This is a genomic window from Brevibacillus sp. JB24b, from assembly GCF_051713385.1.
Lineage (GTDB): Bacteria > Bacillota > Bacilli > Brevibacillales > Brevibacillaceae > Brevibacillus_B > Brevibacillus_B laterosporus.
This window is the reverse complement of sequence record NZ_JBNVQV010000001.1, coordinates 1,915,858-2,031,200: the sequence shown is the minus strand read 5'-3', so window position 1 is coordinate 2,031,200 and position 115,343 is coordinate 1,915,858. Positions and strand designations below refer to the sequence as shown.

102 protein-coding genes and 3 other annotated features (2 of these 105 only partly in view) are annotated in these 115,343 nt (G+C 39.9%); of the genes, 14 read left to right on the top strand and 88 right to left on the bottom strand.

All coding sequences use genetic code 11. From position 1 onward, the window contains the following. The 3 genes from ypeB to prsW form a co-directional block, all read right to left on the bottom strand. Positions 1-727, bottom strand: partial view of a germination protein YpeB gene (gene ypeB / locus ACQV1I_RS09875; RefSeq protein WP_094698918.1) — the 5' portion only. 650 nt of this gene lie to the left of the window's left edge; 727 of the gene's 1,377 nt are visible here — the first part of the coding sequence; it begins with the start codon at positions 725-727; its stop codon lies off the left edge, out of view. Positions 728-757: 30 nt separating this feature from the next. Next, positions 758-1,306, bottom strand: a complete 549-nt coding sequence (locus ACQV1I_RS09870; RefSeq protein WP_094698919.1) for a cell wall hydrolase — start codon at positions 1,304-1,306, stop codon at positions 758-760. Positions 1,307-1,600: 294 nt separating this feature from the next. Further along, positions 1,601-2,275: a glutamic-type intramembrane protease PrsW gene (gene prsW, locus ACQV1I_RS09865; RefSeq protein WP_018670158.1), complete on the bottom strand. Its 675-nt coding sequence runs from the start codon at positions 2,273-2,275 to the stop codon at positions 1,601-1,603. An 88-nt stretch (positions 2,276-2,363) separates the two neighbouring features. Between prsW and ACQV1I_RS09860 the strand changes: the two genes are divergently transcribed. Next, complete coding sequence (locus tag ACQV1I_RS09860; protein WP_116333781.1) at positions 2,364-3,335, top strand: asparaginase; 972 nt, start codon at positions 2,364-2,366, stop codon at positions 3,333-3,335. Positions 3,336-3,487: 152 nt separating this feature from the next. On the opposite strand, the gene ACQV1I_RS09855 is transcribed toward ACQV1I_RS09860, so the two are convergent. Beyond that, positions 3,488-4,762 (bottom strand): Glu/Leu/Phe/Val family dehydrogenase, encoded by a 1,275-nt coding sequence (locus ACQV1I_RS09855; protein ID WP_176452331.1) that lies wholly within the window; start codon positions 4,760-4,762, stop codon positions 3,488-3,490. Positions 4,763-5,055: 293 nt separating this feature from the next. Between ACQV1I_RS09855 and ACQV1I_RS09850 the strand changes: the two genes are divergently transcribed. After that, entirely contained in the window at positions 5,056-5,811 is a 756-nt protein-coding gene (locus ACQV1I_RS09850) for a PIG-L deacetylase family protein (protein ID WP_094698921.1), read from the top strand. Between the two features lie 60 nt (positions 5,812-5,871). Here the strand turns inward: ACQV1I_RS09850 and ACQV1I_RS09845 are convergent, their stop codons facing one another. From ACQV1I_RS09845 to ACQV1I_RS09820, 6 genes are all read right to left on the bottom strand, one after another. Next, complete coding sequence (locus tag ACQV1I_RS09845; protein WP_018670162.1) at positions 5,872-6,462, bottom strand: genetic competence negative regulator; 591 nt, start codon at positions 6,460-6,462, stop codon at positions 5,872-5,874. 569 nt (positions 6,463-7,031) lie between these two features. Continuing rightward, positions 7,032-7,943, bottom strand: a complete 912-nt coding sequence (locus tag ACQV1I_RS09840; protein ID WP_094698923.1) for an NAD(P)/FAD-dependent oxidoreductase — start codon at positions 7,941-7,943, stop codon at positions 7,032-7,034. Between the two features lie 63 nt (positions 7,944-8,006). After that, positions 8,007-8,816: a LysM peptidoglycan-binding domain-containing protein gene (locus ACQV1I_RS09835; protein WP_116333780.1), complete on the bottom strand. Its 810-nt coding sequence runs from the start codon at positions 8,814-8,816 to the stop codon at positions 8,007-8,009. Positions 8,817-8,836: 20 nt separating this feature from the next. Next, positions 8,837-9,427 carry a CPBP family intramembrane glutamic endopeptidase gene (locus ACQV1I_RS09830; RefSeq protein ID WP_116333779.1) on the bottom strand — a complete coding sequence of 197 codons (591 nt, stop codon included), beginning with the start codon at positions 9,425-9,427 and terminating at the stop codon, positions 8,837-8,839. Beyond that, entirely contained in the window at positions 9,424-11,046 is a 1,623-nt protein-coding gene (locus ACQV1I_RS09825) for a RecQ family ATP-dependent DNA helicase (protein ID WP_116333778.1), read from the bottom strand. Before ACQV1I_RS09825 ends, ACQV1I_RS09830 begins: the two co-directional genes overlap by 4 nt. After that, a complete protein-coding gene (locus tag ACQV1I_RS09820) occupies positions 11,031-12,143 on the bottom strand; it encodes a helix-turn-helix domain-containing protein (protein ID WP_116333777.1) in 1,113 nt (370 codons plus the stop codon). Before ACQV1I_RS09820 ends, ACQV1I_RS09825 begins: the two co-directional genes overlap by 16 nt. Positions 12,144-12,247: 104 nt before the next feature. Here ACQV1I_RS09820 and ACQV1I_RS09815 point away from each other — a divergent pair, with 104 nt between their 5' ends. Both ACQV1I_RS09815 and ACQV1I_RS09810 read left to right on the top strand, forming a co-directional pair. Then, positions 12,248-13,174, top strand: a complete 927-nt coding sequence (locus ACQV1I_RS09815) for a hypothetical protein (protein ID WP_116333776.1) — start codon at positions 12,248-12,250, stop codon at positions 13,172-13,174. 116 nt (positions 13,175-13,290) lie between these two features. Continuing rightward, positions 13,291-13,500, top strand: coding sequence for a ferredoxin (locus tag ACQV1I_RS09810; protein ID WP_018670169.1), 210 nt, complete (start codon positions 13,291-13,293; stop codon positions 13,498-13,500). On the opposite strand, the gene ACQV1I_RS09805 is transcribed toward ACQV1I_RS09810, so the two are convergent. Further along, positions 13,497-13,655 carry a hypothetical protein gene (locus ACQV1I_RS09805; RefSeq protein WP_161555069.1) on the bottom strand — a complete coding sequence of 53 codons (159 nt, stop codon included), beginning with the start codon at positions 13,653-13,655 and terminating at the stop codon, positions 13,497-13,499. The two genes, ACQV1I_RS09810 and ACQV1I_RS09805, sit on opposite strands and share 4 nt — an antisense overlap. A 275-nt stretch (positions 13,656-13,930) precedes the next feature. After that, positions 13,931-14,170 (top strand) — a binding site (T-box leader). A gap of 109 nt (positions 14,171-14,279) precedes the next feature. Here ACQV1I_RS09805 and ACQV1I_RS09800 point away from each other — a divergent pair. From ACQV1I_RS09800 to ACQV1I_RS09785, 4 genes are all read left to right on the top strand, one after another. After that, on the top strand, positions 14,280-15,434 hold the full coding sequence (locus tag ACQV1I_RS09800; RefSeq protein ID WP_094698932.1) for a pyridoxal-phosphate-dependent aminotransferase family protein: 1,155 nt from the start codon (positions 14,280-14,282) through the stop codon (positions 15,432-15,434). Next, positions 15,427-17,016, top strand: a complete 1,590-nt coding sequence (gene serA, locus ACQV1I_RS09795) for a phosphoglycerate dehydrogenase (RefSeq protein ID WP_094698934.1) — start codon at positions 15,427-15,429, stop codon at positions 17,014-17,016. Before ACQV1I_RS09800 ends, serA begins: the two co-directional genes overlap by 8 nt. A 131-nt stretch (positions 17,017-17,147) precedes the next feature. After that, on the top strand, positions 17,148-18,428 hold the full coding sequence (locus tag ACQV1I_RS09790; protein ID WP_116333775.1) for an ArsB/NhaD family transporter: 1,281 nt from the start codon (positions 17,148-17,150) through the stop codon (positions 18,426-18,428). 14 nt (positions 18,429-18,442) lie between these two features. Beyond that, positions 18,443-18,721: a hypothetical protein gene (locus ACQV1I_RS09785; RefSeq protein ID WP_094698937.1), complete on the top strand. Its 279-nt coding sequence runs from the start codon at positions 18,443-18,445 to the stop codon at positions 18,719-18,721. A gap of 151 nt (positions 18,722-18,872) precedes the next feature. On the opposite strand, the gene ACQV1I_RS09780 is transcribed toward ACQV1I_RS09785, so the two are convergent. From ACQV1I_RS09780 to ACQV1I_RS09705, 16 genes are all read right to left on the bottom strand, one after another. Continuing rightward, the gene (locus ACQV1I_RS09780; RefSeq protein ID WP_094698938.1) at positions 18,873-20,138 is read right to left on the bottom strand and encodes an MFS transporter; all 1,266 of its coding nucleotides are present in this window, start codon (positions 20,136-20,138) and stop codon (positions 18,873-18,875) included. Positions 20,139-20,346: 208 nt separating this feature from the next. Further along, positions 20,347-21,483 (bottom strand): HAD family hydrolase, encoded by a 1,137-nt coding sequence (locus ACQV1I_RS09775; protein ID WP_116333774.1) that lies wholly within the window; start codon positions 21,481-21,483, stop codon positions 20,347-20,349. A 42-nt stretch (positions 21,484-21,525) separates the two neighbouring features. Next, the gene (locus ACQV1I_RS09770) at positions 21,526-23,304 is read right to left on the bottom strand and encodes an ATP-binding protein (RefSeq protein WP_116333773.1); all 1,779 of its coding nucleotides are present in this window, start codon (positions 23,302-23,304) and stop codon (positions 21,526-21,528) included. Then, on the bottom strand, positions 23,305-24,018 hold the full coding sequence (locus ACQV1I_RS09765; RefSeq protein WP_094698943.1) for a response regulator transcription factor: 714 nt from the start codon (positions 24,016-24,018) through the stop codon (positions 23,305-23,307). Positions 24,019-24,162: 144 nt separating this feature from the next. Beyond that, on the bottom strand, positions 24,163-25,389 hold the full coding sequence (gene ccsB / locus ACQV1I_RS09760; protein WP_094698945.1) for a c-type cytochrome biogenesis protein CcsB: 1,227 nt from the start codon (positions 25,387-25,389) through the stop codon (positions 24,163-24,165). 18 nt (positions 25,390-25,407) lie between these two features. Next, positions 25,408-27,069 carry a cytochrome c biogenesis protein ResB gene (gene resB, locus ACQV1I_RS09755; RefSeq protein ID WP_116333772.1) on the bottom strand — a complete coding sequence of 554 codons (1,662 nt, stop codon included), beginning with the start codon at positions 27,067-27,069 and terminating at the stop codon, positions 25,408-25,410. Positions 27,070-27,090: 21 nt separating this feature from the next. Further along, complete coding sequence (gene resA, locus ACQV1I_RS09750; RefSeq protein ID WP_116333771.1) at positions 27,091-27,624, bottom strand: thiol-disulfide oxidoreductase ResA; 534 nt, start codon at positions 27,622-27,624, stop codon at positions 27,091-27,093. 118 nt (positions 27,625-27,742) lie between these two features. Beyond that, on the bottom strand, positions 27,743-28,498 hold the full coding sequence (locus tag ACQV1I_RS09745; RefSeq protein ID WP_094698950.1) for a pseudouridine synthase: 756 nt from the start codon (positions 28,496-28,498) through the stop codon (positions 27,743-27,745). A gap of 318 nt (positions 28,499-28,816) precedes the next feature. Then, positions 28,817-29,350 carry a spore maturation protein gene (locus ACQV1I_RS09740; protein WP_018670183.1) on the bottom strand — a complete coding sequence of 178 codons (534 nt, stop codon included), beginning with the start codon at positions 29,348-29,350 and terminating at the stop codon, positions 28,817-28,819. Between the two features lie 14 nt (positions 29,351-29,364). Next, positions 29,365-29,955: a nucleoside recognition domain-containing protein gene (locus ACQV1I_RS09735; RefSeq protein WP_018670184.1), complete on the bottom strand. Its 591-nt coding sequence runs from the start codon at positions 29,953-29,955 to the stop codon at positions 29,365-29,367. Beyond that, positions 29,948-31,120, bottom strand: a complete 1,173-nt coding sequence (locus tag ACQV1I_RS09730; protein WP_116333770.1) for a D-alanyl-D-alanine carboxypeptidase family protein — start codon at positions 31,118-31,120, stop codon at positions 29,948-29,950. Before ACQV1I_RS09730 ends, ACQV1I_RS09735 begins: the two co-directional genes overlap by 8 nt. Positions 31,121-31,206: 86 nt before the next feature. Continuing rightward, entirely contained in the window at positions 31,207-31,791 is a 585-nt protein-coding gene (gene scpB / locus ACQV1I_RS09725; RefSeq protein ID WP_104032614.1) for an SMC-Scp complex subunit ScpB, read from the bottom strand. Further along, complete coding sequence (locus ACQV1I_RS09720) at positions 31,781-32,542, bottom strand: segregation/condensation protein A (protein WP_094698954.1); 762 nt, start codon at positions 32,540-32,542, stop codon at positions 31,781-31,783. Before ACQV1I_RS09720 ends, scpB begins: the two co-directional genes overlap by 11 nt. Positions 32,543-32,574: 32 nt before the next feature. Continuing rightward, the gene (locus ACQV1I_RS09715; RefSeq protein ID WP_104032613.1) at positions 32,575-33,252 is read right to left on the bottom strand and encodes a site-2 protease family protein; all 678 of its coding nucleotides are present in this window, start codon (positions 33,250-33,252) and stop codon (positions 32,575-32,577) included. A 149-nt stretch (positions 33,253-33,401) separates the two neighbouring features. Beyond that, the gene (locus ACQV1I_RS09710) at positions 33,402-33,983 is read right to left on the bottom strand and encodes an HD domain-containing protein (protein WP_116333769.1); all 582 of its coding nucleotides are present in this window, start codon (positions 33,981-33,983) and stop codon (positions 33,402-33,404) included. A gap of 380 nt (positions 33,984-34,363) precedes the next feature. After that, positions 34,364-34,510, bottom strand: coding sequence for a hypothetical protein (locus ACQV1I_RS09705; protein ID WP_161555068.1), 147 nt, complete (start codon positions 34,508-34,510; stop codon positions 34,364-34,366). 117 nt (positions 34,511-34,627) lie between these two features. Here ACQV1I_RS09705 and ACQV1I_RS09700 point away from each other — a divergent pair, with 117 nt between their 5' ends. After that, positions 34,628-35,278 (top strand): YHYH domain-containing protein, encoded by a 651-nt coding sequence (locus ACQV1I_RS09700; protein WP_116333768.1) that lies wholly within the window; start codon positions 34,628-34,630, stop codon positions 35,276-35,278. A gap of 188 nt (positions 35,279-35,466) precedes the next feature. Here ACQV1I_RS09700 and ACQV1I_RS09695 read toward each other — a convergent pair whose 3' ends face one another. The 5 genes from ACQV1I_RS09695 to brnQ all read right to left on the bottom strand — a co-directional run bounded on the left by ACQV1I_RS09695 (position 35,467) and on the right by brnQ (position 51,909). Then, entirely contained in the window at positions 35,467-38,559 is a 3,093-nt protein-coding gene (locus tag ACQV1I_RS09695; protein ID WP_116333767.1) for a cyclic peptide export ABC transporter, read from the bottom strand. A gap of 17 nt (positions 38,560-38,576) precedes the next feature. Further along, the gene (locus ACQV1I_RS09690; RefSeq protein ID WP_236645760.1) at positions 38,577-43,073 is read right to left on the bottom strand and encodes an amino acid adenylation domain-containing protein; all 4,497 of its coding nucleotides are present in this window, start codon (positions 43,071-43,073) and stop codon (positions 38,577-38,579) included. A gap of 99 nt (positions 43,074-43,172) precedes the next feature. After that, entirely contained in the window at positions 43,173-49,646 is a 6,474-nt protein-coding gene (locus ACQV1I_RS09685; protein ID WP_116333765.1) for an amino acid adenylation domain-containing protein, read from the bottom strand. A 33-nt stretch (positions 49,647-49,679) separates the two neighbouring features. Beyond that, positions 49,680-50,183, bottom strand: a complete 504-nt coding sequence (locus ACQV1I_RS09680) for a GNAT family N-acetyltransferase (RefSeq protein WP_236645742.1) — start codon at positions 50,181-50,183, stop codon at positions 49,680-49,682. Positions 50,184-50,568: 385 nt separating this feature from the next. Beyond that, positions 50,569-51,909, bottom strand: coding sequence for a branched-chain amino acid transport system II carrier protein (brnQ, locus tag ACQV1I_RS09675; RefSeq protein WP_116333763.1), 1,341 nt, complete (start codon positions 51,907-51,909; stop codon positions 50,569-50,571). A 319-nt stretch (positions 51,910-52,228) separates the two neighbouring features. Continuing rightward, positions 52,229-52,484, bottom strand: a binding site (T-box leader). Positions 52,485-52,540: 56 nt separating this feature from the next. Beyond that, positions 52,541-52,798: a binding site (T-box leader), on the bottom strand. An 871-nt stretch (positions 52,799-53,669) separates the two neighbouring features. Between brnQ and ACQV1I_RS09670 the strand changes: the two genes are divergently transcribed. Beyond that, positions 53,670-55,124 carry an alkaline phosphatase family protein gene (locus ACQV1I_RS09670; RefSeq protein WP_116333762.1) on the top strand — a complete coding sequence of 485 codons (1,455 nt, stop codon included), beginning with the start codon at positions 53,670-53,672 and terminating at the stop codon, positions 55,122-55,124. Positions 55,125-55,584: 460 nt separating this feature from the next. Beyond that, a complete protein-coding gene (locus tag ACQV1I_RS09665; protein WP_018670198.1) occupies positions 55,585-55,977 on the top strand; it encodes a RidA family protein in 393 nt (130 codons plus the stop codon). 397 nt (positions 55,978-56,374) lie between these two features. Here the strand turns inward: ACQV1I_RS09665 and ACQV1I_RS09660 are convergent, their stop codons facing one another. The 31 genes from ACQV1I_RS09660 to ACQV1I_RS09510 all read right to left on the bottom strand — a co-directional run bounded on the left by ACQV1I_RS09660 (position 56,375) and on the right by ACQV1I_RS09510 (position 85,817). Beyond that, a complete protein-coding gene (locus tag ACQV1I_RS09660) occupies positions 56,375-56,719 on the bottom strand; it encodes a hypothetical protein (protein WP_236645759.1) in 345 nt (114 codons plus the stop codon). A 1,116-nt stretch (positions 56,720-57,835) separates the two neighbouring features. Beyond that, on the bottom strand, positions 57,836-58,273 hold the full coding sequence (locus ACQV1I_RS09655; protein ID WP_116333760.1) for a hypothetical protein: 438 nt from the start codon (positions 58,271-58,273) through the stop codon (positions 57,836-57,838). Positions 58,274-59,392: 1,119 nt separating this feature from the next. Then, on the bottom strand, positions 59,393-60,154 hold the full coding sequence (locus tag ACQV1I_RS09650) for a hypothetical protein (protein WP_147304251.1): 762 nt from the start codon (positions 60,152-60,154) through the stop codon (positions 59,393-59,395). Continuing rightward, positions 60,109-60,276 carry a hypothetical protein gene (locus tag ACQV1I_RS09645; protein WP_161555067.1) on the bottom strand — a complete coding sequence of 56 codons (168 nt, stop codon included), beginning with the start codon at positions 60,274-60,276 and terminating at the stop codon, positions 60,109-60,111. Before ACQV1I_RS09645 ends, ACQV1I_RS09650 begins: the two co-directional genes overlap by 46 nt. A 58-nt stretch (positions 60,277-60,334) precedes the next feature. Continuing rightward, positions 60,335-60,559 carry an aspartyl-phosphate phosphatase Spo0E family protein gene (locus ACQV1I_RS09640; RefSeq protein ID WP_116333758.1) on the bottom strand — a complete coding sequence of 75 codons (225 nt, stop codon included), beginning with the start codon at positions 60,557-60,559 and terminating at the stop codon, positions 60,335-60,337. A gap of 285 nt (positions 60,560-60,844) precedes the next feature. Beyond that, on the bottom strand, positions 60,845-60,982 hold the full coding sequence (locus ACQV1I_RS09635) for a hypothetical protein (RefSeq protein WP_161555066.1): 138 nt from the start codon (positions 60,980-60,982) through the stop codon (positions 60,845-60,847). A 13-nt stretch (positions 60,983-60,995) separates the two neighbouring features. Next, the gene (locus ACQV1I_RS09630) at positions 60,996-62,279 is read right to left on the bottom strand and encodes a helix-turn-helix domain-containing protein (RefSeq protein ID WP_116333757.1); all 1,284 of its coding nucleotides are present in this window, start codon (positions 62,277-62,279) and stop codon (positions 60,996-60,998) included. Positions 62,280-62,669: 390 nt separating this feature from the next. Then, a complete protein-coding gene (locus ACQV1I_RS09625; protein ID WP_116333756.1) occupies positions 62,670-63,104 on the bottom strand; it encodes a peptidylprolyl isomerase in 435 nt (144 codons plus the stop codon). A gap of 192 nt (positions 63,105-63,296) precedes the next feature. Continuing rightward, complete coding sequence (gene lysA / locus ACQV1I_RS09620; protein WP_116333755.1) at positions 63,297-64,613, bottom strand: diaminopimelate decarboxylase; 1,317 nt, start codon at positions 64,611-64,613, stop codon at positions 63,297-63,299. Positions 64,614-64,834: 221 nt separating this feature from the next. Continuing rightward, the gene (locus tag ACQV1I_RS09615) at positions 64,835-66,304 is read right to left on the bottom strand and encodes a spore germination protein (protein ID WP_094698999.1); all 1,470 of its coding nucleotides are present in this window, start codon (positions 66,302-66,304) and stop codon (positions 64,835-64,837) included. After that, positions 66,291-66,872, bottom strand: a complete 582-nt coding sequence (locus ACQV1I_RS09610; protein WP_018672547.1) for a stage V sporulation protein AE — start codon at positions 66,870-66,872, stop codon at positions 66,291-66,293. Before ACQV1I_RS09610 ends, ACQV1I_RS09615 begins: the two co-directional genes overlap by 14 nt. A 26-nt stretch (positions 66,873-66,898) precedes the next feature. Further along, positions 66,899-67,249 (bottom strand): stage V sporulation protein AE, encoded by a 351-nt coding sequence (gene spoVAE / locus ACQV1I_RS09605; protein WP_094699001.1) that lies wholly within the window; start codon positions 67,247-67,249, stop codon positions 66,899-66,901. Positions 67,250-67,251: 2 nt separating this feature from the next. Beyond that, complete coding sequence (spoVAD, locus tag ACQV1I_RS09600) at positions 67,252-68,280, bottom strand: stage V sporulation protein AD (protein WP_018672545.1); 1,029 nt, start codon at positions 68,278-68,280, stop codon at positions 67,252-67,254. Positions 68,281-68,295: 15 nt separating this feature from the next. Then, positions 68,296-68,784, bottom strand: coding sequence for a stage V sporulation protein AC (gene spoVAC / locus ACQV1I_RS09595; RefSeq protein ID WP_018672544.1), 489 nt, complete (start codon positions 68,782-68,784; stop codon positions 68,296-68,298). Between the two features lie 139 nt (positions 68,785-68,923). Further along, on the bottom strand, positions 68,924-69,340 hold the full coding sequence (locus ACQV1I_RS09590) for a stage V sporulation protein AB (RefSeq protein WP_018672543.1): 417 nt from the start codon (positions 69,338-69,340) through the stop codon (positions 68,924-68,926). Next, positions 69,337-69,951: a stage V sporulation protein AA gene (locus tag ACQV1I_RS09585; protein WP_116333753.1), complete on the bottom strand. Its 615-nt coding sequence runs from the start codon at positions 69,949-69,951 to the stop codon at positions 69,337-69,339. The genes ACQV1I_RS09590 and ACQV1I_RS09585 overlap by 4 nt, the downstream gene beginning before the upstream one ends. 79 nt (positions 69,952-70,030) lie before the next feature. Then, positions 70,031-70,786: an RNA polymerase sporulation sigma factor SigF gene (gene sigF / locus ACQV1I_RS09580; protein WP_003337799.1), complete on the bottom strand. Its 756-nt coding sequence runs from the start codon at positions 70,784-70,786 to the stop codon at positions 70,031-70,033. A 10-nt stretch (positions 70,787-70,796) separates the two neighbouring features. Beyond that, a complete protein-coding gene (spoIIAB, locus tag ACQV1I_RS09575; RefSeq protein ID WP_116333752.1) occupies positions 70,797-71,237 on the bottom strand; it encodes an anti-sigma F factor in 441 nt (146 codons plus the stop codon). 2 nt (positions 71,238-71,239) lie between these two features. Then, positions 71,240-71,590 (bottom strand): anti-sigma F factor antagonist, encoded by a 351-nt coding sequence (spoIIAA, locus tag ACQV1I_RS09570; protein ID WP_026315241.1) that lies wholly within the window; start codon positions 71,588-71,590, stop codon positions 71,240-71,242. A 136-nt stretch (positions 71,591-71,726) separates the two neighbouring features. Continuing rightward, positions 71,727-72,896: a D-alanyl-D-alanine carboxypeptidase family protein gene (locus ACQV1I_RS09565; protein ID WP_094699006.1), complete on the bottom strand. Its 1,170-nt coding sequence runs from the start codon at positions 72,894-72,896 to the stop codon at positions 71,727-71,729. Positions 72,897-73,039: 143 nt separating this feature from the next. Beyond that, a complete protein-coding gene (locus ACQV1I_RS09560; protein WP_116333751.1) occupies positions 73,040-75,091 on the bottom strand; it encodes a methyl-accepting chemotaxis protein in 2,052 nt (683 codons plus the stop codon). A 333-nt stretch (positions 75,092-75,424) separates the two neighbouring features. Continuing rightward, positions 75,425-76,384, bottom strand: a complete 960-nt coding sequence (locus ACQV1I_RS09555) for an ABC transporter ATP-binding protein (RefSeq protein ID WP_094699301.1) — start codon at positions 76,382-76,384, stop codon at positions 75,425-75,427. Between the two features lie 31 nt (positions 76,385-76,415). After that, entirely contained in the window at positions 76,416-77,411 is a 996-nt protein-coding gene (locus ACQV1I_RS09550) for an ABC transporter ATP-binding protein (protein WP_018672536.1), read from the bottom strand. An 11-nt stretch (positions 77,412-77,422) separates the two neighbouring features. Next, entirely contained in the window at positions 77,423-78,337 is a 915-nt protein-coding gene (locus ACQV1I_RS09545; protein WP_116333750.1) for an ABC transporter permease, read from the bottom strand. A gap of 7 nt (positions 78,338-78,344) precedes the next feature. Beyond that, entirely contained in the window at positions 78,345-79,277 is a 933-nt protein-coding gene (locus ACQV1I_RS09540) for an ABC transporter permease (protein WP_116333749.1), read from the bottom strand. Between the two features lie 499 nt (positions 79,278-79,776). Beyond that, the gene (locus tag ACQV1I_RS09535; protein WP_026315239.1) at positions 79,777-80,256 is read right to left on the bottom strand and encodes an Lrp/AsnC family transcriptional regulator; all 480 of its coding nucleotides are present in this window, start codon (positions 80,254-80,256) and stop codon (positions 79,777-79,779) included. Positions 80,257-80,805: 549 nt separating this feature from the next. After that, positions 80,806-81,942: a M20 family metallopeptidase gene (locus ACQV1I_RS09530; protein ID WP_116333748.1), complete on the bottom strand. Its 1,137-nt coding sequence runs from the start codon at positions 81,940-81,942 to the stop codon at positions 80,806-80,808. Between the two features lie 18 nt (positions 81,943-81,960). Further along, a complete protein-coding gene (locus tag ACQV1I_RS09525; protein ID WP_018672531.1) occupies positions 81,961-82,767 on the bottom strand; it encodes an ABC transporter permease in 807 nt (268 codons plus the stop codon). Beyond that, on the bottom strand, positions 82,764-83,606 hold the full coding sequence (locus ACQV1I_RS09520; protein ID WP_116333747.1) for an ABC transporter permease: 843 nt from the start codon (positions 83,604-83,606) through the stop codon (positions 82,764-82,766). The genes ACQV1I_RS09525 and ACQV1I_RS09520 overlap by 4 nt, the downstream gene beginning before the upstream one ends. 3 nt (positions 83,607-83,609) lie before the next feature. Continuing rightward, positions 83,610-84,719 (bottom strand): ABC transporter ATP-binding protein, encoded by a 1,110-nt coding sequence (locus ACQV1I_RS09515; RefSeq protein WP_116333899.1) that lies wholly within the window; start codon positions 84,717-84,719, stop codon positions 83,610-83,612. Between the two features lie 9 nt (positions 84,720-84,728). Further along, a complete protein-coding gene (locus tag ACQV1I_RS09510) occupies positions 84,729-85,817 on the bottom strand; it encodes an ABC transporter substrate-binding protein (RefSeq protein WP_116333746.1) in 1,089 nt (362 codons plus the stop codon). A gap of 214 nt (positions 85,818-86,031) precedes the next feature. Here ACQV1I_RS09510 and ACQV1I_RS09505 point away from each other — a divergent pair, with 214 nt between their 5' ends. Next, positions 86,032-86,787: an IclR family transcriptional regulator gene (locus tag ACQV1I_RS09505; protein ID WP_018672527.1), complete on the top strand. Its 756-nt coding sequence runs from the start codon at positions 86,032-86,034 to the stop codon at positions 86,785-86,787. 98 nt (positions 86,788-86,885) lie between these two features. Here the strand turns inward: ACQV1I_RS09505 and ACQV1I_RS09500 are convergent, their stop codons facing one another. From ACQV1I_RS09500 to ACQV1I_RS09465, 8 genes are all read right to left on the bottom strand, one after another. After that, the gene (locus ACQV1I_RS09500; protein WP_094699015.1) at positions 86,886-87,695 is read right to left on the bottom strand and encodes a purine-nucleoside phosphorylase; all 810 of its coding nucleotides are present in this window, start codon (positions 87,693-87,695) and stop codon (positions 86,886-86,888) included. A 13-nt stretch (positions 87,696-87,708) separates the two neighbouring features. Continuing rightward, positions 87,709-88,884, bottom strand: a complete 1,176-nt coding sequence (deoB, locus tag ACQV1I_RS09495; RefSeq protein ID WP_094699016.1) for a phosphopentomutase — start codon at positions 88,882-88,884, stop codon at positions 87,709-87,711. Between the two features lie 57 nt (positions 88,885-88,941). Then, the gene (xerD, locus tag ACQV1I_RS09490) at positions 88,942-89,829 is read right to left on the bottom strand and encodes a site-specific tyrosine recombinase XerD (RefSeq protein WP_094699017.1); all 888 of its coding nucleotides are present in this window, start codon (positions 89,827-89,829) and stop codon (positions 88,942-88,944) included. A gap of 82 nt (positions 89,830-89,911) precedes the next feature. Beyond that, the gene (locus tag ACQV1I_RS09485; RefSeq protein WP_018672523.1) at positions 89,912-90,151 is read right to left on the bottom strand and encodes a DUF4227 family protein; all 240 of its coding nucleotides are present in this window, start codon (positions 90,149-90,151) and stop codon (positions 89,912-89,914) included. 105 nt (positions 90,152-90,256) lie between these two features. After that, positions 90,257-90,718, bottom strand: coding sequence for a ferric iron uptake transcriptional regulator (gene fur / locus ACQV1I_RS09480; protein ID WP_018672522.1), 462 nt, complete (start codon positions 90,716-90,718; stop codon positions 90,257-90,259). A 94-nt stretch (positions 90,719-90,812) separates the two neighbouring features. Beyond that, the gene (spoIIM, locus tag ACQV1I_RS09475; RefSeq protein WP_116333745.1) at positions 90,813-91,439 is read right to left on the bottom strand and encodes a stage II sporulation protein M; all 627 of its coding nucleotides are present in this window, start codon (positions 91,437-91,439) and stop codon (positions 90,813-90,815) included. Positions 91,440-91,518: 79 nt separating this feature from the next. After that, entirely contained in the window at positions 91,519-92,700 is a 1,182-nt protein-coding gene (locus ACQV1I_RS09470) for an endonuclease Q family protein (RefSeq protein WP_116333744.1), read from the bottom strand. Positions 92,701-92,702: 2 nt separating this feature from the next. Next, complete coding sequence (locus ACQV1I_RS09465) at positions 92,703-93,266, bottom strand: NUDIX domain-containing protein (protein ID WP_018672519.1); 564 nt, start codon at positions 93,264-93,266, stop codon at positions 92,703-92,705. A gap of 276 nt (positions 93,267-93,542) precedes the next feature. Between ACQV1I_RS09465 and ACQV1I_RS09460 the strand changes: the two genes are divergently transcribed. Beyond that, entirely contained in the window at positions 93,543-93,683 is a 141-nt protein-coding gene (locus ACQV1I_RS09460; protein WP_438769160.1) for a Z-ring formation inhibitor MciZ, read from the top strand. 7 nt (positions 93,684-93,690) lie between these two features. Here ACQV1I_RS09460 and ACQV1I_RS09455 read toward each other — a convergent pair whose 3' ends face one another. From ACQV1I_RS09455 to ACQV1I_RS09400, 12 genes are all read right to left on the bottom strand, one after another. Further along, entirely contained in the window at positions 93,691-94,800 is a 1,110-nt protein-coding gene (locus ACQV1I_RS09455; protein WP_116333742.1) for a DUF3866 family protein, read from the bottom strand. A 137-nt stretch (positions 94,801-94,937) separates the two neighbouring features. Continuing rightward, positions 94,938-96,053 carry a M20/M25/M40 family metallo-hydrolase gene (locus ACQV1I_RS09450; RefSeq protein WP_116333741.1) on the bottom strand — a complete coding sequence of 372 codons (1,116 nt, stop codon included), beginning with the start codon at positions 96,051-96,053 and terminating at the stop codon, positions 94,938-94,940. A 108-nt stretch (positions 96,054-96,161) separates the two neighbouring features. Beyond that, the gene (locus ACQV1I_RS09445; RefSeq protein WP_116333740.1) at positions 96,162-97,718 is read right to left on the bottom strand and encodes an acyl-CoA carboxylase subunit beta; all 1,557 of its coding nucleotides are present in this window, start codon (positions 97,716-97,718) and stop codon (positions 96,162-96,164) included. Beyond that, entirely contained in the window at positions 97,711-98,553 is an 843-nt protein-coding gene (mce, locus tag ACQV1I_RS09440; protein WP_116333739.1) for a methylmalonyl-CoA epimerase, read from the bottom strand. The genes ACQV1I_RS09445 and mce overlap by 8 nt, the downstream gene beginning before the upstream one ends. A 25-nt stretch (positions 98,554-98,578) precedes the next feature. Next, the gene (locus tag ACQV1I_RS09435) at positions 98,579-100,231 is read right to left on the bottom strand and encodes an acyl-CoA mutase large subunit family protein (protein WP_116333738.1); all 1,653 of its coding nucleotides are present in this window, start codon (positions 100,229-100,231) and stop codon (positions 98,579-98,581) included. A gap of 399 nt (positions 100,232-100,630) precedes the next feature. Next, positions 100,631-102,715 (bottom strand): stalk domain-containing protein, encoded by a 2,085-nt coding sequence (locus ACQV1I_RS09430; RefSeq protein WP_116333737.1) that lies wholly within the window; start codon positions 102,713-102,715, stop codon positions 100,631-100,633. A 229-nt stretch (positions 102,716-102,944) separates the two neighbouring features. Then, on the bottom strand, positions 102,945-104,294 hold the full coding sequence (locus ACQV1I_RS09425) for a dihydrolipoamide acetyltransferase family protein (RefSeq protein WP_116333736.1): 1,350 nt from the start codon (positions 104,292-104,294) through the stop codon (positions 102,945-102,947). A gap of 18 nt (positions 104,295-104,312) precedes the next feature. Continuing rightward, positions 104,313-105,296, bottom strand: a complete 984-nt coding sequence (locus tag ACQV1I_RS09420) for an alpha-ketoacid dehydrogenase subunit beta (protein ID WP_116333735.1) — start codon at positions 105,294-105,296, stop codon at positions 104,313-104,315. A 12-nt stretch (positions 105,297-105,308) separates the two neighbouring features. Continuing rightward, on the bottom strand, positions 105,309-106,301 hold the full coding sequence (locus tag ACQV1I_RS09415) for a thiamine pyrophosphate-dependent dehydrogenase E1 component subunit alpha (RefSeq protein ID WP_018672509.1): 993 nt from the start codon (positions 106,299-106,301) through the stop codon (positions 105,309-105,311). Between the two features lie 18 nt (positions 106,302-106,319). Continuing rightward, positions 106,320-107,741, bottom strand: coding sequence for a dihydrolipoyl dehydrogenase (gene lpdA, locus ACQV1I_RS09410; protein WP_116333734.1), 1,422 nt, complete (start codon positions 107,739-107,741; stop codon positions 106,320-106,322). 253 nt (positions 107,742-107,994) lie between these two features. Next, positions 107,995-109,086, bottom strand: coding sequence for a Glu/Leu/Phe/Val family dehydrogenase (locus ACQV1I_RS09405; protein WP_104032579.1), 1,092 nt, complete (start codon positions 109,084-109,086; stop codon positions 107,995-107,997). A 228-nt stretch (positions 109,087-109,314) separates the two neighbouring features. Next, positions 109,315-111,396 (bottom strand): sigma 54-interacting transcriptional regulator, encoded by a 2,082-nt coding sequence (locus tag ACQV1I_RS09400; protein ID WP_094699034.1) that lies wholly within the window; start codon positions 111,394-111,396, stop codon positions 109,315-109,317. Positions 111,397-111,539: 143 nt separating this feature from the next. Here ACQV1I_RS09400 and ACQV1I_RS09395 point away from each other — a divergent pair, with 143 nt between their 5' ends. Continuing rightward, the gene (locus ACQV1I_RS09395) at positions 111,540-111,806 is read left to right on the top strand and encodes a DUF2627 domain-containing protein (RefSeq protein WP_094699036.1); all 267 of its coding nucleotides are present in this window, start codon (positions 111,540-111,542) and stop codon (positions 111,804-111,806) included. Here the strand turns inward: ACQV1I_RS09395 and ACQV1I_RS09390 are convergent. The 5 genes from ACQV1I_RS09390 to ACQV1I_RS09370 form a co-directional block, all read right to left on the bottom strand. Then, on the bottom strand, positions 111,761-112,696 hold the full coding sequence (locus ACQV1I_RS09390; protein ID WP_094699037.1) for a hypothetical protein: 936 nt from the start codon (positions 112,694-112,696) through the stop codon (positions 111,761-111,763). The two genes, ACQV1I_RS09395 and ACQV1I_RS09390, sit on opposite strands and share 46 nt — an antisense overlap. Next, positions 112,689-113,369, bottom strand: coding sequence for a glycosyltransferase family 2 protein (locus ACQV1I_RS09385; protein WP_104067137.1), 681 nt, complete (start codon positions 113,367-113,369; stop codon positions 112,689-112,691). Before ACQV1I_RS09385 ends, ACQV1I_RS09390 begins: the two co-directional genes overlap by 8 nt. Further along, on the bottom strand, positions 113,366-114,538 hold the full coding sequence (gene steA, locus ACQV1I_RS09380; protein WP_094699041.1) for a putative cytokinetic ring protein SteA: 1,173 nt from the start codon (positions 114,536-114,538) through the stop codon (positions 113,366-113,368). The genes ACQV1I_RS09385 and steA overlap by 4 nt, the downstream gene beginning before the upstream one ends. A 171-nt stretch (positions 114,539-114,709) precedes the next feature. Further along, positions 114,710-114,880 carry a DUF2759 family protein gene (locus tag ACQV1I_RS09375; RefSeq protein WP_018672501.1) on the bottom strand — a complete coding sequence of 57 codons (171 nt, stop codon included), beginning with the start codon at positions 114,878-114,880 and terminating at the stop codon, positions 114,710-114,712. Between the two features lie 179 nt (positions 114,881-115,059). Next, positions 115,060-115,343: the 3' portion of a class I SAM-dependent methyltransferase gene (locus ACQV1I_RS09370; RefSeq protein ID WP_116333733.1), read on the bottom strand. The gene runs 490 nt beyond the window's last position; 284 of the gene's 774 nt are visible here — the last part of the coding sequence; its start codon lies off the right edge, out of view — the gene reads right to left on this strand; its stop codon occupies positions 115,060-115,062.

Genomic DNA, 115,343 nt, shown 5'->3' with positions numbered 1-115,343 from the left:
TTGGCGAAATGTTACCAACGAATTTTTTAGCAATCTCTATCGCTTTTTGTTCACTAACTGGTTTTCCTGATATGCCCTTTATACGTTGCTGACGTTTCGTTTCCATATTGTGAACAGTCATTCCCCATTCCATTTCAGGAAACTCCTGTACTTTTTTATCAATCGTTTTAAAGCCGTCAACGATGGTGTTATCACCAGGCTGTTGCTGTTTAGCAAGTGCTGTTTCTACATCCATCCAGCGCAATTTGGTATCAATAACCTTTGTTTGAACACCAGTCAATTCTTTTTGGATTTTTTTAGAGTTCTGGTACAGCGTGTTGAGTGTTTTATACTCCTTCTCACTCAAAGGCACCTGATTCAAATCTCTCACAGCTACTTCATAAGAAAAATCAGCTACCTTGGCCAAAAATTCTTCTGTGTGATTGAATGGCATTAGAGTCAATGGAAGTTGACCAACGTCATTCTGTGAGGTATATGCAAGACGCCACACATTAGTAAGGCATGGAGCTAACTGCTTGCGTGTATTTAATACAACAGATTTTCCTAACTCATCATGCAGTTTGTTCATATGAAAGTTTAAATCGTGGAAAGCCCTTTGGTATTGATTCTCTGCTTTGATTAGTATACTGTTCTTCTCGTTATGTTCCTGATAGCCCCAAACACCAACACCGACCAATCCAACTAAACATACCGGAAACAGCACTCGCGAAATTGCACCATAAACCATATCTAGATCCTCCTTCTTCCGTTGTATTGATTAGCGGCAGAATATATGTTTACCGATTTTTTTTACCTGAGGGCGCCCCCATATCCATTTGGATGTAGCTGTTTCAGGATTAAAATAATAGGTACATCCTTCTGTCGGGTCCCACCCTTTCAAAGCATCCTTAACTGCCTTTTTAGCATTTTCATTCGGGGTTAAGTAAATCTGACCGTCTGCTACCGCAGTAAAGGCACGAGGTTCAAAAATAACAGCGGAAGGCGTATTTGGAAACGATGAACTCTTTGTCCGATTTATGATAACAGCCGCAATCGCTACTTGCCCGATATAGGGTTCTCCACGTGCTTCTCCATATACAGCATTTGCCATCAGCTTAAGGTCATTGTCTGATAACTGTGAGGCTGAAAATGTTTTTTGTGCCGTGGTAGTAGCAGCTGGCGTCACATTAGATTCGGTAGGCTGTTCCGTCTGTTTCTGCACCGCTTCTTGTGGATTAGTAGCGAGTAATAAATAGAATGCCGTACAAATAACTACAACTGTACTTGCAACCATAAGCCTCCATGTTTTGACCTCTTTACTCCTCATTTAACTTCCTCCTTCAAACCGGTAAATTTCCTTTCCTTGTATGTATTGTTCGTGAGGGAAATCATGTTTATACAAAAAGAAAGAAGAGACCAGTAAATACCAGTCTCTTCATTCTTCCAGATGGGTGATATCAAATTGTTCCTGATTGTCGCAGATACATTGCTTAAATCCTGTGTCAACTTTTCCTTCCATGCCTGGGCGACCACGCAAGATAAATTTTTCGCCGCATTGGTTGCACCGTATCATAATTTTAGATCGCTGAGTTTTGAACAAATACAGTCGCCTCCTCATACTCTAGTGTGGACGATTGTGTATTTTTTTAGAACTGATATCGTGAGCAAGTTCTACTTTTTTCATTCCAAACCACCAAAGTACTGCCATATATGGCACGACCATAAACAACCAATAATTAACAGACAGAAAAATAAAATTGTAAATTGCGTGAAAACACATTGGCAGCATTAAAGAGACAAATAATAACCATAGTGGATTCTCATTTGCATTCGCAAATTTAGCTCTACCCATGTAATAGCCCATATAAATACCAAACAAAGCATGGCTAGAAACTGGTAATAATGCTCGCCACATGGCAACTTGCTTTCCATTAATCACGAGATACAAAAAGTTTTCAAGCGTCGCAAAACCAAGGGAAACCGCTACAGCATAAACAATACCATCATACGGTTCATTAAACTCTACATGTTTATATGCGGTGTGAAACACGACTAACCATTTAAAAAATTCTTCCACAACTGCAGGTGAAATTACCGTGTTAAACCAGACGGAATCGATGCCCCATTCATTTTGAAAAATATATTGCAACACCATTACGGGAAAGGCAAGCAAGATACCAAAAATAAAAGAGCGTATCACCATTGAAATTGGCTCCGGCTCTAAGTTATCGCGCAAATAAAAATAACACAGCAAAGCAAGTCCTGGCGCCAAAGCTGCACCAATTAACGGAATCATATTTCTTGTTTGCTCCTTTACATAGGTTCCCTATTCATCGTACCATGAAAGATAATATATGAAAACCCGCAACAGGAGAGAGATCCCTATGAAAAAAGTGCTAGTGATAAATACAGGCGGTACCATTGCAATGTCAGTCGAAGAGGGCACAGAAAGCGTTAAACCACTAGATGAGCATGTCCTAAACCATAATCTTCCCTATTTAAGTAAGTATGCTGATGTGGTAATGAAAGATTTCGTTAACCTACCCAGTCCACACATGACGCCTGCTATTATGAATCAACTGCGGGAAATTATTGAACAAGAGCTGTTACAAGATACTTACGTTGGTATCGTGATTACTCATGGTACCGATACCCTCGAAGAAACAGCATATTTTCTTGACCTTACCCTGCCAATTACCGTGCCGATTGTCGTAACAGGTGCTATGCGCTCTAGTAATGAACTAGGAGCAGACGGTCCTGTCAACCTGATTTCTTCCGTGCGCACGGCCATCGATCCAAGCAGTCGAAACAAAGGTGTACTGGTTGTTTTTAATGATGAAATTCATGCAGCCCGGCATGTAACCAAGACCCATACATCTAATGTAGCTACCTTCCAATCCCCTTCTTACGGGCCGATTGGTACCATCTCAAAAAAATCCATCCAGTACCACCATGCGCCTCTTTCACGCGAATTTTATGAAATATCGCATGCAGATGGCAATGTACCGCTCATTAAAGCGGTAACAGGTATGGACCCTGCCTGGCTCCGCTTTTTGTTAGACCAAAAAATTGATGGTATGGTAATTGAAGCGTTTGGTTTAGGAAACCTACCTCCAATGATCCTTCCCGTACTAAAGGAGCTACTACAGCAAAATGTCCCTATTGTCGTCGTTTCACGTTGCTATAACGGACAGGTACAAGATTTATACGGATATGAAGGCGGTGGACGTCAATTAAAAGATATGGGTATGATTTTTTCAAATGGATTAAACGGACAGAAGGCGCGTTTGAAGCTGTTGGTAGCTTTACAACAAACCATTGACTCAACAAAATTGCAAGATTGCTTTGATCACTAATAGCAGACTGTGAATTCGTAACAATCACGTAGAAAGAAGGATGTTTCTACGTGATTGTTTTTTTACTATTTCTTCTCATCTCTACCACACAAATGATTAGCACAAATAAAAAAGCCTTCTTGGCATCCATCCAAGAAGGCTCTTCCTTCATCTTAAACCCATCCACGGAAACGAGATGCTTCCGCCATCTTACGAGCGCCCACCATGTAAGCAGCTAAACGCATATTTACACGACGTGTTTGAGAAGTTTGATAGACGTTCTCAAACGAACGAACCATCACACGTTCTAATTTCTCTTCAACTTCTTCTTCTGTCCAATAGTAACCTTGGTTGTTTTGTACCCACTCAAAGTACGATACTGTTACACCGCCAGAGCTAGCTAGCACGTCAGGCACTAACAAAATGCCACGCTCTGTTAAAATTTTAGTAGCTTCTAATGTGGTTGGTCCATTGGCTGCTTCTACGACAATAGAAGCTTTAATGTTATGTGCATTCTCAGCTGTGATTTGGTTTTCAATAGCAGCCGGAACAAGAATATCGCAATCCAATTCCAATAATTCTTTATTAGAAATGGTGTTGGTAAATAGTTTGGTAACGGTACCAAAAGAATCGCGACGATCTAAAAGGTAATCAATATCTAAACCATTTGGATCGTAAAGAGCACCGTAAGCATCAGAGATACCTACCACTTTAGCACCAGCGTCATGCATGAATTTAGATAAATAACTTCCCGCATTACCAAAGCCTTGGACAACCACGCGAGCACCTTCAAGATTGATACCTAGCTTCTTAGCAGCTTCACGAATGCAGATGGTTACACCTTTTGCTGTAGCTGTTTCACGACCATGAGAGCCACCTAATGCAATAGGTTTACCCGTAATGAATCCTGGAGAGTCAAATTCACGAATGCAACTATACTCGTCCATCATCCATGCCATGATTTGTGAATTGGTAAATACATCTGGCGCAGGGATGTCTTTAGTTGGTCCAACTAATTGACTGATAGCGCGTACATAACCACGGCTAAGACGCTCTAATTCAGGGAAGGACATTTCGCGTGGATCACAAATAATTCCACCTTTACCCCCGCCATACGGCAAATCAACAATTCCCGCTTTCAAGCTCATCCATATAGAAAGCGCTTTCACTTCATCCTCTGTAACTTCTGGATGGAAACGTATTCCGCCCTTTGTTGGACCAACAGCATCATTGTGTTGTGCACGATAGCCTGTGAACACTTTTGTATCGCCATTGTCCATTCGAACTGGGATGCGAACAGTCAGGACTCGCAAAGGCTCCTTTAACAGTTCGTACATCGACTCTTGGTAACCTAGTTTTTCTAGTGCTTCCTTAATCACCGTCTGCGTCGAAGCTAAAAGATTCAGACTTTCTTTTTGTTGCGCAGTCTCAGTGTTGTTGGTTACCATTTCGTGATTCCCCATTGTATAATCACCTCAAAAAGTTATGTTCAGTAAATCCATCGTTCAGTATACACGCTCACTACCTGAAAGAGAAGTAAAAATTCTGCTTTTTCCTTATTTATAAGAACTTTCTAGAAAAAACGGAAATTCTCTCTTGTCACTAAACTTTCCTACAGCCAAAGCATACTCCTCTTTTACTAAAATGAAAAGGGTTACGCGCTTATCAATGTGCTTCTTTTGTATTCGAATGGAGGAACCTATGCCATAATAACAATAAAAAAGGCTATAGGAGTGTGAATTTGTTGACAACACAAAAAGGAATTCTATTAATTTATGCGCATCCAGACGATGAGACATTTGCCTCCGGGGCCACGATTGCATTTTATAATGACCAAGGTACTGTTCGTCAAACTCTCCTGTGTGCTACGCGAGGTCAGGCAGGTAAAGCAGGGACACCACCTCTATGTACACCAGAGGAGTTACCCGCTTATAGAGAGGCTGAATTACGCCATGCCTGTGAAATCTTAGGTGTGGATCGAGTTGCCGTATTAGATTATGAGGATAAACTAGTAGGCAATTCTCCAATAGAGGAGCTTGCTGCCCATATAAAGGAAATGATTGATGAGGAAAAACCACAAATTTTGATTACTTTTGCTCCACATGGGATATCGGGTCATCCTGATCATATAGCGATGTCTAAGGCTACTCAGTATGTCGTTGAGCACTTACTAGACGATTCTTCTAGTGTTCGTAAGCTATATCATGCGACAATACCGTTAACAGCTCCTTTTACGAGCAAAAATGGCACTCCTACCAATGGTGATTCACTAGAAGATATTACAACTATTATTGATCAAAAGCCCTTTAGAGATCGGATAGCTAAAGCTTTACTAGCCCATAAAACACAGCATTTATCTGTTGAGCGAGTTTTTCCAGGTATAACTGCCCATGATTATAAAAACGTCCCTACCACTAATTATTATCTATTGGCCTGGCACAACTTGCCCAACTATCATCCTATACAAAAAGAAACCGACTTATTTGCGGGTATCTAAAATGAAAATGGTAGTAGAAAAAAGGACACCTATATACATAGGTGTCCTTCTCTTTTCACATTAACGAAAATAACGAGCTATCTCTTTAACAGCATCATCAGGCATGATCGACTTTCCGTATTCTTCTAACACGTATACAGTAATTGGATTCGCCTCACCATATTCCGATAAAATGGCAATTAAATGTTGGTAACGCTCTTGTTCAAGCTCTACATCCTCTAAAACAAGGTAGTATTTATCCTGATAGAAATATAAGCTACCCCCATATGTTAAGAAGGCATTAATTCTGTGGGCTACTTCAACGACATGTTCAAAATCGCGGAAAGCATATATGATTAAGTCACTCTCTTCTAAAGTGACTTCCATTTCGTATACATCTTCTTCTTCATCTTTTTCAGCAGTAATTCCTGTTTTGCCACGAGTGACAATGACTACCATTCCTTGGGCAGGTAAAGCAAAGACTTCTACAGCGACTGGACCAGATATTTCAAATCCAAGCTCATCATAAGCCTGCTCCATCATATCATTAAACAGCTCATGAACTTTAGGAATGTCACGCCACATGTCTTCCTTTTCAATACCTCGCTCCGTAAGATCGTCAAAGGTTAAAAAAATTCTTATCTTGTCTTGGCCAAGGCGTTCAACTCGCATGACTGTCCCTCCTCACCATCCAGTCCTATTACAACGTATGTTAAGAAGCCTGTAATTGTTCCGTACATACATCTATAAATAGAATAATCTGGCGTACAAAAATATCTGTTTTATTCTTACTAGACAAACTCCCCTTAAGCTATAATCCTGCTGTGATTACGATTCATCCATTCTTTTATAATACCACATTGTGAGACAAGAACATAGATATTGAAGTTTTTCCTACTACTCTCTTTCCGACATAAATCGTCAATCTAGTGGGTAGCTGAGATATCCTTGTCAAATATTGCGCTTTCCCAGGAAAGGATAAACAACTATGACAGACTCATTCCCTACTTATACGTAGTATTCTAGCAGTTCGTTGCATGTAAAGAGGATGTACTCAACTGTTATGTATCAATTCAACCCATGACATCATGATCTCATACTCCACAATATGCATGGGACAAAAAAAATGACGTTACTGCTTCCAGAAAACTTATGAGCTTTTCCCGACGCTTGTCCATCATCGTTGCTCATCAAGTACGGAAGATCATAACGTCACTACAACAATCCATCGTATTACGATGTTATTCTTGTATCAGCTCTAACAATCGCTTGTGTATCCAAATAGCCGCCTGAGAGCCATCCCCCATTGAGATCGTTACTTGTTGAGAATGTGCATTGACATCTCCTGCTGCCCAGATATTACGATGATTTGTTTCCTTTGTTCGTGGGTCTACCTGAACATGGCCTTGGGGTAAAAGTTGAATACGAAAAGCTTGTAGTAGGTCTGAATTCACATGTGCTCCAGCAAAAGCCAAAAAACCTCTTTCTACTGCTATTTCTTCGCCTGAGCGTAACGCTATAGATGACAAGTAACCATTCTGCTGTTCTATAGAGACGATCTCATCATCTCTGTATGATTCTCCCCATTCTTTTGCCTTGATTTGATCATCTTTGTCCAGTGATGTTAACGAATGATTAATAACCATAATATCTTGTGTATAGTATTTTAATTCCTGTGCCATTTGCAAGGCTTGCTTGCCAGAACCAATTACTACTGTACGCTTTTTATACACTTCATAGCCATCACAATCAGGGCAAATGTAGATGGATTCACCTAGACACTCAACCAATCCTGGAATATCTGGCAGTGGATCAGTAATTCCCGTTGCAATCAGTAATGTTTTGGCCATAAAGGTCTCCTTATGTTCTCTTGTGGTCACACAGAAAATATGCTCCTGATTCTGCTCACAAAATGTTGCTTCATCTTGAATGAACGTGGCACCAAAACGTTTAGCCATTTTTTCGCCTTGAATTCTCAGTTCCACTCCACTGACACCCTCTGGATAACCTAATATGTTACGGTATTTGCGGGCTAGGATCGATCTCCCCGATTTTTTATCAATAACCATTACCTTATGTAAGCTTCGCGAGAGCTGAATAGCGGCTTGTAAGCCTGCGATCCCGCCTCCAATCACGATGGTGTCGTAAATCATGAGTACCTCCTAACGGTTTCTCTCTAGAGTAACCATTTTAGGCGATTAACATGATTGCATTCATTAATCAACGGGAATGTAAAGTGTTTTTCCCTCTATTAATGGGGCTTCTGTATCGAGACCATTAAAAGTTGCGATTCGATTTACTCCATTATTATTACCATAGTAAGCACGGGAAATCTTATGTAAATTATCTCCTCTTTTTACTTTATACAATTTACTTTTTATTTTTTTTTCAGGTTTTTGTTCGCTTTTAGTTGGTTCAGGTTTGTTTGAGGGTGGGACTGAAGCTGGGCTAGTTTTCTGGTCAGCAGTAGGTTTATTAGCAGATGGGGTAGAGCTACCAATAGGTTTAGCAGTGACTTTCGTTCCTCCCTCTCCTTTTTCTCCTTCCATCGCCAACGATGAATTATTTGTTGGTTTCTCGTCATCTAGCTTCTTTTGTATTCCTGTTGTTGCTACATTTGACTGATCTGCCCCTTCCCTATTTACAAGAGGTTCGGGCACTGTAACTGAAATTCCTGTTCCCGAAGCAATTGCATCTGTTCGCGTGTGGTTTTCGCTAAAAAAAGATGTCGTTTGCGACGTATTCATCTCTTTCCAGATGAACAATACACCTGCCACGACTACTGCACCCGCTAGCGGAACAATCACCTTCCATCCTCCTCCACTGGTGAGCTTAGTCGAGGCTTTTACTGGCTTACTAGATTCTTCGTTATCATTCTTTGCAGGTAGCTTTTCTGTGCTTGTACGATTTGCTTGCTTTTTTTGTGCTTGTTTTTTATGATTTTTTAACCTTGTTTTTCTAGGTGGTAAGCCGAGCAGGGTTTCCTGTTGCCCTTCCATTCGCTTACCAACATCTCTACCTTCCATCATATTTCCTCCCCTTTTTGTTACGTATCTTCATGTGAATGTGTAGACTTTGAACTGTATTTTAAAAATAGCGCAAGAATGAAATTGATAGTAGCATGAACAAACATAACTGTGATCAGACTATTGGTCCAGGTAAAAAGTACGCCTAGTAAATAGCTTGTAAGAAATACCATTCCAATGAGTATAGGTTTTTGTAAATATCGAAAATGAATAGCTGTAAACAGTAAACTTGTCCAAAAATTCCCGACCAACTCATAAACCACACCACGAAAAAGCCATTCTTCACTAATTCCTACTGCAACGCAGAGTAAAACCGTAGTTGGAATAGAAAGGGAACGAAAAATTCGTTCATTCATCCCACCATCATCTATCCAGTTTGGTGGAACTGTTTTTTCAATAATAATATTACTAGCTACAACAAGGATGATCAAAATGGCTGCATATCCGAGGTAAGCAGGGTGCAAAGCAAAAAATAGATGCCACAGTTCTGTCTTGGTATAAAGAAACCATGATCCTAGTATGGCAATCAAGAGAACAATGCCTTGTGTGAGCCATAGATTGAGTAGCAACGTACGGTCGTCTAATTGATCTAGCTGATTGTTTCTGTTCACAATGAAGCGGCCCCTCCCTCGTTTGATGGTCTATGAGGCAACAATCGCTCCAATGCTTCTTGCAGATTCCAGGCTGATTCCTGAGCAACCCTTTCCGGTTTTGTAGACTCAAGATAAAGAGTTCTGTTGATCCCACAAGCTCTACAACATGATTCGGGGTTGTTTATCAGCCTTTCCCCAAAATAGGCTAGCAATGATTCCCGATAACAACCAGATGACTGAATCCACTCCTGCATATTCCCCAATTTTGCATATTTAGAACGCTTTACTAGCTGTATTCGTTGCTTCATAGTAGCAAGGACTACCTGGGGATCATGCGGTTGAAACCAGTAGGTATAACCGCTTTTTCCTAGTTGGACGCTGCGGACAGCTCCTGCTTCCTGTGCATAATAAAATAAGAATCTAGTTACATTTTCACCAATACCAATAGCTGCAAAAAGTTCCTCATGTGTGAGTTTTTGCTCATACCCCTCTCTTGCTAGAACAACAGAATCAGATGCATGAACTGAATTACGAAGCAACTCTAAAAAGGCAACTAGCTCTTCATCCGTTGGATATTCATTTTGGAAAAGACGGTGATGAATATGCACATCCTCTTCCTGTACATACAGGCAAGCATATCCGGGGTGTTGATCGCGCCCAATCCGTCCAACCTCCTGTGTGTAAGCCTCTATGCTTGCAGGAAGATGATAGTGGATAACAAAGCGGATATCTGACTTATCAATCCCCATTCCAAACGCATTCGTTGCAATAATCACATCTAATTGATTCGCAATAAATTGCTCTTGAATTAAAATACGCTCCATCGGGTTCATTCCACCATGAAAGCCACTTACTCGCTGAATTCCCTCCCGCTGGCACAGCAAGACTAGTTGATCTACTGCTTGTCTTGTGCTGCAATACACGATGCCTGGCTTTTGGCACTCACGTAATTGAGCAAGTAATTGTGTTTTCTTGTCCGCCTCATCGCTGGCTTGATAAAGATCATAGGCAATGTTAGAACGATTCACACTATGTCGGATCTGATTATCGAGGTCAATATCAAACAAATGTGCAATCTCTTGCGCTACGCTATGTGTAGCAGTAGCCGTAACAGCTAGCACAGGAGGTTGACCTAATGATTTAACCAGAGACGGCAGTTTTAAATAATCCGTGCGAAAGTCATGTCCCCACTGTGAAATGCAATGAGCCTCGTCAATCGCTACCAAGGACACACCTCTTTTTTGAAGTAGTCGGATGATAGAAGGTTGTTGCAACTTTTCGGGGGAAATGTAGACAAGCTTGTATTTGCCCGCTTCTAGCTCATCTACTATTAAACGAATTTCGTCGCGATCCAAGGAACTATTTATATAAGTCGCTAGCCGATGTCCGTTTTTTAATAATTGCTGAACCTGATCGACCATCAAGGAAATTAACGGGGAAACCACAAGTGTGATGCCAGGTAGCAAATAAGCCGGAACTTGGTACGTAAGCGACTTTCCCCCTCCTGTAGACATGATTCCAAGTACATTTTTCCCTTGTAAGATTCGACTAATAATCTCCTCTTGTCCAGTACGAAACGTAGCATGACCAAAGTACTGTTGTAAGATAAGACGAATTTTTTTCATATTTGTTTCCATGATGACGCTCCTCTAAGGGCTAAAGCCAATCGTATTTGCAAATAACTGTAGTCATGACCCAATTCATCCTTTAACAGTCGCAATCGTTTGGTTTGTAATCGCTCGCTCGCTTCATGCACAAATTCAATTTGTTGCTCGCTCACCCAACGTCCATATTTACAAGGAAGAGACATTAAGGCTACTTCAATCAGGTGATCCTCTACAGTATTTAACTTAATGGCACGCCTAGAAGCAATTTCCTCAAGCGTTATATCTTTTTGGAGCATTTTATATGTTTCCCAAGCACTCATACTGATTGGAGGCTTTTGTGCTGATTGAAGCTGGCATAGCTTTTGTAACAATGGAAATTGCCCTGACTTGTTCTCTTTTACCTCACAATACATGCTACTCCAAATCGACAGCAACTTTACCTCCGTGAATAGAAATGATTCACGAAATTGGTAGGCAATTTGCCGAGATGTGAGACCTACTTGTGAAGCCCCTGTCCATTGCAAAAAAAACTGCTGTTGCAAGCTTGGCTCAAGCATGTCCATAAGCAGATAGAGCTCAGCTGCTAATCCATTAAGCCAAGCTGCTCGTCCTACCGGTTCTGCCAGCAGTTGCTTTATTTGACGTTGGATTTCTCTATTTTGCACAATTGGTGAAAAATGAGCGTTGGCATACAAAAGCTGAGAAATAGTTTGAACCATGAGCAAAGCCTGTAAACGAAACAAGGTTGCTTCCTCTGTTATCGAAATCCCATTAATCTCAGATAACCACCGTTCCAACTGATAGGTTTTATTTTGTTCACAAAGTTGTTGATAACCAGAACTAGTTAGCTCAAAGCTTGATATAGCATTCTTTTGCGCTACATTAGTATTTGAGACCCACTTTTTTTCCATGAGATTTTTCATGGTTTGCTCCCACAGCCCTCTTGAAATCCAAGGGAACAGCCGATAATAGGAGTGGAGGTTAAAATTATTCACATCCTGCCAAACTTGATTAGCTTTACGTCCTTTTACCATGTAGTAGAGAGATTGAGGAGTTCGTTCCCCTTGCAACACAGCTAGTCCGTTCAACACAACAGTTTCAAAAAAATGGAAATCTCGTTCCTCCATGGATCAAAGTTTCTCCTTCACGATTGATTCATTTCATTATTTTATCATGGAAACAGCGACAAAAAATGATTTGTAATGTTTTTGCTTTAGACGGAGGGATACCTATGACAAAGCGTTTGTCCAAGCACGAGTACATCGTTACATACATGATTATCTTATCATTAACTTGTTTGGTTGTCGGATTTTTTTGGGGAGCAAACGTGGTTCAATCTAAAATGAATCAGCAGCTATCCCAACTCCAGCAGTTAACACAACAAACACATAATCAAGAAAAACTCATTCGTGAAAAGAAACTATATCCCGAGCAAGATTTCACCAATTATTACTACAGTTTTTATGAACCACTAAGCACTTTTCAAACCGATTATTTTTATTATGTAGCCAACTTACAAGGAAAAACATTGCAAGAACAAAAAGGAGTTCATGACCAACTTAAACAAGTGGTACAAGCTAAAATTAAACAACTAGAAACAGTTTATATCGGTGATAGTTCTCCATTGCTGGTTGCATCTAGAAATCAATTTTTGAAAAGCCTACATACCTTACATAATAGTTTAACTCAAGCCATGGCAGATGCTAAAGGCAGTCACTACTCCTCCGAAGACATTGCAGCCTTAAGACATGCCAAAGACTTTCAATCAGAATATTTGCAAGCTCAAACGAAATTTTATCAAGCTATTGCTATGTGGGAGCAAATCTATGTACTACAACACTCTATTGGAGATGTTGATATTACCTCGCTGACATTTGCAGCTTGGGATACACTGCCTTTTCATTATCGTAATTACATATCTGCTCGTTATATGGAGAATATTAGAAGCATACCTCAATTCTTTCCTCAGGATTTGACTGCTTCTATCGATGCCCGTATAAAAAATAAAGAGACAGTGAAATTAGGCTGGCAAAACATCCCGTTTGGTGTTAATGTATTGATTGCAAGCAATGGGGTACATGCTGGAGATTTTGTACAAGTAAACAAAAAGATCTATCCTGCCCTAACATTGCCTGAAGTGCCGATTTATCATAAATAAAGTCGTGTTCTCGGTACATATTTAGACGCGATTCATTCTTGTAATCGGCATAAAGTAATTATACAATAATTGTGTAAGCTGGACGTACTATCAAGGGGGCAGGAGGTGAAACCATAATGACTACATGGGTAGATAAAGATACCTGTATTGCGTGTGGAGCCTGTGGCGCCACAGCTCCTGATGTATTTGATTACGATGATGAAGGTTTGGCGTTCAACACGATTGACGACAATACAAACACTGCTGAGATCCCTGATATCTTACACGATGATGTTCGTGATGCAGCAGACGGTTGCCCAACTGACTCTATTAAAATCGACGGTTAATCGATTACAATCAAATAAGGAAGACCAAAACCACTTATCTCTGCTTTAGCAGTGTGAGTGGTTTTTCTTCTGCTCAAATCTGGTATCCCCCAATAAAATTTTCTTTTTTTATAGGTAAGTTTACTTCCTAAAATCCGAATATTTTTCCGTAACATTTTTATTTATCACTCCCTCATCACCTGTTGAACCACACCGGATTTTTATTATTTTTTGTCATTTATCTCTCGTTTTCTACCGGTTAGTCCCATTTTCTTCATATTACAAAAACCGTACATTCAACTGTTTTTACATCATGATTATGTAACTCCTCCATTTATTTACGAACAACTTTGACACCACACAAAAACAATGTTCTTTCTTTTTCTATTTTTCTTCTTGACGCTACTGTTGTACGGTGATAAAGTAAGTTCTAACTTTAACAGCTACATACGAAACAACTTTGACGAAGAGATGCTTTTACAGGAAATCCCCAGAGAGCCGGTGGTTGCTGCGAACCGGTGATTCCGTTAAAAGATGAGCACTTCCGAGTTGGCAAACCCAGCCCGCTTGCGGTCGTAGGTTTGAACGGATGATCCGTTATCTCTCAGGTCTTGTTACCTGGTAAGGTTCTTTTTTGCGAAAAGAAGAACAAATGAGGGTGGTACCGCGAATATAACTTCTCGCCCCTCACTACATCATGTGTTTTGTAGTGGGGAGGCTGAGAGGTTTTTTTATATGCTCAAAAAGCAAGATTCTACGTGTAAATAAGTAATAGAGATATATTTAGGAGGATGAGAATCATGTTCAAAGAGAAAATCATATTACGTATTCCTGGCCCTACTCCAATTCCACCTCGCGTGCAACAAGCAATGAACCGTCCCATGATCGGTCATCGCAGTGGTCAATTTTCTCAAATACTATCTGATGTAGCTGAGAAAATAAAACCGGTATTCGGCACTGCACAACAAGTGTACGTACTCGCAGGAAGCGGTACAAGCGCATTGGAAATGAGCGTAGTCAATACTTTGCAAGCAGGAGATGAAGCAATCGTCACGATTAGCGGAGCTTTTGGCGAACGATTCGCAAAAATCTGCGAACGTTATCAAATTAAAGTTCATCGTCTAGAGGTTGCTTGGGGAGAAGCAATTACCCCTGAACTCTTGCAAGATTTTCTAATGCAGCATCCCATGGCAAAAGCTGTTTTTGCTACCTATTGCGAAACATCCTCAGGTGTTTTAAATCCAATTCCTGAATTATCACAGGTCGTCAAAATGCACAGCAACGCTCTATTTATTGTAGATGCGGTCAGTTGCTTAGGAGCTGTGCCTTGCGAAATGGATGAGTGGGGTCTGGACATCGTTGTAACAGGTTCGCAAAAAGCATTTATGCTACCTACTGGACTTGCTTTCATTGCAGTAAGCGAACAAGCTTGGAAACGAATTGAACAGATCACTCCTCAAGCCTTCTATCTTGATCTCAAGGCGTATCGCAAAAGTATGGCAGAGCAAACAACGCCTTATACTCCTGCCGTATCACTCGTGTTTGGATTAGAAGAAGTGGTAGCAATGCTCGACGAAGAAGGACTTCCTCAGGTATTTGCTCGTCATGAACTTATGAAAAAAATGACAAGAGCTGCAATGAGAGCATTAGGATTGCCATTAATGACAGCTGATGCATACGCCTCGCCAACTGTTACATCCGTAGATCCTGGCGATTTATTTAATGCTGAGGAACTACGTAAGATATTGCGCACCAAGTATAATGTGATCATTGCTGGTGGACAACAGCATTTAAAAGGTAAGATTTTCCGCATTGGTCATATGGGCTATTGTGATCCACAAGATATGTTGACTGTAATTTCACTCATTGAAATCTCTTTGCAGCAGATTGGTTATGAAACGACATTAGGTGCCGGTGTACGTGCGGCTCAGGAGGTATTGATTCAACATGGATAAATTTCGCGTATTAATAAGTGATCCCCTAAGTGAACAAGGTATTCAGCAACTACTGGACGCTCAAGATGTGATCGTTGAACAAAAAACAGCTTTATCACCGAGTGAATTACTTGAGATCATCGGGGAATATGATGCTCTATTGGTCCGGAGTCAAACACAGGTGACTGCTGAAGTCATACATGCAGCTAAGAAACTAAAAGTAATTGGTCGTGCAGGTGTTGGTGTTGACAATATTGATATTAACGCAGCCACGGCAGCCGGTATTGTAGTCATCAACGCTCCAGATGGCAATACGATTTCCACTGCTGAGCACTCTTTTGCAATGCTAATGGCAGTTGCCCGCAACATTCCTCAGGCTCATAAAAAGTTGGTTGATGGAACATGGGATAGAAAAAACTTTCAAGGTGTAGAGCTTCATAATAAAACCTTAGGAATTATTGGAATGGGTCGAATTGGTTCGGAAGTTGCTAAACGAGCAAAGGCTTTTCAAATGAACGTAATTGGTTACGATCCTTATTTGACAAACGAACGTGCTCAAAAGCTTGGGGTAACAAACGGCACTGTGGATGATATCGTTACACAAGCAGACTTTATCACCGTGCATACTCCACTAATGAAAGAGACCAAACATCTTTTAAACGACAAGCAATTTGCTAAAATGAAACCTACCACTCGTGTGATCAACTGTGCACGTGGCGGAATTATTGATGAAAAAGCCTTGTTACATGCATTAGACAACGGACTGATTGCTGCAGCCGCACTTGATGTATATGAAGAAGAGCCTCCTGTCAATAATCCATTGGTAGGTCATCCACGAGTTGTTACAACTCCTCACCTAGGGGCATCTACTGTGGAAGCTCAAGAAAACGTTGCAATTGATGTATCCGAAGAATTACTTAAAGTATTACGTAATGAAACTTTCAAAAACGCAGTAAACTTACCTACTGTGGATGCTCATTTGATGGAATGCGTACAACCCTTCTTCTCACTCTCAGAGAAATTAGGACAATTCTTAGCTCAGCTCACAATCGGTGCATTACAAGAAGTGAAAATTACGTATAGTGGAGAATTATCAGAAATGAGCACCTCTCCATTAACTCGCACGATTTTAAAAGGCTTATTAGCTTATCGATTAGGTGCCGAAGTAAACTACATTAATGCACCCTATCTAGCAAAAAAGCGGGACATCTCGGTTACAGAAGAAAAATCAACAATTTCTCGTGGTTTTACAAACTTAATCACCGTGACACTCCGCTCCAATCTAGAGACAAGAACTATTGCTGGTACTCGCTTAAATGGCTTTGGTGATCGAATTGTTAAAATTGATCAGTCCACCATTGATGTACAGCCCCAAGGCTACCTAATGTACGTTCAGCATAATGACCGTCCGGGTGTTATTGGATATGTTGGTAGCGTGCTTGGTCAAAACGGTGTCAATATCGCCACCATGCAGGTAGGTCGCAAGGATGTAGGCGGGGATGCCATTATGATGCTAACAGTCGATAAACCACTCAGTGCTGAACTGTTGGATGAACTAGGTCAATCCCTTGAAATCTCTAGCGTAACGCAAATTGAATTGTAATTAGGAAAGAATTAAAGAAAAGTATAGATTAAACTTTAGACAGCCAAACTGATAGAGATTCTGCCTTTTTGGCTGTTTTTCCCAAAAAGTAAAATATCAAGTATAACCAAAAAAGCTAGGAGGAAATCATAATGGGCAGCCAGGCTTATCTTGCGCTTACGTTCTTTCTTCTTACGTACGCATGTATCATCAGTGAAAAAATCCATCGAACAATTATTGCGATGGTTGGTGCTGTCCTGCTGATTATAACAGGCATTGTCAGTCAAGAACATGCACTTCATTACATTGACTTTAATACACTTGGGCTTCTGATTGGCATGATGATCCTAGTAGCAATCACTTCTCAGACTGGTCTTTTTAAGTATATGGCGATTAAAGCTGCTAAATTAGCGAAGGGCAACCCCGCCATGATTCTCATCTATCTTAGCTTGATTACAGCGCTGGCTTCCGCATTTTTAGACAACGTAACCACTGTCTTATTAATTGTTCCCATTACTTTTAGTATCGCTCACTCCCTTAGAGTAAATCCCATTCCCTATCTCATTAGTGAAATTTTAGCCGCTAATATTGGAGGTACAGCAACATTAATTGGTGACCCACCAAATATCATGATCGGTAGCGCTGTTCCTGAGCTAGACTTCATGGCTTTTCTAACAAATCTAGCCCCTATCATTGTGCCTATCATGATCGTAACGCTTGCCTTATTATATTTTATTTATCGTAAGCAATTAGTGACAACTCCAGCTTTGCAAGCAAAAATTATGGAATTAAATGAAAAGGAAGAGTTGACCGACATCCGCTTAGTAATAAAATCTCTTATTGTACTAGGTCTTACCATCACAGGTTTTGTTATTCATAACCTGCTGGGATTAGAAACAGCTACCATCGCTTTAACAGGTGCTTTTTTCTTATTATTGATAACCGGTGAAAACTATTTAGAGGGTGCTTTGTTACAGGTAGAATGGACAACCCTGTTCTTCTTTGTGGGGCTATTTATTTTGGTAGGTGGATTAGTAGAAACAGGAGTAATCGATTTACTGGCGAAGAAAGTAATGTCACTAACAGGCGGAGGAGCTATGAGCTCAGCTTTTCTCATTCTCTGGTTAAGTGCAATCGCATCTGCATTCGTCGATAACATTCCATTTGTGGCTACTATGATACCCCTGATTAAGGGCTTAGGCCATTTGGGTATACAAAATATAGAGCCCCTTTGGTGGAGTTTATCACTTGGAGCATGTCTAGGCGGAAATGGAACTGTAATCGGTGCTAGTGCTAATGTTATTGTGATCGGTTTGGCAATGAAGGATGGTTATCGCATTACATTTCTAGGCTTTATGAAAGTCGCTTTCCCACTCATGCTCCTCTCCATATTGATGGCTAATCTCTATGTGTATCTGGTTTATTTCATGTAAAAGGAGGAAGAACCATGGTTACGTATACGTACAACGAAACATTCATCCACATTGAAGAAACACAAAACGAGAAGGATGTTACCTTTCGTGTAGAAGTAAAATCAGAAGTAATGCGCGATCGTATTAAAGAATTGCGTAACTATCTAAACAACGACAAAGACTATACAGACGCATTATTTTATACCGATCAGCAAGGAGTCTTTGAAATAATCGTTCGTAATGATTACTATTTGAAATTTTTAACTGAAGCCTTCCGCTTTCATTGTTTAGAATCCCTAAGTTGGAGCGAATAGTAGGACTATCTAAAATCACTTTCAGTTGTAAAAAAAGCCAAGTGCTTAGGATGAAACTCCTATTGCCTTGGCTTTTATACTTGGATTACATCAACTTAACCAATCAGGAAACTTGGTATTAAAAACTACGTATGCGTTATTCCCCTACTCGTTAGGCTTTTACTCTGCTCTTTCTAAGCATATTGATGGACTCAGGGCCACCATCTTCTTTTTTTATGGTTTTCTCCCCTGGTTTAATAGCAAATAAAGAAAGAATCGCTGCCACCAAGCAAATTCCCGCTACTGTCAAAAACAAAAAGCGATGCGAAACTGTAATCAAATAGGCAAATAGCGGCGGACCAGATGCAACTCCAACAAACCGGGCACTATTGTAAAACGCCGTAATAGTTCCTCTCTCTGCTTTATCAAAGCGTTTAGTCAAAAGAGCATCTAGACTTGGAAGTGTCGCACCAATGCCGGCACCACTAACACATAAAAGAATAAGGAACAGATATATGCTTTGTGGCTGGCTAAGGCTAATCCAAAGCATACTGCCAAACAGGATCAACATTCCCGAAAAGGACAGCCACTTCATTAACTGCTTATTTTCTCCAATTAGCCTCCCTGTCACATAGGATACAAGGCATAAGGATGCTAATGGTATTGCTAGAACTAATCCTTTTTTTATGCCTTCCCACTTATACTGATCCTCTAACACGGACGACAAATGAAAGAGTACTCCAAATAAAACAAGCATAGAGATACACCCGATAGCAAACACCGCATATAGCCAACGACCCTCTGCTTGAAAAATAGCCAGAATGGACTTTTTATATTCTTGGAAGCTTTTTGGTGTTTGTTTCTCCTGTGGAACTTTAACAAAAAAGGCTACTAGTAAAAGAGAAACTAGGCAAAAAATAGGTGTTGCCAAAAAAGGTAAATACCAGATCAACGTCGCTAACCAAGCGCCTAATACAGGAGATAGCACTTTTCCAAAGGTATTGGATGTTTCAATAATACCTAGACCAGAGCTAACCTCCTTTTTATTTTGATACATGTCCCCAATTAACGGCATAACAATAGGAAACGCTCCAGCCGCCCCCACTCCTTGCAAGGTACGACCAACTAGAATCATCATATAAGGATTAGCCATTTTCCAAGCTGCCCAGCCTGATAACAGACCACCTAGGCCAGCAATCAGTAGACTCGGTATGATAATTGTTTTTCGACCAATGCGATCTGACAAAAAACCTGCCAGAGGTATAAGTAAAATAGCTACTACAGAATACGTAGTAATAAGCATACTTGCTTGCAAAGGAGAAATCCCCAGCTTCTTTTCCATAATTGTCAAGACTGGAATAAGCATGGAATTACCCAATGTCATGACAAGAGGGATTGATGCCACAGAAATAAGGTCCCACGTTTTTTTGTCTTCCATAGTAGATTAGCTAATGACCTTTCCGAAAGCAGAAATAGAGATGATGATCATGTTGTTTTCCTCCCTCAACTCATACTTCTTTTACTATTCCTTTTATGTATTTTGTTATGAAAGGTAAATTTTAGTTAGTTGTAGCCTCTCCACAACAAGAAAAAGCATGCGAAGACAACCGTAGTTGCTCACATGCTCTTCACAAATCGATGTTTGATTAAAACTCAATCGTTGCAATTTCACTTACATCACGCAAAATAAATTCTGCATTCGCTTGTTCAAATTTCTCCCGAGCTTCTTCTCCTGTTAATCCTGTCAAAGTAGCTGCAAACTGACAACCAATCGATCTAGCAGCCATTAAGTCAGCAACGGAATCTCCAACAACTAGCAGATTCTGACGTTCTTCCTCCGTTAGCTGACAGGAAAGTGCAGCAGAAACACCTTTGCCTCTCGTCAAATAACCTTGAAAGTAGCAGTATGGATGTGGCTTGGAGAGTGGGGCAGTGTCTGGGAATTGCTGTTCTGCTTCCAATACATGCGAGGCAGTTACAATACGATTTGGGTCAAAGAACTCTAAAATCCCAAGCTCTTTTAGTGGAACATACGTCTCGATAGAAGGGCGTCCTGTACCTACTCCTAAGCGATATCCTCGATCACGCAAGCCTTGTAGCACTTCTCTCATAACGGCTGGTTCAATGATTGGAATTTCATCTGACAAAAATCCTCTTTTTCCTACCTGATGGGCTGCTCTGCCTATGGAGTCTGCTATCAGCCCGTCACCTAGATACCATTCTTGGAATGTCTCTTGGCATAGTTCCCACAGCGAGCTAGTTCGCGCAAAAATGTTAGTTGATATTCCACATTTTTCATAGGCGATTTGATTGAGATAGAGTAGCATCTCACTCTTCTCTACATTTCCTTTTGTAAAATCCGAAACAAAAGCAGCATAGTCAGGAACAAAGGAGAGATTTTCCGATCTCACCAAAGCTTGAATTTTTCCAATCTCTTCTCGACCAATTTGATTCGTTAACAGTGCACGAACTTCCTCTGGCTTGGATTCTTGTAATTTTGCAACAAGACTAACAAGATGGTAAGAAACAACTAAATACACCATATCCCAGTTAGAGTTAATCCCCTGCGCTTTCATAAAGGTCAGCACCTGGTCATTTGCAAAAATTTCGGAACGGACACGTCTGATCACCTTTTCCTCAGGAGCTGGCACGAAATCCTGTCCCTCTATTCCAAGATATTTTTCGCTAAATAACATTTCCCAAATCGTCAGAGAAGAAGCATCAAAATATCTTTCTTCGCTTAGAAATACACCATCCACATCAAATAAAATCGTTTTGTTCATCCCCAAAAAACACTCCATTCTCTCATCCATCTTACTCTCTATCTATGTGATGACTGGTATTGTAATGGTAAAGGTTGTTCCTTCCTTCATCTTACTTTGAACAGATATTTTTCCGTTATGGGCTGCTACAATGTTTTTTGCAATAGCTAAGCCTAATCCAGTTCCTGCTCGACCACGAGTTCGAGCTTTATCTGCTTTGTAAAAACGCTCAAAAACAAATGGTAAATCCTCTTGAGGAATTCCACTACCTGTGTCAATGACCTCAATAGTTATTTTTCCTGTATCCTCATTCTTTATACGAACAGTGATAAGTCCACCATCGGGAATATGACGAATTGCATTGTCAATTAAATTGGTCAGCACTTGCTCCATTTTGTCCGGATCAAAAGAAATCCACCCATAATCCGTTTGTATATCAAGCTTGATGTCGACATTACGTTCTGCTGCTCTGTTCGCAAATTTGCGCAATACTCGTTCGAAATAAGGAAGAAGCTCTGTTAGTTCTTCATGGAGCTCCACATGCCCTGCTTCCATACGTGCTAAGCTTAACAATTCATTTACTAGCTTAGTCATCCTAACTGATTCATCATAAATAATCTTTGCTAGCTCCTTATGTTCCTCTGGAGTGGAAGCAATACCATCTACAATGGCTTCACTATAACCCTGTAGCATGGACAGAGGCGTTCTTAATTCATGCGAAATATTTGCAACAAAGTCTTGGCGTAATTTGTCCAGTTTCCGCTCTTTAGTCATGTCCCGCAGTACAGCGACAGCTCCTCGAACTTGATTGTGATCGTATAGCGGTACCATCACAACAGACCAGAAACGCCCTTGTGCTTCAAAATCTTCCATTACTTCTTGTTCTGAGAGCAACATTTTTTGATACAATTCCTGAATAGGCAAAGGACGACCTTGATTTTCAAAAGCCCAATCCCGAGTAAAATCTTCTGCCTGAGGATTGGTTAAAACGACACGCCCCTTTTGATCCATCATGATAACGCCATCAATCATACTACGTAAAACAGTTGCCATTTGCTCCTTTTCATGCGAGAGAGCATTTACTACATTACGAAGTTTTAGCGTCATGACATTAAAAGCAGCCGCTAATTCTCCAATTTCGTCAGTCGATCGAAGGGGTATCTCCGTATTAAATTCTCCTTCAGCGATACGTTGAGCAGATTGTTTAATCTGACGCAATGGTGAAGTGATACGTGAAGATAAAAAGAACGCGAATACCGTCGTTAAAATAAATCCAATGACACCCACAACAAAAATAAGTTGTCTAATCTCTAGATAAGTACCATTCACTTCTTGGATGGCTTGATATAAAATAAGTGCGGATTTTTGTTTTCCATCAAAGGAAATAGGAATAGCCATGGCCAGAAACTGTGTGTGTTCAAGACTATCTGAAGCTTTATCTCCAAAAATCAAACGATTAGGTCCCACCTGTTTTCCTGCAAAAGCATCAGCTATGGGAAATCCCCCGCTGTTTAATAGCTTATCCAGAGTAATGGACGGTTGTTTTTCATCAGTCGTTTCATGAACAAGAACGCGTTTTTGCTCATCTACCACAAGCAGACCTGTATGGTACACCGTCAAGAGTTTGGAAGCCATCGTTAGCATTTCTTTTTGATCACGCACAGTTTCCAGATTAGCAGCAACTTTTGTTCCAAGAAGAGCCAAATCAGCCGACTGCTTTTTCAGATAATAACTACCAAAGGACTGAACAAGCAGGAGGCTGAAAATCGTAAGTACCACCGCGAATAACGCTATGATTGTCATCCAAAGCTTTCCGACAACACTTCGCAGGATATTATCCACTTATTTAGGCACCTCGAGTTTGTAACCTACGCCCCAAACGGTTGAGATCATTTGAGCAGCGTCAGGAGAGACTTTGTTTAGCTTTTCTCTCAGGCGTTTAATATGCGTATCCACGGTTCGCAAATCTCCGAAGAAATCATAGTGCCATACGTCCTTTAGTAATTCTTCCCGTGTAAATACTTTATCTGGAGATAATGCTAAATAATGCAACAACTCGTACTCTTTTGGAGTCAGATTTACTTCTACACCATTCGCTGTAACCTTGTGAGCATCATGATCGATCGTTAACTCTGGAAAAACCAGAATGGAATGACTCGATACCGTATCCGTTTTTAAATAAGCAGTAGCAGAAGAACGACGTAAAATCGCTTTTACACGAAATACAACCTCACGTGGACTAAACGGTTTTACTACATAATCATCTGCGCCAGCCTCGAAACCGTTTACCCGATTGGTTTCTTCTCCTTTAGCGGTCAACATGATGATTGGCGTCGCTTTTTGCTCACGAATTTTTTCACAAACTTCGATTCCATCCATACCAGGCAGCATTAGATCGAGCAAGATAATATCATAATCTTGATTTAGTGCCTTATCTAAGGCTTCTTCTCCATGCTCTGCCTCATCAATATAGTAATTCTCTCTCTCCAAATACATCTTTAGCAGGCGACGGATTCTTTCTTCGTCGTCTACGATGAGGATTCTTTCTTTCTCCACCCGGATCACCTCTGCTACAACATTGAAATTAATTGTTAAATGAGTACTACAACCTACCTATCTAAAATAGCCTATACGTCTTGATAGTACAAGTAAAAAGCTGGCGTGCGACCAGCTTTTTTACTTGTTAGCAAATTTTTAGAGCTAAGCACCTGCATAAGAGTGCAAGCCTACGATCACCAAATTTACAACAACCAGCGTTACTAATATAATAACAAACCCTAGTACTGCCATCCAAGCAGATTTTTCTCCAATCCATCCTTTTGACAAGCGAAGGTGCAAATAAACACTATAAAAGAGCCATACAATCAACGCCCACGTTTCTTTTGGATCCCAACCCCAGAAACGCCCCCATGCTTCATTCGCCCAGATCATAGCGAAAACAAGCGCTCCTAACGTAAAAATAGGGTATCCAATAGCAATTGCACGGTAGCTAATCTCATCGATTAGCTCTGGATCAATATCATCTAAAGATGGTTGAATCGCTGCTGCAATACGTTTACGTAAAATCAATCGTAAGAGACCATAAAGCACAAGTCCTGACAATACGGACCAGATCATCGTATTAAATTTGCGAGCCGCATCTTTCCCATGCATAAAGGACGGGGCTTCAAATAATGGCTTGATTGGACCCTCTTTGATGATTTTATACTCTTGTGGTGCCACAATTGCCGGCAATTTATACTCGACCTGCTGCATATTTTTAACAATAGCCGGGTTATTTTCATCATAAACTGGAAACTCAAAGGTGGTTCTCAGACTTGGTGAGGAAAAGGATGCCGATACAACAATAAAACCAACCATCATTAAAACAACACTTATGGAAAATTCTAACCAAAAGGTACTTGCTGATTTTTTGATTTGCGGAATAGTGCGAATTAAGTACATGAGCCCCGCAGCAAATCCAACTGCCAAAATTCCTTCCCCAAACGCTGCTGTAGTAACATGAATCTTTAACCAGTAGCTTTGTAATGATGGAATAAGTGGCGTCACCTCTTTAGGAAAAACACTAGCATAGGCTAGCATAATAGCTGCTAGCGGCATCGCGAAGGCGCCCAGTACCCCTAGCTTGTAGATATAATAAAGCAGTAAGAATGCGGCAACAATACATATTGACAAGAAGGAAATAAATTCGAACATATTGCTGGTAGGGATACGCCCAGAAGCGGCCCATCTTATGATAAATTGCCCCAAATGGCCTAAAAATCCAATTACAGTGATTCCCACGCCAATCTTTGCATATCGTGCCTGGTGCGCCTTTGCATCCCTGTTAGACCAACGTTTTCCCGTGATTGCTACCGCAAATACTATTGTAGCGATCAAATACAACACAAAGGCCATCAATAATAGATTGCTACTTATCTGTATCAATCGTGAGAACCCCTTTCTCTACGCTTTCTTCTTCGATTTTTGTTTATCTTGTTCAAGAATGAGTTCCAATGGTAAATCCAATTGTTTCACCAGATTCTTAGCTTCCTGTTGTAAACCAAACCAGTTTTTATTGGTGTGACCGGCTAGATACAGCTCATTATTTGTAACATGCACCCAAATCCGGCGATGTTGCCAATAGAAGCCCATGACTAACCCAATCATCGTAATAAAAGCCCCGAAGTAGATTAACGGAATCATGGTATCCTTACGCACCAATAAGCCGCTTGAATCAATGATATCAGGCTTATGTACTTCTAAAATGAAGCGAGGTGATTTTGTATTTTCAATAAACCCACCGGCTACGTATGCTAATCGTTCGCTCTCATTTGTTTTCGAATCAATAATTTCCAATGCAACCATCGGATTATTTGGTAAAGTTGTTTTGGTCGTCGGTACCCCATCTTTGCCTAGCTCAAAATCTGGGAAATAATCCATGACACGCACAACGTAATGATTGCCTACTTTTTGTTCCTTTTTAGGCTCATACAAATCAATTTTAAACGAGCCAACTCTCTTTTCCTTCTCTTTGGCATCATATAAATCAAAATTAAGTGCGCCCAGCATTTGTTCTCGACGATCCAATTGGTATAAAAGAATTCCCTCGTAAGTCAGCGGATGATTTACGGTAATTGATCCTCTTTTGACTTCCACCAATTTGGGCTTGGCTCCCGCTAGCCCTTCATTTTCATTTTTGTATAAAACAGCATCAGTCTGGTAGTTCTTCGGGATCACTTGCCCTTCTTGTAATGGAAGATCTTCAGCAAATTCATCCTTTGTATAATATTCAGTCTTATAATCTAGATTTTCAATATAGAGCTCAGTTCCTGGCACTTTTACGGTTTGCCCTTCACGCACCCAAATCGTATCCTCTAAAAAGAATTGTGGTACACCACGCAGCAATACACCTAACAAGAAAATAATAAGTCCAATATGATTCACATAGGGACCCCATCTACTAAACCTTGCTTTTTCTCCCAATACGGAATTACCTTCCCGATAGACGCGATAGCCTTTTTTCTTATACCAGCTCTGCACTTGTGCAAGCTTTTCTTCAACGGAAAGTCCCTCAGGTAGTAACATATCTGCGTGTAATTTCTGCCCTTTATAAAACGAAAGATGCTGATTCAAACGTGGTTTATTCAACGCTTTGTACAACGGTATTACCCGGTCTAAACTACAAATAACCAATGATATTCCTATCATTACTAATAAGGAAACAAACCACCAAGATCCATACATTTCATGAAAGCCTAAAGCGTAATACACCTTACCAAAAAAACCGTACGTTTGTTCATAAAATAAAGCTTTGCTGGGTTCATCTAGTAAAGGGACCGGGACATATTCTAACTGCGGCAGGATTGTACCAACTCCTGCCATCACCAAGGTAATGATTATTATGATGATTGCGATTTTTACAGAAGAAAAGAAGTTCCAGACTTTATCCACTACCGAGGTGGAGTAAGTCTGGGAACGGCGAGCTGTCCCTTCATAACGCATATCAGGAAACGCTTTCTTTTCATCCGTCTCTTTAACAGGCTGTAAAAGAGGTATACCGCAGGATTCACACAAAAGCGTTCCCACCGGGTTGGTGTGTCCGCATTCACATTTTCTTTGATCCATGTTCGTGTCCTCGCTTACGGTTTAGTTTGTCTTGACAGGTCTAATCTTTTCGAGCGCGGCATTTATTCTCTTTTCATTCATTTGTCCAATGATGATATCTTGGACGATACCATCCTGATCAATATAAAAAGTACTAGGCATTTGTCCAATATTATATACTTTTGTAACTTCTTTCTGCTTATCCATCAAAATGGGAAACGTGGTTTTTACCTGACGGACAAACTGCTCAGCAGATACCTCCGATTCTCCCACATTGACCCCTACGATTACAATATTTTGATCCTTATTGGCAAGCCATGCTTTTTCTAAGTCCGGCATTTCATTTCTACAGGGCTCACACCAGGAACCCCAGAAATTAAGGATGACTCCCTTACCTTTTAGATCAGCTAGTGTCATCGTCTCACCATCCAAGCTTTGCAAACTGAAATTAGGTGCTTTATCCCCTTTTTTAATTTCGTTTGGCTTGGCAAAGCTTGTGTACACAGCAAAAACGAGAGCAACTAACAAAACTCCCAAAATGGCAACTCGCATTGATGTTCTTTTCTGTTTATTCACATTTGCTCACCTGACTTTGTTCAGAATCGTTCCAATTATTACTCATTCCTTCTTTATTATAGCTTGCCGCTATTTTAAACGAGTTGGATATTTTGAACAACTTTTGAACGATGTGCAGTTAATCACAAACGTTTGTTCGTTTTTTTCTAACTTTTTTTAACTCACTCCGCAATCGTTCTACTTCTCCCTTTTGTAAAAAACGATATGTACCGAGATCAAGATTGCCTAACGTAAGAAAGCTAACCTGAATTCGTTGCAAAGTAATTACGGGATGTCCAATTGCTTGACACATCCTACGTACTTGACGATTACGGCCTTCATGAATGGTCAGCTCAATTAATGTGCGATTTTTCTTGGCATCTCTCTCCAAAATTCTTGCTTTCCCAGGAGAGGTCATTCCGTCCTCCAACTTAATACCCTTAGCTAGTTGTAAGACACTTTCCGTTGTGGGCATTCCTTTAACCCAGGCCCGATATACCTTATCCATCTCAAATGACGGATGAGCCAAGCGATTAGCCAATTCTCCATCGTTTGTCATAATAAGCAGACCCGATGTATCAAAATCTAAACGCCCCACTGGATAGACCCTCTGAGGAATTTTTTTGATCAGATCACGAACGGTTTTACGTCCTTCAGGATCACTCATGCTTGTAATGACCCCTGTTGGTTTGTTGAGTAAGACATAGACATGTTCTTCTTGTGCTATGGACTTGTTATCAACCAGAATTTGATCTACGGAGGCATTTACCTTTGTACCTAGCTCCGTTACCACTTGTCCGTTTACTTTTACTCTACCTTGCTTTATCAGTTCTTCACAGCTGCGACGTGAGGCGACACCCGCTTGTGCCAGCACCTTCTGCAAGCGTTCTTCCATATAGACCACCCCTCACACATTCTACCTATTTCCGGCAGGTTGGACAAGAGCACGGTTGGCAAAGATTGCAAGTCAACCATACATAAGCATCTTTTTTTGAAAAATACACATAACACCGGAATCATAAGCAACTATCTAAAAAACAAATAAGAATGCTTATCTTATAGGTTTGAGCAAGATGCCACTCATTATCCGTAAAGAATACCACTGAAAAATGAATAAAAAAGCTTGTATCATAGATTATCAATCATGACGCAAGCTTTTAAAAAATCAGTTTATAAATGTGAAAGAAGTGAAGTGTTTAAATTAGATTCGGGTTTAAGAAAAAATATAATAAACAACTACTAAAGAAGCGACTACACCAATCAAATCCGACCATAGCCCTACTTTTAATGCATACAATCCATTTTTGACGCCCACCGCCCCAAAGTACACGGTCAACACATAAAAGGTTGTATCAGTGCTACCCTGCATCGTGGAAGCAAGTCTACCAATCATAGAATCGGGACCAAATTGCGCAATCAAATCTGTTGTAATGGCAAGTGACCCTGTACCTGACAAAGGACGTAGCAAAGCCAATGGGACAATTTCAGAAGGGATATGAAGCAATTGGAGTACGGGCTTCATCGCTTGTAATAAAATATCTAAAGCTCCTGACTCACGAAACAACGTAATGGCCACCATCATCGCTACTAAGTGAGGTAATATTTTGATGGTTGTGACAAGTCCTCCCTTAGCTCCTTCAATAAAAGTGTCATAGACTTGCACTCTTTTATACCATCCGTAAGTTAAAACAAAGGAAATAAAGACCGGAATTGCCCAAAGCGATACAACATTGATCAGTGAGTACAAGCTAACTCCCTCCTTTAACGGGACTTGCGCTTGTAGCGCAGACGGTAGACACGATCAAGCAGTAGGGCAAAAGCTGTTGCGAAAAAGGAAGCGAGCAGTGTTGTACCCACTATTTCAAAAGCATTCGTTGAGCCATATTGCAAGCGTATTGCGATCATAGTAGTAGGAATAAGTGTGATACTGGCCGTGTTAATGGCAAGTAAGGTGCACATAGCTGGGGTTGCGATATCTTTGTGGGGGTTTAATTTTTGTAGCTCCTCCATTGCCTTAATTCCCATTGGAGTAGCAGCATTTCCAAGCCCGAGAATGTTGGCGCTCATGTTGGAGAGAATGTAGCCAATGGCCGGATGTCCTTTAGGTATATCGGGGAAAAGCTTTTGCACAATGGGAGATAACCAGATTGAGACTAGATGTAAAAGTCCGGATTTTTCGGCAATTTTCATGATCCCCATCCAGAAGATGAGGACGCTGAGAAGACCAAAACAGACAGTAACGCCTGTTTTGGCACCTTCAAATATCGATTGACTAATAATTTCCATACGTCCATTCACAGCTGCTACAATCACGCTGATAATGATTAAAATGAGCCAAATGATATTAAGCATCAGGTAATCCTCCCTTCAGCAATTGGGAGACATGCTTCCAGACACCATTTGGTGTGGTTTTTTGAAAGGTATCTGTTACTTTTATTTCTCGTACAGTAAGTGGTATTTTGCCAATGGAAGTTGTGCCTAAGTAGATCTCAACAAATCCAACATGCTCACTTACCTCTTTTTTTCCTACCTGCTTTTGAAACAATTGAACTTTTTTACTCACGTTCTGCTCTTCTCCAGCCTTAAGTGGATAAGTAAAGTCAGCTAATGAAACCAATTCAACCTTTCCCTTGTCCTCCAGTTTAATCGCTTGGGGAGCATCCCATTTTTCGCCTTTGTGAATTAAAGAGCTTTCTTTGAACTGTTGAAAGCCATAGTCGAGTAGTGTAGCATGGTCATTCCAGTCATCCGGTGCATTAAGCGTAACAACGGCCACTTGTCGCCCATCTCGGCTTGCTGATGATGCTAAGCAACGTTTTGCAAGTTTCGTATAACCTGTTTTCACTCCATCCGCTCCGTTATAGAGATGGAGCATTTTATTTTTGTTTTGCAACCTGCGGTCCCATTTCTCGCCTTCCCACGAAATACTTTTTACTTTTGTGGAGACAATCTGCTGAAATTGTGGATTTTGTAAGGCATAGGCCGATAATTTAGCCATATCAACAGCTGTTGAGTAGTGCTCCTTGCTATTATCTAATCCATGCGGGTTCATAAAATTACTTTGATCCATGCCGATGTACATGGCTTTTTCGTTCATCATTGTGGCAAATCCTTCAATAGAGCCCCCTACCTTCAAAGCAATCGCAGCGGCCGCATCATTTCCAGAACGAAGCATCAAGCCGTATAGTAATTCTTCTAAGGTCAGTTTCTCCCCTCTTTTTAAATAAATGGAGGAGCCTTCAACTCCTATGGCTTTGTCAGGTACAGTAACCACTTTTTTTATATCGGTTGCTTCCATTGCAACAATGGCCGTTAACGTCTTCGTCAGGCTGGCAATTCTCATTTTCTTACTTCCATTTTTTTGGTACAGAATACGTCCTGATTCAACATCAATAACCGCAGCTGCTTCCGCCGAAATCTTAGGTGCTAGCGATGCCCATGCACGAGGTTGTGGGCCTAAATAGCTAACGCACAAAAGAAAAACGACGAGTACGCCGATTATTCGTTGGTATCTCATAGTGTCCTCCTCATGCTTGGTTTACAATGGTTTGTACCAAGTATATGGAGACAAGACCTATGATATACCCTAATCTTAATCGGGTCCTAGTCGTTTCCAGCAGATTCCTTCCCGCGAAACAATTGAGCCATTTCCTCATCGTGTTGATCAAATGAAAAATCAATTGGCGGTTCTGGTAAATCTGCAATTCCTTTCAATCCAAAATACTCTAGAAATTCTTTAGTTGTGCCATATAAGATCGGTCGTCCGATCCCCTCTGCACGTCCCATTTCTTTAATCAAAAGTTTAGATGTCAAAGTATGTAGCGCTTTTTCGCATTTCACTCCACGAATCTCTTCTATCTCCGAACGAGTAATCGGCTGGCGATACGCGATGATAGCTAAGGTTTCCAATGCCGCTTGCGATAACGACGAGTGCGTGGGGGAAGTAGCCAGCTTTTCAAAATACATCATGTGTTCAGGCAAAGTAGTCAATTGATAAGCTTTCGCCACTTCCACAAGCTGAATACCTCTATTCGATCGGTAAAAGTCCGCTTTCATATCCTCTAGTAGGTCAATGACAACATCTTCAGAAACCTCTATGATTTCGGCAATCTGCTTTGCATCTATCCCCTCATCACCGGAGATAAATAAAAGACCCTCTATCACCGATTTTAATTTATCATAATCCATGTTCCGTTTCTCCCTTTCCCTCACTGATCAAGATGTCCGTAAATAATTGATTTTGAACACACGTAATAGCCTTTCCCTTCATCAATTCCAGTAAGGCAAGAAACGTCGTCACAATCTCAGTGCGAGTAACGTTTGTAATAAACAATTGAGAGAAGCGAACATGCCCTCCTCCAACCTTAATGAGCTGACGAATCTCTTTCATCCGGTCCTTTATGGAAATTTCATCTCGTGAGACCTTAGCTACAGGCTCTTTGGTCTGCAATCTCGCAAACATTTTTTCTAATGCATGAAGCATATCAAATAGGGTCACATTTGCAATTCCTGGCTCCTCTTCACGCGCATATGGTGTTAAGTCCTCAGCCGGTCGAGTAAATACCTGGCTACGCCCCGTCTCCATTTCGCGTAGTTGTTCGGCCATGCGCTTGAATTTTCTATACTCCAGTAAGCGTTGTACCAGTTCATCCCGAGGATCTTCCTCTTCACCATATTCATCGTGCAATGGTTCAAAATGTATCTCCTCTTTTTTAGGAAGTAACGTTTTGCTTTTGATGGCCAACAGAGTAGCAGCCATGACCACGAACTCACTAGCTACATCCAATTGAAGCTCACGCATCGTATGAATGGTATCCAAATATTGTTCAGTAATCACCGCTATTGGTATATCATAGATATCTACCTCCGCCTTGTCGATCAAATGCAAAAGCAAATCGAGCGGCCCTTCAAACGAATCCAATTTAATACTGTATGACAACGCTAATCCCGCCTTACTTCATTGCAATCATGTTATAAAAAAAGCTGAATAACCACATATCGTGTAATGCTTTGGATCCAAGACAATACGATGCCTAGTGGTACGCTAAGCAATCCACGTAACGGTGGCAAGAATACGATTAACAATAACAACCATGGTCCATATAGGTCTAATTTATCAAAGAATCCACTGCATTTATGCGGTAAAATATAACGCAGGATTTTAGAGCCATCTAACGGAGCTATTGGAAGCATGTTAAACACTAGCATAGCGCAGTTAATCAAAATACAGTATTCTAAGGTTAAAGAAACCGCTTCTAACCCCTTAGCAGGCCAGGAAGCCATCATGTCTGCCCAGAATGGGGTCTGAATATAAAACCATAGAAACGAAAAGAAAAACGCTAACACTAAGTTCACGAACGGTCCTGCTGCTGCAACATACACAATTCCTAGACGCTTATTACCTCTGAAATTGTAAGGATTAAACGGAACAGGTCTAGCCCATCCAAAAGGTCCAAACAAAATCATCAGGAGTCCGAACGGATCTAGATGCGGAATTGGATTGAGTGTTAAACGCCCTTCGTTTTTCGCTGTGTTATCACCTAATCGATAAGCAATAAACGCATGTGCCCACTCATGCATGGAAAATGCGATCACAAACGCGATAACCCGGAAAGGGAGCGTATTTAGGTCAAAGTGAAATAAGCCCATGGAGCCCTCCTTCATTCTCTGTTTCTTGCACATGCCTAATCATAGGTCGTTTGTGCAAAAATACACTATTTTATTAGAATAACAGCCTTCAGAGAATGACACAAGTACAAGCAGTTTGAATCAAACTTATTGAATTGTGCATATTGGTCTCACTCTTCTTTATGCTGTTTGTCATCATCCATCGCTTCTTCATGAGGAGTATCTTCCTTAGTAGCATCATTAGGAGTGCCCTCTTCTGTATTTCCATCCTGTTCTAAATGAGAAGTTGGTTTATTTTCCTCTGGATTTTTTAGCTTTTGGTTATCCTCAGCATCCGCCTCTAATTCTTTCAGTGCTCGTTTATATTTTTCTATACGAGCTACATCAGCTTCCGTAGGTTCCGCTATTCGAGTCAAATCCAAATTATCTTTGATATCCGCAATCTTCACAGCTCGCGCTAACTGATTTTGTTTAACCCTTTTAATGTAGCTGTCATAATCCTCTTTTGAATTTTTGGTAAGGATCATCACTGCCTCCACTACTTCCTTTGGAAACCCCGCTTCTCGCAAATCATCTGCGGTCACATCGGTATCTTCTAATACATCATGCAAAACCGCAACTGCTCTTGCTTCGTCCGAAGGCATGTACATCATAACGCGCAAAGGATGCAAAATATAAGGTTGTCCTCCTTTATCTTGTTGATTGGCATGCGCCTTTGTTGCTAATAAGACAGCTTCTACAGCCATATTCATGTGTATCTCCTCCTAAGTACCTTCTTTTTCTCAGACAATAATTACAAAATCATACCTGCTTCTTACTATTCCGCCTAAAAAAGCCGGATTCGGCTGTATTTAGCATTATACTGGCGCAATTTTAGGAATAGGTTCAGTCAGCTTCGCTCACACCATGAGAAGCCATATTATCAAGAGAGGCCGCCCCTTACCATGTTTTACCAAATTAATAAATAACGATATACTAATTACTAATCTGACAAAAAAGGAGTTGGGAAGACCCCATGGCACTAACAAGTACTGACCGTAGGAAATTAATGCTAGTGAACGACCTACACTCCCTCATTATGTTGGAGAACTCACAAGGTCTAAGCTCTTATGAAAGCATCCTTCTAAAAAAACTAATTAAAGAATACCATGAGATGAATTACGAGTGCACCAAATAAGAGATGAATAACTATTATTACGATACGTCTGGCAAAAAAAAGAGGAGGGCTATCTCCTCTTTTTTTTGCTGTAATCAGTTCTACTGTTTTGTACCAATCCATTGCTCTTAACATCCTTTTACCATTTTACACAAGTAATGTGTCAGCAAAAATTCACAACTTTCCATTTTTTGTAATTATGCTATGATAGTATCGAGATTATTTTAGGAGGAATGTTCTATGAAAAAAGCACTATTATTTTTTTTGTTCTTAACTATGCTAGCTATACCATTCCAGCAAACATCAGCACATCCAGGTCGAACAGACAAGAACGGCGGGCATACCTGCCGTACCAACTGTGAAAAGTGGGGTCTTTCCTACGGAGAATATCATTATCACAATGGTGGGGGCTCTAATTCAATCAAAAGTACATCTCCTGCCAAGGCCAAAGCACCTAGTAAAAGTACTACTCCAGCCACGAAACAAGCTGTCAAAGCCCCAGTGGTACAGAAAAAAACTATCATTGCAGTCGATCAAGCACCAGTATATAGCTCCCCAGCGACTTCAGCTTCTGTTGCTACCACACTCTGGTATGGTTATGAAGTGAAGGATAAAGGCGGTTCAAACGATTTTGCCTCCATTGACCAAGGCTATCTATCTAAAACGTTGCTAACTCAGTACAATGTCATTAGCCCTAAAAAGGTAAGCATACAAGTTGAAAAAGGTTATTTTTATGCGACACCATCATCAAAAAGTAAGGCTCGTGGTTCAGCACCTCTTCATGGTGAAGTGAGTGTCGTCGGAGAAAATCAAACTTGGTATTTTGGGTCGAGTAAGGATTCAAATGGTAATGTAATAGTTGGTTTTGTTTCAAAGAGTATAGCTTACTAGTTTCTAGTTTACATTTCTATTTTGTAAAAGGTAAATGACATAACCTGAACCTGGGTACGCCTCATGAAGCGTCCTGTTAGCTACATCATCATTCTTATCATGTAAAAATAAGAGACTCACTTTTTGTTTCATATACATAAAAAGTGAGTCTCTTTTATATGAACTAGTAAACTAATGTATCAATTGCCTCAAACACTGACTGGGTTCTTCATTTGTCCCGCATCCATCTTAATCACTTTATCGGCTATGTGGAAATATTGATCATCATGTGTGATAGCAATAATACACTTCCCTTTTTGTTTCATGTCTGGCAATAACACTTGATAGAAAAAGCGTCGATACTCAGGATCTTGGTCAGCAGCCCATTCATCAAAAAGGCAAATCGGCCGATCTTCCAGATAGGTAATTAAAAGAGCAAGTCGTTTTTTTTGCCCAGTTGAAAGTCTGGTTGTACTGAAAATCCCATTTTCCACTTTCACCTTCTCATGCAGCTCTAAGACCTCTAGATAGTGCTTGATCTCTTGTTCATTACGCTTAGAATCAATCCCATAAAGGCGATCGAATAGATGGAAATCCCCAAAAATCGCCGAGTAATATTGACTCAATTGAGCATGCGTGACCTTGCTACCGTTGATAGTAATTTCCCCTTTTATAGGTGCATACAGACCGGTTAATAGCTTCGCGAGTGTTGACTTTCCACTCCCATTTCCACCTGTAATAAAAATAATTTCTCCAGATGCAAACTCAAAATTGATAGGTCCAACGCTAAAGCCTCGCTCTTCTTGAATTTTATAGTCATAAGATACATCCTTTACAATCATCCGAACCGGTTGCATGACGTTCTCTGACGTTAATACCTTGTCTTGCTCTGGGTCTTTCGCTAAGGCTAGTTCTTGGATCATTTTGGTGATACGTTTCCAGCTAATACGAATCATTACAATTTGAGGGAGTCCATTTAATAAACCATTTACAGGTCCGGTCATATATAAGAAAACAAAAACATAGTTCCGTAGCATATCAGCATCCATTTGTTTAAATATTTCTGGAAAGATGAATACGACACAACCGATTACGATAATAAACAGTAATTCCCCGATGATAAATACGTTTGCAAATTTAAGATCGCCCTCGGCACGTTTGTCACGGTATTCTGCACAGCTTTCTTGAATTGCAATATGAAACTCTTCACGTTTTCCTCTATGCAAGGTCAGTTCTTTAAACCCACTAGTCATATCGGTGATGAATTTGAAGAAAACATTCTGAATATCACGTGTTTTCTCCCACAGCTTATTTGCCTTCTGCCCAATAAGATAGTAAATCGCTGCTACAAGCGCGATAATCATAGCGGAGAGTGCAAATGCATAAAAATTCATGATTCCTAGATAAATAAAACAACAAACTAGTGTGATGAAATTAGTTACACAAGTAATAATAATATTGATTGCTCGACTAATAACTTCTGTATCATTGTTTAATGTAGCCTGAATACGACCTTGCTCTATTTCTTCTAAACTGCTATAGCTAGTTTGAAGTAATTTCTCAACCAACTCCATCCGTTTTTCATAAACCAATTGATTGGTTAATGTAACAAGACGCGAGCGAAGTATCTTTTGGCTAACGACATACATAAAAATCCCCATGATAAAATAAAACAGTAAACCGTTAACCAAATTATTTGTTCGTGTAAAGGCTTCATTAACAATGAAGATAATAAAGGCGTTACCAAAGCCACTAACTATGCTTAGAACTGTTAAAGAAAAATAAATGTTTTCCTGTTTTTTTTTAGAAAACAAGAGAAGTAACGAATAAAAGAAATAGAGAACGAATGCTAGTGTAACTCCATATACAGCAAACATAATCGTTTCTGGAATCCATACTTTAATAAATTGCCAAGTTAGTTCCATAAATAGCAGATTTGGCAAATAGAAAATGCCTAACGAGAATATACATAATAGTAGTAAATGGAGCAATAGGCCCACTATTACATTTTTTTTCATCACTTGAAACTTTCGTTGCTTTTTCCATACTTCGAGAAATATACGACTTATTAAAAAAAGAATCGCGAGACAAACAGGACCTACTACACAAATAATGGAAAACGATAACTGATCCAGTTTTTTGTATAGGTCTGAATGGATAGGAGGTACTTCTTTATTAAGAAGCATGTTCATAATTCCCTGCCCAATATTAACTGTATAGTCACTGTTCATATTGGCTAATACAGCTACCCCCATTTGTTCAGTTGGGCGAAATACAATAAACGAACTAAACGTCGGATTACTTCCAGGGTGTGAAAGCTCACCGTCTCCTTTTTGATAAACTTCCCAGCCAGTAGCATATGATGACCCACTACTGCTAGGCTTTACCTTACGATCTGGCTCATGAGATGCTTTAATTAGAGCGGGGTTAATACTACCTGTGCTACCTGCTCCTATTTGTATTTTCATCCACCGAGCTATATCTATTCCATTGCTTATGATATATCCTGCTGGTGTATTTCCCCGGAAACTAGGCGGATTGTATTTTTGAGGTTCAGTGAATCCCATCTTGTAGCCAGTGGCCTTTTGTGTTTGATCAACGTTTTGCTCACCAACATATGTATCTGGAAGCTCCAGAGCGTTTAAGATATTTTGTTTGATGTACGTTTCAAAAGATTGGTTGGTGACCTTTTCTATTACCAATCCTAATACATCGTAATTGATAGTCGCATATTCGTACCTTGTACCAGGTTCACGATTCAGCTCCTGTACAAGCAATGTTCGTACCGTCTTTTCAAGTGCATCCTCCTCATTACCTTCTGGGAGAAAACCTATCGATTTGAACGGAACTCCACTTGTATGATAAAGGAATTGGCCCAACGTAATAGGTTGAATCTTTCCTTTATAGGAAAGATTCAACCAAGGAAGATACTTTGTTACCGGGTCATTCAAATCGATTAGCCCTTTATCAGCTAACTGTAAGATGGCAAGACCAGTGAAAGCTTTACTATTTGATCCTAATTCGAACAACGTTTCATTCGTAACAGGCTTTTTGCTCAGTACATCTGCGTAACCAAAGCCCTTTTGATATATCGTTTTGTCTTTTTCCACAATGATTACCTGTAAACCGGGAATTTCCGCCGTATTCATTTGCTTTGTAATGAACTCTTCCATCTGCTCTAATCTTTGTGGTGATAGTGAAATAGTAGCTGCACTTATCTGATTAACTGGATACACCAAGAATATAAAGGAAAGCAACCATGTCAGAAAAATGGGTCGGCATAACAATTGTTTCATGTTCATCTTTTTCGTTTCCTTTCTTAGGCGAATAAATCATCAAGATCATCTTGTGTGAGAGTAACGGTAGTAAAATCAGAAGGGGTAAAATCTCGGATCTCCTCTGACTGACAGCAATGCTTGAGAATATCGTTTGTGCTTGTGATGATATTATCCAGAAATTGTTGCATGGCTACTAGATGATAGTTGCTTTTACTGTAGGTAAGAGCAACATGTAACCTTTTCTCTTTGATCATGGCGTTAATTTCTATGAGGCATGTCATTGAATTTTGTAAAGAGATATCTGATCCCGTATCCTCATATGCTAAAGTAAGAAACTGATTGTCCACTTGATTGTCTACTTCCCCCAAAAAGTTAAAGCGAATTCGCTTCTCTGGCAATTGACTGAACTGCCCTGTCAAATAGGTAAGAATCCCAAAATCAATACCTTTGTTCGGCACGGTTCTGATCTGCTCCTTGAGATGTTTAATTACATGAGCAATATCTCCCTGAGGAAGTTGCAATCTAACAGGATACATAGACGTAAACCAACCAATGGTACGCGACACATCTATATCAGAAAACAGCTGTTCCCTTCCATGTCCTTCCAATTCTATCACTATATCTGTTTCATTCATTAAAGCGGCGGTTGCTAGACATACTCCCATAATGAGAAGCTCATGAGAATGCGTTTGATATGCCCGATTGGCGTTATACAACAATTGGTCTGTCGACTCTTTCGTGAATGCAGCATTTCGTGTCTCACAATTTGCCAAGCATTCCTCAGCTTCCGTTTTATGATGTAAGGCTGAGGTTACCAAAGCTTCCTTCCAGTATTGTTCATATTGGAATGCTCCTGTTTTACTATAATGCTCCAGCTCTTCCGCCCATCTTTGCATCGAGTGAGTTTTTGCTGGTAGGTGTAACCGGCGCCCCTCTTCTATGTCGCGGAAAAGCTGCCCCATATCTTCTAATAAAATCCGCCATGAAACGCCATCGATGACTAAATGGTGTGCTGTAAGTAGCAAACGCGTCTCACCTTTACCTAACTGGAACAATACTGCTTTAAACAATAATCCCTGTTCCAGATCGAAACTTCTCTTGACTTGCTCACCGATTTGTTTCAATTGTTCAAGCTGTTTTTCAAACGGAATTTCCGACAAATCCACCGTTTCAACATCCACTGTTTGAGCTAGATGCTTATCATTATAAAAGAGCGCTTCTGCCTTCGAATCATAGTTGAGTCGCAATGTATCGTGATGATGGACAATTTTTGTAAGTACCTTGCTTATTTGTTCTATTGTAAATGCCTTTTTTAGTTGAAGGAGGACAGATTGATTCCAATGTTGAGCCTCAATTAGATTCTGCGAGAAAAACCATGCTGTGATTGGTGTTGGCTTGATTGCTCCACTCATCGCCTCTTGTGGAGCTACAGGTTGTTGATTCATTTCAATAGCAGCTGCAAGTTCATGTACCACTGGAAAAGTCATGATATCTCTCACCGTAGCACCGAGATTCATCTGATTCAGTTTACCAACCACTTGAATCGCTTTTATCGAATCTCCACCAAGAAAATAAAAATTAGAATCTACTGTAACTTCATTCGTCTGTAATACTTCTTTCATGATTTTCATTACTATTTCTTCTGTATCGTTTGGCTGTTTATTTCCTGATTGATTTACACTATTTATAGCAAGTGGATCAGGAAGTTGATTACGATCAATTTTTCCATTTGATGTTAACAAAAATTTATCAATCGTAACAAAATATGTTGGAATCATATAAGAAGGGAGCTTGTTTGTTAGTTTTAGGCGCATCTCAACTATAGAAATATTCTCATCTGCGATCATATATGCACACAGATATTTGCGCCCGTTCTCCTCTACTCGATCAATGACCACAGCTTCTTTTACAGATGCAAAACTAGTTAAGCAGTTCTCAATTTCCCCTAATTCAATCCGATATCCTCTCAGCTTTACCTGATGATCGATTCTTCCTGCATACTCTATATCTTGTGAAGGTAGCATTCGGGCAAGGTCTCCCGTCTTGTAAAGACGATATCCTTGTTTAAACGGATTGTCTAAAAAACGCTCCTTCGTCAAATCCTCTCTAGCCAAATACCCTCTAGCAACGCCATCACCGGAAATATACAACTCTCCTGTAACACCATTAGGTACAGGCTGTAGATCATCATTGAGAAGGTAGATTTGTACGTTATTGATCGGACGACCAATTGGTACAGAGCCCATTCTATTTATCTCAGGATTATATTCATAGATCATACAACCCACTACTGTTTCTGTCGGTCCATACTCATTGTAAATGCTGATATCTCCTTTGAAGCTTTCATAAGTTTTGGCAGCGAGTGTTGCCTTCAGGTCTTCTCCACCAACGATGAATCGTCTGATTACGGAATTGTGATTATCCTTGTCACTAATTAAAGCAAGATGTGCAGGTGTCAGTTTAAGGATATTGACACGATTTTCACGAAGAATAGTATCCAGCACAAATTCAGATTCATTTTCGACATAAACAATAATCTGATTTCCATTTAAAAGTGGAGCAAAAATGGATGTAACTGTCAAATCAAATGCTAAGGAGGAATAGAGGGCAAAGGTTTCATCCTGAGATTGTATGTACTTTTGTTTTGCCCAATGAATGTAGTTGACCAATCCTCTATGTTCAATTAATGTACCCTTTGGTTTTCCTGTAGAACCAGAGGTATAAATCGCATATACCAAGTCACTTACTTGATTAATGTTTACAAGGTTATGCGATTCTGATAAATAGTTTGCTGGATCATCAAGACGAATAACCTCTCCCTCGAAGCCTTCTATATTTACATCTGCATTTGATAATAAGAGCTTGGCCTGACTATCCTGCAAAATATATGAAACACGATCAAGAGGAAAATCAGGGTCAATCGGCACGTATGCCCCTCCTGCTTTTAAGACAGCCCAAATTCCCACAATCATCTCATACGAATGCCTCATATAAATACTAACGAATTGATCTGAAGCTATCCCTTTTGTACGAAGTGTACGCGCTAGTCTATTAGCTTGTTCATTCAGTTGACGATAGGTATAGGTTTTATCTTGAAAACGTACAGCGACACGATCAGGAGTTAGTGCTACCTGATCCTCAAAAAGCTGATGTATCACCTTGTCTCGTGGATAAAACGCATCAGTTTGATTTCGCCCATAGATATGCTCATATTTCTCCTGATCACTCAAAAGAGAGATATCCTTAATCAACTTTTCAGGCTGTTTTATGATCTGTTCTAGCATGTACATCAGTCGATCGTGAATTTCTTCGATCTGTTCATTGGTATAGTCGCTGGTCTTGTAATCATAGAACAAAGTAATTTTGTTCTCACTTGACCATTCTTTTATGACTAATTGTAATGAGTATGCTTGATAACCACTGTAAAATTCCAGATTATCAATACTTATTCCCTCAAGCTCATTCACTAACTTCGTTCCATAGTAATTCACACAAATTTGGAACAGACTATCATAGCCCTTTTTCTTTAGCTCTAAATTGCTAATCAGAAGATCATACGGATATCTTTGATGAAAAAAATTACTTAACACCTCATTTTGAACTCTCTTGTATAAAGCCAACAATGTCTCAGTGTCTTCTAGTTTCAACCGGAATGGCATGGAACTAGTAAACATCCCAAAGATATTTTTTTCTTTATTTCCAGAACGATTAAGAACAGGGATACCAAGTATTTGATCATTATTTTGCTGTGTTTTGTACTGATAGAGTAAGGTTAGCATAATAAACAAGGAACTTAGCGATAAATGATGCCTAGTAGCAAACTCGTTAATACGAGTTGACTGGTCGTTATCAAGATCGATGGTTTTCCTATTTCCTTCCACTTGATCTGAACTCTTACTCAAAAAACTCTCGGGAAGTGACTGGAATTTGTCATTCCAATATTTCTTATTTTTTTCAAAACGCGAGGAAGTTACATACTTCTCTTCTTGATGTAAAAAATCTACGTACGAGTATTCAACTTCTTCAGATATATTCTCACCATTTTTTATTTTTTGATAAATGTTACTGATTTGATTTGTCATAATATTGATAGACCAGCCATCAGCAATAATATGATGCAACTTAACAAAATATCCTGTATATTTCTCATGAGCTCGAAAAGTAGCAAAGGAAAACAACGGATGATCAATAAGCACAAAGGGTTTTGTAAACTCTGCCTCAGCCCATTTCAGCACCTCTTCCTCGGCTTGATCCGAATGACTAAAATCGTAGAAAGGCACATCAAAATCATTCAACTCCACAATGTATTGATTTACATCCCCCTCTTTCTCATGCAAATGAAGTCTTAATCCATCATGCTTTTTTATAAAAATCTGGATGGCCTGAGTAAGAAAAGCAATATCAACAGAACCATGCATCCGAACGATTCCTCCTATATTGTACATGGAGGTGTGAGGATATGTTTGCTCTATGTACCATATACGTTTTTGGGGATGCGAAAGTGGATAGTACTCATACTTAACGGTCAAAATAATCACCCTCACTTTCAGTTTTTGTAGCTCTCACCTGCTGGATCGGTACTGCTTTCCTATTTCTTGTAATGTCAGACAATAGTAGTAGGGTGACACCCTTCTTTCCTAGATCATCAATTCCCTAAGGATTTTAGCCATCTTTTGAACATGGGGCATTTCCAGCATGGTATAATGATTGCCCGAAAAATATGTGGGGCTTACCTTCCCCGTTGTAAAGCGATTCCATCGCGTTTTCTCTTCGTTCGTTGTAAATTGATGCTGTATCGCTCCATCTGAAGCAAGAAAAAGGTGTAGGTCAGTGTCAATCTTCCCAGAAAGCTGATATTTGTGTATAGCTATACCATTTGTTGCATGAATGCGTAGTTTAGACAGTAATTCCGGTCTATACACCTCATCTGGAAACAGTTTTTGCTTGCACGCCTCTTCCCAACAAAATCTCATTTTTTCTTCTTCCGTTACTCCTGCCAAATCCTCCTGATTTATTCCACTAAGAAGCGCATATGAAATGACGGCATCCAACTTTCCATAACGCTGGTCTATATTAATGCGGTCGCTATCCAGCAATGGGAGACAGTCAACTATTACCAGTAATTCTACCTGCTCTCCCTGCTGCTCTAATTGTTTGGCCATTTCATAAGCAACTAATCCTCCAAAAGACCAACCAACTAGTTGGATAGGCATAGTTGGCATAATTCGTCGAATAGAAGCAATATAGTGTGCGGCCATTTCTTCAACTGTTGTCAGGGCATCCGCTTCAGCATTATAACCAACAGCTTGAATACCATAGACGCTACAGTCCATTCCTAATTCACGTGCTAGATGAGAGAAAGTAATAACTCCCCCTCCTTGGCCATGAATCATGAATAGTGGTGGGACATTACAATCTCCTTGTTTAAGTAGGATCACATTCTGGTCTAGAACTGCCTCTTGCTTCTGTAGATGATCACATAGACCTGCTATAGTCGGCGCCTTAAACAAATCTGACAAGGGAAGATTGAGTCCAAAACGCTGAGTAATCTGGCTAACAAGCACAAATGCTTTGAGTGAATGACCTCCTAGCATAAAGAAATTGTCCATAATACCAATCGGTTTAACTTCTAAAACTTTCTCCCACAACAACACCATTTGCTCTTCAAAAATGTTTCGCGGTGCACAGTAACTTTGTTCATTTCTTAGGACGTCCCCATTTGGTTCAGGTAAAATTTTGCGATCTATTTTGCCATTAGGGGTTAGCGTGAATTCATCTACTGCGATAAAAAAGCTTGGTATCATATAATCAGGTAAAAACGTAGCAAGCCATTGATGCAACATCTGTGTAGTATCTGGAGCTGAATTCAATTCTTTATTTTCAAAGACAACATATGCACACAAATATGGAATTTCATATGAATCTGTCTTAGTCATAATTAGTGCCGCTTTAACCTCCGGATGACGTAGCAATAGAGTTTCTATTTCACCAAGTTCAACGCGATAACCACGAATTTTCACTTGATGATCCATCCTGCCCAAAAATTCCAAATTCCCCTCCTCTGACCATCTTGCTTTATCTCCTGTTCGATACATCAGAGTGTTAGGATAAAAGGGGTTCGCTTTAAAACGTTCTCCTGTCAGCTTTTTTTGATTCCAATACCCTAGGGACAATCCCTCCCCTGATATCCATAGCTCACCTGTCACACCCTTTGGAACAAGATGGCACTCAGAATCTAGAATGTATACCTGCATATTGCCTATCGGTTTACCAATTGGTACATATTTGCCTGTTATCTCGCTTTTTTCATAACGGAAAGCGGTACAACAAATGGTAGCCTCACTTGGTCCATATCCATTGACGATGAGCATTTCAGGATTAAGAGAAAGAAATTGGGCCAACACCTCATCCTTAATTGGCTCAACACCAACAAGCATTTTATGTAATACATAATTTTCAGGTGAAACAAGGATTGTCTCATACAGTTGGTTAAGTAGAGCCGGCGGTATATAAGCTAGAGTTACCTTTTCTTCCTGGAGTGTTTTTGCAAGAAGCTTAACATCAAATTTATGCCCATTAAAAAGAACAAGTGTTGCACCATTTATCAACGCCTGAAAAATCTCAAAACAACTAACGTCAAATGAAATATCCGTAGAAATGAGAACACGATCCTCATAACTGATCTCATCTAAGAATTCCTTATTCATGGCAGTGACGAAATGATGTAATGCCTTGTGCTGAATCATTACCCCTTTTGGTCTACCTGTAGAACCAGATGTATAAATGATATAAAGAAGATCCTCCGAATTCGTGTCGCGTTTGAAATTACCATCATTTTCATCTAATGGAATTTCTCCTACACAAATCCACTCACCCTCAAAACGTAATTCGGGTAGTGGATGCTGATTGGTTACTACCAAACTAACTTTGCTATCTTCTAACATGTATTCAATTCGTTCTGCTGGATAATTCGTGGATATTGGTACGTAAACACCGCCAGCCTTTAAAATAGCTAAAATGCTGATAACTAGTTCCGGGCTACGATCCATCATGACGCCAATAGGCTGATTACGTTTCACCCCTCTGGAAAGGAGATACGTAGCAAGTCGGTTGGCTGCTTTATTCAACTCTTGGTAGCACAGCATTTCCCCATCTGAAACAACAGCAATGTGATCAGGATGCAACGTCACCTGATACTCAATCAAATCCATGATAGTTAGTTCTTTGTCATAAGAAATCGCCATTTGATTATTGATAGCTAGCAATGCGTTTTTTTCTTCTTCGCATAGGATTTCTAATTCGCCAATAGTAATCTCTGGACTTACGGGAATTTTTTCCATTACTGTTATGAAATGCTTCAACATTTGCTTAGCTGATTCCTTCTTCCAAAGATCAGTGGAAAATTCCCAGGAAAGTTGTAATTGATCCTCAGATTCAACTGCAACCACGGTAATATCAAATTTAGCAACATCATGATCTTTCATGATCGGCCTAATTGTAATTCCATCTAGTTCCACGATCTGCCTCTCATAGTTCTGAAGCGTTAGCATGGTATCAAATAATGGATTTCGCCCCATATCTCTAGGTAACGCAAGATTCTCCACAAAATCGTCTAAAGAATAATCCTGATGGTTAAACGTCTGAATGGTTTGTAGCTTTACTTCTTCTAAGAAACCGGTAAATGTTTTACTTGTCACTGGTTTATTTCGAATTGCTAACGTATTAACAAACATCCCGATTACAGATTCCACATCGCTTACATTTCGCCCAGCCACTGCAGTTCCAACAACAATATCTTCCTGATTGCTATATTTAGAAAGCAATATATTAAATGAAGCGAGTAGGAACATGTAAAGAGTCGCCCCGTTTTTTTGACAGAGCTGTTTGACAGCTTCAAATTGTTTTCCTGATAACGTAGCGGTTACGATATCCCCCTTAAAGCTCTGGAGTTTTGGGCGTATAAAGTCGGTCGGTAGGTCAAGAACGGGCAGTTCATCAGAAAATTGCGTTAGCCAAAACTGTTTTTGCTGCTTATACTCTTCTGATTGTTCCCACTTTTGTTGCCACATCGCATAATCTTTATATTGAATCCGAAGTGGTAACAGGTCCTGACCTCGATAAGCTTTTTCAAGCTCAGCCATTAGTATGCTTATTGAAATTCCATCAGAAATAATGTGATGCATATCAACAATCAAAAGATACTCATCACTAGATAACGATACTAATCCTGCACGAAATAATGGTGCCACTTCTAAATTAAAAGGTTGAAAGAATGAGTCAATGACCTGTTTTTCTTCCAAATCTGTCTTTTCTAGAAGAGACAGAGAAAACTGGATTCCAGAATGAATCCGTTGCATCGGTACATTATCAATCACATGAAAAGACGTACGCAACGCTTCATGACGGTCGATGAGCTTTTGAAACGCCTGTTCCAGCTTACTCTGATTTATTTTCCCTTGAAAACGCCAGATCGTAGGCATATTGTATGCTGTCTTTACACCCTCAAACTGACTTAATAAAAACAAACGTCGTTGCATGGAAGAGAGAGGATAATAATCTCTACCCTCCGAAATTTCAATTTGTCTTTCCACTCTTTGTTCTGAATGCTCGATCATTATGATCTGATCGCGGACTGTTGAATACAGAAATATATCCTTCAATGTTACATGAATCTGATATTTTCTACTGATTTGATGGGCCAATTTAATAGCAGATAGTGAATGTCCACCAAGTTGAAAGAAGTTATCCGTTACCCCAATATGTTCTCTTTTCAAAATATTTTTCCATAGTAATACCAATTGCTTTTCCATCTCACTACCTGGAGCAACGTATGAATGTTGGATAAGCTTGTAGTCATCTGGTTTAGGTAAAGCATGACGATTTATTTTACCATTGGATGTAAGAGGCATTTTTTCTAGTCGTATAAAAAACATTGGAATCATATATTCAGGCACTTTCTGTTGGAGAAATTGACGCAACTCACTTTGGCTCAGCTCTTCATCAGAAAGATAATAACTGCATAGCTCATTTTCGTTTTGATTATTAGGAAATGCCAGTACAATTGCTTCATGGACTAACGGATGAGTGATTATATGTTTCTCAATCTCTCCTACTTCAATCCGATAGCCTCGGATTTTTATTTGTTGATCCATTCGCCCCAAAAATTGAACCATACCTGTTTCATCCCACCGCGCCATATCTCCCGTTCGATAAAGTCGTTCACCAGTAGTAAATGGGTTATCAATAAATTTTTCTCTTGTTAAAGCAGGTTGACCTATATAACCGCGTGCAAGTCCTTTTCCTGCAATGCATAATTCACCAGGAACCCCTATAGGCACAAGCTGCAAATCCTGATTTAAAATTAATACCTCCGATTGAGATATTGGTTTGCCGATGGTTGGACATTTTTGAAATCTATGCCATTCATCAAAATTAATTTGTAAAGCCAAAGTACCGATTGTTGACTCGGTTGGACCGTAGTGATTCATGATGGCTACACTAGGAAGGTAACTATGAAATGTATCAACATCAATAGGTTGAATCGGTTCTCCCCCTGTAACTACTAAACGTAACGCTGGCATATCAGGTGAATGTAACCCGTCCATGGCTTGTACTAACAATGAAAAAAGGGATGGAGTCAGTTTTAAAAAACTGATCTGCCCCTCTTTTATATAATTCAATAAGCTATCGGGATGCAGATATGTGTCTTTTGGTACAATATGTAGGGTGCATCCATTGAATAGTGCTGGGAAAAGACTTGTGTATCCTAAATCAAATGCATAAGAAGATAAGAGCATTGTGCTGTCTCTTTGCGTGATGTTAGCCTGCCTACTAAACCAAGTTACATAATTAATCAGATTCCGATGCTCTACCATTACTCCCTTTGGATTGCCAGTCGTACCTGAAGTATAAATGACATATAACAGATGTGATGGTGTCTGACTTGGTGTAAGATTATTCATATCACCTACATATAACTCGTCCTCATCTAGGTTAATTTTTTCTCCGTCAAACTCTACATCGCGGCCTACTTTCTTGTGTGTCAATAAAAAGCGGGATTTACTATCGGCAAGCATATAGCTTGTACGCTCTGACGGGTTCTCCGGATCGATTGGAAGAAAGGCACTACCTGCCTTGAGTATACCTAATATCCCGATCATCATCTCCAAGGAACGCTCTACCATCAGAGCAATTACCTCATCCTTTTCTATCCCTTTTTCTTGCAAGTACCGTGCCAATTGATTTGCTTTCTCGTTTAGTTGTCGGTAGGTTAACTTTTGTTCCTGATAGACTACTGCTATTTTATCTGGGTATTGTTCAGCTTTTTTCTCAAATACTTGATGAACCAATTCATCCGTTGGGTAAGATTCAAGTGTTTGAGAAAAAGAAGTAAGCTGAGCTTTTTCATCTTCATTCATCAGCTCAATCTCACGTATTGAGATATTTACGTTTGTTACTATCATGCGCAAAATATTTATGTAGTGAGTAAAAAATCGCTCCAACGTCCGTGACTCATATACTGCCTTATCATAATAAAGATTTACCTGGAGTGAATGATTAGATTTTGAAAAGAGTAATAAAAGGTCTACCTCTTGAGCCACGACAAACTCTCTGTCGTGTATCCTGTCAAGAGCTACAACTACATTAATAAATGGAGAGATTGAACCCTGTGGATTTATATCCAATTTTTCATAAATATGATGAAGTGGATAATCCTGATTTTTGTATGACTCCGTAAGAGACTGCTTTACATCAATAATAAATTGCTTGGAGATTAAATGTGGGACCGGATTTGAGACGATAGGAACCAGTCTAGTAGACGGTGAAAGATTTGGTGCACCCACGCAAACCTCTGTTTGCTGGGTATATTTATGTAGCCAAATTTTTGCTGTTGCTAGCAAAAAGGTATACAAAAGCAAATCAGAGTTTTTACAAACTTGAATGAGCCTGTCTGATATTTCTTGTTCAATGGATACTTGCAGTGAGGCCTTACATTTGGTTTGACCTACGTAAGGATAGTCCGTGGGGACCATAGATGGGATGAACTCACCACCAAGTTTAGACAGCCAAAATTGTTCTTGTTCCATCACTCTATTGTTAAAGGCTACCATGATATTTATTAGCCACCTTCCCTAATTAGTAAATTAAATTGTGAATTTTTGTATTAAGCACAGTTCATCTTGAAAGATTTCTTCCTTTTCCTCAAAGACAATGCCTTCTTCTGCATACAGTTGGTGCCAAAATAAAATCGCAGGCTGGTTCTTAATCATCTGCACGACCATATAGTTTCCTGGATTGTCTGTAAAACATTGTTTTAACGCCTTTTTAGCGAATCCGTTTCTACGATAATAATTGAGAATAAATAACTCATTCACATAAAAATCTGTGCCCATTGGAGCAAATGGTGGCTTGTTGAGTAGCAGAAAGCCGACGATAGCTTCCCCTGATTTAATGAGATAAGGATTAAGGGCATCCCTTTCCCAGTAAAGCTCCAGATTGTTATACGCAAATCTGCCTTGCTGGTCGATGGTAAGATCATTGGTGTAACTTGATAAATCGTGCAAATATAGGGGCATTAGATTGAAAATAATATTTTTATCTCTCGATATAACTGGACATAATGAAATATATGAATTTTTATTTATCAAAATCTCCCAACACCTTTCTAAAGGATCTTACTTACAAATTTAATGAATTATTTCAAATCAGAAGGATGAACCTACCCCGAGTAATCATAATTTTTCACTTCAAAATATAAACCAAATTTCAAAAATTCAAAACAAAAAAAGTAAGATCGTATGTATAAAACACTTTTTTCCGTACTAGTAATTTGTTGTTTTACTATAATTTAACTTCAAATTGGATAATCCTGCAACTATTATGTTAAATTATACTAAAAAACAATTCGGCAATTGTATATTGATTGAAAAATCACTCTTATTTCTCAACACAATTCTTATCCATCTTTTCTTGGTTAAAAACAAAAAAACAATCCCACCACCACTATGGGACTGGAATTGTTTTTTCGAAAGATCATTCTGTAAGTTGAGGAGCTAAGCTTGCATTCTTCTTTTTTAGAAAGGAAATTACATATCCAATCAACGCACCTACTATCCCTGGAATAATCCATCCAAGACCTTTTTCATGTAACGGCAAATAGCTCAGTAAATGATCAAACGCTATAGAATGAATTCCTACTTGACCTAATGCATCCGTAATACTAATAATTCCAACAAATAGCATACTGCATGCGTAAACAATGGAATCTCCTTTTAACAGGTCATTTGTAAAGGACAGAACAATTAAAGCAATTGCTAACGGATATATAGCAGACAATACTGGTACTGAAATCGATAGTATTCCACTTAGGCCCATGTTAGCAAAAAACATACTAGTTAAAGCAAGGATTGTCACCCACACCTTGTACGAAACTCTCGGTACAAGTGTTGTAAAGTATTGACTGCATGAAGTAATAAGTCCGACCGATGTAGTTAAGCATGCCAGAGAAAACACAAGACCTAGTAGTATTACTCCAGGTTTACCAAATAAATAAAGCACCACATTTGTTAACGTTTGAGCTCCATTCTCTGTCACTCCAAACATGTGAGAGCTAGCTGCTCCCAAATAACCAAGTAAAACATAAATAGAGACTAGAATTGCACCAGCAATCAATCCTGCATAGACAGTGGTAGCGATCAATGACTTCTTCTCTTGAATTCCCTTTTGCTTAAGAGTTACTGAAATGACAATTCCAAAATTAAGAGCCGCAATTGTATCCATGGTTAGATACCCATCCAAAAAACCATTGAAATAAGGGGTTTGTACATAACTCTCAATTGGACTAGTAAACGATCCCATAGGCTTAAATAAGCTATAAATGAAAATACCCGTAAGTAAAATCAATAATGAAGGCGTAAGTACCTTACCGAATCGATCCGATAGCTTAGCCGGGTTTAAACAAAGCCAAAAGGCGATCGAAAAATAAACAAGTGTATAGAGGAATAAGATCCAACTAGTTTGTTGCCATTTCATTGGTAAAAAAGGAGCCACTCCCATTTCAAAGGCTAAGCTTCCATTACGAGGAATACCTAAAAATGGACCAATTGATAAATAGATAAGAAGAGTAAAAATAAATGCAAAAATAGGATGTACTCTTTTTGCTAAATTGTGTAGACCATCAGATTTTGCTACTGCAACAACCCCCAAGATAGGTAGTCCAACAGAAGAGACGATAAAACCGCACATTGCTTGCCAAAAGTTAGTTCCCGCTGACTGTCCTAAGTAAGGTGGAAAGATTAAATTACCTGCTCCAAAAAATAAGGAAAAAACCATAAAACTTACCAACAATAAATCTTTTCTTGATAACCTCTGCATATTAATTCTCCTCACTAAAATTCATTTTCTGGATGAAGCGAATCGATTCTACTCTTAACTCGAATCTCAATTTCCATTGTGCCCCCTCCTTCTATGTAAATATAAGTTTTCATCCCTTAATACTAGGAATTAATAGTGTTCCTATCCAAAAACGGTTGATAATTTGATTTAGAATCCAAAAAATCCTCCTATTAAATGGTATATTTTGTAATCAACCATGCACTTGAAAGACTGTTCGGCTCAGCTCCTTTTATTTTTTAAAATAAAAAACACCTCAGCAACCAAGCAAGTGTTTCATTTAAAACACTTCACTTTTGGTTACTGAGGCGAAGATAAACGCGGTACCACTCAGCTTTCTGTCTTCTCACGAAAAACAGACTCTGCAAGTCAAAATTGACTATCATCAGATAACGGTGATTTTCCGTTGCCCCCTACTAGAACATTTTGTAGATGCCCTTTCAAGAACAATGCTCTAAGGTGATATTCAAACAAGGTGTAATGACCATCCTCTCAGCCATGGGACAGCTCTCTGCACATTAGATCCTTCTTTTACTTCTCCTCGTCAATGCTTTTTACCTATAAAATTAAAATGAAAAACTCTCGTCTCCACAATCAACGGTTACGTTTTGATTGCAGAGACGAGAGTTTCGCGGTACCACTCAGCTTTTCCGCCTTCCTCACGAAAAGCAGACACTTATCAAGTCTAAAAATAGACTTGGTTCCTTTTAACGGGGGACAATCCGTTGTTACCTACTTCGATATAATCATCGTTCGTTAACAAAGCTCCGAGGTGATATTCAAAGGGAATTAACGACCATCCTTTCAGCTCTATGGGATGGCTCTCTATCGTTCATTCTTGTCTTCTACTTGTCCTCATCACAACTTTTACATTTGTTTGATTTGTTAGTATTATAGTAATCTTTAAAGGTTACTGTCAATCGTTTTTTAAGAAAACGTAAAAGATAGATAATTCAGTATAATGAATTATTGCCACATAGCAATAAAGGTATATTAGTTGAATTTTTTGAAAAAATCTAATCTAGCTATAACCATGTTTTGTCTTCTCAGTCTCCCTTTTCTACCCCTCAGGAGGATCACGCAAAAGTAACTCGTGATAGTAATAACACTGTTACCATTGATGTTGATTCAGATATTTACAAATACTAGGTTGTTGTAATTTCATAACAAATGATAGGTAATCACTCTAACTGCTATATAACAAATATGCTAGATATAACAATCTTAGCCTTTTACACTCTCTTGCTCATAAAAACCGCTTCTAATACTGACAATATTAATTAGACAGATAACGCATCGAGGCTACCCGTTTCCCTTATCGTATGGAGACGGGTAGTTTTTTGAGTTATTTTTTAGATGTGTCTGTCATATCATGCAACTGAACAATTTAATTTTCGTTATTTTCTAAATGTGTACAGTTTGAGGAGATAGATTATTTTAATCTAATAAACATTTTATTAATTCAGTGTATGCTTCGACAAAAGGATAAAAGTTGTTTCTGCTAAATCAATAGCCAAGTACACTTTTCCCATTATAACTACCCCCTTCTTCTAAAAAATAGGGCAGTATTTTTTATAGTAATCCTTAATTTAAGCTAATCACTTTTCAGTTTTTACATGAGTGTAACATCAAGGAACAATTCGGTTGTTTTGTATTAAGCTTACCGGGAAAAGGGAAAGCTTTTACTAATAAGGAGGAATGGTGACTTTATTGCCACTCTTTTAAATACTGGAGGATAATAAATGTTGAGTAAAATTGATCATATTGTGGTACTGATGTTGGAAAATCGTTCTTTTGATTCCATGGCTGGAAGACTATATGATCCTCAAAATCCAGCTCCTTTTAATCAAGTACCTCGAAATCAACCCTTTGAGGGACTGGCTGGGAAAAACTTATCGAATCCGATTTCAGTTGGAGAAACAGAGGCGGATAACAAAAAGGTACCGGTGGGAAAAGCCGGCTCATTTACTACCCCTGAGATAGATCCAGGGGAAACTTTTGAACATGTTTTCTTCCAGCTTTATGGTAAACCATTTTCTTCTGAGACTGCTTCTTTACCACAATCGGCGACAATGGACGGTTTTGTTACGGATTATATTCATGTACTACGAGAACAAAACAAGCTAGCAGATGATAGACAATACCAACAGGTGATGGCAGGATACACTCCTACGATGTTGCCCGTGTTAAGCAGGCTTGCTAACGAATTTGCGATTTGTGACCAATGGTTTTGTTCTGTTCCTAGCCAAACATGGACAAATCGCTCGTTTCTACATGCTGCGTCCTCTAGTGGATGGGTAAATAATGCTCCTTATGAAAAATGGCTCTTGGGAAACCATGCTGAGACAATTTTTGATCGTATTCTTGCACAGAACAGGGAAGATCTCACATGGAGAGTGTATTACGATAAGCTTGATATGGTGTCCTTAACCTTATTAATTCATTTTCCAAGGCTTTCAGGTTATTGGAAAAGTCATTTTTCTTTCATGGAGCAGTTTAAAAAAGATGCGAAAGAAGGGAATCTTCCATCGTATTCTTTTATAGAACCTAGGTATTTTATAGATGCTAATGATCAGCATCCCCCTCATAACGTATTACTTGGGGAAAATCTTATATCGGAAGTTTACCAGGCAGTAAGAGAAGGTAAACGTTGGGATCGGACGCTCTTAATTGTTACGTATGATGAGCACGGGGGGTGTTATGATCATGTTGCTCCTCCAAAAGCTGTTCCTCCCACGATCAAACAAGAGATAGGAGAAAAAGGATTTACCTTTGACCGCTTGGGAGTACGCGTTTGTACATTACTTATTTCTCCCTATATTGAAAAGGGAACTGTTTTTCGAGCGAAGCAAGTACTAGACGGCGTGGAGCATGATGTACCACTTGACCATACCTCTATTATTAAGACGATTACAAACCGTTGGGGGTTGGGAAACTTAACAAAGAGAGATAAAGCTGCTTTTGATATTAGCCAAGTATTAACCAGAAAAGAGCCAAGAAATGATTGTCCTGTACTGGGGACAATTCATGCCGTTAAGACCTTTACTTCTAAGCTTCCCTTAAATGATTTACAACATGGGATGATCAAAGGCCTTTCCTCGTATTATAAGATGCCTGTGCCTAAATTGAGGAACGTGTCAGAAGCGCTGCCTTTCCTAGAGAAACTTGTCAGAAATATGGACGTAGCAAATAAATGATCATAAATGCTTCTCCTTTTGACAAGAACGAGGACTCTATATAGTAGGTTCTTAAAGGTAGTATTAAAAGAAAAACGGTTTTTGATCGGGTTTCACGTCATACAGGACATGTCTGGAAAACAGAAAAGAATGGGTTCATCAGAACAGACTAGTAAATCTGGAAGATATCTATACAGTACTACTGACGGCAACTGTACAGAATATAAAAAAGATCGCTCTTCACCTCGCTAAGAGTAGCTAAGGTAAGAACGATCTTTTTTTAATGAGATATAATTATACCCACATGATGTACAATAACTAGTAGATTTAGTTTTTGTGGTCTAGTCCGCATATAGGCTTACCCTAAAACTAAATATACACAAAGCTACGAATTCATCTGCAAGGAACCTTTGTGTCACTTAAGTTTATACGATTTATGTCAAAATTTATTTTGTATGATAAAACAAGGAGGAGAAGCACGTTGCAGAAAAAATTTTTGAATCCTGAAACTATGCCGGCGACTTTTGGTTACTCACATGTAGTAGATGTTAGTAATGCCCGAACAATTTATATATCCGGACAGGTAGCAATAAACACCGAGGGTAATATAGTAGGAGTAGGAGATTTAGCTTCACAAACAAAACAGGTATTTGAAAATATTAGAATTGCTTTAGAAGCTTCGGAAGTAAGCTTTCATGATGTAGTGAAATTAACTTTTTTCTTGACAGATATCTCGCAAATGCCAATTGTTAGAGATATTCGAGATCAGTACATTGATACAAAGAATCCTCCAGCTAGTTCAGCAGTAGAAGTTAGTAAACTTATAAAGGACGAACTATTAATTGAAATAGAGGCAATTGCTGTAGGAAACTGACTTTCAAGTAACTTACAGAGTCGTTGTTTATATTAAATTAATTAATGCATTATCAAGGTATATTTTTTATTGTCACCCCCTTTAAGTAAACAGTGTTAAATTTCATATTTAATATTGCGAACACTCTACTTAGCGGGAATTATGGAAATGGGATGACAATTGTAATGAAAAAGAAAGTCGGTTGGTAAAAAAGTCAGAGTTAATTAAACAGATAAAGACTAAGATTCATGAGTTTCTATTTTTAGTCTTTATCTGTTTACAAAAAACAGTTGATTCTTTTGTGTCGTAAGAGTAGGAGGATTTGTGTCGCTGAAAAATTCTTATGTAAACAATCATACCTATCTGAATATTTCATTCATTATAAGTTTACATAAGATTTATTTTCGGGCTCATAGAATTAGGCTTCTTTTCCTCTTACAGTTAAAGTACTGCTGCTACTTTTAACTGATCCATCTACGAACACATTGTAATATATTATATTTTCATATAGCTCTACCAAAGCTGTAAAGATAGCTTTTATCCATGGTTTCATTCCATCGTTATCTTCTACTTTGATAGCGTGTTGCTTGATGAATTCTAAGTCGTCACCTTTAATTTCTTCTCCTATTTCATATTTGTCCGCAATTTCAACAAGCCTTTTATCAATTTTGTACTGGTTATCTTCTGTTATATCTACGCTAGTAATTTCTTTAGCTGATGTATAATTAGGAGTAAATTCAATTACAGATGTAAATAGCGCCATAGACAACAAAGGAATACAAAATTTTCTAATTAGATATCAAATCTCCTTTTTTGTAATTTACTTTATTTATCACTTCAGTTTGGAATAATTAGGAAAAATCAGACGTTTGTTGGAGGTTTTTATATATGAGCGGAATTGGTCCAACTTATTTCCTATTAAGTCTAGTTGTTGTAATATTAGCGATCATTATAGCAGTACTAATAGTAAAAAGAAAGAAAAAGTAAGTATGTCAGGGAAGGAATCGAGGTATCTGATTCAATTAGAATTGCCCTATTCCGTCCTTTTCCATATGTTTTTTGGTTTCCAGAAAAACACTCCTGCATTCACTAATCGGTTGAAATCAGCGTTCTGATTATTGATGGTTTACATAAATTAAGAGATCATCTAGATGTACTTTTATATCATAATGGAAGTATTTCATATCGTAAAAAAGAAGAGAACTAAAATGACTCAATCTGATACGCAGTATTTAAAATATTGTAAAAGAAAGATATTTTGGTTAACAATCGGAAGGCTTAACCACTAAAAAGCACTACAGCTATGCGCTTTTCAAACCATGTGAAATGTAACAGACGGTTATTTAAATTGTACTCTTGTACATGCGCATATGTATGAAAATCATTTTTAGGGGTTACGAACACAACTAGCGAGAGAGGCGTATCCTGCTCCCAGCTTTGGGAATGATCCTGAGTCACTGTTTTTATAATTTACACCAAATGATGTTGACTATAAACATCATTCAAAGGTTGATATGGAAGTAGCAGTATAAACATTACGAATCAATAATCGCAAAAACAACCATTATATGGTATTTTTTGCGCAAGGAGTGCGCATCCTAATATATTAGTGTTGGGGGGAATATAATGAAGAAAAAACTTTTACTGTCTATGGTATCTGCCTTGTCAATCTTAGCTATTATTGTACAGCCTTTAATTAATTTTCTGAACTCCCTGATAGCACGATAGTTGGTGATACATATATTGTTTGTGAAGCAGTATACCTAATCGACAATACCTTTCACAGGCTCGATACTCCAAATTTCTATACCGTCCTCAGAAAGAGGTTCTAGTTGGAAACTTTTGTAGTTTAAAATAAATTTTTTCCAGTTGTAAGTAATTACGATATTATTTTACTTTTCAAGTAATTATAGAGTTCGTCGTATCTTATTAACAAAGCATATATTAACGCAAATGTTACAATTCCCATTGATGAAATAGAAATTCCTGAATACATAGTTTCTAAAAAAAATACTGAAAAATAGTAAAGTACGAAAGATACTACAGTTTCTAAAAATCTTAATTTTATGCCCCTTACAGCTAATTTTGTATTGATCATAGAAGAGATAAAACTGGACAAAAAAGCTGGTATTATCAGCAAATATACACTTACCGAAAAAGCAATGACAGAAAAAATGGACTCTATTCTAATGTCAAATATCAAAGACATTAAATAAAAAAATAGAGTATGGATTAATGTGCCAACTGCGACACCAGCTACGACCACTCCAAGAATGCAAAAGAAAACAGAAGCATTTAACCAAGGGTATCTCTTCATTTTCAACTCACCTTTCTTACTTTTATTTCACAACCGCTAGGGCTATAAACCAGAAAATGATATCAGTAATATCCTTTGCTACATCCTCTGGTACATTAAATCTCTTTAATGCTTTTATTAAAGCCTTTTAGTACCCGTTTCCAGCATTTCGCAAGCATCTGCAATTTCTCTTGAGTACTTCCGTATTAAATCCGCCTTAGATTTGCTCCATAAGCCTATGGTCTTCTCAAGCACCCATCCACCAGCGCTGACGATCTTCTGCTCTTCGATAATACCTTTAGGAGTTCCTAATGGTACAATTTTTTTGTTTTTTTAAGTCTAAATAAACATCTGCTTCCATTTATGTAAATAGTAAATACAAAACAGAAAGCTTAGCTGCGCAACTATCTATTTAAGAAAATCAGTAGATACTGAATTAAGTTGCTCAATGGATGTAGTAGGCAAACGAAATAACTCAATGTCGGCTTTCATGTCTATCGAGAAAAAGGAAAGAAATCGTGATCTCAAATGTTCAATGACTGTTCGGCAACGAGAGAGCCCCAGGCTTAGTGGTTCAATTGTTATCCCATCAAAGAAATTTTTCTCTAGCCAAATGTTTGTCCGACATGTAAGAGATTTCCCTTGTAGCATTCAGGTTAATTCTGGATTTTTAAATGCAGAAATCAAAGTTAGAGGATATCGGGATGTAAAAATTCCAGCTAGTATTACAGTAAGGGTAAGAAGAATTAGCGACATACATGCGAGGATTACTGTGAGGAATTTAAAATATGATGCAGATGCTGGCTATGTATTTATTTTGTAGAAATGCCTAGGCTCAGCAAACAACTCATGCCCCTGTAGATTAGATGGCTGGAGGTTGTTATTTTAAAAATAAGGAAAATATGTTATTATATTGTAAAGTATGAAGGGAGGAATTTAAGTGTATTTGCGACTGATGCAAAAGCTAACCATTTTCATTATAGTCTTTTTTGCAGTAATAATACTTGTCGGTTTGTTACTTCCAAAGGGAGCTATAATCACTCAAATTATTATGACAGTAATTTTATTTATGCTAATAGCATATTTATTTTATTATAAGAGAAAAAAGGCTAGATAATATAACCTAGCCTTTTTTTGATACTACAGTTCATTTATCCCACCGTAAGTACTTCCTTTAACTGTAGACCCTACATAAACCTCAAATGTTTCGGTATTTAGGGTGATCCCAAAGTACTTCCATCCTATAATACCCTCTGCTCTTAGTCTTGTGTATACTTCGCAATACTTCTCTTTTTCTTCAGAGAAGTTTCTTATTTTCCCCAAAGCTCTTTCATCAACAGTTAGTATCGTGCCACCAACATATTTTTTCCAATCTCCATCATTATATATTGCTTTTACGTTTTTCCCGTCATATTCAAATTGACCTTTTGCCCATACTTCTATAGATTTTAACCCCCAGCCATTATAAAATTCGTATCTAGACTCTTTTTTTTCTGTTGTTTTAGCTTTAGCGCTTGCTTTGACTTCTTTAGCGTTTAACGATTCTTCAATTGTGCTAAGAGATTGAACAATTACCTCACCTGCGTCTCCCACATATACGACTAATTCACCATCTTTCTTATTAAAATCAATAAATTGACCATAGCCAGCAGGGCTATTTTGCTTTTCCATAAAATTTCCTACAGAAAAACTTTTTTTATTCTTAGCATTATAAAGCTTTAGTGCTTCTGATTTTTCTGGGAAAATATCTTCAACGCTTATAGAAGGACTATTCATCTCTTGGGGTGCTGGAAATTTGTTGTAGTGTTCCTTAATAACTTTTTCAATTTCTTCTGAGTTTTCTATCTTCTTTGATTTCAATTTTTCCAAATCATGTATAAGTTCGGGAACGTGTTTATCCATGTAGTCTTTAACAACTGTAATTGTGTTTCCTTATTAAGTTCTTTTGCGTTTGCTTCAGGAACCATGGAAAAAGCACTCATAGCTAACAAAGTAGATAGAGCCAAACCTGCTAATTTTTTCATATAAATTCCTCCTGATATTTTTGTTTTTATACGTTGAAGAAGATTCTTGTAGTTTGTTCTAAAGGGCTTTCGTGCAACCTATTTTCATCTGACTTCCACTTCTGTGATTTTTTAAGCGAAGCTTTTGAATTTCAACGATGTACTCATCTAGCTGCTGACTCATCTGCAATACTGATGGATTTAAAAATAAACCTTCTTTGTAATACAACATCTTTAACTCTTTACGGAGGAGTTCAATAAGTTTTTGTAAATCATGTTCTAGTTGGGAATTTTCTGTTTTCATATACTGTAAGTGAGTGGTAAAATGGACTTGAGTAACATTTTTTGTTGCTCAAGGTGGGGGCGTTCCGATGGTCTGCAAACTAACGGGAACGCTCCTTTTAGTTGATACATCATATAGATTAATATCGGCACCTCCTTTCTTCCTCCTGCGTATTATTTTCCATCCTGTTCTAATTTTTCCTTAAAAAACCGTTTTATTGAAACGTTTTACAAAATACGACAAAATATCATTGAAAAAACATAAAAAAAGAACGCTATTTAAAAGCGTTCGAAAGTAACAAAAATATCAATATCCAGGATCAGCATTATTGGCACGCATACTGAACTCGTTCAGATTATTTGCTTCTTTTGTTTCAACCGAAACAAAACCAATATTTGTAATTAAACCTAAAGTTAATAACATTAGAACAATTTTTTTCTTCATTGGAATCCTCCTTTCACATACTCTTTTTTCCATTTATCTCATTATATGCTTCTTCTAACCGTTTTACATAGTGCAAATCAATTGGCTTTGAATTTTTCGAGAAATATTTGAAAATTTCCTGCAAACATTCAGCTATTTCGATGTGATCATTTATTTTCCCGTATGTTGTTATGCTGTTAATGTAGCTTTCCATGCCTTCTTCTAGAAGTTCCTTGCTTATTTGGAAATCGGCTTTTTGACGGTAGTACCTTGCAAGCGATGTTAATTTATAAGGTGTGTACGCATTGTCTGGAAGTAATTCCCTTTCACTGTTTATTATTTCATTTATTGACTCTACAATGTTGAAATGAATATATATCCCAAGCAGTTCATTTACTACGTGTACTTTATTATCCTTACTTAATTCATCCATATATTTTTTTAACATAGGAATCGCTATCTCATACTCTTTCTTCTTAGCTTTAGTGATAGCTCGTGTAATCATGGATGATTCCAGAACAAACTTATATTCAAATTTTTCAAAAATATCAAGCAAGTTTTCAACAGAGTCATAATTATGTAAGTCAGAATATGAATTAATCATAGCTAAATATGCTCTAGCCTTCAGCTCAGTATCATTTTTTTCTAGAGCTATTCCAGCTTGGCATAGTTCAATACATGTTTCGTATTTTTTTATAGCATAAGCTTGAAGTGCCATTCTAAAGTATAAAATTATCCGCTCCTCTTCAGTCAAAAAATCTGCATAATGAACAACCTCTTCACCAATTTTAAATGATTCCTCCATATTTTTAAAATCTTGTCTTTCAATCAAGTATTTCTGTAAGGAGGTTTTAGCAATGAAGTGTGGTATCCCATGCACTCTCGAATATGAAATAATAGTATTATAAAGTGCTAACTTCATTTCATTGTTCGTACTACTATTAGCAAGTCTATATATGTGTTCTAATAGTATATGTGTTTCTTCTTTGGAGTTCTCAAGGAATTTCATTGCCACTTTTATCACTAAAAAAGTATTTGAGACTTCAATGCATAACGATAGAAAATCGTCAAATACTTCGATCCGATGCTCTACTTCGATATACCATTCAATTATGTCCTCATAGGGAATTGCTAAAACATCCGCAATTGGCTTTAAAGTTCTTAACTCTGGACGTTTCGTATCTCCAGATTCAATCTTCGATAAAACCCCCTTACTAATCCCTGTCATTCTAGACACTTCTGACAAACTGATGCCTATTTCTACTCTTTTCCTCTTTATCAGTTCCCCCAATGTTGTGAAAGTTAGACTTACACTCATATTAATCCCCTTCCATAATTTATAAATAATTACATTGATTCCTTTATCAACCTTAACTTGATTCTAACTTTATTGTATATATATGTAAATAACAATAAAAATTATTGGATTAAATAATATTTTTTACAAATAGTAGTTTATATTTGGAATAAGAAAGGTGCTCTCCATTTATTCGGAACTCAATATCTTATAAATCAATTCCTACACGGTGAAAAGGATGATTATTCAATAGGGATGTTGTTGAATGGAAGGATTGCTATCGATGGTTTGTAAATATAATCCTGATGATAGGCTTTGTTGTTTGTAGAAGAAAGATAGTATATAACCCAAATAAATCCCCTAGCAAAGAGTAACACCTTCACTAGGGGATTCATTATGATTGTCTCGGAACTATTCTTCCCAGACCTTTACTTCAGTCATTTTTTCGCCTTGCTTAATTTTGTCTACATGCTCCATACCTTCGATAACTTGTCCAAATACAGTATGAACGCCATCTAGATGTGGGAATGCATCATAACCGATAAAGAATTGACTACCGCCTGTATCTTTACCTGCATGTGCCATGGACAATGCACCACGAACGTGTTTGTGTGGGTTTCCTTGTGTTTCACATTTGATTGTGTAACCAGGACCGCCAGTCCCTGTTCCATGTGGGCAACCGCCTTGTGCAACAAACCCTGGAATAACACGGTGGAAAGGCAGACCATTGTAGAAGCCTTCAGTTGCTAGTTTTTCGAAGTTTGCAACGGTACCAGGAGCTTCTTTATCGAAGAATTCAATAACAACCTTATTTCCGTTGTCTAGGGTGATTTGACCTTTTTTCATATGTATATACCTCCATTATTTCCATTCCCTTAAAAGGGATAAATAAATAGTCCACCTGCTCATTGAACAAAGTGGTTTTTATCCCTTTTATCTTATCTTGTTCAATTCCTAATAGCAAGTTATCGTTGTACAAAGCAAAAAAAGAGACTCCATCTCTGAAATCTCATTTCCTTGAGAAATATATCATCCTTTTTACAGTGAAACTTTGCTATACAGGCGATCATTTCGAATCAGATCCATTAATGATTCACGCTGAACCACCAATTCTGCTTCGCCTTCTTTAACAAAAACAACAGCAGGTCGCGCAATTCGATTATAGTTATTAGCCATTGCATACCCATAAGCACCTGTACTGGAAACGGCTAAAATATCCCCAGGTTGATGAGTGGACAACTGTACGTCCCAGATAAGCATATCGCCTGATTCACAGCATTTACCCGCTATCGAAACCAGTTCTGTAGCAGGCTCATGCAAACGATTAGCCACACAGGCCTCATATTTAGCTTGGTACAAAGCAGGTCGTAGATTGTCAGTCATTCCCCCATCAATTGCTACATATTTTCGAACATCAGGAATTTCTTTCGTCGCTCCAATTGTATACAAGGTTGTCCCAGCATCTCCAATAATACTCCGACCAGGTTCAATCCAAATTTCTGGGAAAGGCAGGTTATGCTTTATAAACTCAGTACGTACACCATTTGTAATCGCTTCGATATAGTCCTTTGCTACAAGCGGTGTATCCCCTTCCACATATCGAATACCAAAACCGCCTCCGACATTAAATACCTGACAAGTAAAATCTAGCTCCTTTTTTACATCAGCTAAAAATTCCGTCAAACGTTGAATAGCTAACAGAAAGCCATCTGTTTCGAAGATTTGGGAGCCTATATGACAGTGAATGCCAAGTAATTGCAACGCTTGACTTTCTTGTGCTACTTCAATAGCCTTCATCGCTTGATTGCTAATCATATCAAATCCAAATTTGGAGTCCTGCTGTCCAGTGGATATATATTCATGCGTGTGTGCTTCTACACCAGGTGTAAGACGTAGCAAAACATTAGCTGTCAATCCACGCTCTGTAGCTAGTGAATGTAACATATCTAATTCATAAAAGTTATCTGCCACAAAACAGCCAATATTGGCTTCAAGAGCCATAATTAATTCCTGCATGGTTTTATTATTACCATGAAAATGAATTCGTTCTGCCGGGAACCCCGCTGCTAATGCTGTGTATAATTCTCCAGCAGAAACCACATCCAGGGATAATCCTTCCTCTTCTATCAGCTTGCACATTGCCATCGTACAAAAAGCTTTGCTAGCATAGGCTACTTGAAAAGCAAAGCCACTTTGCTGAAAGGCCTCTACAAAAGCACGGCACTTTTCCCGAATTAATGTTTCATCATAGACGTACAATGGAGTCTGATATTTCTCTACTAGCTTGGTAGTATCACATCCCCCAATTTCAAGGTGTCCTTTTTCATTGATGCGACTTGTGCCATGCAAAAACATAACCTTTCCCCCTTATCCACTTTCCCTGCTCTGCATCATTCTCATGAATAAAGCTATTCTGGCTTTTCCATGTATTTCGACTACTTCTGGAAGGAGATAGCAACGCCACATTCTCATGGCTCGCTATACATCCTGTATTTTTATTCGTATATCTAATTTTTAAGCATTAATATACCACAGCAAGTAACCAAATCCAAGATATATATAACTACGTCTACCTTCTATTGTCTGTTGGAGTTTTGGGAACGAACAACGCTTGGCCGTTTCTCTTGATACGGTACAGCCTTACGTAATACAATTTCCTTAAATCCTTCATAGTTAAACGGAATTAATGGCCACAGATAAGGGGTATCAATCGATCTAGTCATCGCAAGCGCAAGTAAAACGAAGGCACAGCCAAACATATAGCCTTGCAATCCAAAAAGTCCAGTGCTTACTAATAATAGTAACCGGACCAATCGGTTGGCCATGCTGAGTTCATAGCTTGGAGTTGCATAGGTCCCAATTGCCGCTATGGCTAGGTACAAGATCACTTCAGGTGAAAACAAGCCTACCTTAATTGCAACTTCACCAATTAAAATAGCTGCAATAAGTCCCATTGCAATTGAAAGAGGTGCAGGGGTATGTACTGCCGCCATCCTCATTAAATCAAGCCCAAGCTCAGCTAGCAAAAATTGTATCATGATTGGAATAGAACCTGGATCTTTGACGCCGAGAAATTGTAATTGAGAAGGTATATACTCTGAATGCATTACTAATAACAGCCATAGAGGTGGTAACACCAATGAAGCAATGATACCCAGAAAACGTACCCAGCGTAGATATGCTCCAACAACTGGCGTCTGCCGATATTCCTCCGCATGCTGTACATGATGAAAGTAAGTGGCAGGAGTAATGATGACGCTAGGTGAAGTATCTACATAAATAAGGACATGACCCTCAAGAAGATGAATAGCCGCCACGTCTGGTCGTTCTGTATAACGTACCAATGGAAACGGATTAAACGATCTTCCAATAATAAACTCTTCAATGGTTTTTTCTGACATCGGAATCCCATCGATTTGGATATCTTGAATTCTTGATTTTAATTTTTCCACTAAATGTGGGTTGGCTACGTCAGCCAGATAAGCGATAACGACATCTGTTTTCGAACGTTCCCCGACCTGCATAATTTCAAAACGTAAACGTTCATCACGTATACGTCGACGAGTAAGTGAGGTATTGGAAACTAGATTTTCTGTAAAACCATCATGGGCTCCTCGTACAACACGTTCAGTATCTGGCTCTTCCGGCGTACGAGTCAAATAAATTTTGGCATCGACCATTAGAGCTGTATCTTCGCCATCGATCAGCAACCCGATTTGACCAACCAATACTTTATCCATGAATTCATTACATGTTTTTATCTTTGTTATTTGAAAGAAAGGAACATATTTCTGATAAAATATTTTCCAGTTTTCTTCGCCTGTTTCCCGTTCTTTAATATTATTTAGATCTTGTAAAATCAACGTCACAATCGTGCTATCTGCAAATCCGTTAATATAATACAGGCTGACTCTAATACGACCTACCTTTAAATCATGGACGCCAATATCAAAAGATGTGCCCACCCCTAGCTTGTCATCAAGAAACGCCCTATTCTCTTCAAGACTAGGGACAATAGGTTGTTTGTCTTGTTTATCCTCCGACACCAAATCCACTCCTTTCCATAATCCATTCTACTGCTCTCCTAGTAATCGGACAGCCTTTATTGATGTGGTCCCGCCCGTCCATTTTTCCGATGTCACCAATACCAATAATGTGGGCAATATCACATGCGTTTAGAATATCAACCGTATCACCGTAGATTCGATGCTGAAGTTCCTTGTGGACGACTCCATCCTTATCGACCGCGTCCTCCACCACTATTCCTTGCTTTGTAACTGAATATTTTACTTTGGTACCCGCTACCCATTTGGTGTTAGACGCAACTGCTACTGCCCCTAGAACTTCAATGTCTGGATGTTTTGCCACAAAACAAATCGCCCTTTCCCCTCGTCCAAAACCATAGTTTCCATTGTCATCAAACATAACTAGAACCGGATCATAAGGCGTTTGTTTAATAAGTGCTACCATTTGCTCCCCTGACAGCGGAGTTGGATTTCCTGCGGATAATGAAATACATCTTCCTCCAATTTGTCTAGCTACTTCTTCAATTACTTTCTGTGCGATGTGGTCGCCGTCTGTGATTATGATAACGCGGCGTCGAGCCTGATTCATCGAACCTCCTCCTCCGCCAAGAATTCCTATCCTTTTGGTTTGAACACTAGGGAAGCAAGGAAACTAAAAGCAATTGCAGCAGTAATACCAGCCGCTGGCACCTCAAACATTCCACTTGCTACACCAATTGCACCGGTTTGATTTAATTCCTGTAAGGCACCATGGTACAGTGAATGGCCGAAGCTAATGATTGGCACAGTAGCACCAGCACCAGCAAATTTAATAAAACCATCATAGATTCCAATAAAATCAAGCACCACACCTGTTACTACTAACGTAACCATGACATGGGCAGGTGTAATTTTAGCTACATCTAACATGATCTGCCCGACCACACAAATTAAACCGCCTATGATAAAGGCAATAAGGTATTCCACGATTATTTTCCTCCTTCAAATGCAACTGCATGAGCAATACACGGGATTGAATTTCCTTGTTGTGTACTAATGGGACTAAGCAAAGCTCCAGTTGCACACACAAGCACCTTTTTTAATTTGCCAGATTGAAGCTGATTCATAATATAGCTGTACGTTACGCTGGCACTTGAAGCACATCCACTTGCCCCTGCAAATACTTCCTGATCGGGTGAATAAATCATAAGACCACAGTCATTGTACACACCTTCAACGTTATAGCCTTCTTTTGCTAGCATATCTTTACAAATAGCATAGCCCACCGTCCCCAAATCTCCCGTGACAATGAGATCATAGTCTGAAGGACTTCGGCCCGTATCAATAAAATGAGTAGCGATCGTAGAAACAGCGGCAGGTGCCATCGCTGCTCCCATCGCAAAAGGGTCTGTAATCCCCATATCAATTACTTTACCAACTGTAGAATACGTTATCCGAGGTCCATTGCCTCCTCTGCCTACAATTGCTGCGCCTGCTCCTGTAACTGTACACTGTGAATGCGGAGGCTTTTGTCCACCATACTCAGTCGGGTAGCGAAATTGCCTTTCAGCTGTTGCGTTATGACTGCTGCATGCAGCTACGATATAATTAGAATACCCCGCATTTACAAGGGCAGAAGCGGTAGAGAGCGTCAGCATAGAGGAAGAACATGCTCCGTACATACCAAGTGTAGGAAATTGCATTTTTTCTGCGGTAAAGCTGACCGTGATATTTTGATTTAGTAAATCTCCTGCGATAATTTGATCGATTTGATTTTTTTTCAGATTAGCTTTCTTAATTGCAAGTGTAATGGCATCCTCCATTAGCTTTTTTTCAGCTTTTTCCCAGGAATCCTGACCAGCGTACATATCGTCATATGTTCTATCAAATAGATCTTTCAATGGACCTTCAGCTTCCTTTGGTCCTACAACCACCGCACTTCCCTGAATCCGTACATCCTCTGTAAATTTCCACGTTTGCTGACTTACTCTATTTTTACTTTTCGTTGCCGTACTCACTTTCTTCACCTCGTTTTAGTAGAACATATTTAATAGCACACGCAGCATCCCAAAAATAAAGGCTGCGGTTACTCCATAAACGATAACGGAACCCGCCAGTTTAAACATGTTACCAGCTACACCAAGCACATAGCCTTCACTGCGATGCTCGATTGCAGCAGATGACATAGAGTTGGCAAACCCTGTAATCGGAACTGCTGACCCAGCCCCGGCATATTGACCGATGTTGTCATAAATTCCAAATCCGGTTAATAATACAGAGATTAAAATAAGAGTAATAGAGGTGGGTCCAGCAGCCTTTTCTGCGTCTAGGTGTAAGAAAGCTACATAGAGATTCTGAATGATTTGCCCTAGCAAGCAAATCGCTCCACCTACCCAAAATGCACGAAAACAATTTAACAAGAGATTGCGTTTTGGTTCATATTTTTGGGCTTGCTCCTGATAGACTTGCTTATTCATTTGTAGTTTGAAGCCCTGTTTTTGTTTTTGCTTGGTTGTTGCCATCTAACTTGTCCCCTTTATATCTGTTATGAGTACCATTGTGACTAATACCTTCTGCTTATTTTTTCTATGTCAGCGTCATTCTATGAATGGCTCGATTTACCAATCCCACTTCTATTACCACTCTAACTTCCCATGCACCTTATAAGGAGAAAGTCCATTGCAACAAAGAACCAACTATTTTCCCTAGCACCATCGCCATTAAAAAATTTCTCATATAATCATGGAGCCCTAGCCTCTTGGTTAAAATAGGGAACACATTTAATACCTCCGTAAGACCAGCCGCTAGCATACCTACAAAAATTCCAGCTATGCCTCCTACCACAGCAGTGAACACTGCTGGCAACTGAACAGAAATCGCAAAGTAATCACACCACGTAAACCAAAGCGCTCCTAGGACAATTGCCCACTCGTAGCTACGAATGGAAGAATGAGAAGAAGAGAGTTGTGTCAGGCGTGGAATAATATCTAAGACGCTTAAAAAAGCGACCAGTCCGCTTCCTACTGCCAGACCCCAACCCAGTCCCATTACAATGACAAACAAATAAAGAAGCATCATGTCTTATCTCGTTGATTTTCCTCGTTCTCATTTTCTAAATAATATTGATCCAGGTTCTGTTGATATAAAAATAATTCAACGTCAAGTGGACTAGGCTCTTCATTGATCCGTTTTCGAAAAATATGATTAAAAAATAAAACCATTCCAAGACCAATTCCTAAAGAATAAGGGATTTGTAACAGTAAAGGGCGTTTTTCATATTGCCCTGTGATTAGTTGATATAAACGTTGCTGTACCTCTAACATGCTTACATCAGCATGAAAGTTCATAATGGCTAAGCCAGAGCCTATAAACAAAAGTAGCCAAACAAATGATACGATAAAGAAATTGGCCTGTTTTACGGGGTTCTCTACCTCAACGATAATTTGAGATGAACCTTGTACCTCTAGATGGACTTCTGGATACATCTGACGCAGTTTACGGATAACCTGCATAATGTCGATGATAATCAAATTCCCATCCTCTTTCTTTACTTGGTAGACCGGAATCCGACGTAATCTCTCCTCGCGTTCACCATCCCAATAAAGCTGACAGATATCACCGAGCAGAATGACATCTTTCTCCCTTATCACCAGTCGTTTGCGTAACCGTAAAAATAAAATCTGCTCCATATCACTGCCTCCTTCCTTGCTAATGCAAGCAGTACGGTGTTTTTATGTAGTATCTGCAAAAAGAAAGAGACCATTCGAGCTATTGCTCGATTTGGTCTCTTATCGTTTGAAGTATTCTCTTTTCCAATCGTGATACCTGTACTTGTGAGATTCCTAATCTCTCGGCTACCTCGGATTGAGTTTGGTCCTTATAGTAACGCAGAAGAACAATCAATTGCTCTCGTTCGGTTAACTTACTAATTGCGTCACGCAACGCAATCTGATCAAACCATTTGCTTAAACTTTCATCAGCTATTTGATCGATCAATGTGATAGGGTCACCATCATTTTCAAATACAGTCTCATGAATAGACGACGGAGCACGGCTAGCCTCCTGAGCGAACACAACATCCTCATTAGATAGCCCTAGCGTTTCTGCAACTTCGCTGATGGTAGGTGAGCGTCCAAATTTCTTATACAATTCGTCCCTCGTTCTTCGCACTTTGTTTGCAGTTTCCTTCAACGAACGGCTTACTTTGACCGTGCCATCATCCCGTAGGAAACGTTGAATTTCTCCGATGATCATGGGTACAGCATACGTTGAAAATTTGACATCGTAGTTTAAATCAAATTTATCGACTGCTTTTAATAATCCAATACAGCCAATTTGAAACAGATCATCTGCTTCATAGCCACGGTTCATAAAACGTTGGACAACAGACCATACTAAACGAATATTACTACTTACCAGTTGGTCACGTGCAGACGTATCTCCCGTTTGGCTTTTAGCAATGAGCTCTTTTACTTGTTCGTTAGTAAGAAACGGCTGACTAGCGTTTTTAATATCGGCTCCCATGGCATTACCCCTAGCTTTGTAAAGCTTTTGCATAAGCGAGACGTTTAACTAAGCGAATCCTTGTACCCTGATTAATGGCCGTAACCACTTCTAGTGAATCCATAAAATTTTCCATAATCGTAAAACCCATTCCTGAACGTTCCAACTCTGGCTTAGAAGTAAACAATGGTTGCATCGCCTCTTCCACATCAACAATTCCTTTTCCGTAATCCTCAATGACAAGCTCGACTACTCCATCCTCCAAAGTAGCTTCAATAAGGACCACTCCTAGTGGATTTTCATCATAAGCATGGATAATCGCATTCGTGACTGCTTCTGATACGACAGTTTTGATTTCCTCTAACTCTTCCATCGTGACATCGAGTTGTGAGATAAAAGAAGCCACAGAAACACGTGCAAATGCTTCGTTTTGACTGAGGGCAGAGAATTGTAGTTGCATATGATTTCTCATCGTTATGCCACCCCCAGTACGTCCAGAGCGTCTGACACATGTTCTTTATGCTTTAATACTTTAAACAAACCTGACATTTCGAAAATGCGATAGATCGTGGGATTAATGGAACAGACAAATACTTCTCCATTACGTGCTGTAATTTGTTTATATCTACCTAAAATCACGCCAATTCCTGAGCTATCCATGAAGGTCAAGTCCTCCAAGTCTAGGACCACATGACGAATCTGCTCATCCTTGATAGCAGTGTCTAAACGGTTTCTCAAGGTTTCCGCTGTGTGATGATCCAGCTCACCTTGTAGCCGGACCAACAAGACCTCTCGTAAGGTCTCCATCTCAATGTGTAAACTCATAACTTGGAACAACTCCTTCTCCCGTTGATGTCTCTCTTTTTCTCTATCCAACAAACCAATTCCTCCCAGCCGACAAAAGAACAAAAAAGTCGAGAAGCCTCTACAAAAGTGGACATTCTCGACATTTTTCGTAAATTCAGCGATAGGTAAACATTACCTTCTGGGTTGTTCTTTTGAGTATGTCCCACATATTGGCACGTTCAACTGTTTTCTCTGGATACAAATCAATCCGAGCTATTTCCTTGCCATCCTTTTTTATAAAAATATGGCCTACTACGTTCGATTTTTTAATCGGAGCTTTTACCTCGCTAGCCAGTGTAATTTCTTTGACAAAAGCGTTAGGATTTTCTCCCTTTTTCGTAAGAAGACTAACAGGCTGTTCGGTCACAACATTTACCTTCGTTTCTTCTCCCTTATCCAGAGAAAGCTGTTGAATAACATCCCCTTTTTTATATATGGGATGCACTTGATAATGATTAAAGGCATAATCAAACATACCTGTAATTTCACTATTTCTTACCTTAGTATCTGGTTCACCCAATACAACAGCAATTACACGCATGTTTTTGCGTTTAGCTGTTGCTGTAATACAAAACTTAGCTTCCGATGTATAGCCCGTCTTCAATCCATCTACTCCGTCATAAAAACGAACAAGTCGATTCGTGTTCACTAACCAGAATGGGCTGGTACTTTCTTTCCGTAGATAATCTTGATAGATGCCCGTATATTTAGTTATTATTTCATGTTTTAACAGCTCACGTGACATGATTGCAATGTCAGAAGCAGTTGAGTAATGATCTGGAGAAGGTAATCCATTGCAGTTAATAAAGTGTGTATTTTTTAGTCCTAGTTGCGCTGCACGTTCATTCATCTTATTGATAAACGCTTCTTCAGTTCCTCCGATATGCTCAGCCATAGCAACCGCAGCATCATTTCCAGAAGCGATAGCAATACCTTTGACCATATCTTCTACTGTCATCTCTTCCCCTGGTTGTAAGAAAATCTGAGATCCACCCATGGAAGCAGCTCGTTCGCTGGTACGAACTTTGTCGGTTAACTTTACTTCTCCTCGCTCCATTGCCTCAAATATCAATAACAAGGTCATTACCTTGGTGATACTTGCTGGCGGTAGCTTTTCATGCGGATTTTTTTCAAACAGAATGGTGCCGGAATCTGCCTCCATCAGGATCGCTGACTTTGCATGTGGGGCCATATCAGGTTTTGACTCTGCTGCAAAAGCTAACCCTGGAGTAAGCAAGGTTATGCAAGTAACCAAACAGAGAAAAACACGAAGTAATCTTTTCATTTCGCTTTCGTACCTCCATTCGTATTTCTAGCATCCCCTTTTCTCAGGAAAATATTCACACTTTCAAAGAAATAAAATAGATAAAAACGAGCCGATAACAAAAAAACTTGCCGTCTTTGGAAAAGAGACGGCAAGCTTGGTAGTTATACTTGGAATTTAGACACATGAGCTTCTAAATCATTTGATAATTCTTGCATGCTTTGTACATTTTTATTTATCTCTGAAATAGCTTTTAGCTGTGCTTCTATAGTTGTAACCGCTTCAATCAGTGATTGATCTATCTCACCGGACCTTTGTGACAAATTTTGCATGGAGCTACTAACAACTTGATTACCAGCTGCCATCTCTTCAGAAATAGCAGTCATGGATTCACTTTGTTCAGCAGCAGCCTGAATCTCCTGTAGGATGTGAGTAAAGGATTGGCCCACCATCTCTACGGATTTGAGTCCGACATCCGCTTGTTTTACTACATCATCCATATTGATTGTCATCTCTTTTGCTTCATAATTAATCGATCCTGCGATAGCTGCAATCTTTTCAGAAAAGCTACTGCTTTCTTCTGCCAATTTGCGAACTTCGCTTGCTACAACAGAAAATCCTTTACCTGCTTCTCCCGCCCGTGCTGCTTCTATCGCTGCATTTAAAGCGAGAAGATTGGTTTGAGATGCGATTCCTGTTATCATTTTAACGATTTCTGAAATTTCGTTAGACCGTTGACGTAGAGTATGCATCCGATTCGCATTGTGTCCGATTTCTGACGTAACACCACGAACAACCTCAACTACATCTTGAACCTGCTTCATTCCAACCTGAGCCCGTTCTAATGTTTTCGATGTAGCATTAGATGTAGCTTCTGCGGATATCGCAACCTGCTCCACCCCTTCGGAGATTTCAGAAACAGTAGTCACGGTACTCTGTACCTCTCGATTCTGCATAGAAATACGCTCTGAAATCCCGGTTAATGTACCTGAAATTTGGTGCAAGGATACCGTATTAGCTTCAGAATGTTTTTGCAACTCACCAGATGCCACATTCAAGACAACCGCTTGACTTTGTACACGTGTAATTAAATCCTTTAGTTCACCTACCATCTGGTTGAGTGCTTGACCGACTTGGGCAATTTCATCTTTACCCTGCACCTCTATGTTTGTCGTGAAATCTCCACTTCCTACTCGCTGCATTTGTGTTGTTACTGTGATCAATTGCCTTTTCATAGAATTTGCATACCACCAAATGGCTGCACCCGCTAGCACAGTGACCGGTATACTGACTAAGAATATAATCCAGCCCATGCTGTTTACTTCTCCGTAGATTTCCGACAGGCTTGTGCTTAATACCAGACTCCAAGGCAACGTTTTTAATGGAGCGATTGATGCAAATGATTCTATGCCATTATCAGTGTAGATGACATTTGTACTAGAGCGATCTATTACTTTTTGCATGATTTCTTTATAAGCTGGGTCGCTCCCTACCTCTACATTATTCGTGTATTCCTCATTCTTATGAGCCACGACCAGACCATTTTCATTTAGAACATAGCCATAGCCATTTTCCATGAACTGAACCCCTGCTATTCTGTCCAGCATTTTCTGCATAGAAAAAGCAACAATTAGAATCCGACTAGTATCGCTATTAGACGGACCCACTGGTGTTGCGATATATCCATAGCTTTTTTCCACATGAGGTTGAATATCTTCACCAGAAACGATCATTTGCTTTTGGGAAACAGCTTCTTTAAAGAAAGTTTTATCATTAAAATTCGTAAAATTCATAGTAGTCAATGAATACTCTTCGATCCCTGTTTTCCCATTCACGAGATGAATCTTTTTAATTTCCGGAAAACTCTGTCTCAATAATTTAAATTCATCTTTTACAAGGGTATCAATGTTGGTTCTCATTACATTCTTTGCAGCAGAACCTTTTACTTGTGTCGCAATTGAATTTATCCATTCATCAACACTTGCTGTGTATTGCTCTGTTAACATTTTGGATTGTTTGGTTGTAATGTTGATTAACGTATTTTTGGAGAAAGACAATACGATCGTTTCCAAGGTTCCAAAGATCAATAGAACCATGATGATTCCCCAAATAATCATTTTAGTTGCTATGGACTTCCCCATATGGAGTTTCATTTTTCTTATGTTTGTTAAAGAGGGTTTCCAGTTGTTTTTTACCCCTCTAACTCCCTTGATCATTTTTATCATCCTCCTTACATGTTGAAAAGCACGGTACATATCGAGCCTATGGTACCACAAATTATTCATATGTATAAACGAAACATGAAACTTATTATCTATATCGGAAAAACAGAGGGACTTAATTACTATAAAACTGTAAAATTTCACAAAATAATAACTTTACAAATGATTTACACACATTTTACAAAACATGATTCTCTGCTTATTTCGGGAACAACGCGAAATTGAAAAATGCCATGCCTACTAGGTTAGGTAAAAGAACAACGGCACCCTGCTATGCTGCAAGGCGCCGTTTTCTTTTATACTCGGTTTTCGCATAATGCAACGAATTTAGTTAAACAAGTGACAAGCTACGAAATGGCCTGATTCAATCTCTTTCCAAACTGGCTCTTTCGCTGCACACTCCGGCATTGCTTTCGGGCAACGCGTACGGAAATGACAACCGCTTGGTGGGTTCATTGGACTCGGTACATCGCCTTGTAGAACGATACGCTCACGAGTACGCTCGATTTCAGGATCTGGAATAGGAATCGCAGATAATAAAGCCTGTGTATATGGATGAAGCGGTTTTTCATACAGCTTTTCACTATCTGCTAACTCTACCATTTTCCCAAGATACATAACGCCAACTCGATCAGAAATGTATTTAACCATGGACAAGTCATGGGCGATAAACATATATGTTAAGCCCATTTTTTCTTGCAGTTGTTCCAATAAGTTAACAACCTGAGCTTGAACGGATACGTCCAATGCTGAAATCGGTTCGTCACACACGATAAATTTCGGTTCGACAGCTAGAGCGCGTGCGATCCCAATACGTTGACGCTGACCACCAGAAAACTCATGTGGAAAACGGTTCATATGCTCAGGGTTCAAGCTTACTAATGACAGCAATTCTTGGATGCGTTCTTTACGTTTTGAGCCGGCTGCAAGACCATGAATATCTAGAGCTTCTCCGATAATATCGCCAACTGTCATACGCGGGTTAAGAGAAGCGTATGGGTCTTGGAAAATCATCTGGATGTTACGACGCATGGCTTTCATCTCAGAAGGGCTTAATTTAGACAAATCTTTACCCTCAAAAAATACTTGTCCGTCAGTTGGATCGTATAAGCGAAGCATTGTACGACCAGCAGTAGATTTCCCACAGCCAGACTCACCTACGATCCCTAAGGTCTCACCGCGTTTAATCGTAAAGGATACGTCATTGACTGCCTTTAATGTATTTTCACCGATCTTAAAAAATTTCTTTAAATTGCGTACCTCAACCAATGTATCATCGTTTGACATATCTTTGTTTGCCATCTGTGCTCCTCCTCCCTTACGAACCTGTGCGAGCTTGTGCTAACGGATGTTGTAACCAGCAGGCGGCGCGTTGACTGTCGCTAATTGTGGTCAATTCAGGATCATATTCCATACATACCTTCATTGTGCACTCACAGCGCGCAGCAAAGCCACACCCCACTGGAGGTTTTAACAGGTCCGGTGGTGTACCAAAGATTGGAGTAAGCGGTTCATCACGATTTAAATCAAGTCGTGGTACAGAGCGCAACAAGCCTTTTGTATAAGGATGCTGAGGATTATAAAATACTTCATCAACTGTACCCTCTTCAATTACCTTACCAGCGTACATAACGACTACACGATCGCACATTTCGGCAACAACACCCAAATCATGCGTGATCATGATAATAGAAGTACCCATTTTCTTTTGCAAATCTTTCATCAAATCAAGAATTTGCGCTTGAATGGTTACATCCAGAGCTGTTGTTGGTTCATCGGCAATTAACAGCTTAGGTGAACATGAAAGAGAGATTGCGATCATACCACGTTGGCGCATACCACCGGAAAATTCATGCGGGTATTGGTTCACACGACGGTCTGGTTGTGGAATACCTACAATGTTTAATAGTTCAATCGCACGCTCTTTAGCAGCAGCTTTGCTCATGTTTTGATGTTTAATCAAACCTTCCATGATCTGATTACCGATTGTCATGGTTGGGTTTAGAGAAGTCATTGGGTCTTGGAAAATCATACCAATATCTTTACCACGAATGGATTCCATCTCTTTATTTGTCTTCTTAATAATATCCTGACCATTGAACAAAATCTGACCTTGCTTATATTCACCCGGAGGCGTCGGAATTAGCTTCATCAAAGATTGAGCTGTAACCGACTTTCCACAGCCGGATTCCCCTACAATTGCTACTGCTTCCCCTTTATTTACATGAAAGTTTACGCCACGCACAGCTTTCACTTCACCAGCATAGGTGTGGAAGGAAACATGCAAATCTTTAACTTCCAAAATTCGTTCCATCCTAATCCCTCCTATTTACGTAAGCGTGGGTCTACTGCATCTCGAATACCGTCACCCAACAGGTTTAAGGCCAAAATGGTTAAACTGATAAAAACAGCTGGGAACATTAATCGCCATGGGTAATACTTCATCGCTGGCAATCCCTCTGATGCCATGGTTCCCCATGAAGCAACTGGTGCAGAAACCCCTAGACCAAGGAAGGACAAGAACGCTTCAGCAAAAATTGCACTTGGAATCGACAAACTCAACGTAACAATGATCGGACCCAGAGCATTCGGGATCAAATGCTTAAAGATAATACGCTTACTATCAGCACCAAGCGATTTCGCGGCTAGTACATACTCTTGTTGTTTAAGCTGCAGCATCTGTCCCCTGACAATCCTAGCCATCCCGATCCAGCCCGTTATGGTAAGGGCTAAAATAATGGTGGTAACACCAGGTTTTAAAACAACCAGTAGCAAGATAACTACTAATAGATAAGGAATAGCAAACAGGATGTCAGCAATACGCATCATAATCTCATCCACTTTACCACCATAGAAACCGGCAATACCACCCCAAAGTACTCCAACAATTAAATCAATAAAGGCAGCGGCAAAACCTACTTCAAGGGAAATACGTGCACCGTACCAAATACGAACAAACATATCGCGTCCTAAATCATCCGTTCCAAAAAAGTGTTCCATGGAAGGCTTTTTGTTTTTACCAGTTAAATCTGTCGAGAAGTAGTCATTAGAACTCACCATTGGCATAATAATAGCACAGACAATGAGGGCTACTAAAAAGATGAGCGAGACCATAGCTACTTTATTTTGTTTAAGACGGCGCCATGCGTCTTGCCAAAAGGATAAACTTGGACGCTTAATTTGTTCTGCCTGACTAGCATCTACGGAGACAGGCTCAAAGTGTTTTTCTGTTAATTGCATTCTGTCACTACTCCTTTCCAACATCGCCAAGCTTAATGCGTGGGTCAATCAATGTATAGGCAATATCCACAATCAAAACCATGACAACAAGTATCATCGCATAGAAGACGGTTGTACCCATGATAACCGTATAGTCACGATTCGTAATGGATATAACGAATTCTCTACCAAGACCAGGGATACCAAAAATTCTCTCAACAACGAAAGCCCCAGTCAAAATGCTAGCGGACAAAGGTCCTAAGTAAGTAATAACAGGTAAAAGTGCATTTCGGATCGCATGTTTTACTGTGATAGCGAAAGTACTTAATCCTTTAGATTTAGCCGTTTTAATGTAATCTTGTCCCATAATTTCAATCATATTAGAACGAGTCAGACGCGCGATAAAGGCTAGCGGACTTGCTGCCAACGCGAATGTTGGTAAGACAGTATGTTTCCAAGTGTCCCATTTTGCAATCGGAAACCATCCAAGCTCAATCGAGAAGATATATTGATAAAAACTTGCAAGGATAAAGCTAGGTACCGAAAGTCCAAGCACAGCAATCAGCATGGCACTATAATCCTGCCATTTATTATGATAGAGAGCTGCAATAACACCCAAGGAAATTCCGCCAAAAATAGCGACTAATAAAGCCTGTAGACCTAAATGTGCTGATACAGGAAATCCACGATTGATCATATCATTAACCGTTGATGATTTCTCAGTAAAGGATGGACCCAAATCCCAGGTAGCAATCCCTTTCAAGTACAACAGGTACTGTTGACTAATCGGTAGGTCTAGATTGTACTTTGCTTCCAGCGCTTTTTGAATCTCTGGTGGTACATTACGTTCACCGGTGAATGGTCCACCCGGAATTGAATGCATCAAGAAAAAAGTCGCGGTAACAATTAAAAACAGAGAAACAAACATAAAGATGATACGTTTACCAAGGTAACGGAGCAAACCTCATTCCCCCTTAAAAGATTTCTACTATCTCTACACAATCCACCGCGGTGCATCTTGGATGACCTTATGTGAATATATGATTGTGCTACTGTACAAGCAATCAGCATTTTCCAAACAAGCATTTACAATATTCGACAGTTTCTGAGCATACACTGCCATCTCTGTAAGACAGCTATCTATCCATTCTCAGTTACCTATTCACATGAAATGAACCATTTGTCTCTTTAAATAATCTTATGCGTTATTGTACTACTTAAGTAAAGTAAACCAAATAGGTTATTCATTCTGAATATTCTAGATAAATAACAAGAGACTGTATAATGCCTTTTTAATCAGCGTAATTCATAAGGTTGATCATACATCAAAACAGAGGGCAAGTAATTCACTAAATCATGCCCTATACCTGATAGGTGCATGATTCATAGTACAATGCTCTCATTTTATGTTTTTTCTGAAAAATCTAGCATCGGGAGATACGGTTCTAAAGCCGGCTTGTTCAACCCCCTTCTGGTGTCGTAATATCCTCTTCACGTACGTACGAAAAAGATTCTTTATACTGCTTTAGCTCCAAAGAGACATCGGCAGCGAGAATGCCATCGATTCGCGAGAGTTGCTCATTAACGAAGATAATCAGCTCATCATTACTGTAAAAACAGGCTTGTATAATTAAATCGTGCTTGCCACTAAAAGCTCCCACAAATGTAACCTGAGGTAATTCGGTTAACTCAGCAGCTACTTGTTTCTGTTTGCCCAATTTCGTGGTTAGCCCGATAAAAGCCAGCACATTAAGCCCTAACTTTTCCGGATCGGTGCGAATGACGAATTGAAAAACTCCATCATGTAATAGACGAGATATCCTCGAACGAATCGTGCCTTCACTCACTTTTAATTGGTGAGCAATCTCTGTATAAGGAGTTCGGCCATCTTCTTGGAGGATCTGCAAGATTTGCCTATCCACATGGTCGATTTTCCTCAATCTTACCACTCCATTTTACTCTTATTTCTGTTTGATCTCATTTACTCTACGAATTTACTTTCGTACATTTCCATTTCATTACGAATTTCGCAAAATAACGAAACAAACTCTCTGTTACATATAAAAATATTACGAATTTATTACGGTGTCAACGAATTACAGCCCCTACAAACATAAAATATTATAAACAAAGTGAATAGAACTAGCATGAATTTCCTACAAATGTATGTTACAAACTAAACTGATCAGTCAATTTTCATAAACTTTTCGATTTCAATCGAGATAGTCTTGTTAATAAAGCGATGATAACGCTTTCAATTTGTCTCTTGTTTGAAATATCCCATTCTTTGTCTTTCATTATTATAATTTATTTATTTTATATTTTTTTATGTTCATCTGACAGAATTATCTTACATATGTAACATAATGCATGTGTTTTGAGCTTGTATAGTAACATTCAAAGGAACGACTCTCTAATCCATCCCTCCCATTTATCTACAAAAGCAGATTTGGCTTAGGTTTGGATCAAGAGAGTCTCATTAATCATTTTTAACATTCTTCTAACAAACGTGCTAATAGTGTCGTTCGTTTTGGGACATCTTTTATCCAAATGAACTCACGCGGCGAATGGGCATAATCTCCACTTGCCCCCAATCCATCTAAGGTGGGAACCCCACAAGCAGCGACAAAGTTACCATCACTAACACCGCCTGTTCCCTCTTCAGTTAAAGAGCAAGAGAATTCTTGTTCACAGATATACTTTGCTAATGCAAAGAGCGCATAGCTTTTCTCCGTTTTTTCCATGGGTGGACGATTGATACCTCCCTTCACAACAAGCTTTGTTCCAGAAAGTACTGGTTGTAGGGACATAATTACTTGATGAATCCGTTCGGCTTCCTCTTGAGATTGCACTCGTACATCTACTTCGGCTTCCGCATAATCGGCTACCACATTACGTCCAACCCCGCCTGTAATAGTCCCCACATTTATCGTAGTTCCACTTGTATAATTGGTGAGACTATGCAAGCGTTGAATATGATAGGTCATTTCTTGGATAGCTGAAATTCCTTTTTCATGATCAACACCAGCATGAGCCGAGACTCCCGATACTTGAATCGTGTATTGCGAACTACCTTTGCGCCATGTCTTCAACGCCCCATGGGGAGCCACAGGAGGTTCTAAGATGAACGCCACCTCTGCCTTTTTTGCTTCTTCTTCCAAAATTATGCGAGAAGTAGGGCTACCGATCTCTTCATCACCTGTTAGAAGAAGAACAAGGGTTTTATCCTTAGGCAAACGATCAAACCTACTTAAAGCATGAATAGCAAACAGGGCTTGGAGAATACCTGCTTTCATATCATAGACTCCTGGTCCGTATGCTTTTTCATCTTCACAACGAAATGGTCGCTCCATAGATTCCTGTAGTGGCCATACTGTGTCATAATGACCAACTAATAAGATTCTTTTCGTTCCTGTTCCTACTTCACAACGCAGTTGGTCACCATAGGTGGGATTTGCATAACGGTGAATCTTTCCACCGGTTAATTTCTGCATGACTTTTATATACCAAGCAATCATTTTTTCACTCTGTGGTTTATGTTTAGAAGGGGAGTCGATGTTCACACTCTCCTCTAATTTTTGCAAAAAGCTTGGCATTTGTTCTTGTAAATACGTATATAGGGCCATAGGTAGATGACATCTCCATTAGTGTTGTTGTGCGTTTAGTCCAAATAATCGATCTAAACCATATACCTTCTCCAATAAAAAGATGAAAAATAAACTAATAAGAATAACTACCGATGAAATAGAAGCTACCATTGGATCAAGCGATTCTTGCATATAAGTAAAAATAGCAAGTGGTAACGTTGTTGTATCCGGAGCAACCAGGAATAAGGATACCGTCACATTATCAAACGAAGTCAGGAAGGAGAAAATAAAGCCCGACAAAATCGCTGGACGTAGCATTGGTAATGTGATATCCCAAAACACATGCAGCGGTCTTGCTCCTAGCATAAACGCCGCTTTTTCCAAGGTATAATCAAAGGTAGTTAAACCCGTCAAAACCAGACGTACTACATAAGGAATAGAAATTAATATATGCGCCAGCAACAACCCCAAGAATGTTCCCCCAAGCTCCAGACGGGTAAAGAACAGCAACGCCGCGATACCAATAATCAACGAAGGGACTGTTAAAGGTGATAAGAGCAAGCCACTGATGACTTTCTTTCCCTTAAATTGATACTTAGAGATTGCAATGGCAGCCATTGTTCCGATCAATGTTGAAAGGATCGCTGTGATAGCTGCAAGCTGCAAGCTAAACCAGAAAGCATCTATAAACTCAGGGCGATCTAGAATTTGTTTATACCACTCGAAGGAAAACCCTTCAGGGGGAAACGATAGGTATCCAGCAGAAGTGAATGAGCTTGGAATAATAATTAAAAAAGGTGCATTTACAAAAATCAAAATGGCTACGGTGATAACACCTAGCCAAGAAAATCTTCCTTGTCTCATGATGTAAACACCTCTTTATACCGTTTTGTTTCTACGAATCGACTAAATAAAGTGACCAACACAATCGTGCTTGAAAGCAACATGATAGCAAGAGCTGCTCCTAGTGGCCAGTTAAGGGTCGACATGATTTGTTCAAAGGCTAGTACAGGAATAACTTTTACCGACGTTCCTCCCATTAAAGCTGGCGTTACATAGGCACTCATCGACAAGCTAAATACCAGCGTAATACCGGCAAATACACCGGGCATGCTCAGAGGTAAGGTTATATGAAAAAACGATTGAAAGCGTGTTGCTCCTAAGATAGAAGCCGCTTTGTACAAGGAAGCGTCAATGGTATAAAGACTAGTCGCAATCGCTAATACCATATAAGCAATAAAAGCATCCGTTAATCCTACGACAATCCCTAATTCGTTGTATAACAAACGTAGTGGTGCATCAATCAGTCCTACTTTTTGCAGTATACTATTAATCCAGCCCGTATCTCCTAGTATGACAACCCAGCCAAAATTCCGTATAACAACACTAATAAGATGTGGACACAAAATTAACATGGTGACCAGCCCACGTAGCTTTCCTTGTGTGCGGGCCATAAACATGGCTACAGGAAATGCTAGTAGTAATGTACAGACAACTGTATATAAACTTAGAGAAATCGTTCGACCGAGTATCTTTAGATAATATGTATCCTGAAAAAACATGAGATAATTGGACCAACTAAACTGACCCTCTGCCCCTTCAAAACTTAAAAGAAGAATAAAAAGCATCGGTATAAGAAAGACGCCTAGCAAAATAATCATGGCCGGCAGAAGTAATAACAAATAGGTAAGTCGCTTAGACATCTTTTACTCCCTCCCCTCCGCCATTACGAATACATCTTCTTTTTCCCATTGGCAAATTGCGGTTACTCCCTGCTTCATTTCAGTAAGCAAATTAGATTCTTGCACACGTACGTCAAGCTGAACGCCTCCAATTTGCACCTTACATTCGGTATAGGCACCAAGGAACGAGGAAAATGCCAGTTGTCCGTATACTTGATTATCCACGGGAAATTTATCACCTGATCTATCACTCAACGGAAATAGTTTGATTTTCTCAGGACGAACATAGGCTATCACTCGCTGGCCTACCTGCAAGTTGGTATCAGTCGCAACTGCTTGTATCTCCCAATCTCCATCTGTCTTAATCGTCATGATCTGCCCGTTACTAGCTGTAATAAGACCAGGTATCCGATTCGACTTGCCAATAAACGTATGAACAAATTCCGTTGCTGGATGATTGTAAATTTCGTGAGGTCGACCAATTTGCTCCACTCGCCCATAATTCATAACTACTATTCGATCGGATAAAGATAATGCTTCCTCCTGATCATGTGTAACAAAAATGGTGGTAACTCCAATTTCCTGATGTAGTCGCTTGAGCTCATCACGTAATTCTTCACGTAATTTAGCATCAAGATTGCTTAAAGGCTCGTCAAGGAGTAACAGAGACGGCTCTACAACTAAAGCTCTAGCAATTGCAATACGTTGCCGCTGTCCACCTGAAAGCTGCTTGGGATACCGATCTGCTACATGTGGTAGCTTCACCAGCTCTAAGACCTTCCGAATTCGATCTTTTTGTTCTGCTTTAGAGATTTTGCGTAATTTTAATCCATAACCAATGTTCTCTCCTACCGTCATGTGCGGAAATAAGGAATAGGTTTGGAACACCATTCCCAATTCACGCTTATATGGAGGAACTCCATTCATCTTCTTTCCTTTAATGAGCAAGTCACCTTGATCTGGATCTAAAAACCCAGCAATCATATTTAACGTTGTGGTTTTACCACAACCAGAAGGTCCGAGCAAAGAGATGAACTCCCCTTGCTCTATCTGAAGATGGAAGTTATCAACAATAATCTGATTCTGAAATTTTTTCTGAACATTGATAAATTCTACATCAGGTACTCTTGTCAATGTGGACACCTACTTTCCTACCTTTGGCGCGATTTCCTTGTTGAATTGGTCAACCCATTTTCCCGTCTTGCTTCCCAAAACGGCATAATCAAAATGCACAACTTTAGTCCGATCAAAATCAAGCTCTTTCTTTACATCATCCGGTAAGTCCACTTTTGTTGCTGGGTTGTAATATAATTTTGAAGCGTACATGCTCTGTACTTCATCGGTTAGTAAGAAATTCATAAATTCTTTAGCTGCCTCTGGATGCTTTGCACCCTTGACCATAACCGCTACGTTAGGTACTATATTAGCCCCTTCTTTGGGAAAGACGAATTCAAGTGGTAATCCTCCTTTTTTCTGTGTAATGCTACGCGCCATAGTCCAAGCTGTATAAGCAGAGGTTTTACTTTGCAAATTCTGTTGTAGCTGTGCAGCTGACTTTGCAAATGTAGGCATATAGCCAGCAATCGCTTCCAGCTTTTTGAAGCCCTCTTCCATTTCTTTTTCCGAACCACCATTGGCATACGCAAGCATGATTAGCGTACTACGTCCAAAGTTGCTTGTTACATCAGTTAAAATCAAATTTCCTTTCATTTCAGGACGAGCAAGATCATTCCAAGATTCTGGAACAGGTATACCTTTTTCTTTAATTAGATCGCTGTTGTAGGAGATACCCATAGGTGTGAAATTAACCGTAACTCCTGAATTTTCTAACACTTTCAAATCATCAGGTACGTTGGCGGCATTAGGAATGTTTTCTTCTGTAATCGGTTGCCATAATCCTTCTGTACGACCTTTCTCTTGCTCACCACCTTCTATGATAGCTACGTCTATCTGTGGAGAGTTTTGTTGTGCTTTTACCTTGGCAACAATTTCAGTAGACACACCTGATACATATGAGAGCTTTACGTTCGGATATTTTTCATTAAATTTTTTAAAAATCTCGTCTTTCATCAGCTTTTCTACGGTAGCACCATTTCCAGCAATAACTAGCTTGTCTTCCATCTGGGACGAAGAACTACTGCTTCCTGCTGGCTGTGCCGAATTTCCACAGCCTGCCACCACTACTGCTGCAAGTGTAATTACTGATATCACTGTCCACGCTTTTTTCTTCATCATAAGCCCCCTATACTCTCTTTTTGTTCTCTTATAGAGAACAATTTTATCCATATGAGAACAATACGTGAATTTTAGCATGAAAATTTGTAAAAATCAATCATTTGTGAAAATTATGTGTCCATGTTACAATACCGTTACATCAGGGCTTTTCCCCCTTTTTTTGGAATACAAGTCAGTCATGTATGACTTTTCATAGGAAAGGAATAATCGGATGGACAACTTCTTATCTTCCGTTAAAAAAAGCTGTCATCTTATGCAACTCTTTTTGGATTCTCCTAAAGAATTAGGTGTAACAGAAATAAGTAAAAAACTGGCGATGTCCAAAAGCGCTGTACATAAATTACTGACAACTTTAGAAAGCGAAGGCTTTATTCGTCAAAATCAAAAAACCAAGCAGTATGCGCTTGGTTATACTTTACTGGAATTAGGAACGAAGGTATTACGTGATCACGATACAGTCGAATATGCAAAGCCCCACTTGCATGAGTTGGCAGAGCAAACCAAAGAATTGGTATGTCTTTGTATTATGGATGGTAAAGACGCCATTTATGTGGACAAAATCGACTCCCAATATCCTATTCGTTTTACTGTCGATGCCCATCGGCGCTTCCCCTTGTATGCGACAAGTAGTGCCCGTTGTTTGCTCGCATATCAATCTGAAACTTTCATCGATGAAGTCCTAGCAACTGGACTTAAAGCATATACACCACAATCCCTTACTTCTACTGAGGATATGAAGCAGCGTTTGAGAACGATCAGACAAAATGGGTATGAGGTTAGTTCCAATCTACGCAATGTTGGTGTAACAGCTATTGCAGCGCCTATTTTCGATACAACTGGACAGGTTATCGCTTCCATTAGTCTGATCGGTCCTTCCGAGCGTATGCTTCCTCATATGGAGGTTTTTCAGCAAAAGGTATTGCGAACCGTTTCTCAATTATCACTTGGCTTAGGATATCACCACTAGTACAAAAAATCCCTTTGGCTCTTTTAGTCCAAAGGGATTTATCTTTGTTAGCTATAAAGCATGCCTTGAGTTCCACCAGTAGGCATGATCATGAATGATTACATCTTTTCTATAACACCTTTTACTAAAGAAAGAAACTCTGCTTTTACCTTCTCAGTTGTCTCCATTACCTCGTCATGAGATAATGGTTGATCAAGAATTCCTGCCGCCATGTTGCTGATGCAAGAAATTCCAAGAACCTCTATGTTCATATGACGAGCCACAATCACTTCTGGTACTGTGGACATTCCGACAGAATCCCCACCTAAAATACGCAACATGCGAATCTCAGCAGGAGTCTCATAGGATGGACCTAATAGTCCTGCATACACGCCTTCTTGTAATTGGATGCCTAATGTAGCTGCAACCTCTTTAGAAAGCCCACGTAAACGTTTGGAATAAGCTTCTGACATATCAGGGAAGCGAGCGCCTAAAGACTCATCATTTCCACCGATTAGCGGATTGCGGTACGTCAGATTTAGATGATCTGAAATTAACATTAGATCGCCTGGTTTATAGGATTCATTGACACCACCTGCTGCATTTGTAACAATGATGGTTTCTACACCAATCGCCTTCATGACGCGAATCGGGAACACGACAGCTTCCAAATCATGACCTTCATAGTAGTGAAAGCGTCCTTGCATCGCTACTACCTGCTTGCCTTTCAATTTTCCAATTACCAGCTGCCCTTTATGTCCGACTACTGTTGATTTCGTAAAATGGGGAATCTCGTTGTATGAAATAACAGTAGCTTCTTCGATTTCATCTGCCAAAACACCTAGACCTGAACCTAAAACCAAGCCGATGGTTGGCTTTTCAGTAAGCTTTTCCTCAATAAACGTCTTTGCTTCAAGAATTTTGGACATGTATGCTCTCCCCCTACAATTGAGCTAAGAAACTTTGACCGATTTTCGGCATTTTCACTTCGAAGTTTTCAGCAATTGTTGCACCTAGGTCAGCAAATGTTTCGCGCACACCTAGATTTTTGCCTGTCTCCAAGTTTTTGTAGTATGCCAGTACAGGAACATATTCACGAGTATGATCAGTACCATGATGTGTTGGGTCATTACCATGGTCAGCTGTTATGATAAGTAAATCATTTTCTTTTAGGGCTGCCAGTAGCTCTGGAACACGTGCGTCAAACTCCATTAGCGCTTTTCCGTACCCTTCTGTATCGCGGCGATGACCGTATTTGGCATCGAAATCAACTAGATTTACAAAGCTAAGCCCTGTAAAGGATTCTTGCATGCTTTGAAGTAGTTTATCTACTCCATCCATGTTATCTTTGGATCGGATCTCTTTACTTACGCCCTCTCCCGCATAAATATCAGAGATTTTACCAATCGCAATTGAAGTGAGTCCTGCATCTACTAGATTGTTCATAACCGTTTTATCAAATGGCTTTACAGAGTAGTCATGACGATTAGAAGTACGTTCGAATGCCCCTGGTTTTCCTAAGAACGGACGAGCAATTACACGTGTAACTGCATATTCGTCGCGCAGTGTTAGCTCACGAGCAATCTCACAGATCTTGTATAGCTCTTCTAACGGTACGATTTCTTCATGAGCAGCAACTTGGAATACGCTATCAGCAGACGTATACACGATCACTGCACCCGTTTTCATATGCTCTTCGCCCAATTCATCCAAAATTTCGGTTCCGGATGCTACCTTGTTTCCTAATACTTTACGCCCTATGCGTTGCTCGAATTCCTCAATTAATTCTTGTGGAAATCCATCTGGATATGTATTAAACGGGGTAGATACATGCAACCCCATAATTTCCCAATGCCCAGTTGTTGTATCTTTTCCCATGGATATTTCTTTCATTTTGCCATAGTGTGCACGAGGTGCAGCTACAGCTGGTACGTTATGTAGAGGAGCAATAGTGCCCAGACCCAATTCTGCAAGATGCGGAAGTGCGAACCCTTCTACCTTTTGTGCGATATGACCAAGTGTATGAGAACCTTCATCATTAAATCTCTTAGCGTCAGGTAATTCACCAATTCCAACACTATCCAACACAATTAAAAATACACGTGAAAAACGATTCATTTGTGTGTTCCTCCTTATGCACTTGAAGTCTGCCTTGTAAAGTGTACGTCCATCTCTTTAGGCACGAGGATGTGTTTTTGCATAGACATCTTTGATGCGCGTACGCGTTACATGCGTATAAATTTGAGTTGTAGAAATATCGGCATGTCCCAACATTTCCTGTACAGATCGCAAGTCTGCACCATTCTCTAAAAGATGAGTTGCAAAGGAGTGTCGCAAGGTATGCGGAGTAATCTCCTTTTGGATTCCCTCTTGTAAGGCATATTTTTTAATAATTTTCCAAAACCCTTGGCGTGTAATCTGTGTGCCTAAATGATTTAAAAACAACGCCTGATCTGAACTAGCCTTAACAAGTTGTGGGCGTCCCCGTTCCAAATAGGTACGGATAACCTGAATGGCAATGCTACCAAGCGGAATCATGCGCTCCTTAGAACCTTTACCCATACATTTGACAAAGCCCATGTCTAAATTAATATCCCCCAGTTGTAAGGATACTAACTCAGAAACGCGAATTCCAGTCGCATATAGTAATTCTAGCATGGCTTTATCACGATATGCTATAGGTACATTCCCTTTTGGACCATCTAATAAACACTCTACTTCTTCTACTGACAACACTTTAGGCAGTCTTTTCTCAATTTTGGGTGTTTCCAAATGAATAGATGGATCACTTGTCATATGACGGTCTCGGACTAAGAATTGATAAAAAGCACGAATGGATGCCATATTCCTAGATAAAGTAGCCGTAGCCCGTCCTTTCTCTTGAAGCATAAATAGATAGCCAACGATATGAGTGCGCGTAGTCTCTTCTACCTTGCTAATACCTTGGTCATTCAAATATGCAGCGTACATTACCAAGTCATGTTGATAAGATTCCAACGTATTGGCTGCAAGTCCTTTTTCTACTGCGAGAAAGTGGGTGAATTGATCGATTAGCGTATCCATGAAGCCACTTCTCCTCCTGGATTAATTATACCAGAGCGGTACCTTATACATTTCAACAGCGCACTTACAAAATCCTGCTTTCTCATTCCCCTTCCGAGAAAAAAAGCTGAAGGCGCTCTAAATACCAGTCCCACTCAGATACGGGTTTGTTGTCCAGCCATTTTACCACCTTAACAGCATTCCCGGAAGGTTCTCGGTAGGGATTTGCCGGCAAAATATGGTGTGATAAGTAGGATACTACTCCATAACTAAACAAGGAACAAGTGACAAAAAGTAAAAAGAATCGAATTAATTCCATAAAACGGCGAAATGGAAAACTCATTGCAACAACCCCTTGAGCACGGTTATTGCTATTTTATGCCTTTTTGTCCCTATTCATGACTTTCATGAACAAGAAAAAAACTTCTCCTTAACTATGGAGAAGTTATTACTTGTAGTCTTCCAAATTAACTTTATCAAGACAACGATGGCAGATTCCATAAAAACTGAGTCGGTGATCTGTTATAGCAAATTTGTAGTCCGCTTTTACCTTCTCTTCTGTTCCCACTAACAAATCTTCAAATATCTCATCCACCGTACCACAATGTAAGCATATCAAGTGATGATGGTGATGTTTAGCATTATCATCTCGGAGGTCATAACGTGCTACCCCGTCACCAAAGTTCATTTTATGGATAATCCGCAGCTCACTTAATAGCTCCAAGGTCCGATATACCGTCGCTAAGCCAATCTCAGGAGCTTTGTCTTTCACCTTTAAGTAGACATCCTCAGCACTGAGATGATCTGCTTCATTCTCCAGTAAGACACGAACTGTAGCTTCGCGTTGCGGAGTCAATTTATAGTGGTGCGAATGTAATTGTTGCTTTATCTTTTCTATTTTTTCTTCCATGTATGCCCCTCCCCGTTCGCATCAAACCTGTACTTATTATAGAGGAGAGAAATCTATTTAGTCAAATACATAAGTTCTTATCTTATAATTATTCTTAATTAATAGCGTACTGCATCAATAATGGGGACAAAAAAGTCTCCAATAAAGCTGCAGCTGTCATGATTATAAACATGCTACCAACTAGAATTGAATAATTAGTAAAATGCGGCATAATGCTATCTCTACGTGTGACTAATCTAGTACGTACCAAGCGAAGAGAGAATGAAATACCTGCAACACCGGCAATGAGCATAGCGGGAACAACTAACATGTTTTGTGGAAGGACACCAAGTAAAGCAAACGTTACTCCCTTCCACTGCAACTCTCCCACCAAGAATCCAACGGTAAAACCAACAATGATACCTTTGAGAAATAATAGTAGTAGGATCATAGGCAATCCAATAATGGACATTCCTAATACCCATAGTATCAAAATTGTTTTTAAATGATATCCGAACGCTTGTTGAAAATGTAGAGAGGAATCCATTATTCCGCTTTTGTCAAAGTTAGAAAAAAAATAATTGAGAAAGCCAAGCAATTCTTGTCGCTGAGACAAATCAAGCGAATTAACAAGCACAGCTCCAAAAATGATGCCCATAGTAAACAGGACGATAGTAAATAAAAAAAGGGACTGGTTTTCTTTCAAATAAAGATGGATGCCATGTCCAAAGCGGTTACGCAAGACGGCCCCCCTCCTTGGTTGCCAGGATACTTACATTCTATGCACCGCTTGTCTATTCTATGACTAATATACATGGCTACTACTTCTCTCTTTCTCCAATTACCTTTCCATAGATCCCAGCTCTTCCAGCCTGAATCAATAGCTCGCCACGTCTTGCTTTGGCAATCATACTCGTTATTTTTTCACCTACTACCTGACACAAAATCTCCTCATCCACCCGATGGAGGACATCCATTTCGGTTCCAATCTGTTCATACATTTTTTGCCGTATTTTTGGTCCTACACCTGGCAAAAACTCTAAAGGAATCTGTTCCACATAAGAAGGCCGGTGTGAAGGATGCACCCCGATTGGTACATCAGCTAACTGATCGATCCGTTGACTAACCCCTCTCACCATCCGTTTATATCCGCAGGCAGGGCACCTCCCCATCTCATTCTCTCGTTCCATGGACCCACATCCCTGACACGCTGTTTGGTGATACTTTCCTAGCTGTGGAGATAGTCCATAATTACATGAAACCCTTCTGTGCTGCTCACGTCGCATTGCCATGACCCACTCCTGATAGCTTGGTTCCTTTAGCAAGAGCACTTGATATTCCCGGCCAATTTTTTGTAAGGAATGAGCATCTGAATTTGTCACAAACGTTTTCTCATGTAACTCCTGTAGCCGATCTGCCATATCCGTATTTGCACTTAATCCTAGCTCTACGGCATAAATCAATCTAGGATCAGCAACCTCGCTAAGATGATCCGTACAGCTTCCGTAAAGCCCTTTATGGGGTGTAAAGATGTGTGCTGGTATCATAAGTCCCTCATGCTGGTAAACAAACTGCTGGAGCTCACGAAGACCTGTATACACGCGTTGCGAGCTAAGGTGTACATTCTTGCAACGAACAGCCAACCACTCTGTGAAGAGGCGCATTCTACGCAAATCGGGCATATAGCACAAAAAATGAGCTTCTCCCCTATCTGGTTCCTTAATTTCTACCTCACAGCCAAGCAGTAGCATCGTTCGTTTATAATGGATACCCCCATCCGGATGAGCTATAGCCATTTTTCGATCAAGTAATTCTTGCAATTCAGCTTGTACCTCAGGGGCATGTGCATCTATAACGCCAATCATTTCCATTCCCTTACGCTCAGAAGCTTCCTCCAAAATACTGTGAAGAGTCATTTTTCGAGAAGCCGTAATTTTAACAGCTTTTCCTGACATCGTTCCGCCAATGTGTATATGTAAATCTGCAAAGATAGATGACAGCATGATTATAAACGCTGATTCAGACGCTCATTTTCCATTACAAACAAAGCAAGAACGGTTTTAGCGTCTCGAATCTCTCCCGCTTCATGAAGTTTTCTAGCTTCTTCTAGTGTCACGTACATCACTTCAACAAATTCATCTTCGTCAGGATTACATTCTCCCGCAATCAATCCTGTAGCCATATACAGGTGTAATAGTTCATCTGCAAACCCCGGTGAAGTATAAAACGAGCTGATATGTTTATACTCTGTGGCTTTAAAGCCGGTCTCTTCTTCTAATTCACGCTTGGCGCATTCTAAAGGATCTTCTCCCCGTTCTAACTTACCAGCTGGAATTTCTACAATAGACCGCTCCAATGGTTTACGAAATTGACGTACAACGATCAATTTGCCATCCTCTGTGATCGGCATAACTGCTACGGCTCCCTGATGCTTAACAATCTCTCGTTTAGCTGTATGACCATTTGGTAATTCTACATCGTCAACCTGAACCGAAATAATTTTACCGTCGTAGATTTTTTTCGTAGCAATGGTTTTTTCATATAACGAATCGTGCTGAGCTTGTGTCATAAATGTTTCCTCCTAAATGAACATTGTTTTTACTGTGTTTTGTAAAACATGCTTTTTATAAAATACCTGTTTACTTTTAAAACACACTTTTTAGTTCTATATCCGAACCTCTCTCCATATCTTAGCATCAAGAATAGCTTGTACAACCCTTTCTCAAAAATCCACTAAAATCAATGCCCTCTAAGCACTTTCACTTTCTTGCTAAGTAGACATCAGTTCTATACACACTCGCAATAAGTTGTAGAGATGAATTACCCAAATACAAAGGAGGCATCTATGATGAAATTATATACAGATCTGAAACAAATACGCTTGGTTGGAAAAGTAAACGAAATCCAGGCCGCTCTACGTCAAATATCTGAGCAGCCCATTACATTACATGCTTACTTGCAACAAGTGAGTCAACAAAAAGTCTAAAATATCCTCAATTCATTTCTGTATGCTTCCTGATCCAACAGGCGGTTTTGGCCATTGTATCAGCTGTTAAAAAAGGGGTCGGGTCTTCCTCCCAATTCCGTCCCATCGAGGAAAGCTTTTCTAGGTGGTGCCGTTTATACAATTTATCAATCTCCCCTACTGTCCCTGCTTTTTGTCTTAGGACAATATGTTTTTGTGACAGGGATGACTGTTCCATCTGCTTTTCTATAGATGAATCACGTTCATCTTCAAACAGAGGTATGGGCAGAATGACAGGACGAAGCACAAATTGCCTTAACAAGGTGGTTGTATGATGACTCATGCCATGGTGCCGTTCTCGTTTATCTACAAAGCTAATTCTTGGTAAAAAAAACGGTACTCCTCCGAGAATATCTACATGATGCAAAACGTCCGCTAATTGTAACCCTGTGAATCCATAAGGAGTACCTGTACCAACTCCACCAGGTCCAGGTGTACAAATAATCCAATCAGCTTGATACACGTGTTTTGCCGCTAATAGACCTGTTACTGTATTGACACATTCACCATCCCCACCAAAAGCCTGACCCGTGGTAACGGTTGCGTGTAAATATTTGTTGCTTACCAGCCAGTGAACATGCCGTGAAAGTGAGATTGGCAATGCGGTATGATCCGTCATGATATAAACAATTCGCGCTCCTGGCATCAGTTCTTTTAATCTAATGCACAACGCAGGTAACATACTATGTAATTCAGCTACAAGTACAAAACTCCCCGCTAAAGACAATTCCTCCTGAGCAAATAACCCATGATAAGGGCTCGCCTGTTCTTCTAATGTATCCACTGCCATCTGCCAAGGCGTATAGCGCATTTTCATAATATGCCCGTATTGTAATGGGGAATGTTGCCTATTACAAAATGGTTCCAGAGCCATTATAAAGTCTGTACCACCTGTTCCTAATTCCAGATGAGTCGCAGTTACATTAAGTAACACTGATTGCCCTACCCTCAAATCTTCGTTTTGGCCATAATAAATAGCACGTTGTTTTTTACCATCTGCTCGCTGAACGACTACTTCTGTAAGCCCTCTTCGTTGCTCTCCACATGTAAGAATATAACCAGCCATCATTTGTTGCATCAGCTTCATCCTCATCATTTTCATTTCTTAAAAAAGATGGAACTCTACATAATACATACTTATGCCCTTCCTTCTCTAAACTTTCTGGAACAAACAAAAAGAGCCTGGTGCCATGACCAAGCTCTCTTTCTTGTTTCTTATTCAATACATTCAGCGATAACAGCTAGTACCAATTCAGAAGCCTTATATAGCTCTTCTAAAGGCATACGTTCATTTTTTGTATGTATCTCTTCATACCCGATACCAAAGTTAACAGAAGGGATACCATGTCCGTTAAACACGTTACCGTCGCTACCGCCACCACTACTGGTTAACTTCGGTTCACGATCTACACGTTTAACTGCGGCAATCGCTTTTTGCAACACCGGCGTACTTTCATCAAATTTATAGCCAGAATACATAAACTTCACATCATTTTCGCAAGTCGCACCTAGCTCAGAAGCCACTTCTTCAAATGCAGTCGTCATTTTTTTCACTTGTACTTCTAGTTTTTCATTTACCATGCTGCGAGCCTCTGACCAAATCTCTACGTAGTCTGTTACAATATTGTAAGCGCGACCACCTTCAAAACGACCAATGTTTGCAGTGGTATCTTCATCAATACGCCCAAGCGGCATACGTGAAATAGCCTTGCTAGCAACAGTGATAGCACTTATGCCATCCTCTGGATTCACACCAGCATGAGCAGCTTTTCCGTGAATTTTGGTAACAATGCGATATTGACCAGCTCCAGCTTTGACAATTTCGCCCACTTTCCCTGTTGAATCCAAAATAAAGCCCATTTCTGCTTTTAATTTACTTGCATCCATGTGACGTGACCCAACTAGACCAGATTCTTCACCAACGGTCAAAACAACCTGAATAGATGGATGAGGTAGATTCTGTTCTTTTAACGTACGAATCGCTTCAAAGATTGCAGCGATACCCGCTTTGTCGTCAGCACCTAGAATTGTAGTACCATCCGTTACCACATATCCATCTTTAATGGAAGGCTTTACACCTTTACCTGGAACGACGGTATCCATGTGACTGCTAAACAGAATAGCAGGACCCTTAGTAGTACCTTCAAGGGTAGCAAACAGATTGTTCGCACTATGTTCTGTTTTGGAAGCAACATCATCTTCCTCTACAGAAAAGCCCAAGCTTGCTAATTTATCCTTTAATACCTCAGCAATCGCTGCTTCTTCTTTTGTTTCGCTGTCGATTTGGACTAGCTCCAAAAACTCTGCAAGAATTCGTTCTTGATTAATCACATTGACTTCCTCCGTTCCCAATTCTCTATGTAACACTTTTAGTATACCGTAAAAAAGTTAGTCTGTACTATTCCAGTCAGAACTTTTTTTCTTTGCTATTTTCAGTAGCTACAACGGGATATTCCCATGTTTTTTTGCAGGTCGCTCCTCACGTTTCGTCTTTAGCATGTCCAGAGAATGAATAAGGTATTTTCTTGTTTCTCTTGGATCGATAATATCATCTACCATGCCATGCTCTGCTGCTACATAGGGATTAGCAAATTTCTCTCTGTATTCAGCAATCTTGCGTTGTCTGGTGTCTAGAGCATCTTCACTTCTCTCAATCTCCTTAGCAAAAATAACACTGGCTGCCCCCTCTGGACCCATTACCGCTATCTCAGCATTAGGCCAAGCATATACCACATCAGCACCAATTGCCTTGGAATTTAGCGCAACATAAGCACCGCCATATGCTTTACGAGTAATAACACTGATTTTTGGTACTGTCGCTTCTGAGTATGCGAACAGAATTTTGGCACCATGTCGGATAATTCCTCCGTGCTCCTGATTTACTCCAGGAAAAAAGCCTGTCACATCAACAAAGGTAACTAACGGAATATTAAAACAATCACAAGTGCGAATAAAACGTGCCAATTTATCAGAGGAATCAATATCAAGTCCCCCTGCCATCACTTTAGGCTGATTGGCAATAAAACCTACCGGCTGACCTTTTAAACGCCCAAAACCAACCACGACATTTCGTGCAAATTGTGATTGAATTTCCATGAAATCCCCATCGTCAACAATGAGTGTCAGCACTTTTTTCACATCGTATACCTTCGTCCCAGCGACAGGAACAATATCGAGCATCTCCTCTAGCCAATTTCCATCCTCTCCATCAAAAGGGATAACTGGGGGCTCTTCGCGGTGGCTTTGAGGCAGAAACTGTAGGAGACGACGAACTTCTTCCAGCACTTCCGACTCCGACTCCGACGTAAAATGAGCTACTCCACTTATACTGGAATGAACCTTAGCCCCTCCAAGATCCTCACTAGAAATCCTTTCTCCCGTAACAGTTTCAATGACCTTTGGCCCAGTGATAAACATCTGTGAGCTCTTTTCTACCATAAATACAAAATCAGTAATAGCAGGCGAATAAACTGCACCACCTGCACATGGTCCAAGAATAACCGAAATTTGTGGAATTACACCTGAATAGATAGAATTCCGATAGAATATATGCCCATAGCCATCTAGTGAAACTACCCCTTCTTGGATACGCGCTCCCCCAGAATCATTTAAGCCTACAACAGGAGCGCCATTTTTCGCCGCTAAATCCATAATATTAGCAATTTTCTTTGCATGCATTTCACCTAATGCCCCACCAAAGACAGTAAAATCTTGGGCAAACACATAAATCATCCGTCCATGAACTTTTCCGTACCCTGTCACAACGCCTTCTCCAGGCGCTTCCAGCTTATCTAAACCAAACAAATTGCTACGGTGTTTTACGAATGGCTGAAGCTCTACAAAGGTTTCTGAGTCTACTAATAGATCAATCCTTTCACGAGCTGTCAGCTTTCCACGCTTATGCTGGGCTTCAATTCGTTCGTCTCCACCGCCCAACTCTACTTTATTCTTCCGTTCGTATAGCTCGTCAATCTTGGCGTACATTTCATTACTCATCTACCAGCTCCTCCTTCTGCTGTTCGTACTGACATAGCTCGAATAATACGCCATTCGCCGCTTTGGGATGTAAAAAGGCTATCTGTGCTCCATGCGCTCCTAGTTTCGCCTGTTCATGAACAAGCTGCACACCGTTCTGTTTAAACTGCTGCAATCGTTCTTCGATATCATCCACATCCAAAGCAATATGATGAATACCTTCGCCGCGTTTCGTAATAAAGCTAGCGATTGGGCTTTCTGGGGAGAGAGGTTCTAATAGTTCTAGGTTCGTTTCTCCAATTTGCAGAAAGGCAACCTCTACCTGCTCTGACTCCACTTTTTCCCTCCCCTTAAGCTGTAAACCTAATTGCTCAATGTAAAAAGGAAGTACCGCTTCAATTGACTGGACCGCAATGCCTATATGAGCAATTCGTTTTGGAGTTTCCACCCAGCTATCCCTTTTTGGTCTTGCCTTGCTTCGAACAAAGTCTACAGCAGCCTGCGTTGGGGTACCTGGTGTAAAAATCTCAGCAATCCCTTGCTCTTTTAAGAAAGGAATATCCTCTTGCGGAATTACGCCTCCGCCAAAAACCATGATATCCTCAGCCTGTTGCTCTCGTAGCAAACGAATCACTTCGGGAAATAATTCATTATGCGCACCAGATAAACACGACAATCCAATAAAATCAACATCCTCTTGAATGGCCGCATGTACAATCTGTGCAGGGGTCTGTCGTAAGCCGGTATACACAACCTCCATTCCTGCATCTCGCAAGGATTGGGCGATAACAAGTGCACCACGATCATGACCATCCAAACCTGGCTTTGCTACTAATACGCGAATTTTTTGTTTCATGGTTGTCTTTCCTCCTTCGACCCGATTAAACCGCCCGATACTCTCCAAAAACTTGACGCAAAACTCCACAGATCTCTCCAATCGTGGCATAGGCGCGTACACAGTCAATAATAAAAGGTATCAAATTTTCTGTGCCTTCCGCTGCTGTCTTTAATCGACCGAGCGTTTGATCAACTAAAATTGTATCTCGACGATTTCGTAGACCTTCCAGTCGGTCCGTCTGTTTTTTACCAATCGATGGATCTACTCGTAAAAGCTCAGGCTGCGTCTCATTCTCAAGCGTGAAACGATTCATTCCTACTACTACTTCTTCCCCAGATTCAATATTACGCTGTGTGTCATAGGCTTGCTTGTGTATCTCACGTTGCATATACCCTGCTTCGACTGCAGCTACAGCGCCACCCATCTTCTCGATTTTGTCCATATAAGCCAGAACACCTTTTTCGATTTCGTCTGTTAAAGCCTCCACATAATACGAGCCGCCCAATGGATCGACCGTATCTGTAACACCGCTTTCATGGGCAATAATCTGCTGAGTACGTAAGGCAATACGTGCAGAATCCTCTGTTGGTAAGGCAAGTGCTTCGTCACGGGAATTGGTATGCAAGCTCTGGGTCCCACCTAACACAGCTGCCAACGCCTGTAAAGTAACTCGCACAATATTATTATCTGGTTGCTGTGCAGTTAATGTAGAACCACCTGTTTGTGTATGAACACGGAACTGCCAAGATTTTGGCTGTTTTGCACCATAGGTATTTCTCATCAGATTTGACCAGATTCTTCTGGCAGCTCTAAATTTTGCGACTTCTTCAAAGAAATGATTATGAGCATTAAAAAAGAAAGATAACTGTGGAGCAAAAAGATCGATATTAAGACCTGCTTGTAATGCTGCTTCAACATATGCTCTGCCATCCGCCAAGGTAAAAGCTACCTCTTGCACAGCACTAGAACCGGCTTCTCTAATATGATACCCGCTAATGCTTATGGTGTTCCATTTAGGCACATGTTCCGCACAGTACGCAAAAATGTCTGTAATCAAGCGCATTGAAGGCTGTGGTGGAAAAATGTATGTACCCCTAGCAATATATTCCTTTAAAATGTCATTTTGAATTGTACCGCTTAGAGCGTGTGGTGGTGTTCCTTGTTTCTCCGCTACAACGATGTACATAGCCAATAGTACAGAAGCTGGTGCATTAATGGTCATGGAGGTACTTACTTTATCAAGCGGAATGCCCTGTAATAAAGTTTCCATATCTTCCAAGGAATCAATTGCAACGCCGACCTTCCCCACTTCTCCCACCGACATTGAATCATCAGAGTCATACCCAATTTGTGTAGGTAAGTCGAATGCTACGCTTAGTCCAGTCTGTCCCTGCTCTAACAGGTAGCGAAAGCGTTTATTTGTCTCTTCTGCTGAGCCAAATCCTGCATACTGACGCATCGTCCAAAAGCGCCCTCTAAACATAGTAGGCTGAACGCCGCGGGTATATGGATATTCCCCGGGAAGACCGATTTGATCCATATATGATTGATTCACTTCTTTAGGCAGATAAAGCCGCTCGACTTCCAAATCAGAAGAAGTGAAAAACCTTTTCTTACGTTCCGGTGTTTTTTCGAGCCGCTCGTTCAACCGTTGTTGCCAGTCCTGATAGATTTGGGTAAAATTATGATCAGACACGTGTTCTCCCCCAATGCCAGCATAATGGAAAAATTAAGAATTCTCCTCTATTTTATTCTAGCATAGCCTCGCCGTTTTTCAATCAACGGTAGAAGCATTTGTACATTTAAGAAAGCTGATTCATTTTCTAGAAATTTTGGTTTTGCAAACTTCTTTGGTTAAAGTAAAACCTTATGCAACTTTATTGAACAAATGAAAAGGAGCTGTCTATATTGAAACATCAATCTACCATCGCCAAGATTTTGGTCATTATTCTTGTACTAGCCCTTGTTATTCCGATGGTTCTTCAATACGTATAGTATAGGAAAAAGGACCAATATAAAAGACACCCCCCAGTTGAAAGATGGAAGCGAATGAATCTCCATCTGTTCTGGGGGGTGTTTTTCATGGAATAAGTTCTTATTTAAAGATAATGACGCTGGAAGAAGCGTTATCCCACGCTAGGTTGAAGCGCAAGTTATCTGTGATTGTACGAATTGGTAACATTGGTACATTGTTTTTCAATTGTACAGCAGATGGCAAGGTATAGTTCTTACCGTTGATGTTGACAACATTTGATCCTACTTTAAAGGTCATCGTTGTATTTCCATGTTTTACAGTAGCAGCTGCTTTTGTATATGTTGTGCTTACTTTTAAACCATCACGCACAAAGGTAGCTGGTACCATGGTATTACCATTCAATGTGTAAGGAGCTACAGCCAATGGATAGGTTTTTCCTTGGGTTTTAAAGGATGCTGCACCTACTTTAAAGCTGATCCCGTTTTGTGCACCAACCGTTACTTGGCGGATGAACAATGGATTTTTTTCTGCAGATGTATATACGCCTACATTGTAAATATTAGATGCACCAGGTGTTTGGATTTTTGCATTTTCATTTACGGCTACGCTTACTGCTTGACCTGCAGGTAGGTTAACCGATGGGTAGATAACCAAGTTTTGTCCACGAGTACCAACATAGCTTGGATATGTTCCATTAACAGTCACCGCTGTTGTTGGAATGGTCGTAGGGACACGGAAGGATGTTGGCATAACCACTTCAATATAGTCTGCAGTGCTAAGACCAACGCCTAGTGCCTTAATACCAACAGTCATACCAGTAATTGCATTCGGATTAGGCTTGCTAAGTGATACAGTCGCTGTGCTGTTGTTTGCTGGAATTACAGGAACCGTAGGATTAGTCGGATTTGTCGGGTTTGTCGGATTCGTAGGATTAGTCGGATTCGTTGGCGTTACTCCTCCTGCTGTTACAGCAAACGACTTCGAACGGTAAGTTGTATCTCTATATTTTACAGCCAGATCGTAGTTACCTGTTGATGTAGGCATTTTAATGAACGCATCGTTCTTAAATTCGATACGAACACGATCTGAACTAGAGAAGTTATAAGGTGTTGACAAGGTTACGGTACGCCCTGAAACGCCAATAGATCTCACAGCTGTTCCATTGATTGTTGCAGATGTGCTAAAAATATAGCCTGGCACCATATCTTGGGTAGGAAATTCTACATAAATATCATTGCCGCCTCTAAGCTCATCCTTTAATTTTACTTCCATGGACACACTTGTGCGAGCCCCTGGATTGCTGTCTGATAAGGTGACACTGTAATCACTATCTACAGAGGAGGAGCCTTTTTTCAATTCAAATTCTTTAGAAACATAGGTCGTATTTTTATAATCGACTTCTACTTTAAAAGAGCTGCTGGAAGAAGGAGTTCTGATCCCAGCATCCTTGTTAAATTTAATCGTTAGCTTTTTATCCCCATCTGCTTTGGAGCCCGGTTTAATTTTAACTGTTCGACCAGAGATCTCAACGTCTTTTGGTGAATATCCGTTTAATTCAACATCACTAGTGCTAATTCTATTAGGTAGCATACTAGAGTAAGGGAATGTCACTTCCACATACTTCGAATCATCTAACTTGTCATTTAGATCAATTCGGGAAATTTCAAGAGATGTTTTTTCATCTTGATATTTGCTTCCAAAGTCAACGGAAAAGGCACTTTTCTCCGTTTTACTTTTTGAAGAAGAGCTTTTGCCTTTTCCGATTTTAATGCTTTCTTCTGCTTCATCGTCTCCATCGTCAACAGAAATGTCATATTCCCCACTATCATCTGGATTAATGACATCATCGATTTCGATTTCTACACGATCACCCTCATCAATTCTAGAGGGAATAGTGATCGTCAATTTTGAACCACTTTTCTTTAAATCTTTAATAGAGTCTCCATCGATTTCAATGGAACTCTTTTTAACATTTTTTAGGTCAAAATCACTATCAAATTTTACTGTGATTTTGTCTCCTTTTTTCAGGTCGTCCCCTGCTTTAAATTTAAGCGTGTACGTAGTTTTCTCTTCTGTGTCAGTGTCGTCAGCATCAATAGATAGATTCTTCGCTGCGTATGTACTCTGCGGAACAGAGACCAAAGGTGTAATTGCTAGAGTCGATGCTAGCAGTAGGAATGCGCCTCTCTTTAGTTGTTGTTTCATAATTCTCCTCCTGTTCACTCTCGATTTTTTTGCCTTTGGAAAAACCCAACTCTCCCTTTCAGTGTACCATTAACAGTATGTTAATAAGACAAAGTTGTTGATAGCTTTAAGGCAATTTTAAAATAGTATCCATTATTTAATACGAACAAATCGTGAAAAAGTTACATAAAAAAGTAAAAAAAATGAGGAAGATTACCTATCCTCCCCATTTTTCCCATTTTATTTAGTCCTAATAAACCTTTGTTTCTGGGCCAATTGCTTCCAATTTTTCTTTTACACTTTGCAGGAATCGTCCACACACTAACCCGTCGAGAACGCGATGATCTAGTGACAGGCACAAGTTAACCATGGAACGAACAGCAATCATATCGTTTATAACCACTGGACGTTTCACAATAGATTCCACGCTCATAATCGCCGCTTGTGGTGCGTTAATGATAGGTTGTGATAGCACAGAACCAAACGAACCAGTATTGTTTACCGTAAAGGTCCCGCCGCTCATATCATCCATCGTTAATTTACCTGCTCGTGCCCGGTTTGCTAAATCTTCAATTGACTTGGCAATACCGTACACCGATTTTTGATCAGCATCTTTAATTACTGGAACAAATAAAGCATCCTCGCTCGCTACGGCAATAGAGATATTTACGTTTTTACGAACGATAATTTGATCGCCTGCCCATGATGAGTTAAGCATAGGAAATTCTTTTAAAGCTTCTACAACCGCTTTAATAAAGAATGGCAGGAACGTTAAAGAAACGCCTTCTTTTTTCTTAAATTCATCCTTAACACTATTGCGGAAATGAACTAGATTTGTCGCGTCCACCTCAACCATCATCCATGCGTGCGGTGATTCATGTTTACTTTGCACCATACGTGACGCTATCGTTTTACGTACAGGCGTCACAGGAATGCTCTGGTCTCCTGCTGCTAGAGATACTTGACTAGATGTTGAGGAAGTCATTGAATTGATACTATTAGCCTGCTGAGCCACTGAAATAGATGGTGCTTGTGTACTAACTGCCATTGTAGCAGGCTGTGGAGTAGTTGCTAATTTGTTCGTATTGGTTACTTGTGGTAATCCACCTTGATCTATTACCTTTTGTACATCCTTGCGCGTAATACGTCCTTCTAGGCCTGTACCAATCACAAGGGATAGATCAATGTTATTATCCTGGGCAAGTCGCATCACTGCAGGAGAATAACGTTGTTTCCTTTCAGGTTGCCCCTTTGTTTCACTTGTCGTAGAAACAGGTCCAGTTGAAACTGGAGACGGCATCGAAGTAGCAGATTCTTGCAAGCCTGCTTCTACATTATCTGTTGATTCACTGGCGCTTTCCGTTCCCTCGTCTATATGAAGGATCAGGGTACCGACACTAACTGTCTCTCCTTCAGGAACTACTATCTCCTTGATTCGTCCCGATACAGTGGATGGTACTTCTGCTGTTACTTTATCTGTATTTACTTCAGCTAACGGATCATACTTGTTGACCACATCGCCCACATTTACAAGCCATTTAGTGATGGTACCTTCTGTAACGCTCTCGCCCAATTGTGGCATGAGTACTTTCGTTGCCATGGTTCGTCCTCCTTTTGCCTAGAAGTGCGCTAATTCACGCATCGCTTCCAATACTTTTTCTGGACTTAACATAAAGAACTTTTCCATCGGTGGGCTGTATGGCATTGCCGGTACATCCGGTCCACACAGACGCTTAATGGGCGCATCCAGATCAAATAGACAATGCTCAGCAATAATAGCTGCTACTTCGCCACCAACTCCGCCTTCTTTATTATCTTCATGGATGATTAACACTTTCCCCGTTTTAGATGCCGCTTCTACAATTGCTTCCTTGTCTAGCGGATAGAGTGTACGCAGGTCCAGAACGTGAGCAGAAATCCCTTCTTGAGCAAGCTTTTCCGCTGCTTGCAAAGCAAAATGCAGGGTGAGTCCATAGGAGATAACCGTAATATCGTCTCCTTCTCGCTTTACATCTGCCTTACCAATTGGTACTGTGTAGTCTTCTTCTGGTACTTCGCCTTTAATCAAGCGGTAGCAACGCTTATGTTCAAAAAACAAGACTGGATCTTCGTCACGGATAGCTGCTTTTAATAAACCTTTCGCATCATATGGGGTAGAAGGAACTACCACTTTTAACCCTGGAACGTTTGTAAACATCGCTTCTAAGGATTGAGAATGGTACAGGGCTCCATGTACGCCACCACCAAATGGAGCTCGAACAGTAAGTGGGCAATTCCAATCATTATTGGAACGATAACGCATTTTAGCGGCCTCGGAAACAATTTGGTTCACCGCTGGCAAAATGAAATCAGCAAATTGTATCTCTGCAATAGGACGCATACCTACGGCTGCTGCTCCAATTGCCACACCCACAATCGCTGATTCAGCTAAAGGAGTGTCCATAACACGTTGCTCCCCGAATTCTTCAATCATACCATTGGATGCACGAAATACCCCTCCGCGTACTCCTACGTCTTCTCCCAACAGAAATACCTTGGGATCACGACGCATTTCTTCCTTCATCGCCATGGTAATTGCATCAATAAAAGAAATGACTGCCATCTTAACTCCCCCTTACGATCCGTATACGTGCGTCAAAGTCGATTCTGGCGCTGGATATGGTGCCTGTTCGGCGTATTCCGTTGCTTCATCTACGATTGCTTGCACTTCGTTAGATAGAGCCGACGCTGACTCATCCGTTAAGAGGCCTACCTCTTTTAAATACTGAGCAAATGTAATGATTGGGTCTTGTTTTTTCGCCTCATCCACTTCTCCACGATCTCGATATACACGATCATCATCGTCACTTGAATGAGGTACAAGACGGTAGGTTACGGCTTCCACTAAAGTAGGACCTTCCCCAGCTTTTGCTCGATCAACCGCTTCCTTCATGACACGATACACTTCAATTGGGTCGTTTCCATCTACGCTAACCCCTGGGAATCCATAACCAACAGCGCGGTCTGCCACGCTTTCGCAAGCCAATTGCTTTTTCAATGGCACAGAAATGGCATACTTATTGTTTTCACAGAAGAAAATAACCGGCAATTTATGAACGCCTGCAAAGTTAGCCGCTTCATGGAAATCGCCTTGGTTGCTAGATCCTTCTCCAAAAGAGGTGAAGACAGCATGATTTTCGCCTGTCATTCGTCCTGCTAAGGCAATTCCTACAGCATGTGGTACCTGTGTAGTAACCGGGCTCGATCCTGTCAAAATACGGTATTTCTTACCCCCAAAATGACCAGGCATTTGGCGACCGCCACTGTTAGGATCTTCAGCTTTTGCAAAAGCAGATAACAATGTATCGCGAGCTGTTTGCCCAAAGACCATAACCGCTCCAAAATCCCGATAGTACGGGCATAAATAATCCTTCTCTTTATCAAAGGCAAAAGCAGCCCCAACTTGAGCGGCTTCTTGACCTTGGCAGGAAATAACGAATGGAACTTTCCCAGCTCGGTTTAACAGCCATAAACGCTCATCCACTTTTCTTGACAAGAGCATGTAGCGATACATTTCCAGCACTTGCTCATCGGTTAAACCTACAGCCTGATGACGATTCTTGGTCATAAGGTTTCCTCCCTGCATTTAAGAATGAATAGCCAGACCTTCAATATCAAGAGCCGCTTCCGCAAAGGCTTCCGACAACGTCGGGTGCGGATGAATTGTATGGGCGATCTCCCATGGGGTCGCATCCAATACACGCGCTAACGCTCCTTCTGAAATCATTTCAGTAACGTGTGGTCCAATCATGTGAACACCGAGCACATCATTGGTTTGTTCATCGACAACCAATTTTACAAATCCGTCGTTTTCTCCAAAAACCAATGCTTTTCCTAGCGACTTGAAACTAAATTTTCCTGTTTTTACGCGATAACCCTGTTGTTTCGCCTCTGCCTCACTTAAACCTACACTTGCTACTTCAGGACGACTATAGGTACATTTAGCTACCTTTGTTGGATCAAGTGCCTCAACAGCTCGATTGTTCATATGCTCAACGGCCAAAATTCCCTCGTGAGCAGCTACATGAGCCAATTGAATCCCACCAATCACGTCTCCTATTGCATAAATATGCGGTTCAGCCGTTTGATAGGTAGAATTAACAGCAATTTGCCCCTGTTCTATTTTAATTTCAGTCGCCTCTATGCCTAAATTGTCCACATTAGCTTGGCGTCCGACAGACAAGAGCATTTTTTCAGCGGTAAAGGTTTGTATATCTCCTTTGACTTCCGCTTGTACACTTACTTGACCATCTGCCACCTGAGCACTTTCAGATATCACTTTTGCATTTGTTACGATTTTTACTTTCCGTTTTTTAAGTATGCGGGTTAATTCCTTACTGATATCAGCATCTTCTGTTGGCAAAATGCGATCCCCGTACTCCATTACTGTAACATCCACACCAAAGTCGCTTAATAAAGAAGCCCATTCGATACCAATAACCCCACCGCCAACGATGATCATGGACGCAGGAAGCTGTTCCATTTCCAAGGCTTCGTCGCTCGTCATTATATGTATTCCATCTATGTTTAGGCCAGGTAATACTCGTGGTCTAGAACCGGTTGCAATCAATAAAAAGCGAGGAACAATGATTTCTTGTTCACCATCCGCTGTCTCGATGCGTACCGCACCAGCTTGTGGAGAAAAAATACTTGGCCCCATTACACGACCAAATCCTTGATATATTTTGATTTTTCCTTTGTTCATCAAGTATTCTACGCCTTTATGCAACTGTTCCGTTATCGAGCGTTTTCGCTGTTGTACCAGCCCAAAATCTAGCTCTACATTACCTGTGCGTACCCCGTATTTCTCACTTTCCTTGATCGTGGCAAAAACCTCGGCACTACGCAATAATGCTTTGGAAGGTATGCATCCGCGGTGCAGACACGTTCCACCCATTTTATCCTTTTCGACGATGGCTACCGACATGCCTAATTGTGTGGCACGGATCGCCGCTACATAGCCGCCAATTCCTCCACCAAGCACGACAAGATCAAATTCTTGGGACATCTTCACATCTCCTTTACCCTGTAGTAGCTATGTGTTGCTTTTGCCTTACCGAGACACATTATACCACATTCCATGACCTGGTACTAAAAAAAGAGCTGGATGTATCAAGAAATGGTCCAACTCCTACTCTTTACTCATTTGTTCTGCCTTTTTATCTAGGGATTTGGCATGAAGTAGATAGTGTAGGTAGTGCAAGAATCAATAACATTCTTGCACTACCGTACTACCAATGCTTTTTTCAGTCAAGTTGTTCTTACTTTGGTAAGCTTGCTTTTGGATCACGCAAAAACGTTTTACGCGATCTAGCTAAGCGAGCAATACGTTCTTCTGCCATACGGTCAGCCGCTTTATACGTTGGAATATTATCGCGATCCGCAATTTCAAATACGCGGTTCATGTTATCGTAAATAGTTTCTACCTTTTTCATGGCACGTTCACGGTTGTAGCCATACAATTCATCCGCAACGTTGATAACGCCACCTGCATTGATTACATAATCAGGTGCATAGACGATACCCATTTCCTGAATGATGTCGCCATGGCGTTCTTCTTTCAATTGGTTATTAGCCGCTCCAGCAATTACTTTGGCTTTGAATTGTGGAATGGTATCATCATTGATGATTGCGCCTAATGCACAAGGAGAGAAGATATCACATTCAACGCCGAAAATTTCATTGACTCCAACCGCTTTAGCCCCAAAGTCTACTACCGCACGTTGAACATTATCCATGTTAATATCCGTTACAATTAGATTTGCACCTTCTTCATGCAAATAGCGGCACAAATTGTAAGCAACGTTCCCTACCCCTTGAATAGCAATCGTTTTACCGGAGAGATCATCATGACCAAAGCCACGTTTTGCAGCTGCCTTCATCCCACGATACACACCATATGCTGTTACAGGCGACGGATTACCCCCAGAACCAAATGCTGGTGATACGCCTGTTACATAATTGGTTTCTTGATAAATTAAATCCATATCAGCAACAGTCGTTCCTACATCCTCAGCCGTAATATAACGACCATTTAAGCCTTGGACAAAACGTCCGAATGCTCGGAATAACTCTTCGCTCTTATCTTTACGAGGATCACCGATAATAACCGCTTTTCCTCCACCCAAATTAAGTCCTGCCGCCGCAGCTTTATACGTCATACCACGAGACAAGCGAAGTGCATCTTCAATTGCCTCTTCTTCAGAATTATACATCCACATACGTGTACCACCCAAAGCTGGGCCAAGCGTTGTATCATGAATCGCAATAATTGCTTTTAATCCAGAAGTCTCATCCTGACAAAGTACCAATTGTTCATAATCGTATTTTTGCAGATAATCAAAGATTTTCATGAGTAGCCCTCCTGCTGTTTCTATTCCAAAACGGATTTTTGGGGTTTAATTTTCCTTCTATGAATTCGCTTACACAACCTACCTATTTATCAAAGCAATAAGCATGCCAATCCATAAGATATTTGTGAACAATAGATGGAGAGGATGTGAACATCACGTTTCACTTTATCTATGATGAAATATTTTGCACAACTTTGCAATCCTTTGCACGCAAAATTTTGCAGATATTCACAAACCATCTTGTGGATTCGTTTCCAAAATGCCTAGTTTCTCCATTTTATAATATAGATTGCGTAAGGATACTCCTAATTGCTTAGCTGCTTCCGTTCTATTGCCTTTTGCCTTATGTAGTTCTTGTAAAATACACTGTTTTTCCGCTTCTTCGACAGCCTGCTTTAAGGTTCTAGTTTCCCTACTAGCTGGCTTTTGATGCGCTGCTTCTGTTTGAGAAACATGCGTTCGTTCCAAAGGTGGTAAATGATGTGGCATGATCTCTATCTCTGTAAACTTCATGTGAATAATAGCCCGTCCCAAAATATTTTCGAGTTCACGAACGTTCCCTGGCCAACGGTACCCTTTTAGGACATCCAATGTAGAATTGTTGATCTGCTGAACGTGACGCCCATATTCGAGATTAAATTTTTGTAATAAAAAATTAGCAAGCGATTCCAAATCCTCTTGTCGTTGACGCAAGAGGGGGATATAAATCGGCAACACATGTAAGCGGTAATATAGATCTTCTCGGAATTTGCCTGCCTGAATGGCTGTTTCCATATGTACATGGGTAGCTGCAATAATGCGAACGTCGATTGGAATCGCTTTCGTACCACCAACTCGGATAATCTCTTTTTCCTGTAATACACGTAAAAGTTTAGCTTGCATGCCCATAGATAGCTCACCAATTTCATCTAAAAAAATGGTGCCGCCACTTGCTTCTTCAAATAGGCCGCGTTTACCTCCACGTTTAGCACCAGTGAAGGCTCCCTCTTCATAACCAAACAGTTCACTTTCTAACAAGGTCTCTGATAAGGATGCACAATTAACTCGAATGAATTGATTGTACTTACGTGAGCTTCCGTTGTGAATCGCATGGGCAAACAACTCTTTACCAGTCCCTGATTCACCACGCAAAATGACAGTAGCCGGAGTCATGGCAGCTAACTTAGCCTGTTCGATAGCCCCTTTCATCGGTTCACTATCTCCGATAATATCGTCGAAGGTATACTTTGCTTCCAGAGTACGGATAAGTCGTTTAGCTGTCTCTAACTCTTCAGATAAGGTCTTAAATTCAGATATATCATGAATAACGCCTACACTACCACGCAATTCTCCATTTACCAGCACGGGGGCTACGTTTACCACCACATCTTTACGCATTGGTCCTAACTTCATACGAACACCGCGAACTGGTTTTTTGGTACGCAGTACTTGCATATGCATACTCTCACCTTCAGAAATATCCACAGTGGCTGGTTTACCTATCACATCATCGGGAGTCATGCCCGTAATGCGTGTATAGGCTGGATTAATTAACAGTCCGATCCCATCACCATCAACAACAGAAATAGCCTCATCAGATGAATGCAAAATTCCTTGCAATAAGCTTTGTAATTCTTTTAAATCAGTTACTTCTTCAAGTAAAGATATAATCTCAGTAATATCTCGGAAGACAGAGACAGCCCCGACCACTTCCCCAGCATCATTTCGTACAGGTACCCGATTGGTAATAATACGAGTGTCATTCGTTAAGGCCTGCTCCTGATTAATCTCAGGCTGACCAGATTTTAGTACATAGTGCAAACGTGTATTGGGAATAGTCTGTTCCGCACGTGTACCAATCACTTCATTCTTAGACAGTCCCATCAGTTTTTCACTAGCTCGATTAAAAATCGTTACCTGCCCCTCTTCGTTGACAGCAATAATTGCGTCGTGTGTGGAGTTTAGCATGGTATCATACTCTCGTTGCTTCTGACGAAGTGTCTGAATGAGCTTTTCGCGCTCACGAATTAATCTCATGATAATACTCGTAAAATTACCAGGTATTAAAACAGTTTCAGCGCGCTTTCTCTTTAAAATGTCATCATAGGCATGAGGATCGCCAGTTGCTTCCAAAATCAAGTCCACATCGCGAGCCAAATAAGGAATATAATCCGTCCCTACCTGTATCCCTAGAGAGTTGGCCACTTGTATACCTGGGGCGTCAGCATTGTGGTCGATCACAGCAATGAGCTCTACACCCTCCATCTGCAACAATAAGTGGATTAGTAGTGTACCGCCTTTTCCAGCCCCCACCACAATAACTTTATGCATGTAAAACCCACCCCTTTCATTGAGGACTGCTGCTATGGCTGAATCTTCCACTTACATTTTATCGTATTTTGTAGGTTAGACAAGCACCATCAGATGTTTTATGATGGAGATAAACAAACCTTTACAAAAAGGATGTGGCTTGGTTGCTCGGTCAAAGAATCGTTGCGTTGCTCATCATGGTGATTCCTGCTGTCATCGCGGGATGGGGCTTTAAAATGATGCGCGATACTTTATATCAATACTTTAATCCTGATATCAATCAATTTTTGTGGGGACACTTTACATTTGGAGCCATTTTATTTGTTGTGCCTATTGCATTTATTGGTGGCTTTATTTTGCATCATGACCGTAAACGTAATCGCGTTCAACCACGCTTCATGAAACGAGATCTCGAAGAAGATGATGAGTAAGAAGCTTCGCTATGTATAGGCGGGGCTTTTTTTCCACCCAACAAATCTAACCTGTGTAAAAGTGGTCGATTGCTAATAAAGGTCGTAAATGAATAACGTTCTGCCAATATATGCAAAATCAAAAACAACAAGAAAAAAACAATTTTGATGTTGAAAGGAGTCGTACAGACTAACGTGTACCCTAAAATAAATCCGAGATAGTTGGAGCCTGTATCTCCTAGCATGACCATTCGTTTTGCATCATGATAAAATAAAAGAAGGGTAGCACATATGATTGGATAAATCATGATCCATGAAACGGGGACGCTAAAGAAAGGCGTCGATGCTAATACAAGAATGAATAAGCTCAAAAAAACCTTACTTGCTCTTCCTGGTCGTAAATCAAATAGGTTTATCAGATTAATCGACAAGGCAAGCAGAATGGTATGGAACAGAACCTCCAGCACGGTATCATACAAAGCCAGACAAATAATGAGAGAAATATTGCCCCCTGCCCAAGCTTTTAAAAAGCCACTGGTCATTCTTCGTTCAGTCAGTAGGGTACCTACATGTCCGCGGAATCCTTTGATATGCCTATCGTGAGCGCAGTCATCCTGCCAGCCCAGCGCAGCGATTGCAAACGAACCGCATAGAAAAAACACTCCAAATTTCCAAGGTATTACTACAGAAGCCTGGAAGATCCATAAGAGCAATAGCAACAAATAGGTACTGGTAATATAAAAAAATAAGAACCATCCACAGCCTGTTGGTATCAATTCCTCTTGATAATTCAACCTGACAATCTCATGTCTCTTCAGTATTTTAATCCCTCGAAGAAAAAATACATCGTGTAAAATCAGAGGTAGGATGATCGCAATACAGGATAGTAATAGAATGGAGCTATTATTCATCTTTTTTCACCTCTTGCCGTTTGCGTTGTAGAGTTTGATAAACATGCCAAAACTCTTTTCCCCTATGCAAAAATCCATGGAGATTGTTAGATGTATAGCGATGTGTAAATTTCACCGGAACCTCTTTGATTCGATATCCAGCCCGCAAAATATCAATTGTCATTGCTACCTCAATACCAAACCCACAATCCATGAAACGAACACAGGAAAACAAATCGCGTCTAAAGGCTCTTTGCCCGGATAAAGGAGCTTGTAGCTTCTGCTGGGTCATCTGTGCTATTCCTTGATAAGCCAGCTTTCTAGTTAGTCCAAAACCAGCCTTGCGTGGAGCTTTTGGTAATATGGCTATCGTCATATCACATTCTTCCCTGACGACAGGAGTCAGTAACTTGTCCACTTCACGTGCGCTCTTCTGTAAATCAGCATCTAAAAACAAAATAATATCACCTGTAGCTTCCTTCCAGCCCGCTTGTAGAGCAACTCCTTTGCCAACATTCTTAGGAAGCGTAATCAGCTGATCAACCCACGGCCTAGCGATGGTAGCCGTACAATCGATACTCCCATCATCTACTACAATCAATTCTTGGATGAACGATAATTCTCTCAATGTAGAAACCGTTTCTTCAATCCAATCCTGCTCATTAAAAGCTGGGATAATCGCGCTAACTCTCATACCATTCCCCTACTAACATGCGTCCAGAGCATATAGCCAACTGTACGAATCGTTGGATGCATGAATAAAAGCAGTAATATCAAGCACAATGAACTTGCAACAACAGTACCCACAGAAGGTCTGAACATTTCTTTTTGCTGTATCAAGTAATGGATTCCTTTTGCGTCAATAAGCTTATGTCCAATGCGAGTACGAATAAGAAAGGTACTAGCCATCCCTTTTCTTCCTTTTTCCAAGAAATCTTGCATGTTGGTATGACTACCGACTGTAATAATTCGAGTAGCTTGTCCTTGATAGGCTACTAGCATAGCTACATCCTCACTCGTGCCAGGAGCTGGTAACAGTTGATACGATACACCCAGCCTATCCAAGCGACTTCGCCCAGGTGCTATTCCATTTTTATAAGCGTGCAAGATAATCTCTGCTCCAGAATAAAGGGCACGATCCGATATGCTATCTAAATCACCTATAATAACATCAGGAACCCATCCACAGCGCAGGATGACATCTGCTCCCCCATCTACCGCAAGTAAAATCGGTCGATATTTCTTTATAAAAGCGGACAATGAGTGAAGATCATCTCGTGCAGAAGGACCGCGATTAACAAGTACAACAAAGCGATTCGTAAACGATGCACGAATGGGTACAAGTGGAAGTCTAGTTGTAAAGAGGTTTTTTTCTTGTTCGATAAAGGATAACGTGTTCGTTAGAAATTGTATGTAATGTTCCGGCTCGTGACTAATAGCTTGCTGGGCTCTCGTCTCGTAATCTGACATAAGAAAAGGACGTAGCGGAATCTTGATTTGTTTTTTAGACGGAACAGCATGTAAGCAATTATTGATAATTTCTACTTTCTTTCCATCTAAAAAAAATTGTATATCGCTTACAATCGTTCCTGCATTTTCGATTTCATATAGTACTATGTTCTCTTGTAAAAGAAGGGCTGCTCCTTCTGTCAAAAAATCGCCTGTCAAAAAAGGGGAGAGATTGATAACTGCTTTTACTTGAGATGCAATCAGGTCTTCAGCCGCTGTTACATCCAGATTTCCATGATCAATCATGGCAATATGCCCTGCTTTTAATCGTTGACATAGCCACTTGGTTTTTGAATCTGTCATCAGGATTCCCTTAATATGAACAGTATCGGACTTACCTTTATTCCATCTCATTACTACTCCACCTCCTATTTCTAGTATGACGTAACCCTTTCTTGATCATGCGTCAAAAAGAGCACGTCTATCTAATTAGCTCCGTATTCATAAACATAGTAAAGTCCACAAAAAAAGAAGCTTTGCCAAAAGCAAAAGCTTCTCATGATGAAACCACCAAACATTTTACAATTACGCACCTGTTGCGAATTTAAGAATAAGGAAATCGGCGTACACAAATACTGCTAATGAAACCAGACCAAACGCTGTGGCAAACTTGTTTTTCGCCTTAATGGAACGAAAAACCCCAGCCAAAATAAACAGAGTTATCAGAAACATGGTTACGTCCATAACCCATTGCATCCCAGTTCAACCCCTTTGCAAATGATATACCTGTTCAAGGATAGCAAACAATGGCAAATTAATTATATAATGTACCCAATATTGAAACAAGTCATATCAACAATTGTGACAAGTAAATTCACAAGTTTCCTATCACTCTATAGATTAGCAACTTTCCCACTTGATGAACTTTTCTATCTTTATTTTCTGGCAATCCACAATGTCCAGCGATCCCTCTCTTCTAATGGCTGTTCGGTTGGCAATTTGTACTGCAAATCGTTCACATAGATTTCAAGTTGCTCATTGCTTATTTCATGTAAGATCGAGCGTCCCCTCCGATTTAACAAATCCTGTTGATATTCTTGAAGAGAAGAATAAGTTCGTCGCACTTCCCAGAAGTCTTCACTCTGTACAGATGAAAAGCCCACTTGATACAATGCTTCCCTTATTGCCTCAGCGCTTGGTCTTCGTTGCTGTTCCAGCT

Bases quoted from the DNA above. Each gene is read 5' to 3' on its own strand.
- ACQV1I_RS09715 (WP_104032613.1), bottom strand. From the start codon at position 33,252: ATGGGCTTATTTCACTTTGACCTAAATACGCTCCCTTTCCGGGTTATC.
- ACQV1I_RS09390 (WP_094699037.1), bottom strand. From the start codon at position 112,696: ATGAATAATAGCTCCATTCTATTACTATCCTGTATTGCGATCATCCTA.
- ACQV1I_RS09455 (WP_116333742.1), bottom strand. From the start codon at position 94,800: ATGCAACAAATGATGGCTGGTTATATTCTTACATGTGGAGAGCAACGA.
- ACQV1I_RS09700 (WP_116333768.1), top strand. From the start codon at position 34,628: ATGAAAAAAGCACTATTATTTTTTTTGTTCTTAACTATGCTAGCTATA.
- lysA (WP_116333755.1), bottom strand. From the start codon at position 64,613: ATGTTTTTGCATGGCACAAGTCGCATCAATGAAAAAGGACACCTTGAA.
- ACQV1I_RS09375 (WP_018672501.1), bottom strand. From the start codon at position 114,880: ATGCAATGGGTTATGGACGTAACCATGTTTCTGATAACTCTGTTTATT.
- ACQV1I_RS09610 (WP_018672547.1), bottom strand. From the start codon at position 66,872: ATGAATCAGGCTCGACGCCGCGTTATCATAATCACAGACGGCGACCAC.
- ACQV1I_RS09525 (WP_018672531.1), bottom strand. From the start codon at position 82,767: ATGAGACAAGGAAGATTTTCTTGGCTAGGTGTTATCACCGTAGCCATT.
- spoIIAB (WP_116333752.1), bottom strand. From the start codon at position 71,237: ATGAGAAATCATATGCAACTACAATTCTCTGCCCTCAGTCAAAACGAA.
- ACQV1I_RS09385 (WP_104067137.1), bottom strand. From the start codon at position 113,369: ATGAGAGTTAGCGCGATTATCCCAGCTTTTAATGAGCAGGATTGGATT.
- ACQV1I_RS09845 (WP_018670162.1), bottom strand. From the start codon at position 6,462: ATGCGAGTTGAACGCCTTGGCCAAGACAAGATAAGAATTTTTTTAACC.
- ACQV1I_RS09790 (WP_116333775.1), top strand. From the start codon at position 17,148: ATGGGCAGCCAGGCTTATCTTGCGCTTACGTTCTTTCTTCTTACGTAC.
- ACQV1I_RS09415 (WP_018672509.1), bottom strand. From the start codon at position 106,301: ATGACCAAGAATCGTCATCAGGCTGTAGGTTTAACCGATGAGCAAGTG.
- ACQV1I_RS09685 (WP_116333765.1), bottom strand. From the start codon at position 49,646: ATGGTAGCCTTTAACAATAGAGTGATGGAACAAGAACAATTTTGGCTG.
- ACQV1I_RS09660 (WP_236645759.1), bottom strand. From the start codon at position 56,719: ATGGCGCTATTTACATCTGTAATTGAATTTACTCCTAATTATACATCA.
- ACQV1I_RS09630 (WP_116333757.1), bottom strand. From the start codon at position 62,279: ATGAGTGTAAGTCTAACTTTCACAACATTGGGGGAACTGATAAAGAGG.
- ACQV1I_RS09505 (WP_018672527.1), top strand. From the start codon at position 86,032: ATGGACAACTTCTTATCTTCCGTTAAAAAAAGCTGTCATCTTATGCAA.
- deoB (WP_094699016.1), bottom strand. From the start codon at position 88,884: ATGAATCGTTTTTCACGTGTATTTTTAATTGTGTTGGATAGTGTTGGA.
- ACQV1I_RS09460 (WP_438769160.1), top strand. From the start codon at position 93,543: ATGATGAAATTATATACAGATCTGAAACAAATACGCTTGGTTGGAAAA.
- ACQV1I_RS09655 (WP_116333760.1), bottom strand. From the start codon at position 58,273: ATGAAGAGATACCCTTGGTTAAATGCTTCTGTTTTCTTTTGCATTCTT.
- spoVAC (WP_018672544.1), bottom strand. From the start codon at position 68,784: ATGGCAACAACCAAGCAAAAACAAAAACAGGGCTTCAAACTACAAATG.
- scpB (WP_104032614.1), bottom strand. From the start codon at position 31,791: ATGGATTATGATAAATTAAAATCGGTGATAGAGGGTCTTTTATTTATC.
- ACQV1I_RS09735 (WP_018670184.1), bottom strand. From the start codon at position 29,955: ATGCTTAATATCATTTGGCTCATTTTAATCATTATCAGCGTGATTGTA.
- ACQV1I_RS09695 (WP_116333767.1), bottom strand. From the start codon at position 38,559: ATGAACATGAAACAATTGTTATGCCGACCCATTTTTCTGACATGGTTG.
- ACQV1I_RS09785 (WP_094698937.1), top strand. From the start codon at position 18,443: ATGGTTACGTATACGTACAACGAAACATTCATCCACATTGAAGAAACA.
- steA (WP_094699041.1), bottom strand. From the start codon at position 114,538: ATGAGATGGAATAAAGGTAAGTCCGATACTGTTCATATTAAGGGAATC.
- ACQV1I_RS09430 (WP_116333737.1), bottom strand. From the start codon at position 102,715: ATGAAACAACAACTAAAGAGAGGCGCATTCCTACTGCTAGCATCGACT.
- ACQV1I_RS09560 (WP_116333751.1), bottom strand. From the start codon at position 75,091: ATGATCAAGGGAGTTAGAGGGGTAAAAAACAACTGGAAACCCTCTTTA.
- ACQV1I_RS09815 (WP_116333776.1), top strand. From the start codon at position 12,248: ATGACAAAGCGTTTGTCCAAGCACGAGTACATCGTTACATACATGATT.
- spoIIAA (WP_026315241.1), bottom strand. From the start codon at position 71,590: ATGAGTTTACACATTGAGATGGAGACCTTACGAGAGGTCTTGTTGGTC.
- ACQV1I_RS09645 (WP_161555067.1), bottom strand. From the start codon at position 60,276: ATGAAAAAATTAGCAGGTTTGGCTCTATCTACTTTGTTAGCTATGAGT.
- ACQV1I_RS09670 (WP_116333762.1), top strand. From the start codon at position 53,670: ATGTTGAGTAAAATTGATCATATTGTGGTACTGATGTTGGAAAATCGT.
- ACQV1I_RS09705 (WP_161555068.1), bottom strand. From the start codon at position 34,510: ATGGATTGGTACAAAACAGTAGAACTGATTACAGCAAAAAAAAGAGGA.
- ACQV1I_RS09520 (WP_116333747.1), bottom strand. From the start codon at position 83,606: ATGTCTAAGCGACTTACCTATTTGTTATTACTTCTGCCGGCCATGATT.
- ACQV1I_RS09500 (WP_094699015.1), bottom strand. From the start codon at position 87,695: ATGTCCAAAATTCTTGAAGCAAAGACGTTTATTGAGGAAAAGCTTACT.
- lpdA (WP_116333734.1), bottom strand. From the start codon at position 107,741: ATGTCCCAAGAATTTGATCTTGTCGTGCTTGGTGGAGGAATTGGCGGC.
- sigF (WP_003337799.1), bottom strand. From the start codon at position 70,786: ATGGGAGCCGATATTAAAAACGCTAGTCAGCCGTTTCTTACTAACGAA.
- ACQV1I_RS09555 (WP_094699301.1), bottom strand. From the start codon at position 76,384: ATGTCAAACGATGATACATTGGTTGAGGTACGCAATTTAAAGAAATTT.
- ACQV1I_RS09590 (WP_018672543.1), bottom strand. From the start codon at position 69,340: ATGATGCTTCTTTATTTGTTTGTCATTGTAATGGGACTGGGTTGGGGT.
- ACQV1I_RS09730 (WP_116333770.1), bottom strand. From the start codon at position 31,120: ATGAGATACCAACGAATAATCGGCGTACTCGTCGTTTTTCTTTTGTGC.
- ACQV1I_RS09640 (WP_116333758.1), bottom strand. From the start codon at position 60,559: ATGAAAACAGAAAATTCCCAACTAGAACATGATTTACAAAAACTTATT.
- ACQV1I_RS09800 (WP_094698932.1), top strand. From the start codon at position 14,280: ATGTTCAAAGAGAAAATCATATTACGTATTCCTGGCCCTACTCCAATT.
- ACQV1I_RS09855 (WP_176452331.1), bottom strand. From the start codon at position 4,762: ATGGTAACCAACAACACTGAGACTGCGCAACAAAAAGAAAGTCTGAAT.
- ACQV1I_RS09745 (WP_094698950.1), bottom strand. From the start codon at position 28,498: ATGGAAGAACGCTTGCAGAAGGTGCTGGCACAAGCGGGTGTCGCCTCA.
- ACQV1I_RS09870 (WP_094698919.1), bottom strand. From the start codon at position 1,306: ATGAGGAGTAAAGAGGTCAAAACATGGAGGCTTATGGTTGCAAGTACA.
- ACQV1I_RS09710 (WP_116333769.1), bottom strand. From the start codon at position 33,983: ATGAATATGGCTGTAGAAGCTGTCTTATTAGCAACAAAGGCGCATGCC.
- fur (WP_018672522.1), bottom strand. From the start codon at position 90,718: ATGGAAGAAAAAATAGAAAAGATAAAGCAACAATTACATTCGCACCAC.
- ACQV1I_RS09445 (WP_116333740.1), bottom strand. From the start codon at position 97,718: ATGAGTAATGAAATGTACGCCAAGATTGACGAGCTATACGAACGGAAG.
- ACQV1I_RS09635 (WP_161555066.1), bottom strand. From the start codon at position 60,982: ATGAAGAAAAAAATTGTTCTAATGTTATTAACTTTAGGTTTAATTACA.
- ACQV1I_RS09565 (WP_094699006.1), bottom strand. From the start codon at position 72,896: ATGAAAAGATTACTTCGTGTTTTTCTCTGTTTGGTTACTTGCATAACC.
- ACQV1I_RS09420 (WP_116333735.1), bottom strand. From the start codon at position 105,296: ATGGCAGTCATTTCTTTTATTGATGCAATTACCATGGCGATGAAGGAA.
- resB (WP_116333772.1), bottom strand. From the start codon at position 27,069: ATGGATCAAAGAAAATGTGAATGCGGACACACCAACCCGGTGGGAACG.
- ACQV1I_RS09405 (WP_104032579.1), bottom strand. From the start codon at position 109,086: ATGAAAATCTTTGATTATCTGCAAAAATACGATTATGAACAATTGGTA.
- ACQV1I_RS09465 (WP_018672519.1), bottom strand. From the start codon at position 93,266: ATGACACAAGCTCAGCACGATTCGTTATATGAAAAAACCATTGCTACG.
- ACQV1I_RS09775 (WP_116333774.1), bottom strand. From the start codon at position 21,483: ATGAACAAAACGATTTTATTTGATGTGGATGGTGTATTTCTAAGCGAA.
- ACQV1I_RS09820 (WP_116333777.1), bottom strand. From the start codon at position 12,143: ATGGAGGAACGAGATTTCCATTTTTTTGAAACTGTTGTGTTGAACGGA.
- ACQV1I_RS09585 (WP_116333753.1), bottom strand. From the start codon at position 69,951: ATGGAGCAGATTTTATTTTTACGGTTACGCAAACGACTGGTGATAAGG.
- ACQV1I_RS09825 (WP_116333778.1), bottom strand. From the start codon at position 11,046: ATGGAAACAAATATGAAAAAAATTCGTCTTATCTTACAACAGTACTTT.
- ACQV1I_RS09545 (WP_116333750.1), bottom strand. From the start codon at position 78,337: ATGCAATTAACAGAAAAACACTTTGAGCCTGTCTCCGTAGATGCTAGT.
- mce (WP_116333739.1), bottom strand. From the start codon at position 98,553: ATGAAACAAAAAATTCGCGTATTAGTAGCAAAGCCAGGTTTGGATGGT.
- prsW (WP_018670158.1), bottom strand. From the start codon at position 2,275: ATGATTCCGTTAATTGGTGCAGCTTTGGCGCCAGGACTTGCTTTGCTG.
- xerD (WP_094699017.1), bottom strand. From the start codon at position 89,829: ATGGATACGCTAATCGATCAATTCACCCACTTTCTCGCAGTAGAAAAA.
- ACQV1I_RS09780 (WP_094698938.1), bottom strand. From the start codon at position 20,138: ATGGAAGACAAAAAAACGTGGGACCTTATTTCTGTGGCATCAATCCCT.
- ACQV1I_RS09840 (WP_094698923.1), bottom strand. From the start codon at position 7,943: ATGATTTACGACACCATCGTGATTGGAGGCGGGATCGCAGGCTTACAA.
- ACQV1I_RS09400 (WP_094699034.1), bottom strand. From the start codon at position 111,396: ATGCATAAAGTTATTGTGGTGGGGGCTGGAAAAGGCGGTACACTACTA.
- ACQV1I_RS09805 (WP_161555069.1), bottom strand. From the start codon at position 13,655: ATGTTACGGAAAAATATTCGGATTTTAGGAAGTAAACTTACCTATAAA.
- ACQV1I_RS09860 (WP_116333781.1), top strand. From the start codon at position 2,364: ATGAAAAAAGTGCTAGTGATAAATACAGGCGGTACCATTGCAATGTCA.
- ACQV1I_RS09650 (WP_147304251.1), bottom strand. From the start codon at position 60,154: ATGGATAAACACGTTCCCGAACTTATACATGATTTGGAAAAATTGAAA.
- serA (WP_094698934.1), top strand. From the start codon at position 15,427: ATGGATAAATTTCGCGTATTAATAAGTGATCCCCTAAGTGAACAAGGT.
- ACQV1I_RS09550 (WP_018672536.1), bottom strand. From the start codon at position 77,411: ATGGAACGAATTTTGGAAGTTAAAGATTTGCATGTTTCCTTCCACACC.
- ACQV1I_RS09425 (WP_116333736.1), bottom strand. From the start codon at position 104,294: ATGGCAACGAAAGTACTCATGCCACAATTGGGCGAGAGCGTTACAGAA.
- brnQ (WP_116333763.1), bottom strand. From the start codon at position 51,909: ATGCAGAGGTTATCAAGAAAAGATTTATTGTTGGTAAGTTTTATGGTT.
- ACQV1I_RS09530 (WP_116333748.1), bottom strand. From the start codon at position 81,942: ATGGCCCTATATACGTATTTACAAGAACAAATGCCAAGCTTTTTGCAA.
- ACQV1I_RS09485 (WP_018672523.1), bottom strand. From the start codon at position 90,151: ATGAGTTTTCCATTTCGCCGTTTTATGGAATTAATTCGATTCTTTTTA.
- ACQV1I_RS09835 (WP_116333780.1), bottom strand. From the start codon at position 8,816: ATGGAAGGTAGAGATGTTGGTAAGCGAATGGAAGGGCAACAGGAAACC.
- ACQV1I_RS09470 (WP_116333744.1), bottom strand. From the start codon at position 92,700: ATGCTGTCATCTATCTTTGCAGATTTACATATACACATTGGCGGAACG.
- ACQV1I_RS09625 (WP_116333756.1), bottom strand. From the start codon at position 63,104: ATGAAAAAAGGTCAAATCACCCTAGACAACGGAAATAAGGTTGTTATT.
- ACQV1I_RS09510 (WP_116333746.1), bottom strand. From the start codon at position 85,817: ATGAAGAAAAAAGCGTGGACAGTGATATCAGTAATTACACTTGCAGCA.
- ACQV1I_RS09810 (WP_018670169.1), top strand. From the start codon at position 13,291: ATGACTACATGGGTAGATAAAGATACCTGTATTGCGTGTGGAGCCTGT.